81 protein-coding genes, 3 pseudogenes and 1 riboswitch are annotated in these 84,683 nt (G+C 71.1%); of the genes and pseudogenes, 39 read left to right on the top strand and 45 right to left on the bottom strand.

Going from position 1 to position 84,683, the window contains the following annotated elements; translation table 11 throughout:
* Positions 1–214: 214 nt before the first annotated feature.
* The 5 genes from amaP to ACWD6R_RS17165 are packed head-to-tail and all read right to left on the bottom strand — an operon-like array spanning position 215 to position 2,553.
* Positions 215–802, bottom strand: a complete 588-nt coding sequence (gene amaP / locus ACWD6R_RS17185) for an alkaline shock response membrane anchor protein AmaP (RefSeq protein ID WP_451819434.1) — start codon at positions 800–802, stop codon at positions 215–217.
* Positions 799–1,485, bottom strand: coding sequence for a DUF6286 domain-containing protein (locus ACWD6R_RS17180; protein ID WP_451819433.1), 687 nt, complete (start codon positions 1,483–1,485; stop codon positions 799–801). Before ACWD6R_RS17180 ends, amaP begins: the two co-directional genes overlap by 4 nt.
* Positions 1,482–1,841 carry an Asp23/Gls24 family envelope stress response protein gene (locus ACWD6R_RS17175; protein ID WP_451819432.1) on the bottom strand — a complete coding sequence of 120 codons (360 nt, stop codon included), beginning with the start codon at positions 1,839–1,841 and terminating at the stop codon, positions 1,482–1,484. The genes ACWD6R_RS17180 and ACWD6R_RS17175 overlap by 4 nt, the downstream gene beginning before the upstream one ends.
* Positions 1,841–2,032, bottom strand: coding sequence for a hypothetical protein (locus ACWD6R_RS17170; protein ID WP_345513707.1), 192 nt, complete (start codon positions 2,030–2,032; stop codon positions 1,841–1,843). Before ACWD6R_RS17170 ends, ACWD6R_RS17175 begins: the two co-directional genes overlap by 1 nt.
* 32 nt (positions 2,033–2,064) lie before the next feature.
* Positions 2,065–2,553 (bottom strand): Asp23/Gls24 family envelope stress response protein, encoded by a 489-nt coding sequence (locus tag ACWD6R_RS17165; protein WP_451819431.1) that lies wholly within the window; start codon positions 2,551–2,553, stop codon positions 2,065–2,067.
* A 93-nt stretch (positions 2,554–2,646) separates the two neighbouring features.
* Here ACWD6R_RS17165 and ACWD6R_RS17160 point away from each other — a divergent pair, with 93 nt between their 5' ends.
* Positions 2,647–3,348 carry a hypothetical protein gene (locus tag ACWD6R_RS17160; protein ID WP_451819430.1) on the top strand — a complete coding sequence of 234 codons (702 nt, stop codon included), beginning with the start codon at positions 2,647–2,649 and terminating at the stop codon, positions 3,346–3,348.
* Positions 3,349–3,529: 181 nt separating this feature from the next.
* Here ACWD6R_RS17160 and ACWD6R_RS17155 read toward each other — a convergent pair whose 3' ends face one another.
* The 3 genes from ACWD6R_RS17155 to ACWD6R_RS17145 all read right to left on the bottom strand — a co-directional run bounded on the left by ACWD6R_RS17155 (position 3,530) and on the right by ACWD6R_RS17145 (position 6,727).
* The gene (locus ACWD6R_RS17155; RefSeq protein WP_451819429.1) at positions 3,530–4,321 is read right to left on the bottom strand and encodes an enoyl-CoA hydratase/isomerase family protein; all 792 of its coding nucleotides are present in this window, start codon (positions 4,319–4,321) and stop codon (positions 3,530–3,532) included.
* Between the two features lie 224 nt (positions 4,322–4,545).
* Positions 4,546–4,767: a helix-turn-helix domain-containing protein gene (locus tag ACWD6R_RS17150; protein ID WP_037691626.1), complete on the bottom strand. Its 222-nt coding sequence runs from the start codon at positions 4,765–4,767 to the stop codon at positions 4,546–4,548.
* Between the two features lie 361 nt (positions 4,768–5,128).
* Positions 5,129–6,727, bottom strand: a complete 1,599-nt coding sequence (locus ACWD6R_RS17145; RefSeq protein WP_451819428.1) for an ABC-F family ATP-binding cassette domain-containing protein — start codon at positions 6,725–6,727, stop codon at positions 5,129–5,131.
* Positions 6,728–6,961: 234 nt separating this feature from the next.
* Here ACWD6R_RS17145 and ACWD6R_RS17140 point away from each other — a divergent pair, with 234 nt between their 5' ends.
* Both ACWD6R_RS17140 and ACWD6R_RS17135 read left to right on the top strand, forming a co-directional pair.
* Positions 6,962–7,045: a neutral zinc metallopeptidase gene (locus tag ACWD6R_RS17140; RefSeq protein ID WP_451819437.1), complete on the top strand. Its 84-nt coding sequence runs from the start codon at positions 6,962–6,964 to the stop codon at positions 7,043–7,045.
* An 89-nt stretch (positions 7,046–7,134) separates the two neighbouring features.
* Positions 7,135–7,548, top strand: a complete 414-nt coding sequence (locus ACWD6R_RS17135; protein ID WP_451819427.1) for a VOC family protein — start codon at positions 7,135–7,137, stop codon at positions 7,546–7,548.
* A gap of 34 nt (positions 7,549–7,582) precedes the next feature.
* Here the strand turns inward: ACWD6R_RS17135 and ACWD6R_RS17130 are convergent, their stop codons facing one another.
* The 3 genes from ACWD6R_RS17130 to ACWD6R_RS17120 form a co-directional block, all read right to left on the bottom strand.
* Entirely contained in the window at positions 7,583–8,884 is a 1,302-nt protein-coding gene (locus ACWD6R_RS17130; protein WP_451819436.1) for a hypothetical protein, read from the bottom strand.
* A gap of 185 nt (positions 8,885–9,069) precedes the next feature.
* Entirely contained in the window at positions 9,070–10,197 is a 1,128-nt protein-coding gene (locus ACWD6R_RS17125; protein WP_451819426.1) for an alpha/beta hydrolase, read from the bottom strand.
* An 80-nt stretch (positions 10,198–10,277) separates the two neighbouring features.
* Positions 10,278–10,991, bottom strand: coding sequence for a class II aldolase/adducin family protein (locus ACWD6R_RS17120; RefSeq protein WP_451819425.1), 714 nt, complete (start codon positions 10,989–10,991; stop codon positions 10,278–10,280).
* A 282-nt stretch (positions 10,992–11,273) separates the two neighbouring features.
* On the opposite strand from ACWD6R_RS17120, the gene ACWD6R_RS17115 reads away from it, so the two are divergent.
* The 7 genes from ACWD6R_RS17115 (at position 11,274) to ACWD6R_RS17085 (ending at position 20,220) form a co-directional block, all read left to right on the top strand.
* Positions 11,274–12,563 carry an anion permease gene (locus ACWD6R_RS17115; RefSeq protein ID WP_451819424.1) on the top strand — a complete coding sequence of 430 codons (1,290 nt, stop codon included), beginning with the start codon at positions 11,274–11,276 and terminating at the stop codon, positions 12,561–12,563.
* 12 nt (positions 12,564–12,575) lie between these two features.
* Positions 12,576–12,809 carry a hypothetical protein gene (locus tag ACWD6R_RS17110; RefSeq protein WP_327247084.1) on the top strand — a complete coding sequence of 78 codons (234 nt, stop codon included), beginning with the start codon at positions 12,576–12,578 and terminating at the stop codon, positions 12,807–12,809.
* Between the two features lie 359 nt (positions 12,810–13,168).
* A riboswitch (cobalamin riboswitch) is annotated at positions 13,169–13,297 on the top strand.
* Between the two features lie 148 nt (positions 13,298–13,445).
* The gene (locus ACWD6R_RS17105) at positions 13,446–14,426 is read left to right on the top strand and encodes a cobalamin biosynthesis protein (protein WP_451819423.1); all 981 of its coding nucleotides are present in this window, start codon (positions 13,446–13,448) and stop codon (positions 14,424–14,426) included.
* Positions 14,423–15,982 carry a cobyric acid synthase gene (locus ACWD6R_RS17100; protein WP_451819422.1) on the top strand — a complete coding sequence of 520 codons (1,560 nt, stop codon included), beginning with the start codon at positions 14,423–14,425 and terminating at the stop codon, positions 15,980–15,982. Before ACWD6R_RS17105 ends, ACWD6R_RS17100 begins: the two co-directional genes overlap by 4 nt.
* Positions 15,983–16,178: 196 nt before the next feature.
* Positions 16,179–18,194: a putative cobaltochelatase gene (locus ACWD6R_RS17095; RefSeq protein WP_451819421.1), complete on the top strand. Its 2,016-nt coding sequence runs from the start codon at positions 16,179–16,181 to the stop codon at positions 18,192–18,194.
* Positions 18,194–18,802 carry a cob(I)yrinic acid a,c-diamide adenosyltransferase gene (cobO, locus tag ACWD6R_RS17090; protein ID WP_030920034.1) on the top strand — a complete coding sequence of 203 codons (609 nt, stop codon included), beginning with the start codon at positions 18,194–18,196 and terminating at the stop codon, positions 18,800–18,802. The genes ACWD6R_RS17095 and cobO overlap by 1 nt, the downstream gene beginning before the upstream one ends.
* Complete coding sequence (locus ACWD6R_RS17085; protein ID WP_451819420.1) at positions 18,796–20,220, top strand: cobyrinate a,c-diamide synthase; 1,425 nt, start codon at positions 18,796–18,798, stop codon at positions 20,218–20,220. Before cobO ends, ACWD6R_RS17085 begins: the two co-directional genes overlap by 7 nt.
* 47 nt (positions 20,221–20,267) lie before the next feature.
* Here ACWD6R_RS17085 and ACWD6R_RS17080 read toward each other — a convergent pair.
* Positions 20,268–20,363: pseudogene (locus tag ACWD6R_RS17080) on the bottom strand (permease); the annotation flags it as partial.
* A gap of 85 nt (positions 20,364–20,448) precedes the next feature.
* On the opposite strand from ACWD6R_RS17080, the pseudogene cobC reads away from it, so the two are divergent.
* Positions 20,449–22,042, top strand: a pseudogene (gene cobC, locus ACWD6R_RS17075) (Rv2231c family pyridoxal phosphate-dependent protein CobC).
* A gap of 86 nt (positions 22,043–22,128) precedes the next feature.
* On the opposite strand, the gene ACWD6R_RS17070 reads toward cobC, so the two are convergent.
* Complete coding sequence (locus tag ACWD6R_RS17070) at positions 22,129–23,097, bottom strand: SCO1860 family LAETG-anchored protein (RefSeq protein WP_451819419.1); 969 nt, start codon at positions 23,095–23,097, stop codon at positions 22,129–22,131.
* Positions 23,098–23,410: 313 nt separating this feature from the next.
* On the bottom strand, positions 23,411–24,511 hold the full coding sequence (locus tag ACWD6R_RS17065; protein ID WP_451819418.1) for an amidohydrolase family protein: 1,101 nt from the start codon (positions 24,509–24,511) through the stop codon (positions 23,411–23,413).
* Between the two features lie 103 nt (positions 24,512–24,614).
* Between ACWD6R_RS17065 and ACWD6R_RS17060 the strand changes: the two genes are divergently transcribed.
* The 4 genes from ACWD6R_RS17060 to ACWD6R_RS17045 all read left to right on the top strand — a co-directional run bounded on the left by ACWD6R_RS17060 (position 24,615) and on the right by ACWD6R_RS17045 (position 29,621).
* Positions 24,615–25,721 carry a pyridoxal-phosphate-dependent aminotransferase family protein gene (locus ACWD6R_RS17060; RefSeq protein ID WP_451819417.1) on the top strand — a complete coding sequence of 369 codons (1,107 nt, stop codon included), beginning with the start codon at positions 24,615–24,617 and terminating at the stop codon, positions 25,719–25,721.
* A gap of 639 nt (positions 25,722–26,360) precedes the next feature.
* Positions 26,361–27,206, top strand: coding sequence for a class I SAM-dependent methyltransferase (locus ACWD6R_RS17055; RefSeq protein ID WP_451819416.1), 846 nt, complete (start codon positions 26,361–26,363; stop codon positions 27,204–27,206).
* Complete coding sequence (locus ACWD6R_RS17050; RefSeq protein ID WP_451819415.1) at positions 27,203–28,537, top strand: hypothetical protein; 1,335 nt, start codon at positions 27,203–27,205, stop codon at positions 28,535–28,537. The genes ACWD6R_RS17055 and ACWD6R_RS17050 overlap by 4 nt, the downstream gene beginning before the upstream one ends.
* Before the next feature lie 55 nt (positions 28,538–28,592).
* Positions 28,593–29,621 (top strand): VOC family protein, encoded by a 1,029-nt coding sequence (locus tag ACWD6R_RS17045; RefSeq protein WP_451819414.1) that lies wholly within the window; start codon positions 28,593–28,595, stop codon positions 29,619–29,621.
* A 164-nt stretch (positions 29,622–29,785) separates the two neighbouring features.
* Here the strand turns inward: ACWD6R_RS17045 and ACWD6R_RS17040 are convergent, their stop codons facing one another.
* The 5 genes from ACWD6R_RS17040 to ACWD6R_RS17020 all read right to left on the bottom strand — a co-directional run bounded on the left by ACWD6R_RS17040 (position 29,786) and on the right by ACWD6R_RS17020 (position 37,318).
* On the bottom strand, positions 29,786–32,521 hold the full coding sequence (locus tag ACWD6R_RS17040; protein WP_451819413.1) for a SpoIIE family protein phosphatase: 2,736 nt from the start codon (positions 32,519–32,521) through the stop codon (positions 29,786–29,788).
* A gap of 125 nt (positions 32,522–32,646) precedes the next feature.
* Entirely contained in the window at positions 32,647–33,708 is a 1,062-nt protein-coding gene (locus tag ACWD6R_RS17035; protein ID WP_451819412.1) for an aminotransferase class V-fold PLP-dependent enzyme, read from the bottom strand.
* Between the two features lie 82 nt (positions 33,709–33,790).
* Positions 33,791–34,510, bottom strand: a complete 720-nt coding sequence (locus ACWD6R_RS17030) for a DsbA family oxidoreductase (RefSeq protein WP_451819411.1) — start codon at positions 34,508–34,510, stop codon at positions 33,791–33,793.
* A 266-nt stretch (positions 34,511–34,776) separates the two neighbouring features.
* Positions 34,777–35,250, bottom strand: coding sequence for an N-acetyltransferase family protein (locus tag ACWD6R_RS17025; protein WP_451819410.1), 474 nt, complete (start codon positions 35,248–35,250; stop codon positions 34,777–34,779).
* Between the two features lie 547 nt (positions 35,251–35,797).
* On the bottom strand, positions 35,798–37,318 hold the full coding sequence (locus tag ACWD6R_RS17020; protein WP_451819409.1) for an aldehyde dehydrogenase (NADP(+)): 1,521 nt from the start codon (positions 37,316–37,318) through the stop codon (positions 35,798–35,800).
* A 137-nt stretch (positions 37,319–37,455) separates the two neighbouring features.
* Here ACWD6R_RS17020 and ACWD6R_RS17015 point away from each other — a divergent pair, with 137 nt between their 5' ends.
* The 7 genes from ACWD6R_RS17015 to ACWD6R_RS16985 all read left to right on the top strand — a co-directional run bounded on the left by ACWD6R_RS17015 (position 37,456) and on the right by ACWD6R_RS16985 (position 44,543).
* Positions 37,456–38,226 carry an IclR family transcriptional regulator gene (locus tag ACWD6R_RS17015; RefSeq protein ID WP_451819408.1) on the top strand — a complete coding sequence of 257 codons (771 nt, stop codon included), beginning with the start codon at positions 37,456–37,458 and terminating at the stop codon, positions 38,224–38,226.
* A 3-nt stretch (positions 38,227–38,229) separates the two neighbouring features.
* A complete protein-coding gene (locus ACWD6R_RS17010) occupies positions 38,230–38,709 on the top strand; it encodes a GNAT family N-acetyltransferase (protein ID WP_451819407.1) in 480 nt (159 codons plus the stop codon).
* Positions 38,710–38,801: 92 nt separating this feature from the next.
* Positions 38,802–39,827 carry a hypothetical protein gene (locus ACWD6R_RS17005; RefSeq protein WP_451819406.1) on the top strand — a complete coding sequence of 342 codons (1,026 nt, stop codon included), beginning with the start codon at positions 38,802–38,804 and terminating at the stop codon, positions 39,825–39,827.
* A complete protein-coding gene (locus ACWD6R_RS17000) occupies positions 39,824–41,074 on the top strand; it encodes a sensor histidine kinase (RefSeq protein WP_451819405.1) in 1,251 nt (416 codons plus the stop codon). The genes ACWD6R_RS17005 and ACWD6R_RS17000 overlap by 4 nt, the downstream gene beginning before the upstream one ends.
* Positions 41,071–41,730 carry a response regulator gene (locus ACWD6R_RS16995; RefSeq protein WP_451819404.1) on the top strand — a complete coding sequence of 220 codons (660 nt, stop codon included), beginning with the start codon at positions 41,071–41,073 and terminating at the stop codon, positions 41,728–41,730. Before ACWD6R_RS17000 ends, ACWD6R_RS16995 begins: the two co-directional genes overlap by 4 nt.
* Positions 41,731–41,820: 90 nt before the next feature.
* Positions 41,821–43,272: a peptidoglycan D,D-transpeptidase FtsI family protein gene (locus tag ACWD6R_RS16990; protein WP_451819435.1), complete on the top strand. Its 1,452-nt coding sequence runs from the start codon at positions 41,821–41,823 to the stop codon at positions 43,270–43,272.
* Complete coding sequence (locus ACWD6R_RS16985; RefSeq protein WP_451819403.1) at positions 43,269–44,543, top strand: hypothetical protein; 1,275 nt, start codon at positions 43,269–43,271, stop codon at positions 44,541–44,543. Before ACWD6R_RS16990 ends, ACWD6R_RS16985 begins: the two co-directional genes overlap by 4 nt.
* A 262-nt stretch (positions 44,544–44,805) precedes the next feature.
* Here ACWD6R_RS16985 and ACWD6R_RS16980 read toward each other — a convergent pair whose 3' ends face one another.
* The 3 genes from ACWD6R_RS16980 to ACWD6R_RS16970 all read right to left on the bottom strand — a co-directional run bounded on the left by ACWD6R_RS16980 (position 44,806) and on the right by ACWD6R_RS16970 (position 48,436).
* Positions 44,806–46,164: a S28 family serine protease gene (locus ACWD6R_RS16980; protein ID WP_451819402.1), complete on the bottom strand. Its 1,359-nt coding sequence runs from the start codon at positions 46,162–46,164 to the stop codon at positions 44,806–44,808.
* A 215-nt stretch (positions 46,165–46,379) separates the two neighbouring features.
* Positions 46,380–46,925, bottom strand: coding sequence for a creatininase family protein (locus ACWD6R_RS16975; protein WP_451819401.1), 546 nt, complete (start codon positions 46,923–46,925; stop codon positions 46,380–46,382).
* 170 nt (positions 46,926–47,095) lie between these two features.
* Complete coding sequence (locus ACWD6R_RS16970; RefSeq protein ID WP_451819400.1) at positions 47,096–48,436, bottom strand: helix-turn-helix domain-containing protein; 1,341 nt, start codon at positions 48,434–48,436, stop codon at positions 47,096–47,098.
* 413 nt (positions 48,437–48,849) lie between these two features.
* Between ACWD6R_RS16970 and ACWD6R_RS16965 the strand changes: the two genes are divergently transcribed.
* The 8 genes from ACWD6R_RS16965 (at position 48,850) to ACWD6R_RS16930 (ending at position 55,810) form a co-directional block, all read left to right on the top strand.
* Complete coding sequence (locus ACWD6R_RS16965) at positions 48,850–49,053, top strand: hypothetical protein (RefSeq protein WP_451819399.1); 204 nt, start codon at positions 48,850–48,852, stop codon at positions 49,051–49,053.
* Between the two features lie 105 nt (positions 49,054–49,158).
* The gene (locus ACWD6R_RS16960) at positions 49,159–50,280 is read left to right on the top strand and encodes a sugar-transfer associated ATP-grasp domain-containing protein (RefSeq protein ID WP_451819398.1); all 1,122 of its coding nucleotides are present in this window, start codon (positions 49,159–49,161) and stop codon (positions 50,278–50,280) included.
* Positions 50,281–50,292: 12 nt separating this feature from the next.
* Positions 50,293–51,222, top strand: a complete 930-nt coding sequence (locus tag ACWD6R_RS16955) for a hypothetical protein (protein ID WP_451819397.1) — start codon at positions 50,293–50,295, stop codon at positions 51,220–51,222.
* Positions 51,223–51,276: 54 nt separating this feature from the next.
* On the top strand, positions 51,277–52,653 hold the full coding sequence (gene cysS, locus ACWD6R_RS16950; RefSeq protein WP_451819396.1) for a cysteine--tRNA ligase: 1,377 nt from the start codon (positions 51,277–51,279) through the stop codon (positions 52,651–52,653).
* Entirely contained in the window at positions 52,650–53,219 is a 570-nt protein-coding gene (locus ACWD6R_RS16945) for a 2OG-Fe(II) oxygenase (protein ID WP_451819395.1), read from the top strand. The genes cysS and ACWD6R_RS16945 overlap by 4 nt, the downstream gene beginning before the upstream one ends.
* A gap of 293 nt (positions 53,220–53,512) precedes the next feature.
* Positions 53,513–53,755, top strand: coding sequence for a sigma factor (locus ACWD6R_RS16940; RefSeq protein WP_451819394.1), 243 nt, complete (start codon positions 53,513–53,515; stop codon positions 53,753–53,755).
* 3 nt (positions 53,756–53,758) lie between these two features.
* Positions 53,759–54,475 carry a sigma factor-like helix-turn-helix DNA-binding protein gene (locus ACWD6R_RS16935; RefSeq protein ID WP_451819393.1) on the top strand — a complete coding sequence of 239 codons (717 nt, stop codon included), beginning with the start codon at positions 53,759–53,761 and terminating at the stop codon, positions 54,473–54,475.
* A gap of 162 nt (positions 54,476–54,637) precedes the next feature.
* Positions 54,638–55,810: a serine hydrolase domain-containing protein gene (locus ACWD6R_RS16930; protein WP_451819392.1), complete on the top strand. Its 1,173-nt coding sequence runs from the start codon at positions 54,638–54,640 to the stop codon at positions 55,808–55,810.
* A 54-nt stretch (positions 55,811–55,864) separates the two neighbouring features.
* Here the strand turns inward: ACWD6R_RS16930 and ACWD6R_RS16925 are convergent, their stop codons facing one another.
* Positions 55,865–56,053: a hypothetical protein gene (locus tag ACWD6R_RS16925; protein ID WP_451819391.1), complete on the bottom strand. Its 189-nt coding sequence runs from the start codon at positions 56,051–56,053 to the stop codon at positions 55,865–55,867.
* 398 nt (positions 56,054–56,451) lie between these two features.
* Here ACWD6R_RS16925 and ACWD6R_RS16920 point away from each other — a divergent pair, with 398 nt between their 5' ends.
* Both ACWD6R_RS16920 and ACWD6R_RS16915 read left to right on the top strand, forming a co-directional pair.
* Complete coding sequence (locus ACWD6R_RS16920) at positions 56,452–57,684, top strand: MFS transporter (RefSeq protein ID WP_451819390.1); 1,233 nt, start codon at positions 56,452–56,454, stop codon at positions 57,682–57,684.
* A gap of 154 nt (positions 57,685–57,838) precedes the next feature.
* Positions 57,839–59,044 (top strand): TerD family protein, encoded by a 1,206-nt coding sequence (locus ACWD6R_RS16915; RefSeq protein ID WP_451819389.1) that lies wholly within the window; start codon positions 57,839–57,841, stop codon positions 59,042–59,044.
* Between the two features lie 109 nt (positions 59,045–59,153).
* Here the strand turns inward: ACWD6R_RS16915 and ACWD6R_RS16910 are convergent, their stop codons facing one another.
* The 5 genes from ACWD6R_RS16910 to ACWD6R_RS16890 form a co-directional block, all read right to left on the bottom strand.
* Positions 59,154–59,384, bottom strand: coding sequence for a hypothetical protein (locus tag ACWD6R_RS16910; protein ID WP_037691698.1), 231 nt, complete (start codon positions 59,382–59,384; stop codon positions 59,154–59,156).
* A gap of 78 nt (positions 59,385–59,462) precedes the next feature.
* Positions 59,463–61,043, bottom strand: a complete 1,581-nt coding sequence (locus ACWD6R_RS16905) for a TROVE domain-containing protein (RefSeq protein ID WP_451819388.1) — start codon at positions 61,041–61,043, stop codon at positions 59,463–59,465.
* A gap of 494 nt (positions 61,044–61,537) precedes the next feature.
* Complete coding sequence (locus tag ACWD6R_RS16900) at positions 61,538–62,995, bottom strand: alkaline phosphatase PhoX (RefSeq protein WP_451819387.1); 1,458 nt, start codon at positions 62,993–62,995, stop codon at positions 61,538–61,540.
* 377 nt (positions 62,996–63,372) lie between these two features.
* Entirely contained in the window at positions 63,373–64,833 is a 1,461-nt protein-coding gene (locus ACWD6R_RS16895) for a hypothetical protein (protein WP_451819386.1), read from the bottom strand.
* A 418-nt stretch (positions 64,834–65,251) separates the two neighbouring features.
* Positions 65,252–65,965 carry an antibiotic biosynthesis monooxygenase gene (locus ACWD6R_RS16890; protein WP_451819385.1) on the bottom strand — a complete coding sequence of 238 codons (714 nt, stop codon included), beginning with the start codon at positions 65,963–65,965 and terminating at the stop codon, positions 65,252–65,254.
* Positions 65,966–66,268: 303 nt separating this feature from the next.
* On the opposite strand from ACWD6R_RS16890, the gene ACWD6R_RS16885 reads away from it, so the two are divergent.
* On the top strand, positions 66,269–66,712 hold the full coding sequence (locus ACWD6R_RS16885) for an N-acetyltransferase family protein (RefSeq protein ID WP_451819384.1): 444 nt from the start codon (positions 66,269–66,271) through the stop codon (positions 66,710–66,712).
* A gap of 15 nt (positions 66,713–66,727) precedes the next feature.
* Here ACWD6R_RS16885 and ACWD6R_RS16880 read toward each other — a convergent pair whose 3' ends face one another.
* On the bottom strand, positions 66,728–67,381 hold the full coding sequence (locus ACWD6R_RS16880) for a DUF4232 domain-containing protein (RefSeq protein ID WP_451819383.1): 654 nt from the start codon (positions 67,379–67,381) through the stop codon (positions 66,728–66,730).
* A gap of 206 nt (positions 67,382–67,587) precedes the next feature.
* Between ACWD6R_RS16880 and dapA the strand changes: the two genes are divergently transcribed.
* Positions 67,588–68,490, top strand: coding sequence for a 4-hydroxy-tetrahydrodipicolinate synthase (gene dapA / locus ACWD6R_RS16875; protein ID WP_451819382.1), 903 nt, complete (start codon positions 67,588–67,590; stop codon positions 68,488–68,490).
* Here the strand turns inward: dapA and dapD are convergent.
* Entirely contained in the window at positions 68,487–69,473 is a 987-nt protein-coding gene (gene dapD / locus ACWD6R_RS16870; RefSeq protein WP_451819381.1) for a 2,3,4,5-tetrahydropyridine-2,6-dicarboxylate N-succinyltransferase, read from the bottom strand. The two genes, dapA and dapD, sit on opposite strands and share 4 nt — an antisense overlap.
* Before the next feature lie 87 nt (positions 69,474–69,560).
* Positions 69,561–69,746 carry a hypothetical protein gene (locus tag ACWD6R_RS16865; protein WP_451819380.1) on the bottom strand — a complete coding sequence of 62 codons (186 nt, stop codon included), beginning with the start codon at positions 69,744–69,746 and terminating at the stop codon, positions 69,561–69,563.
* 224 nt (positions 69,747–69,970) lie between these two features.
* Here ACWD6R_RS16865 and ACWD6R_RS16860 point away from each other — a divergent pair, with 224 nt between their 5' ends.
* Positions 69,971–70,840 (top strand): winged helix-turn-helix transcriptional regulator, encoded by an 870-nt coding sequence (locus ACWD6R_RS16860; RefSeq protein ID WP_451819379.1) that lies wholly within the window; start codon positions 69,971–69,973, stop codon positions 70,838–70,840.
* A gap of 66 nt (positions 70,841–70,906) precedes the next feature.
* Here ACWD6R_RS16860 and ACWD6R_RS16855 read toward each other — a convergent pair whose 3' ends face one another.
* Together ACWD6R_RS16855 and ACWD6R_RS16850 are read right to left on the bottom strand one after the other, a co-directional pair.
* Positions 70,907–71,443: a TetR/AcrR family transcriptional regulator gene (locus ACWD6R_RS16855; RefSeq protein ID WP_451819378.1), complete on the bottom strand. Its 537-nt coding sequence runs from the start codon at positions 71,441–71,443 to the stop codon at positions 70,907–70,909.
* On the bottom strand, positions 71,443–71,763 hold the full coding sequence (locus ACWD6R_RS16850) for a DMT family transporter (protein WP_451819377.1): 321 nt from the start codon (positions 71,761–71,763) through the stop codon (positions 71,443–71,445). The genes ACWD6R_RS16855 and ACWD6R_RS16850 overlap by 1 nt, the downstream gene beginning before the upstream one ends.
* 227 nt (positions 71,764–71,990) lie before the next feature.
* Here ACWD6R_RS16850 and ACWD6R_RS16845 point away from each other — a divergent pair, with 227 nt between their 5' ends.
* Complete coding sequence (locus tag ACWD6R_RS16845; RefSeq protein WP_451819376.1) at positions 71,991–73,013, top strand: DUF7847 domain-containing protein; 1,023 nt, start codon at positions 71,991–71,993, stop codon at positions 73,011–73,013.
* 16 nt (positions 73,014–73,029) lie between these two features.
* Here the strand turns inward: ACWD6R_RS16845 and ACWD6R_RS16840 are convergent, their stop codons facing one another.
* The 9 genes from ACWD6R_RS16840 to ACWD6R_RS16800 all read right to left on the bottom strand — a co-directional run bounded on the left by ACWD6R_RS16840 (position 73,030) and on the right by ACWD6R_RS16800 (position 80,183).
* The gene (locus ACWD6R_RS16840; RefSeq protein WP_451819375.1) at positions 73,030–73,395 is read right to left on the bottom strand and encodes a VOC family protein; all 366 of its coding nucleotides are present in this window, start codon (positions 73,393–73,395) and stop codon (positions 73,030–73,032) included.
* Between the two features lie 237 nt (positions 73,396–73,632).
* Positions 73,633–73,980, bottom strand: a complete 348-nt coding sequence (locus ACWD6R_RS16835; protein ID WP_037691711.1) for a metal-sulfur cluster assembly factor — start codon at positions 73,978–73,980, stop codon at positions 73,633–73,635.
* Complete coding sequence (sufU, locus tag ACWD6R_RS16830) at positions 73,977–74,432, bottom strand: Fe-S cluster assembly sulfur transfer protein SufU (protein ID WP_037691713.1); 456 nt, start codon at positions 74,430–74,432, stop codon at positions 73,977–73,979. Before sufU ends, ACWD6R_RS16835 begins: the two co-directional genes overlap by 4 nt.
* A 10-nt stretch (positions 74,433–74,442) precedes the next feature.
* Complete coding sequence (locus ACWD6R_RS16825) at positions 74,443–75,699, bottom strand: cysteine desulfurase (RefSeq protein ID WP_451819374.1); 1,257 nt, start codon at positions 75,697–75,699, stop codon at positions 74,443–74,445.
* On the bottom strand, positions 75,696–76,460 hold the full coding sequence (gene sufC / locus ACWD6R_RS16820; protein ID WP_451819373.1) for a Fe-S cluster assembly ATPase SufC: 765 nt from the start codon (positions 76,458–76,460) through the stop codon (positions 75,696–75,698). The genes ACWD6R_RS16825 and sufC overlap by 4 nt, the downstream gene beginning before the upstream one ends.
* A gap of 7 nt (positions 76,461–76,467) precedes the next feature.
* Complete coding sequence (locus tag ACWD6R_RS16815; protein ID WP_030919832.1) at positions 76,468–76,785, bottom strand: bifunctional 3-phenylpropionate/cinnamic acid dioxygenase ferredoxin subunit; 318 nt, start codon at positions 76,783–76,785, stop codon at positions 76,468–76,470.
* Complete coding sequence (gene sufD / locus ACWD6R_RS16810) at positions 76,785–77,966, bottom strand: Fe-S cluster assembly protein SufD (RefSeq protein WP_451819372.1); 1,182 nt, start codon at positions 77,964–77,966, stop codon at positions 76,785–76,787. The genes ACWD6R_RS16815 and sufD overlap by 1 nt, the downstream gene beginning before the upstream one ends.
* A gap of 58 nt (positions 77,967–78,024) precedes the next feature.
* Complete coding sequence (gene sufB / locus ACWD6R_RS16805; RefSeq protein WP_326603017.1) at positions 78,025–79,446, bottom strand: Fe-S cluster assembly protein SufB; 1,422 nt, start codon at positions 79,444–79,446, stop codon at positions 78,025–78,027.
* The gene (locus tag ACWD6R_RS16800) at positions 79,443–80,183 is read right to left on the bottom strand and encodes a helix-turn-helix transcriptional regulator (RefSeq protein ID WP_451819371.1); all 741 of its coding nucleotides are present in this window, start codon (positions 80,181–80,183) and stop codon (positions 79,443–79,445) included. The genes sufB and ACWD6R_RS16800 overlap by 4 nt, the downstream gene beginning before the upstream one ends.
* Positions 80,184–80,319: 136 nt before the next feature.
* Here ACWD6R_RS16800 and ACWD6R_RS16795 point away from each other — a divergent pair, with 136 nt between their 5' ends.
* The 3 genes from ACWD6R_RS16795 (at position 80,320) to ACWD6R_RS16785 (ending at position 83,103) form a co-directional block, all read left to right on the top strand.
* Positions 80,320–81,246, top strand: coding sequence for an ABC transporter ATP-binding protein (locus ACWD6R_RS16795; RefSeq protein ID WP_451819370.1), 927 nt, complete (start codon positions 80,320–80,322; stop codon positions 81,244–81,246).
* Entirely contained in the window at positions 81,243–82,010 is a 768-nt protein-coding gene (locus ACWD6R_RS16790; protein ID WP_451819369.1) for an ABC transporter permease, read from the top strand. The genes ACWD6R_RS16795 and ACWD6R_RS16790 overlap by 4 nt, the downstream gene beginning before the upstream one ends.
* A gap of 79 nt (positions 82,011–82,089) precedes the next feature.
* Positions 82,090–83,103 carry a COX15/CtaA family protein gene (locus ACWD6R_RS16785; RefSeq protein WP_451819368.1) on the top strand — a complete coding sequence of 338 codons (1,014 nt, stop codon included), beginning with the start codon at positions 82,090–82,092 and terminating at the stop codon, positions 83,101–83,103.
* A gap of 88 nt (positions 83,104–83,191) precedes the next feature.
* On the opposite strand, the pseudogene ACWD6R_RS16780 reads toward ACWD6R_RS16785, so the two are convergent.
* The 3 genes and pseudogenes from ACWD6R_RS16780 to ACWD6R_RS16770 all read right to left on the bottom strand — a co-directional run.
* A pseudogene (locus ACWD6R_RS16780) lies at positions 83,192–83,787 on the bottom strand (amidohydrolase); the annotation flags it as partial.
* Positions 83,788–83,820: 33 nt separating this feature from the next.
* Positions 83,821–84,180 (bottom strand): hypothetical protein, encoded by a 360-nt coding sequence (locus tag ACWD6R_RS16775; RefSeq protein WP_451819367.1) that lies wholly within the window; start codon positions 84,178–84,180, stop codon positions 83,821–83,823.
* A 94-nt stretch (positions 84,181–84,274) separates the two neighbouring features.
* Positions 84,275–84,683, bottom strand: a 409-nt coding sequence (locus ACWD6R_RS16770; RefSeq protein ID WP_451819366.1) for a UbiA family prenyltransferase, incomplete at its 5' end; no start/stop codon positions are given.

The following is an 84,683-nucleotide window of genomic DNA, read 5'->3' as shown; positions in this document are numbered from 1 at the left end:
TTGGGGAAGGAGCTACTAGGGCATTTCGGCAACGCGGGAAGCGTGCGTGCCAGGGCGTGGCCGCCCGATCAGAGGTCACCCGACAGGCTCTGAGCGGGACCGGAGGTACCGGGGCCGCCCGGCGGCCGTTCTCGTCCTCGGCCTCCCCATGCCAGGAGGCAGGGGAGGGACCCCTCGTCGGGCTCGATTCTGCCGCTGCCGGACGCCCCCGCCCTCAACTCACCCGTTCCGCACGGTGCTTGACGGCCCTCAGCCGCACTTCCGCCGGAAGTTCCGTCAGGCCCGCCGAGTCCCTCGCATGAGCCAGGGCCTCGTCCGCGAGGCGGCCGAGGGCCTCGTCCGGTGCCGCGTGCGGTTCCATCAGCAGCCGGATCCGTGCCCGCGGCGTGCTGCGCCGGCCGACCAGCATCACCTGGGCGCGGGCCACCCCGTCCAGCGTCCCCGCCTCAGCGGCGATCACGCCCTCCAGGGCCCGGCCGCGCAGCAGCGCCCCCTCGCCGTCGCCGCTGTCGACCAGCACCTCGGTGAGGCGGGCGCGGCGGAGCTGGGCGAGGAACCACCACAACGCGAGGACGACGAGGACCGCGAGGACCACGAGGACGGTCGGCCACCACCAGCCGTCGGCACGCCAGCGGTCCCGGTCGGCCCTGCTGAGCAGCACATCGGTCCTGCCGTCCCACGGCCACCAGGACGGCACGGAAAGGCCGAGCCCGGCGACGAGCACCGCGCCGCCGCCGCAGATCAGCACCAGCCCGGCCAGTGCGAGCAGTACCCGGTTGACGGTCCTGAGCACCGCGGTCACCCCTTCTTCGCCGGACGGCGGACATGCACGGACAGGCTCGGCGGCTTCGCCAGGCCCAGTTCCTCGATCCCCGCGCCCAGTACGGCGTCCAAGTCGGCCCGCACGTCGCCGAGTTCGCGGAAGTGCGACACGGCACGCACCGCGACCTTGGCGCGCCCCATCCGGACCCGCACCGACTGCACGCCGGACACCTCCACGGCCCGGTCGCGCAGGACCAGGGCGGCGGCGGTCCGGTCGAGCCCGGCCCGTACCCCCGGACGGTCGCGGCGCATCGGCAGCACGTCGCGCAGACCGGGCGTGGCAGCGAGCACGATCAGCCACACACCGATCGCCATCGCGAGTGCGGCACCGGCCACCACCCACACATTGTCCAGCGGCCGCTCCGCCAGGTCGTCGGCGAGCGCGCGGCGCCAGTGCATGGCCGGGTGATGGGCCCGTACCGCCGCCACGTCGTACAGCAGCAGGCCGGATCCGCCGAGGATCACCAGTGCGAGGAGCCCGGCCGGGATGCGGCGCGCGGACCAGAAGCGGCCGGCGCTGCCGCCGTTGCGCTCCTTCACCGGCGCCGGGTCGTACGCCGCGGCGGAGGCGGACTGGCCGAGAGCCAGTCCGCCTCCGCGTTCCACGGGGTCGCCGGTGGGCAGGCGCCGCGTGCTGTTCTCCGGCTCCTGGGGCTCGGTCATCGGATCCTCCCCTGTGCCGCGGCGCTCGCTCCCGCGGGATGCAGACGCTCGACCTGTACGGCCACTTCGGGCACTTCCATCCCCGCCAACGCCTTTACCCGTTCGATGACGTGCCGGCGCACGGCACCGCACTGGCGGCCGATGTCGGTGGGATATCCGAGCTCCAGACTGACCCGTACCCGGGCGGTGTCACGGTGCACCGTGACAGTGGCGCGCGGCGAGGCGCCCTCCCGCGGCGGCTCGATGACAGCCTCCTTCGCCGCCTGTGCGGCGATCTTTGCGACGACCCGGTCGGCGATCCGGGTCTCGCCCCGTTCCGCGGCAGGGACCCGGCCGAGCACCCCCGACAACGCCATCACCGCCGTCGGTCGCCGCGCTCGCGACTCCGGAAGAAGTCGCCGGGTTCCAGATCGCCGTCCAGGAAGCGACCGGCGACGAAGCCGATCGCTCCCAATGCGGCGACAAGCAGAAAGGCCCCGAATCCGCCGAAGTACCCGGCGAATGCGAGCGCCATGCCGGCCACCATGCCGACCACGGCCATGCTCATCGTGCGCTCCTCAACTGTCTCGGGTGGGAGGCCTACTGGAGACGTGGCTCGGAATGGGTCTCGTCCTCCTCGTCGGGCAGCTTCACATCGCTGACCGCGATATTGACCTCGACGACCTCGAGGCCCGTCATCCGCTCGACCGCCGCGATGACGTTCTCCCGTACGTCACCGGCGACATCGGCGATCGACACGCCGTAGTCGACGACGATCTCCAGGTCGAGGGCGGTCTGCGACTCGCCGACCTCCGCCTTGACGCCGCGGGTGACCGATTTGCCGCCGCCGGGGACCCGGTCGCGCACCGCACCGAAGGTACGGGACAGGCCGCTGCCCATCGCGTGGACACCGACCACGTCGCGCGCCGCCATACCGGCGATCTTCTCGACCACACCGTCCGCGATGGTGGTACGGCCGCGGGTGGCGGGATCTCCTCCGCCGCGCTTGGTCAGCGGACTCTTCCTGCTGTCGTCCCCCGTCGCACTGTCGGGGTTCTCGGGCCGGTTCCGCTGCGGGGTGTCGGTCATCGCCACTCTTCCCTTCGGGGCAGGGTTGGACTTCCTTGCCCACATTAAGTGCGCTTGCCCCGTCTCGCGCCGTGGATGCGGCAGGCTGGGGCAATGACGACGGCTGACAGCCCGCACAGGGCCGACGGATGGACGGCGGCGGTACGGCAGAGGCTCGGCCTGGGCAGACTGCTCCCCCTGGGTGGTCCGGCGGACGGTGCGTGGATCGCGGAGCGGGCCGTGATCTCGGTACTGCGGCGCTCGGTGGGCGCATCGGGAACCGGCCCGGTGCTCGGGGACGTACGGATCACCGTGGCGGACCCGGACGCGGTCCCGGACCCGGCGCTGCCGTCGCCGCCGAGCGCGCTGCCGCCCGGGCCGCTGCGGATCGAGGCGACGATGTCGGCGACGGCCGACCGGCCGCTGCCCGCCGCCGCGGCCGCCCTGCGCTCGATCCTGCTGACGGCGGCCACGCAACGGCTCGGCCTGGTGGTCGGCGAGGTGGATCTACAGGTGACGGAGCTGCTGGACACGGTCCCCGACCGGGCTGCCCCGGAGCCTGCCGCGGTGCGCGGGGCGGAGCCGGAGGGCGCGGCGGGGACGGCGGCGGCCGCGGTCCCCGGTGTCGCGACGCTGACCCGTGTGCTGGGCAGCGCGGTGCATACGGCCGCGGACCATGTGCGGGTCGAGCTGGCGACGGACGCGAACCACCGGGCGCTCGATGTGGCACGGGCGGTGCGAACGGCGGTGGCGGACGCCGTGGACGGACATCCGCCGGTAACCGTGCTGGTCACCTCGGTGGTGGACGCGGGCTGAACGGACCGGCCGCCGCGGTGGTGGACGCGGAGCCACCGGGATCGTCACGGCCATGGGGCACGCGAAGTGACCCTGAATCGTCGCCACCGCGGCGCACGCGGAACGACCGGGACCGTCACCACCGCGGCGCACGCGGAGTGACCGGGCGGCTCCCGCTGGGGGGACGCCCGGTGCCGTTTCCTCAGTCGGTGAGGCCCGCAAGGTCGCGGAGGCGGCGGCCCTGAGCCGCGCGCTCGGCGGTGCGCTGGTCCTCGTACGTACGCGAGACCGCGCCGCTCAGCAGTGCCTTGGTCTCGATGACGGCGTCGCGCGGGGCCGCCAGCAGCCCGGCGCAGAGGTCGCGGGCCGCCGCGTCGAGCTGGTCGGCGGGGAAGACGCGGTTGGCGAGGCCGGTGCGCTCGGCCTCCCCCGCGTGGACGAAACGGCCGGTGGCGCAGATTTCGAGCGCGCGGGCATATCCGACCAGGTGCACCAGGCGGTGCGTGCCGGTGAGGTCGGGGACCAGACCGAGACTGGTCTCACGCATGGCGAACTGCACGTCCTCGGCGACGATCCGCAGATCGCAGGCGAGGGCGAGCTGGAAGCCGGCGCCGATCGCATGCCCCTGGACCGCCGCGACCGACACGATGTCGTTGCGGCGCCACCAGGTGAACGCTTCCTGGTACTCGGCGATCGTCGCGTCGAGCTGGGACTCCTTGCCGCGCGCCAGGTCGAGGAAGGACGGCTCGCCGTCGAACCCCTCGGGGCTGAACGCCTGCCGGTCGAGCCCCGCGGAGAAGGACTTGCCCTCGCCACGGAGCACGACGACCCGCACGCTGCCGGGCAGCGCCCGTCCGGCCTCTGTCAACGCCCGCCACAGAGCGGGGGACTGAGCGTTGCGCTTGGCCGGATTGGTGAGGGTCACCGTGGCAACCGCGTCATCGACGGTGAGTCGTACACCGTCCTGGTCGAGCACAGAGTCGAGCGAGGTCATGGGGCGCCTCCGGATCGGGTGCAGTCAGCATGTCGAGCTAAGTGACTGAACAGTAACCACCCGGTCGGCCACATGGCCGACCGGGTGGCCACCGCCCGAAACCGGTGAGCCCTCGGGGCATGTCCGTCCTGCGACGTGTCCCGATCCGCCTAGGTCCCATCGTCGAGCTGCCGTACTCGCCCCAAGGGCAGCAGACGGCAGTTCGACGACAGGGCCTGAGGCCGTCAGGCCGTGGCAGCCTTCTTGCCCCGTGTCGCTCCGCCGCGTCCCCGCAGCGTGACTCCGGACTCGCTGAGCATCCGGTGGACGAATCCGTAGGAGCGGCCGGTCTCTTCGGCCAACGCCCGGATACTCGCACCGGAGTCGTACTTCTTCTTCAGGTCTGCCGCGAGCTTGTCGCGCGCGGTGCCGGTCACCCGGCTGCCCTTCTTCAGAGTCTCGGCCACCCGTGCCTCCTCATGGGAAGTGCGCTCTGGATTCTCATGATCACCCCTCGGGGGCTTCCTGGCCACCCATTCGGCAAGGTCCGTACAACCGGTTTCGCACCCCGGGAATACGTCTTCACGAGCGGAATCTCGCATTCCGCCGGACTTCGGGGGCGGTCCGGCGCGGAGTTGAGACGAAGAGCCAGGTCAGGGCCGTACGAGGGGGAACGGCCCCACATGGGTGCGCCCGGCAGGTATCTGCCGGGCGCCGCGCCGAGGTATGAGAGGTCCTCACGCAGATGATGGATCACGCGTCGGCCGAATGATCCAGTCGGAGTGGATCAGCCGACAGCGGGCAAGGAAACCGCCCGGACCACGGGAATCAGGCCAGGGCGACCAGGTCCCGGTAGTCCGCACCCCACAGGTCCTCGACGCCGTCCGGCAGCAGGATGATCCGCTCCGGCTGGAGCGCCTCGACCGCACCCTCGTCGTGTGTGACGAGGACGACCGCGCCCTTGTACGTGCGCAGCGCGCCGAGGATCTCCTCGCGGCTGGCCGGGTCGAGGTTGTTCGTCGGCTCGTCGAGGAGCAGCACATTGGCGGAGGAGACCACCAGGGTCGCGAGCGCCAGACGGGTCTTCTCGCCGCCGGAGAGCACGCCGGCCGGCTTGTCGACGTCGTCGCCGGAGAAGAGGAACGAGCCCAGCGTCTTGCGGACCTCGACGAGGTCGAGATCCGGGGCGGCGGAGCGCATGTTCTCCAGGACCGTGCGCTCCGGGTCGAGGGTCTCGTGCTCCTGGGCGTAGTAGCCGAGCTTGAGCCCGTGGCCCTCGATGACCTCGCCGGTGTCGGGCTTCTCGGCACCGCCGAGGAGCCGGAGCAGGGTGGTCTTGCCCGCACCGTTGAGGCCGAGGATGACGACGCGGGAGCCCTTGTCGATGGCGAGGTCCACGTCGGTGAAGATTTCGAGCGAACCGTAGGACTTGGACAGTCCCTCCGCCATCAGAGGGGTCTTGCCGCACGGCGAGGGCTCGGGGAAGCGCAGCTTGGCGACCTTGTCGGAGACCCGGACGGCCTCCAGGCCGGAGAGCAGCCGCTCGGCGCGCTTGGCCATGTTCTGCGCGGCAACGGTCTTGGTCGCCTTGGCGCGCATCTTGTCGGCCTGCGAGTTGAGCGCGGCCGCCTTCTTCTCGGCGTTCTGGCGCTCACGCTTGCGGCGCTTCTCGTCGGCCTCGCGCTGCTGCTGGTAGAGCTTCCAGCCCATGTTGTAGATGTCGATCTGCGAGCGGTTGGCGTCGAGGTAGAAGACCTTGTTGACGACCGTCTCGACGAGGTCGACATCGTGGGAGATCACGACGAAGCCGCCACGGTAGCTCTTCAGGTAGTCGCGCAGCCAGACGATGGAGTCGGCGTCGAGGTGGTTCGTCGGCTCGTCGAGGAGCAGGGTGTCGGCGTCCGAGAACAGGATGCGGGCCAGCTCGACACGGCGGCGCTGACCGCCGGAGAGCGTGTGGAGCGGCTGTCCGAGCACCCGGTCGGGCAGGCTGAGCGCGGCGGCGATGGTGGCGGCCTCGGCCTCGGCGGCGTAACCGCCCTTGGTGAGGAACTCCGTCTCCAGCCGCTCGTACTTCTTCATCGCCTTCTCGCGGGTGGCGCCCTGGCCGTTCGCCATCCGGTCCTCGTTCTCACGCATCTTGCGCAGGATCTCGTCGAGACCACGGGCGGAGAGGATGCGGTCGCGGGCGAGGATGTCGAGATCACCGGTGCGCGGGTCCTGCGGGAGGTAGCCGACCTCACCGGAGCGGGCGATGGTGCCGCCGGCCGGTGTGCCCTCGCCGGCGAGGCATTTGGTGAGGGTGGTCTTGCCCGCTCCGTTGCGGCCGACGAGGCCGATGCGGTCGCCCTTGGCGATACGGAAGTTGGCGGACTCGATGAGGATGCGGGCGCCGGCACGCAGCTCGATACCGGAAGCGGTGATCACGGAAAAACTCCAGGGCGGGGCGGTGATGGACGGCGGACGGGACGACTTCAGAGTCTCGACTCGACGCCGCTACTCATGCACAAGGAGAATTCCCATACGGGCCATTCTACTGGCGGTGTGCAACTGCTTTTCCGCATGCTCCTACGGCATTTGCCGATCACCCGCCCAGGACGCCCTCCGGCGCCGCCACCCTGCCTCCGTCCGGCAACCAGAACAGGCATAGCGGTGTGAACTATCCGATACTCGGCGCAGCGGCAGCAGTGGTTCACCACCGGTTTCCGCAGCGGCGACATGGCCGACTGCAACACCTTCCGGTGAGCCGGCCGCGCGGCCGGTCCGGCCGCTGTCGGTGGCCGACGGAAGACCGAGACGCAGATCACAATGGAGAGTGGAAAGAGGTGAGCGCCATGGCGGGCGCACCGGCCGGGGTTCCGACGATCTATCCGACGATTCTGTACGAGGACGCGAAGGCCGTGATCAGGACGCTGACGGAGGGGCTGGGGTTCACCGAGGAAGCGGTGTACGAGGGCGAGAACGGCACGGTGCTGCATGCGGAGCTGTCCTGCGGCAACGGCAGGGTGATGCTGGGCTCCAAGGGGCGCGGGGGGATCTTCGCCAAGGCGATGACGGATGCCGGACCGAGCGGGGTGTACGTCGTGGTGGACGACGTCGATGCGCACCATGCGCGGGCCGTGGAGTACGGGGTGGAGATCCTGATGCCGCCCACGGATCAGGACTACGGGTCGCGCGACTACATGGCGCGTGACGCGGAGGGCAATGTGTGGAGCTTCGGGACGTACGCCCCGGGGTCCGCGGACTGACCGCGTCCGCGTCCCCGGGCGCTCCCCCTGATTCCTACGCGCCGCCGGTGTGCACCTGGAAGGCGGCCCGGCGGACGGCCTTGGCCAGCGCGGGGTCCGGATGGGCGGCGGCCAGCGCCACCAGCACCTGGACGGTGCGCGGGTGGCCGACGGCCCGGACCTCGTCCAGCAGCGCCGGGACCGTGCCCTGGACGGCGGAGTCGAGATGACGGACCAGCAGTGCCGTCTCGCCGTGGTCGGCGACGGCCGCCGCGGTGTCGACCCAGAGCCAGGTGGCTTCCTCGCGGCTGAGGACCTCCTGGGCGTCCTCGGGGTCGGCTCCGTCGCACTCGGCCAGCCAGAGCAGCGCGTACGGGCGCAGCGACGGGTCGGTGACGACGGAGCGCACCACCGGCTCGGCGGGGGCGCCGACGACCCGGAGCGCCTCGAAGGCGAGTCCGCGCAGCAGCGCGTCCTCGCCGCGGGCAACGGCGAGCAGTTCGGCGACGGCGCTGCCGACGGGGCGGGCGGCCAGCCAGGCGCGGTATTCGGCGCGGGCCGGTCCGGGGGTGAGCCGGGCACAGCCGAGCAGCATGTCGGCGGCGGACTGCTCGATGTTCCCGGCCGGGCTCTGGGCGGCGACGCAGATCTGTTCCAGCTTGACCCAGACCGCCCAGTTGCCGAGCGGGGTGAGGGTGGCATGACCGGCGCCGAGCGTGAGTGCGCCGACGGCGGCCAGTCCCTCCAGTGCCCAGTCGAGGAGCAGCGCGACCAGGGCGGCGGGGTGCGCGGTGAGAGCGGGTTCGGCCGGCGCCTCCGGTCCGTACGGCACCTCGCAGCGCTCCTCGTGGAGTTCGGCGACGCGCTGGCCGAGGAGATCGAGGAGGGCGGGCACGGTGACCGGGCCCGCCGAGAGCTGCAGGAGGGAGAGCACCTGGGGTACGGCCTCGACGGCTTCGGCGACCGCGGTGGACTCGATGCCCTCGGGCGCCGGGTGGACGAGCGACCAGGCGTCGAAGAGCGCCACCCAGCCACGGAGCACGGCGGAGTCGTCGCGGTCCCAGGCGCGCAGCCGCCAGCCGGGGCGTGCGGTCTCGCCGTGGAGTTCGACGAGGCCGGCCAGGCGGGCCCGGTCCCAGCCGGAGCGGACCTGCGCCGGGGACAATTCCATTGCGGTCGCAGCCCGTTCGAGAGCGTGGGCGGCGAGCGGGGCCGTGCCGGGGCTCGCGCCGTCGGCGGCCCAGCGGGCGATCCGTACGGCGTCGGCGAGCGCGGCCCTGGCCTGGCGGGCCAGTTCCGCACGGGGCGGGGTGCCCTCGGGCGGGCGGGGGGCCGGCCTGGTGCGCCGGGTGGTCACGGCCTTGCGGGCGGTGGCAAGGGGTCGCGGGCGGACAAGTCGCAGCCTGGAGTCGCGCGGGGTACGGGACGTCACGGGGAGCAGTCTTGCCTCTGACGGCCCGAAAGCCCAAACGGAACCCGGATTCGTGGCGGAAGGGGGCTGTGGGTCCGGCCGGTACCAGCCGGCCGTTCCCTCGCATCAGCTCACATCAGGGGCGTGAGGAAGCGCCGCAGGGCCTCTTCGTAGCGGGCCGGATCGGCATTCCACATCGCCGCATGCGGAGCCTGCGGTACGGGATGCAGGGCGACCAGGTCGGGACGGCGCTCGGCGAGCTCCCGGCTCGGCTGCCAGGGTGCCAGGGTGTCGCCGGGGCCGTGGAAGATCAGCGTCGGGACGTGCAGGGCCTGCGGGAGGGAGGTGTCGAGGAGCCGGGAGCCGCGCAGACCGGTCTGGCCCTGGGCGGCGCGCAGGGCGAGCGGCAGCAGCGGCGACGGGACACCGCGGGCGGTGGCCAGGGCGCGCAGGGTGGTGGCCCAGTCGAGCACCGGGGAGTCCAGGACGAGGCCGCAGATCCGCGTGCGGAGCGCGGAGTTGACGGCCGTGTGCAGGGCCATGGAGGCGCCGGTGGACCAGCCGTGCAGGACGACCTTCTCGGCGCCGTACCGCACGGCGAAGCGGACGGCCGCGTCCAGGTCGCGCCATTCGGACTCGCCGAGGTGGGCGAGTCCGTCCGGGGAGCGCGGGGCTCCGGGGTCGCCGCGGTAGGCCAGGCCGAGGACCGGCAGCCGCAGCCCGTGCAGGAACTCCATGATGTTCATGGGGTGTTCGCGGGTGGTGCCGAGGCCGTGCACGGTAATGACCCAGGTGTCCCGGGGGCCGGGCACGAACCAGGCGGGCAGGATGCCGAGCTCACCGGGGATCTCGACGTCCTCGTGGTCGAGGCCGAGGGCCGTGCCGGGGTCGCCGCTGTACAGCGCCGGGGTGATCCGGACCTGGGCGCCGGGTTCCAGGCTGCCGTCGTTGACGCGTTCCAGTCTGCGTACGACGGCGTCGGCGGCGTGCGGTGCCTGCTTGATCACCGGGCCGACGACGGCCTGGACGCCGTCGCCCACCAGTCCGTACGTACCGGGCCGGAGCGCGGCGAAGGAGCGGGTCAGTGTGACCTGCCCGGCCGCCGTGGCGTGCACGGTGAGTTTCCGGTCGGCGGGGAGCGGACGTCCGGACGGCGCCCTCAGAACGGCGCTGCTGGCGTACCGGCCGGCTACGACCGCTGCCGCGCCGACGCCGAGGATGGTGGTGACGGCTGCTGCCGCCGCTGTTGCCGGGCGCACTGCTTCAGTGTCCGGGGGTGTGCCGCGCCCTGCCAGTGGACGGGGGCTGTCCGGTGGCTCGCCGGGGCGCCCGCTCCCGGTCAGCCGGGTTGTCCGTACCCCTTCAGGGCGTCCTGCACGTCGCGCAGCTGGGCGAGGGAGAGCAGGGACGGGGTGTGGCCGGGTACGGAGCTCGCGGTGAGCCAGAGCCTGCACATCCATTCCAGCTGGGCGGTGCGGTCGTAGGCCTGGTCGAGGGTGGATCCGTAGGTGACGGTTCCGTGGTTGCGGAGCAGACAGCCCGTGCGGTCGCGCAGGGCGGCCAGCATGTGCTCGGCCAGCTCCTGCGTTCCGTAGCGCGCGTAGGCCGCGGTACGGACGGGGCCGCCGAGCATGGCGGCGGCGTAGTGCACCAGCGGGACCTCGGGGACGAGGGTGGAGACGGCCGTGGCGTGCACGGCGTGGGTGTGCACGACGGCGGCGGCGTCGGTGTTGCGGTAGACCGCCAGGTGGAGCGGGAGTTCGCTGGTCGGGGTGAGGGCGCCGAGTACCTGGTTGCCGTGGAGGTCGACGGCCACGGTGTCGCCGGGGCCGAGCCGGTCGTACGGCACACCGCTCGGCGTGACCAGGACGAGGTCGCCGACCCGCGCCGACACATTGCCCGAGGTGCCGACGACCAGGCCCTCCGCCGCGGTCCTGCGGGCGGTGGCGACGACACCGTTCCAGGCCTGCTCGATCGCGTCGCGTGCGTCCTTCGCATCGCGCCCGTTGTGCCCGTTGTGCCCGTTGCGTGCGTCTTCGTGGTGATCACTCATGGGGGAATCCTGTCAGCGGGGCCGGCGCGGCAGGAGACCTCGGGTGACCCACATCTCTTTTCGGAGGTTTCCCGGCCTCGGATCACGGGGCGTGAAGCGAGGCGGGAGGGGCGAAATCCGGCCACGGCAGGCGCTGCGCCCCGCATCGACTGTCGGTGGCCCGACAAAAAGAATGGCTCAACTCCGTTTGGAGTCACCACAGGGCCCCGTCCAGTTCATCTTCCGTTCACCCAGGTTGCCTACGTTCCACGTGCCAATGACGTCGAGCGATTGCCTGGGTAAATGGAACACATCACGCTGCTACTCGCGATCGTGATCGTGACAGCTCTAGTGTTCGATTTCACGAACGGTTTCCATGACACCGCGAACGCGATGGCGACCACCATCTCGACCGGTGCCCTCAAACCCAAGACAGCGGTGGCCATGTCCGCCGCTCTCAACCTCGTCGGCGCGTTCCTGTCCGTGGAGGTCGCCAAAACGATCTCCGGCGGGATCATCAACGAGGACGGGCTGCGGACAGAAGTCATCTTCGCGGCCCTCGTCGGCGCCATTCTGTGGAATCTGCTGACCTGGCTGGTCGGCCTGCCGTCCAGTTCGTCCCACGCACTCTTCGGCGGCCTGATCGGCGCCGCGGTGATGTCGGCGGGCTGGTCCTCGGTCGACGGCGGCACCGTCGTCACCAAGGTGCTGCTTCCCGCGGTCGCCGCCCCGGTCGTCGCCGGTCTCGCCGCACTGCTGGCGACCCGGCTGACGTACCGGATCGGCGGCAGGATCCGTAACGACGCCCAGGAGAAGGCCACCGCCAAGGGCTACCGGGCCGGCCAGATCGCCTCGGCCGGACTGGTCTCGCTCGCCCACGGCACCAACGACGCGCAGAAGACCATGGGCGTCATCACCCTGGCCCTGGTCACCGGTGGCGTCCTGTCCCCCGGCTCGAACCCGCCGGTCTGGGTGATCGTCTCCGCCGGTCTGGCCATCGCACTCGGCACCTACCTGGGCGGCTGGCGCATCATCCGCACCATGGGCAGCGGCCTCACCGAGCTCAAGCCGCCGCAGGGCTTCGCCGCCCAGACCAGCGCGGCCACGGTCATCCTGGCCTCCTCGCACCTCGGCTTCTCCCTCTCCACCACCCAGTCCTGCTCCGGCGCCGTGATGGGTGCGGGTCTGGGCCGCCGGGGCGGTGTGGTCCGCTGGTCCACCGCGACCCGGATGTTCGTCGCCTGGGGTCTGACCCTGCCGGCCGCGGGTCTGGTCGGCGCGGGCGCGGAGTTCCTCACCAAGCAGGGCACCTGGGGTGTCGCCGTCGTCGCCGTCCTGCTCGTCGCGGGCTCCGGAGCGATCTGGCTGCTGTCCCGGCGCAAGCCGGTCGGGCACCACGATGTCGCGCCCACCGGCGAGGACGCCGAACCGGCGGGTGTCATCACCACCGCCATCGCGGCCGTCACCCCGCCGCCGCCCGCCGGGGCGGCCGCGGTCGCCACGGCAGTGGACACGACCACGGACCTCAAGACCACCATCCCGGCCCAGCCCGGAACCGTCGCCGCCGATCCGGCGCGGCCCGCCACGGTGTAAGGACAGATCACCATGAACATCGACTGGGCAGCTCTCGGCTCCGTTTTCGGCGTCTCGCTTGTCGTCACCGTCGCACTGGTGGGCCTCTTCACCCTGGGCATCGTCGGCCTCTCCAAGCAGCCGGAACCGGCCGCGCAGGGCGGCTCCACCGGAGGCTCCCTGGTGCTCGCCCGCGCGGGCGCGTACCTCTGCTTCGGGCTCTGCGCGGCCGCGGTCGCGTACGGGATCTATCTGATCGTCGCCTGAGAGCCTGTCGGGTGACCTTCGATCGGAAAGCGGACGCGGTCTGGTGCGTGTGATTCCAAGGCGCCGGAAGGCCCTCGGATGGGGTCTCCCCTGCTCGAACGAAGCTGAGAGCCTGGGGAAGGAGCTACTAGGGCATTTCGGCAACGCGGGAAGCGTGCGTGCCAGGGCGTGGCCGCCCGATCAGAGGTCACCCGACAGGCTCTGAGCCCCTTCCCGCACTCCCTCATCGGGCCGGACACACCTCGCGTGTGTCCGGCCCGATGTGCGTCTGCGCACACTGCACCGCCGCAGGTAAACGCCAGGTTGACGGGCGTTCGCGGAGCGTGGTGGACTGCCGGAGCCATTTACGGCGACAGCAGAGGAAGCCGGTGCGAATCCGGCGCGGTCCCGCCACTGTCACCGGGGAGCAGTCCCCCACACCGGAAGTCACGGCCCGCGCATGCGGGCTGGAAGGCCGGGGGAACTGCGGATCCGGGAGCCAGGAGACTCTCGCCGCCGGTCACGTCGAACCAGGGCGCGGACCCTGAGTGAGGACATATCGCCATGCCCGGCTGCCGTGCGTCCGCCGTTTCTGTGCCGCTCCCACCAGGAGCCGGCTGTACCAAGGTCCTTCGAGGCAGCGCGGCCGGCTGAGCCGTGCGAGCCGACCGCATCTTCGCGTACGGCGCCGCCGCCGGCCTGATCGGCGATCTGCTGCTCGGTGATCCCCGCCGGGGGCATCCGGTCGCCGCCTTCGGGCGGGCCGCGGCGGGCGTCGAACGGCGTCTGTGGCGCGACCACCGCGGGTGGGGCGCCCTGCACACCCTGGTCTGCGCCGGAGGCGCTGCGGGTGGGGCCGCGCTGGCCGCCCGTGCCGTACGCCGTCATCCCGCCGCCTCCGTCGCCCTGACCGCGGCCGCCACCTGGTCCGTCGTCGGCGGCACCTCGCTGGGTCGCGAGGCGCGCGCCATCGGCGGCGCGCTCGCCGCCGGTGACATCGAGCTGGCCCGGGAACGGCTCCCCCATCTGTGCGGGCGCGACCCGCACTCCCTCGACGGGCCGCAGATCGCGCGCGCCGTGGTGGAGTCCGTGGCCGAGAACACCTCGGACGCGGTGGTGGGTGCCCTCGTGTGGGGCGCGCTGGGTGGCGTGCCCGGACTCGTCGCCTTCCGTGCCGTCAACACCCTCGACGCGATGGTCGGGCACAAGTCGCCCCGCCATCTGCGCTACGGCTGGGCCTCGGCCCGCCTGGACGACGTCGCGGGCTGGCCCGGCGCCCGGCTCACCGCCGCGCTCGCCGTGGTTGCCGGGGGGCAGCCACGTCGAGCGCTGCGGGCCTGGCGGGCGGACGCGGGCAGGCATCCGAGCCCCAACGCGGGTCCGGTGGAGGCCTCGTTCGCGGGGGCGCTCGGCGTACGGCTCGGCGGGACCCTCGCGTACGGCGGGCGTGTCGAGCACCGGCCGGTACTGAACGGCGCGACCGGCCGTGCGGTGGAGACCGGGGACATCGAGCGCGCGGTGCGGCTGTCGCGCCGGGTGGGGGTGCTGGCCCTCGGCGTGTGCGCGGCGGGCCGGCTGATCGCGGGACGGTGGTCGCCCTCGGGGCGGCGTCCGGCCGTGGGACGGAGCGGGAAATGAGCGGCGGACTGCTGGTCGCCGGAACCACGTCGGACGCGGGCAAGAGCGTCGTCACGGCAGGCATCTGCCGGTGGCTGGTGCGCCAGGGCGTGAAGGTCGCGCCGTTCAAGGCGCAGAACATGTCGCTGAACTCGTTCGTCACCCGCGAGGGCGCGGAGATCGGACGCGCGCAGGCGATGCAGGCGCAGGCCGCCCGGGTGGAACCGACCGCGCTGATGAACCCGGTGCTGCTCAAGCCCGGCAGCGACCGGTCCAGTCAGGTCGTCCTGATGGGCAGGCCGGTGGGCGAGATGAGCGCGCGCGGTTACCACGGGGGGCGACAGGAATCCCTGCTCGGTACGGTCGTGGACTGTCTGGAGCAGCTTCGGGGCACCTATGACGCCGTGATCTGCGAGGGGGCGGGCAGCCCGGCCGAGATCAATCTGCGGCGCACCGACATCGTGAACATGGGGATCGCGCGGGCCGCGCGGTTCCCCGTCGTCGTCGTCGGCGACATCGACCGCGGTGGCGTCTTCGCCTCGTTCTTCGGCACGACGGCGCTGCTCGGCGCCGAGGACCAGGCGCTGATCGCCGGCTATCTGGTCAACAAGTTCCGCGGCGACGTGTCGCTCCTGGAGCCGGGGCTCGACATGTTGCACGGGCTGACCGGGCGGCGGACGTACGGAGTGCTGCCGTTCGCCCACGGCCTGGGCATCGACGAGGAGGACGGGCTGCGGGTCTCGCTCCGCGGGGCCGTACGCGAGTCGGTCGTCGCACCGCCGCACGGCGAGGACGTGCTGCGGGTCGCGGTGTGCGCCGTACCGCTGATGTCGAACTTCACCGATGTGGACGCGCTGGCCGCCGAACCGGGTGTCGTGGTGCGGTTCGTGGACCGGGCGGAGGAGCTGGCCGACGCGGATCTGGTGATCGTGCCGGGCACGCGCGGGACGGTGAAGGCGCTGGCCTGGCTGCGGGAACGGGGGCTGGCCGACGCGCTGCTGCGACGGGCGGCGCAGGGGCGTCCGGTGCTCGGCATCTGTGGCGGGTTCCAGGTGCTCGCGGAGCAGATCGAGGACGAGGTGGAGTCGCGGGCGGGGCGGGTCGACGGGCTCGGACTGCTGCCGGTGCGGATCCGGTTCGACCGCGAGAAGACCCTCGCCCGGCCGGTCGGTACGGCGCTCGGGGAGCCGGTCGAGGGGTACGAGATCCACCACGGGGTCGCCGATGTGCGGGGCGGCGAGCCGTTCCTGGACGGGTGCCGGGTCGGCGCGGTGTGGGGGACGCACTGGCACGGGTCTCTGGAGAGCGATGCGTTCCGGCGGCGGTTCCTGGGGGAGGTCGCGCGGGCGGCGGGACGACGGTTCGTGGCCGCACCCGACACGAGTTTCGGGGCGTTGCGGGAGGAGCAGCTGGATCGGCTGGGGGATCTGATCGAGGAGCACGCGGATACGGGGGCGTTGATGCGGTTGATCGAGGTGGGGGTGCCGGAGGGACTGCCCTTTGTGGGCCCTGGGGCGCCGGAGGCGCCGGCGGCCCGTGGGGGCCGTGGGGCTGGGGTGGCTGGGGGGTTGGCGTGAGGGGGACGCCTGCGGCGGGCTCCGTTCCCCGGCCCGCACCTTCCCGTGACCGGGTCTTGGCCCCGGGCCCCGGTCCTCAGGTGCCGGACGGACTGAGCAGTCGCCCACAAGCGCTGGACAGCGGGCCGGACGGGCTGAGTGGCGGGCCGGAACGGATCACCTGTTCTTGGATGGATGACGTCGTCAAGGAGGCTTTGTGAGTACCCTGTATCCCTTTACTGCCATCGTCGGGCAGGACGATCTGCGGCTCGGATTGTTGCTGAACGCCGTATCGCCCGCTGTCGGTGGTGTGCTCGTGCGTGGGGAGAAGGGGACCGCCAAGTCCACCGCCGTGCGGGCGCTCGCCGCGCTCATGCCCGAGGTCGCTGTCGTCTCCGGGTGCCGGTTCTCGTGTGACCCGGTGTCGCCCGATCCGGCGTGTACCGATGGGCCCCACGAGGCCGGGGGCGGCGTGTCGCGGGCGGCGCGGACCGTGGAGCTGCCGGTGGGCGCCTCCGAGGACCGGCTCGTCGGGGCGCTCGACATCGAGCGGGCGCTCACCGACGGGGTCAAGGCGTTCGAGCCGGGGCTCCTCGCCGATGCGCATCGCGGAATCCTGTACGTCGACGAGGTCAACCTGCTCCATGACCACCTGGTGGATCTGCTGCTGGACGCGGCGGCCATGGGTGCCTCGTACGTGGAACGCGAAGGCGTCTCCGTACGGCATGCCGCGCGGTTCCTGCTCGTCGGAACGATGAACCCCGAAGAGGGCGAGTTGCGGCCGCAGTTGCTCGACCGGTTCGGGCTGACCGTCGAGGTCGCCGCGTCACGCGACACCGATCAGCGGGTCGAGGTCGTACGTCGGCGGCTCGCGTACGACGACGATCCGGCCGGGTTCGCCGCCCGGTGGGCCAAGGAGGAAGGGGAGTTGCGGGAGCGGATCGCCGCCGCGCGGGCGCTCCTTCCCCACGTGGTGCTCGGGGACCGTGCGTTGCGGCAGATCGCCGCCACCTGTGCGGCCTTCGAGGTCGACGGGATGCGTGCCGACATCGTGATGGCCCGCACCGCGACCGCGCTGGCCGCGTGGGCGGGACGTACCGACGTGCTCGCCGAGGACGTCCGGCAGGCCGCCCTGCTGGCGCTCCCCCACCGGCGCCGCCGCAATCCGTTCGACGCGCCCGGTCTCGACGAGGACAAGCTCGACGACACGCTGGAGCAGAACAGCGGTGAAGGGGACGGGGGCGGGGACGATCCCGATCCGGACGGGCCGGGTGGAGGCGGGCAGCCCCCGCAGGGGGACGGGCCCGACACGCCGCCGCAGCCCGAGGCGGGGAACGGCGACATGCCCGGACTGCCCTCGCAGGGGCGGCCGGCCGACGGCAGCGAGCAGCAGCCCGTACGTGCTGCCGAGCCGTTCCGCACGAAGATGCTGAGCGTGCCGGGGCTCGGCGAGGGCGCGGCGGGGCGGCGGTCCCGGGCGCGTACCGAACACGGGCGTACGACCGGGGCGCGGCGGCCCGAGGGGGCCCTGACCAGACTGCATCTCGCCGCGACCGTGCAGGCTGCCGCCCCGCACCAGCGTGCGCGCGGACGGTCGGGCCGGGGGTTGGTGGTGCGGCGGGATGATCTGCGGCAGGCGACCAGGGAGGGACGCGAAGGGAACCTCGTTCTTTTCGTCGTGGACGCGTCCGGGTCGATGGCCGCCCGGCAGCGGATGGGCGCCGTGAAGGGTGCGGTGCTGTCGCTGCTGCTGGACGCGTACCAGCGGCGGGACAAGGTCGGTCTGATCACCTTCCGCGGCAGGGGCGCCGACGTGGCACTGCCGCCGACCTCGTCCGTGGACGCGGCCGCCGCGCGGCTGGAGACGCTGCCGACCGGTGGGCGCACTCCCCTCGCGGCCGGACTGCTGAAGGCCCATGACGTCCTGCGGGTGGAGCGGCTGCGCGATCCGTCGCGGCGGCCGCTGCTGGTCGTGGTGACGGACGGACGGGCGACCGGAGGCCCGGAGCCGGTGGCCCTGGCGGCGCGGGCCGCGCGGCTGCACGAGGCCGAGGGAACGGCGTCCGTCGTCGTGGACTGCGAGTCGGGGGTCGTGCGGCTCGGGCTGGCCGGCTCCCTGGCCCGCGATCTCGGGGGCACCGCCGTCACGCTCGACGAGCTGCGGGCCGACTCGATCGCCGGGCTCGTCAGGGATGTTCAGGGAACCAACGGATCCAACAGGAGGGCCGCCTAATGCCGCAGGGACAGCCGACCACGGTGCCGGACGACGGGCTGACGACGCGCCAGCGCCGCAACCGTCCGCTGCTCTTCGTCCATACCGGTATCGGCAAGGGCAAGTCGACGGCCGCGTTCGGGCTCGCGCTGCGCGCCTGGAACCAGGGCTGGCCGATCGGGGTGTTCCAGTTCGTCAAGTCGGCGAAGTGGAAGGTCGGGGAGGAGAACGCGCTGAAGGTCCTCGGCGCGAGCGGTGAGGGCGGCACGGTCGCCTGGCACAAGATGGGCGAGGGCTGGTCGTGGGTCCAGCGCGGCCTGCACGGTGACAACGCGGACAACGAGGAGAAGGCCCGCGAGGGCTGGGAACAGGTCAAGCGCGACCTGGCCGCCGAGACGTACAAGCTGTACGTCCTCGACGAGTTCGCGTACCCGATGCACTGGGGCTGGATCGACACCGACGAGGTGGTCGAGGTGATGCGCAACCGTCCGGGGACGCAGCATGTGGTGATCACCGGGCGCAACGCCCCGGAGAAGCTCGTCGAGGCCGCTGACCTGGTGACCGACATGTCCAAGGTGAAGCACCCGATGGACGCCGGCCAGAAGGGCCAGAGGGGCATCGAGTGGTGACCATTCCGCGACTGGTGATTGCCGCGCCGGCCTCCGGCAGCGGCAAGACCACCGTGGCGACGGGACTGATGGCGGCCTTCGCGGAGCGCGGCCTCGCCGTGTCGCCGCACAAGGTCGGGCCCGACTACATCGACCCCGGCTATCACTCGCTGGCCACCGGGCGGGCCGGGCGCAACCTCGACGCGTACATGTGCGGGCCGGAGCTGGTCGCTCCGTTGTTCGCGCACGGGGCGCGCGGGTGCGACCTGGCGATCGTCGAGGGGGTGATGGGGCTGTACGACGGGGCGTCCGGGAAAGGTGAGTTGGCGTCGACCGCCCATGTCGCGAAGCTGCTGCAGGCTCCGGTGGTGCTGGTCGTGGACGCGTCGTCGCAGTCGCGGTCGGTGGCGGCGCTGGTGCACGGCTTCGCCTCGTGGGATCCGGAGGTACGGATCAGCGGGGTGATCCTCAACAAGGTCGGCTCGGACCGGCACGAGATGCTGCTGCGGGAGGCGCTGGACGAGTCCGGCGTGCCGGTGATGGGGGTACTGCGGCGGGCCGAGCAGGCGGCCACGCCCTCGCGCCATCTGGGGCTGGTGCCGGTGGCCGAGCGGCGGGGCGACGCGGTGGCCGCTGTCGCGGCGATGGGGGCGCAGGTGCGGAGTGGGTGTGACCTGGAGGCGCTGATGGCGTTGGCGCGGTCGGCACCGCGGACGCCTGCCGCGTCGGGGGCGTGGGATCCGGTGAAGGCCGTGCGGGAGGCGGGCGGAGGCAGGAACGCCGACGGCGAGGGTGACCCGGACGGGCTGGACGGTGGCCCGGGCGGGCCGCGTCGTGGCCGGCTCGTCGTCGCCGTGGCCGGAGGGCCCGCCTTCACGTTCTCCTACGCCGAGCACAGCGAGCTCCTTGCCGCCGCCGGGGCCGACGTCGTGACGTTCGATCCGTTGCGGGACGAAGCGCTGCCCGAGGGCACCCGTGGGCTCGTCATCGGTGGGGGGTTCCCGGAGGTGTACGCCCCCGAGCTGTCCGCCAACGAACCGCTCCGCAAGGCCGTTGCCGATCTCGCCGCCGCCGGGGCTCCCCTTGCCGCCGAGTGTGCCGGGCTGCTCTATCTCTCGCGTTCGCTCGACGGACTGCCGATGTGCGGGGTGCTCGACGCCGACGGCCGGATGTCGAAGCGGCTGACACTCGGTTACCGGGAGGCCGTGGCACTCACCGACAGTCCGCTGGCCGCGGTCGGCACACGGCTGCGTGGGCACGAGTTCCACCGCACGGTGCTGGAGCCGGGCGCCGGCGCCTCCCCCGCCTGGGGGATGCATCTGCCGGAGCGGCGCGTGGAGGGCTTCGTGCAGCAGGGCGTCCATGCCAGCTATCTGCATACGCACTGGGCCTCGGCGCCGGGCGTCGCGCGGCGGTTCGTCGACAGGGCCGCGGTGTGACCCCGTCGGTCCGGGATGCCCACCCCCCAATTGCCGGTCGGTCCAAAGCCGAGCACCAGGTGGCGGCGGTCGGTGACGCGTCGGGCGACCCAACCGCCCACCGGGGTCATCAGGAACGCGCCGAGCGCGACAAACACCGCCATGGGCTCCTGCCGGCCGATCGACCGCGGTCCGCGCCTCTCGGGCCTGCTCCTTGTCCCGCTCTCGTTCCCGGAAGGATCTCGCCCCATGGTTCTGCTCGTCGTCGGGGTCGGCGCGAGCCGTGGTGCGCCGGCCGGTGAGGTGCTGGAGCTCGTCTCGTCCGCACTGCACGAGGCAGGGCTTTCGCCCCGCGGCGTCGTGGAGTTGGCGACCCTCGACACGAAGACCGAGGAGCCGGGGATCGTGAGAGCGGCGGCGCGGCTGGGCGTTCCCGTACGCGGGTACAGCGCGGAGGAACTCGCCGCGGTCGCCGTACCGAACCCGTCGGACGCCGTGCTCGCCGCGGTCGGTTCGGCGTCGGTCGCGGAGGCAGCGGCTCTCGTCCGCGCCGACGAGCTCCTCGTACCGAAGCGGAAGTCGAACCCCGCGGGGCGGGTGGGGAAGGTGACCTGTGCGGTGGCCCGGCGGGCTTCGCACGCGTATCCGGAACCGACCGTTGCGTCGAGTGCGGTGCCGGGCACATAGTCGTCCTGCCGTCGCTCCATCCCCATCGTCATGAACTCGCCCCCCACACCCTCTGGAAGTCATGCACACTCCCACTGAGAGACCCGATGTCAACCGCGCGGACGGACAGCACGATCTGCGGCACCACGGTGACGCGGAGGTCCGCGGCCGGGATCTGACCGATCTCGCCGTCAACGTACGTACCGATACGCCCCCGGCCTGGCTGAAGGAGCGAATATCCGCGTCCCTCTCCACGCTCGCCGCCTATCCGGACGGAAGCCGTGCACGGGCCGCGGTCGCGGAACGGCACGGGCTGCCGGTGGATCGGGTCCTGCTGACGGCGGGTGCGGCAGAGGCGTTCGTGCTGATCGCGCGGGCGCTGCCGGCCCGGCGGCCGGTCGTCGTCCATCCCCAGTTCACCGAGCCCGAGGCGGCGTTGCGCGCGGCCGGGCACACGGTGGGGCGGGTGCTGCTGCGCGCGGAGGACGGTTTCCGACTGGATCCGGCGGCCGTGCCCGAGGAGGCGGATCTGGTGGTGGTCGGCAATCCGACCAACCCGACGTCGGTCCTGCATCCGACGGCCGCACTGGAGAAACTGGCGCGCCCCGGGCGGACGTTGGTGGTCGACGAGGCGTTCATGGACGCGGTGCCGGGGGAGCGCGAGGCACTGTGCGGACGTACGGACGTCCCGGGCCTCGTCGTGCTGCGCAGCCTCACCAAGACATGGGGGCTGGCGGGGCTGCGGATCGGTTACGTGCTGGCTTCCCCGGAGACCATCGGCGCGCTCCAGGAGGCGCAGCCGCTGTGGCCGGTGTCGTCCCCCGCGCTGGCGGCGGCCGAGGCGTGCATGGAGCCGCGGGCGCTGGTGGAGGCGGCCGCCGCCGCGGACCGTATCGCGGTGGACCGGGCTCATCTGATCGCCGGGCTCATGGAGTTCGCCGAAGTGCGGGTGGCGGAGCCTGCCGAGGGGCCGTTCGTACTGGTGCGGCTGGAGCGGGCGGCGGAGGTGCGGGAGCGGCTGCGGGCGCTGGGGTTCGCGGCGCGGCGTGGCGATACGTTCCCGGGGCTCGGTCCGCAGTGGCTGCGGCTGGCTGTGCGCGACCGCGTGACGACCAACCGTTTTCTGCAGGCGCTCGATCAGGCGCTCCAGGTGCTCGCCTCCCCCAGGAACCGCTGACGGGGAGCGGCGCTCGCCCCTGTGTGAACGCCGCTCCCCCATGCCCCCTGATTTCCCCCTGTCCCGCCCCTCGGGCCGGGTCGGTGTCAGTCCTGGGCGCGCCTGCGTGCCACGACCATCGCGCCCGCACCCAGCGCAAGCAGGAACGCCGCTCCGCCCGCGAGGAACGGCGTCGTGGAGCTGCCACCGGTCTCCGCGAGGTTCGTGTCGACCGCTGCCGGGGCGTGGCCGGTCCCGGTCTGCGGCTTCACCTCGCCGCCGGCGCTGCCACCGCCGTTGCCTCCGCTGTCGCCTCCGCCGGAGTTGCCTCCCGCGGGCTCGGTGGGCTCGGCGCTCGGAGCGGCCGCCTTCGGGGTCTCACAGGTCGCCTCGGCGAGCGTGACCTCGCCCTGGACGTCGGCGACATTGAGCTTGAGCGGGTTGACCGACACCTTCAGCTGCAGCGCGGTCGCCGCGGCGGTACGTGACGTGGTCTGCGTCTTCGACAGGTCGAGGACGACCTCGCCGACGCCGGGCACCGCCACCCGTGTCGTGCCGCCCGCTGTCAGCGTGACCTTCTGGCCGAGGACCCTGACATGGCCCAGCACATTCGATTCGGCAACGGGCTTGTGACCCACTTCGCAGACCGCCTTGGAGGTGACCTTCTCGACCTCGATGAGCGAGAGCAGCGGCAGTCCGGGCACATGGATGCGGGCCTTCGCCAGGTTGCTGTAGCCCTCGGCCCTGTGCTTGTCGACGGTCGCGTCCGCCGTGGCCACGTCGGCACGCAGCACGTCGACCGGGCGGCCGTGCGACACGCCGTCGAGCCGCACGCTGAGTGCGGTCTCCTCGGCGCTCGCCGGTGCGTGCACCTCATTGAGCGTGGCCTTCAGCGGCACGTCGACCGTCTTGTTCAGGAGTGAGACGTCGAGTGCGGTGCGGAGCACGACCGCGCTCGCCTTCCCGCCGCCGGTGGTCGTGGTGGACCCGGTGGCGTGCGCCGGGGCGGCAACCAGCAGGGCGACGGGCGCGGCGGCAACCGCCAGTGCGGCAAGGCGGAAGGTGTTGCTGTTCAAGATGGTGGAACCCCCACAAGAGACATGGAGCCACCGGCGCCGTCCAATGGGGGACATCGCGGGCACCGGTGGCCTCGACTCCGTGAATCTTTTCGTACAGAGGGTGAACTGGCAGTTGCCTGTAGTGAGTTCACCCCAAAGGGGGGTTTCCATGTCTGTATTCGAATATCTCGGCACGTGCGACCCTCGGTGTCACCCGATCCGCTGAGCGTGTGCGAGGTGCCGGCCGACTGCGCCGGGGTGTGCGCTGAGGTGCTTCAACGAGCGCGAGCTCCGTCCGGTCACTGGCTGTCAACGCGGCGCCGGGGCGGCATCAGCTGATCACGCGGCCGTTCAGCACCACATGGCGCGGCGCCGCCAGCACTCGTACATCCGCCCGCGGGTCCTCCTCGTACACCACCAGATCCGCCGGGGCGCCCTCCTCGAGACCCGGCCGCCCGAGCCAGGCGCGCGCACCCCAGGCCGTCGCCGAGAGCGCCTCGCGGGGCGGGATGCCCGCCGTGACCAGCTCGGCGACCTCCGCCGCCACCAGACCATGGGCCAGCGAGCCGCCCGCGTCGGTGCCGACGAAGACCGGCACGCCCGCGTCGTACGCCGCGCGCACGGTGTCGTAGCGACGCTCGTACAGCCGCCGCATATGCGCCGACCAGCGCGGGAACTTGGCCTCGCCGCCGGCCGCGAGGTCCGGGAACGTGGCGATGTTGACCAGCGTCGGGACGATCGCGACGCCGCGCTCGGCGAAGAGCGGGATGGTGTCCTCGGTCAGTCCCGTCGCATGCTCGATGCAGTCGATCCCGGCCTCGACGAGATCGGCGAGAGCGGCCTCGGCGAAGCAGTGCGCGGTGACCCGGGCTCCGAGCCGGTGCGCCTCGGCGATGGCCGCCTCGACCTCGCCGCGCGGCCAGCAGGCGGTCAGGTCACCGGCGTCCCGGTCGATCCAGTCGCCGACCAGCTTGACCCAGCCGTCGCCGCGCCGCGCCTCCTGCGCGACGTATGCGACGAGGTCGCCGGGCTCGATCTCATGGGCGTAGTTCCGGGTGTACCTGCGGGTCCTGGCGATATGACGTCCGGCCCGGACGATCTTGGGAAGGTCCTCGCGGTCGTCGATCCACCGGGTGTCGGAGGGCGATCCGGCGTCCCTGATGAGCAGCGTGCCGGCCTCCCGGTCGGTGAGCGCCTGCTTCTCGCTCGTGGCGGCGTCGACCGGGCCGTGGTGATCGAGCCCCACATGGCAGTGGGCGTCCACGAGGCCCGGCAGCACCCAGCCGGTGACGGTCTCCGCCGCGTCCGCGCCGGGCGGCCGCTCGTACGAGATCCGCCCGTCGACGGCCCACAGCTCGTCCCGTACGTCGTCGGGACCGACGAGTACCCGCCCCTTCACATGCAGCACCGGCTGCACCGTGTGATCACTCATGGCAACACTGTACGAGGCGGCCGATGGCGGCCTCGGTACTCTCGACGGAAGCGCTGTTCGTACACCGAACCGCAGGCCGACCCGATCCGAAGAGAGCACCACCGTGACGCACCCCTTCCTCGACCTCGCCCCGCTCACCGCCGCGCACTTCGCCGCCATCGAGCGGCGGGTGGCCGGCCTCCTCGCCACCGAGCAGGACGTCGTCATCATGCAGGGCGAGGCGCTGCTTCCCCTCGAAGGCTGCATCCGGGGCGGTGCCCGGCCCGGTTCGACCGCACTGAACGTGGTCACGGGGCCGTACGGGCAGACCTTCGGAAACTGGCTGCGCGACTGCGGTGCCAATGTCATCGATCTGGCGGTGCCGTTCCACACGGCGGTCACCGCCGACCAGGTCGCGCAGGCGCTCGCCGCGCACCCGGAGATCGACTTCGTCTCGCTGGTCCACGCGGAGGCGGCGACCGGCAACACCAACCCGGTCGCGGAGATCGGTGAGGTCGTCCGGGCGCACGGGGCGCTGTTCATGCTGGACGCCGTCGCCTCGGTGGGCGCCGAGCCGCTGCTGCCGGACCTGTGGGGCGTCGACCTGTGTGTGATCGGCGCGCAGAAGGCGATGGGCGGCCCGGCCGGGGTGTCGGCGGTGTCGGTGAGCGGGCGCGCCTGGGAGCGGATCGCCGCCAACCCCGAGGCCCCCCGTCACTCGTACCTCTCGCTCCTGGACTGGAAGGAGCGCTGGATCGACGGCGGCCGCAAGGCACTCCTGCACGCCCCCGCGCAGCTGGAGATGCTGGCGCTGGAGGCGTGCGTGGAGCGGATCGAGACGGAGGGGCTGGAGGCGCTGATGGCCCGGCACGCGGCGGCCGCCGCGGCGACGCGGGCGGGCGCGGTGGCGCTCAGCGGCGGCCTGGCGCCGTACGTGCACGAGGCGCGGGACGCGGCGCCGGTCGCCACGACGCTGCGCGCCCCGGCGGGGATCGACGCCGCCGGGCTGGTCGCCAAGGCGCTCGCGGCCGACCCGTCGCTGCCGCTGATCGCGGGCGGCGGGGCGCTGTCCAAGGAGATGATCCGGGTCAATCACTACGGTGTGGACGCGACGCGGGGCGCGGTGCAGTCCTCGCTCGCGGCTCTGGGGGCGGCACTGGCCGACGAGGGCCGGCCGGTCGACTTCGAAGCTGCCCGCAGGGCCGTGTCGGAGACCTGGCCGGGCAAGTAGATCCGTCCGGTCCTGCGCCGGACCGGAAACAACTCATCCATGCGGGGAGCTGCTCTGTACCGGGCAGTTCCCCGCATTGGACCGACCGGCAATGGGGGGGCGGCGTCACGGGGCTGGGGCACGCACCTCGCGGCGTTGTCGTCCATCACCATGGCTCAATCCTCCGCCTTGCGATGCACGCACCCCAGCTCCGCTCCTTCACCCACCCCCCCAATTGCCGGTCGGTCTATTCCGGGGCCCGGGCAACCACGACGGCATCTTCCGCGGCCATGGCCCCGTCTTCGTCACCGCCGCCGTCGCGCTCGACGTCTGCGCTCGGCACCCTCGGTGCGCACCTGCGCTGTGCCGTGCTCCCTGGCGGGTGCCCCGCCCGGACGCCTACTATGTGAGACCTGATCAGATTCGCTGGCGATCTCGGGGGAGACACTGTGCCGGACGGTCTCGGCACCACCAGCACCCGCCCGGCGACATCATGTGGGGCCCTCCTGTGCGGGTGCCCCGCCAGTTCGCTGTCCGTCGCCCGCGCAGTTCCCGTGCGGCCTCCGGCGCGTGGGAGAGATTCCCCCGGGCGTCATGCGCGACCGGTCCGGCGCCGCGGATCACGGGACAACACATCCATGAAATCTGGAGTACGCAGCAATGCACCGTGGAGTTGAGCTGACCGCCTATCTCGTCAACGAATCCCGGGCCCGACAACCCGATCTCGCCGAGGACCCGCTGGCAGCCGCGTGGATCCCGGACAGCGACCGTCCCGCAGTGCGCGCCCTGTGGGACGAGTTCGCGGACGCCGTCTATCCGCATGACGACCTGGTCGTATCGCTGCGCGGACGGTACATCGTGGACACCCTCGCAGCCGCGCTGCGCAAGGATCCCGACACGGTGCTCGTGGTGTGCGGTGCCGGCTTCTCCTCGTACCCGTGGCTGCTGCCCTTCAAGGTGGCACTGGAGGTGGACCTGCCGGACATGATCGAGGCCAAGAAGCAGCGCGTGGCGAAGCTGGTGGCGTCCGGGGTTCTGCCGGAACGCGATGTCCGGCATCTGCCGGTGGACCTCGGCAGCCGGGCCGGCCGGGACGAACTCGCCCTGCTGGTACGCGAACTGGCCGATGGCCGGCCGGTGGCGTACGTGGCCGAGGGGCTGGTCTTCTATCTGTCGCCGGAGGCCGCGCGAGCAGTCGTCGGCCTCGGTGCCGGATTCGACTCGTGTGCGGTGACCGCCGTCAGCTACTGGCCCGCGGAGGCCGCGGGCAGCCAGGTGCTCGCCGATCAACGGGACTGGTTCCGGAGTCGCTCGGTCCCGGACGAAGCCGCCTATCTGACCCATGACGAGCTGACCTCGCTGCTCGGTACGGAGATCGAGGACCGCGGGCCCGAGGACCTGCAACTCCGTTATCTCGACCGGGTGATCGTGCCCGAGTCCGACCTGATTCCCGAGTACGTGGCCGTGTCCTGGAATGTCCCCGAAGAAGCCGGGGCGGCAAGATGACCGACGTGCTCCATCTCCAGAGCAGGGCGTACCCGCTGCACCACAGCCTGCCCGCCCTCGCCCCGGAGTCCATCGCCGTGCCCGGTCACGGCGAACTGCGGCCGTTCCCCGGGGAGCTCGGGACACTGGCGTACAACCCGGACTCCACGATCGAGATGGACCTCACCCAGGTCATCGGTTCGGCGATCACCCTGCCCGGGACCGAGATCGTGGGGTGCCATGCCCGGATCCTGAGCGCGGGCAGCGTGCTGGTGGCGTACGCCCTGCGCCACGAGGCGGATCTGCGCCGGCTGGCCCTGCACGACCTCGATGCGTTCGATGCGCGGATCAACCGTGCGCTGCGCGAGGCGGACTCCTCCCTTCTCACCGCGGTGCTGGCCGCCGCGGTGAGAAGTGGACTGATGAGAGACCTCGTACTGCGGCCGGATCTCGCCGTCAGCAGCGAGCAGGCACCGGTGGACCGCCGGTCGGCGCGGTACAACTGCCACTTCGTCACCCCGGACCCGCCCTGGCAGCCGGACCCGCGGGTGCCGACACTCAGCTCGGGACCGGCCTGTCGCGTGCTCCTGCCGTACACCTACGCGTGGGATGCCGATCCGGAGACTCCGCTGCTCGAACTGCTGACCATGACGGAACCCACCGATATTGCGGTGGCACAGCAGTCGCTGCTCGTCGGCGCGCTGGTCGGCGGCCGCCGAATCCTGGCGGACCTGGCCGCAGCCCAGGCCCGGAGCGTCGACGTCCACGCGTTCCGCCGCTTCCTCGACGGCGTCTGGTCCGACTACCACCATCTCGACAGCTACCGCATAGAGTCCACGCAGAACCACCGGTCGACCTATCTGGCCGCCCGCGAGTCCATCGGACTGGACGGCACTCACGAGCGGGCCGACAAGCTGCTCGGCTACGTCGGCAGTTCGCTGCTGGCCGCCTCCTCGCAGCGTGCCGAGGCGCTGGACACCCGTCTCAACCGCGTCGCCGCCTCCCTGGCCATGGTCACCGCGGCGGCCTTCGGTCTCGATGCCGTGGGGTTCCTGCTGCCGCAGGTCGGGTTAGGGACCCGGATCTCGGCCGTCGCCGGCCTGATCACACTGACGGTCGCCGGGATAGCCGCCGTCATATTCCCGCGCCGCACCAGGAGAGCCGCCACGGGCGCGGAACCCGGACCCCCGGGCCCGCGGCCGCGGCGGCCCGCCGGCGGGCCGCGTCCCCGTCCGCCGCGACGCACCGTCCTTCCCTCACCCCGAGCGGCTCCTCACCTGCTCCCCGACGGCCCCCGGGACGGTGCGCCTCCGCACCCGTCCGGCGCCGGAAGCGGCCCGCCGGGACTCTGAGCCCACCGCCGGAAACCGGCTGGACCCGTCGTCCGTCAACAGCGAAAGTGAGGGCATGACTTCACTCGTACGACACGTCACCATCGACTGCGCCGACGCCTACAAGCTCGGCAGTTTCTGGGCCGAGGTGCTCGGTGCGCAGCTGTCCGACGAGGATCGGCCCGGTGACCCCGAGGCACTCGTCGAGACCCCCGGCGCCGCACTGCTGTTCATTTCGGTACCCGAGCCCAAGGCCGGCAAGAACCGCGTCCACCTGGACATCCAGCCGCAGGACCGTACCCGTGACGAGGAGGTCGAGCGGCTGCTCGCCCTCGGCGCCACGCTCGTCGGCGACCACCGCAAGCCGAACGGCCGGGGCTGGGCGACGCTCGCCGACCCCGAAGGCAATGAGTTCTGTGTGGAGTGCAGCGCCGCGGAACGGGCCACGCTGACCGCGACCCGGCTTCCGGTCACCGCGGACGACGTGACCACCGCGGTCCATCTCTCGCTCGCCGCGCTCCGTGAGGTTCCGGAGGACCACTGGCGGGCGCCCGCCGGGACGCTGGAATGGGACTCCTGGGAGACCGTGGAGCATCTGAACGACGATCTCTTCGCTTACGCAGCCCAGTTGGGCCCGAAGAAGCCGCCGCTGGACCGCGAGGTGCCGTACCGCTGGGGAGCCGACCGCAAGGGCGGCCCGGCCAACGCGATCTTCGCCAACCCCGACGCCGGTGCGGTCGGACTGCTGCAGACCCTGGAGGCGAGCGGAGCACTGCTGACGGCGATGGTACGGACGACCCTGGCGGATGTCCGCTCGTTCCACGCGTACGGGATCTCGGACCCGGAGGGCTTCGCCGCGATGGGAATCGTGGAGACCCTGGTGCATACGCACGATGTCGTTCGGGGCCTGGACATTTCCTGGGCGCCGCCCGCCGATCTGTGCGACCGCGTACTGGCCCGGCTGTTCCCGGACGCCCCCGACGACACCGACCGGTGGACCGTACTGCTCTGGTCCACCGGTCGCGCCGAGCTGCCCGGGCGTCCCCGGGTCACTTCGTGGAAGTGGCGCAGTGCGCCGCTGGAGGAGGCCGGCCAGGAGCAGTAAGAAGCCGCTCGGGCGGCCGTCCCGGGATGGCTGCCCCTGCGGCCCGGCGACGTGATCTCCTTCGATTTCCTGACTGAGATCGCACCATGACGGACATGGGGTGACTGCTCGCGACGCGGGCCCCGGGACGCGGACCCGTCGGTCAGGCTCCACGGGGACCTTCCTCAGAGTTCCGCGTCAAAGATGTTCAAGAACGCTGTGCCGTCCCCGGTCCCGTCGGGTCGGGGCAGGGGAAGCTCTGCCCAGATGACCTTTCCGTGGGGGGTGTAGCGGGTGCCCCAGCGTTCGGCCAGTTGTGCGACGAGGAACAGGCCGCGGCCTCCTTCGTCCATTGCGGTGGCGTACCGCAGGTGGGGTGAGGTGCTGCTGCTGTCGGCGACCTCGCAGGTCAGGGTGCGGTCGTGGAGTACTCGTATCGTGACCGGTGCGGAGGCGTGGCGGATGGCGTTGGTGATCAGCTCGCTGAGTACCAGTTCCGTGGCGAACGCGAGCTCGGACAGGCCCCAGTCGTCGAGTTTCTCGGTCACGGCAGCGCGCATCCGCGCCACGGCGGCGGGGTCGAACGGTACGTCCCAGTCGGCGACGTGCTCGGGCGGGATCGCCCGTGTGCGGGCGATGAGCAGCGCCACGTCGTCCTTCGGCCGGCCGGGCAGGAGTTCGTCGAGCACTGCCTGGCAGCTTTCCTCCGGTGACCGGTCGGGGTGGGAGGCCAGTGCCTGGCGCAGCAGCTCTATCCCCACGTCGATGTCCCGGGTGCGGTCCTCGATGAGTCCGTCGGTGTAGAGGACGAGTTGTGTGCGCTCCGTGAGCTCGAGTTCCGCGGTCTCGAACGGCATGCCGCCCAGGCCCAGGGGCGGGCCGGCCGGCAGATCGGGGAAGGACACGCTGCCGTCGGGTTGGACCAGGGCGGGCAGGGGGTGTCCGGCCCGTGCCATGGCGCAGTGGCGGGAGACGGGATCGTAGATCGCGTACAGGCAGGTGGCGCCCGTGATCCCGGCGCCGGGGGTCGTTTCTACTTCTTCCTCTTCCTGGTCGATGCGCCCGACGAGGTCGTCGAGGTGGCCGAGGATCTCGTCGGGTGGCAGGTCGAGTGTGGAGAAGTTGTGCACGGCGGTGCGCAGCCGTCCCATCGTGGCGGCTGCGTGCAGGCCGTGGCCGACGACGTCCCCGACGACCAGGGCCACCCGGCTGCCCGGGAGCGGGATCACGTCGAACCAGTCGCCGCTCACTCCGGAGAGTGCGGGCAGGTAGCGGTGGGCGACCTCGAGGGCGCTCTGTTCGGGCAGGGCTCGTGGGAGCAGGCTGCGCTGCAGGGTCACCGCCATGGCGTGTTCGCGGGTGTAGCGGCGGGCGTTGTCGATGCTGACCGCTGCTCGGGCGGCCAGTTCTTCGGCCAGGGACAGGTCGTCCTCGTCGAACGGCTGGGGTTTCTCCGAGCGCCAGAAGTTGGCCATGCCCAGGATGACGCCCCGTGCCTGGAGGGGGACCGTGATGAGTGAATGGATGCCGTAATCGATGATCATCCGTGACCGCTCCGGGTCCTGGGCGAGCCAGCCGGGTGCAGCGGACAGGTCGGGTACCAGTTCCGGCCGGCCGGTGCGGAATCCCTGTGCCTGTGGGGTGGAGGGGAGGAAGCTGATCAGGTGACCGGTTTTGTAGAGGGGGTGGTCGTTACGGATGCCGTGGACGGTGGCGCGGCGCATGTCGGTGTCCGCACCTGTCGGCTCGTCCCCGTGCATGACCGGGTCGGCCAGATCGACGGTGGCGAAGTCGGCCAGCCGGGGGACCGCAATCTTCGCCAGTTCCTCGGCCGTACTCACGACGTCGAGGGTGGTGCCGATGCCGAGCCCGGCGTCGTACAGCAGCCTCAGGCGCTCGCGGGCGATCTCCGCCCTGCCGGACAGCGACCGCAGCTCCGTGGTGTCGCGCAGGGTCGCGACCGTCCCCTCGGGGCCACCGTGACGATCCGTGAGCCGCTGGTTCACCGCGACCAGCCTGTCCCCCGCAAGGTGTACCTCGTCCGTGGCCGGGCGGCCCGAGGTCAGCAGCTCCACCGTGCCGGGATCGAGGCTGGGCAGGTCCGGGATGTGCTGCCCCTCGGCGTCGTGCGGCAGATCCAGCAGCCGTCTGGCCTCGTCGTTCGCCAGGAGCAGTCGGCCGTCGCTGCCGACAATGAGCACGCCTTCGCGCACGGCGTGCAGCACCGCGTCGTGATGCTCGTACATGCGAGTCATCTCGGCGGGGCCCAGACTGTGGGTCTGCCGCTGCAGCCGCCTGGCCACCAGCGCCGTCCCGACCGTGGCCACGGAGAGCGCGACCGCTCCCGCGACGAGGATGATCGGAATCTGCCGGGCCACCATGCCGGTCACTTTCTCGACCTGCATGCCCGCAGACACCAGACCCACGACCTTGTGCCCGTGATCGAAGATGGGGACGGTCGCCTGCACCTCGTAGCCGAGCGGGTCCTTGATGCTCTCGACGTACACATGGCCGGCCAGCGGCGGCCCGATGGTGGCGACGGCCTTCTTCCCGATCAGCTCCGGCCGGGGATGCGTGTAGCGGATTCCCTTTGTGTCCGTCACCACGATGAAGTCGACACCGGCCACTTTCCGCGCCGCCTCGGTGAGCGGCTGGAGCACCCTGGAGGGATCGGGGGCCTTCAGTGCGGCCACGACGCCCGGTGAGTGCGCGAACGTCTGCGCGACGGCGACCGAACGATGTTTCGCCTCCGCGTAGCTGTCGCGCTGGGACTGCAGTACGAGCGCCAGCACCGCGGCCGCAACGAGCAGCACCACCACAGCCACCTGCAGAGCGAAGACCTGCCCTGCAAGGCTCTGGGGGTACTTGCCCGTGAGTGACCGAACCTGTCCGCTCCGGAATCGGCCGAAACGTTGCGTCATATCGCCCTTTTTACACCGTAAGCACGAAGATGCGTTCGCCAAGGTCGGCGGGGGCCCCTTCGGACTGCCCTGGGCGGCGGCTGATTCTCCGGGCGCCGGGGGATCAGCCTGGCATCCCGGCGGGCTCAGCCGGCGAGCACGTCCAGGGCCCGGTCCACGTCGGCCTGCGTGTTGTAAAGATGGAAAGCCGCGCGCAGACCGCCCGCCCGGTTCGAGACCATCACCCCGGCCCGCGCCAGCTCCGATTCCCGCCCGCCGAGTCCAGGCACGGCCACGATCGCGGACTCCCCCGGCACCGCCTCGTGCCCCAGCCCGGCCAGCCCCGCCCGCATGCGGGCCGCGAGCCCGGTGGCGTGGGTGTGAAGGGCGTCGATGCCGACCTCGCCCAGCAGCGCGAGGGAGTGCTCGGCACCGTGGTACGACAGAAAGGCGGGCGGTTCGTCGTAGCGGCGGGCGGTCGGGGAGAGCCGCCCGACCGGGCCGTACGTACTGTTCCAGGGGTCGTCGGAGGCGACCCACGCGGCGGAGACGGTCGGCAGGGTGCGCTGCGCCTCCTCGGTGACGGTGAGGAACGACGCGCCCCGCGGGCAGAGCAGGAATTTGAAGCCGCCGGTGACGGTGTAGTCGTACGCCCCGGCGTCCAGCGGCAGCCAGCCGGCCGACTGGGTGGCGTCGAGCAGCGTCCGGGCCCCGTGGGCAGCGGCCGCCGCGCGTACCGCGTCCAGATCGGCGATCCGGCCGTCGGCGGACTGCACGGAGGAGAAGGCGACGAGATCCGTGCCGGGCCGTACCGCGTCGGCCAACCCGTCCAGCGGGACGTAACGCATCTTGAGATCGCCACGCACCGCGAACGGGCTGACGACGGAGCTGAACTCCCCTTCGGGCGCCAGGACTTCGGCCCCCGCCGACAGCGACGCCGCGATCAGCCCGACGTGCACGGAGACCGAGCTGCCGGTGGCGACCCGGTCGGCGTCCACACCGGCGAGGCGGGCGAAGCCGGCCCGGGCCGCGTCCACCGCCTCGAAGTCGCCGGAGCCGGCCCTGCGGCCCGTGGCGGTCGCCTCGGCGAGCGCCTTCACCGCATCGACGGTGCGCCGGGGCAGCAGCCCGCAGGTGGAGGTGTTGAGGTAGGTGGTCTCCGGTGCGAACTCGTCATCCACCGTACGGCTGAGCGAAGTAGTCTCCATTCGCCCAGCCTGAAGCCCCCCTTATCTCATCGTCAATTACCAGGAGGAGCGAGGTGTCGGGCGATGGTGCCGGCCTGCGGGCTCAGGCGTTGCTGCCCGTCTGCGGGACGTCGCAGACACCGTCGGCGTCGCACGCCGCGGCGTCCCCGTCGATCGCGGTCAGCGGCCGGTCCTTCCACGCCTGTTCGAGCGCCTGGGCGAAGACCTCGGCGGGCTGGCCGCCGGAGATCCCGTACCGCCGGTCGAGCACGAAGAACGGCACGGCGTTGGCGCCCAGCTCGGACGCCTCCCGTTCATCGGCCCGCACCTCGGCGGCGTACGCCTCCGGGTCGGCGAGCACCGCACGCGCCTCGTCCGTGTCGAGTCCGGCCTCGGTGGCCAGCTCGACCAGCACCTCGGCGTCGAAGACGGACCGCTCCTCGGCGAAGTTGGCCTTGTAGGCGAGTGTCAGCAGCTCGTCCTGGCGGCCGCGGGCCTTGGCCAGGTGGAGCAGGCGGTGGATGTCGAAGGTGTTGCCGTGGTCGCGCCCCTCGGTCCGGTAGCCGAGCCCCTCGGACTGCGCGTTGGCCGCGACGTTCGCCTCCATGGCCTGCGCTTCCTCACGCGTACGCCCGTACTTCTGCGCCAGCATGTCGATCACCTGCTGGGTGTCGCCCTTGGCCCTGCCCGGGTCGAGCTCGAAGGACCGGTGCACGACCTCGACCTCGTCGCGATGGGCGAACCCCGCCAGGCCCTTCTCGAAACGGGCCTTGCCTATGTAGCACCAGGGGCAAGCGATGTCGCTCCAGATCTCGACGCGCATGACTCTTCTTCTCTCCAGGGTCTCGGGCAGTGTGGAGGGGATCCTCCGCACCCCAGTTCGAACACGGAGGCGGACCTGCTCATTCCCCAGGCGCGGCACCACCCATGGGTCCGGAGGAGCTATGACCCCATTTCCACGGCTCGCCCGCCCCGGAGCCGACCGTGTGAAGCAGCCGGGCGAGCCCGTCGACGGTTGGCTTCCAGCGTTCGGCCGCCGCCTCGACCAGCTCCTCCCTGGGCCCCCAGAGTCCGTCGTGCTGTGCGCGGTCAGCCGCCCACCGCGAGGCGCAGCGCCAGATGGGTGCCGTGGCGCGGGTGCGCGGGGTCGGGGGTCCAGCCGTGCCGGACGTAGAAGGCCTGGGCGCGGGTGTTGTGCACGAAGACCTCCAGACGGGCGCTGTCCACTCCGGCCCGCTGCCAGGCGTCGACGCAGGCGGTGTGGATTGCGGTGCCGATTCCCGTACGCCAGAGGGCCGGCGCGACATGGAGCTGAGTGAGCGTCATGTCTCCGTCGCGCAGGGCGTAGGCGGCGACGCCGGCGAGGGTGCCGTCCCGCTCGGCGCAGAGCACGGTGGCGTCGGGGCGGTCTATCGCCCGGGACCAGCCGCCGCGGCTGCGCCCGACCTCCGCGGCGCCCGCGTACTCCTCCTCCGGAAGGTGCCCCCGGTAGTAGGTGGCGCGGGCCTCGGTGTGCAGCTGGACAATGGCGTCGAGATCGGCGGCCGTGGCAGTTCTGATCATGCGGGGAGGGACGCCACCGGTCGACCCGTGGTTGCGGCGGCCCGCGCCGGACGGGCTTGGGATGTGTTGCCCGGCAACGGGGTGGGCCCGCCTCTGCCGGGCGGTGGGGTGGGCGGGGCACCTCCGGGGCGTCTCCTCAGAACTGGCGCGGAAGCCGGCAACGCGGACGAACCCGGCACGTGCGCCAGCCCCTGCGGGGACTCCCCTGCACGGCCCCACCCAGGCATCACCCGCGCCCGCGACCCGGCGGTCGTGACAGAGGGCACACCGGTCCGCTGGCGCGCGACGGCCGGTCCGGGGCCGCGCAGGGGAGTCCCCGCAGGACGACGAACTAAGACCCGGGCCCCCCGCGTACCCGCCGAACGTTCGTCGTTCGAGGAGACACCCCGGAGGGACCCCGGGCCACCACCCGCCGGGCAGGCGACGGTGCCACCAGGGGCCAGGCGGACACCTCAAGCCCGTCGAGGGGGTCCCCCCATGCCCTTAAGGCTATGGGGGAGATTGAGGACGGAACCCCCCGCCCCGGACCGGGGCGCCGCAACGGCGATCACGCGCGACGCCCGTCGACGCGTCGCGGCAGGCCCAGCGGGTTGTCCTCGCGCAGCTCCGGCGGCAGCAGGGCCTCCGGGGTCGTCTGGTAGCTGACCGGGCGCAGCCAGCGCTCGATCGCGGTGGCGCCGACCGACGTGGAGGTGGAGGTGGTGGCCGGGTAGGGACCGCCGTGGTGCTGGGCGGGGGCGACGGCGACTCCGGTCGGCCAGCCGTTGACGAGGACCCGGCCGGCCAGCGGGGTGAGGGCCGCGAGGAGTCCGGGGGCGTCGGCGTCGGCGCCCTCCGTGGCGATCTGGAGGGTGGCGGTGAGGTTGCCCGGGAGCCGGGAGAGGACGGCGGTGATCTCGTCCTCGGAGGCGTAGCGGGCGACGACGGTGACCGGGCCGAAGCACTCCTCCAGGAGCGCGTCGTGTGGTCCTTCGGTGGCGAGCAGCTGTGCCGGAACGGTCAGGAAGCCGGCGGAGACGGTGTGGTCGCCGCCCGCGCCGGGGGTGACCGGGGTGTCCACGTCGGGGAGTTCGGCCCGTTCGCGTACGCCTGCGACGAAGGCGTCCCGCATCCGGTGGTCGAGCATGACCGCGGCCTCGCTGTCGCTGACCGCCTCGGTCAGCGCCTTCAGCAGCCGGTCGCCGGTCTCGCCGGCGGGGGTCAGGACGAAGCCGGGCTTGGTGCAGAACTGGCCCGCGCCCATGGTCATCGAGCCCGCGAGCCCGGCACCGATCTGCTCGCCGCGCTCGGCGGCGGCCGCCTCGGTGACGACGACGGGGTTGAGGGAGCCGAGCTCGCCGTGGAACGGGATCGGGGCCGGCCGGGCGGCCGCGGCGTCGAACAGCGCCCGTCCGCCGCGGATGGAGCCGGTGAACCCGGCAGCGGCCACGAGCGGGTGCTTGACCAGCTCGACGCCCGCCTCGAATCCGTGCACCAGGATCAGTACGTCCTCGGGCAGCCCGACCTTCGCGGCGGCCCGGCGCAGCACGGAGGCGCAGAGCTCCGAGGTGGCGGGGTGGTCCGGGTGTGCCTTGACGACGACCGGGCAGCCGGCCGCCAGGGCACTGGCGGTGTCGCCGCCGGGGACGGAGAAGGCGAGCGGGAAGTTGCTGGCCGCGTAGACGGCGACGACGCCGAGCGGGATCTTGTAGCGGCGCAGGTCGGGCCACGGCGGGGTCCGGGTGGCGTCCGCGTGGTCGATGTGGATGTCGAGGAAGGCGCCCTCGTCGACGACCTCGGCGAACGCGCGCAACTGGGCGGCGGTGCGGGCGAGTTCACCGGTGAGCCGGGCAGGGCCGAGCGCGGTCTCGGCGTCGGCGGCCTCGATGACGTGCTCCCCGGCCTCGGTGAGCAGTTCCGCCGCGGTACGCAGGAATGCGGCGCGGACGGTGCGGTCGGCGAGCGCATCGCGTACGGCATGTGCGTCCCGGACCGCACGGTCGACCTCCTCCGCTGTAGCCTCCACGGCAACCTGCTCACGCGGGTTCCCGGTGCGGGGGTCGACACTCCAGACTGGTGCTGCTGCCACCGTGATTCCTTCCGGTCCTCTGCCACACATCAGAAGTTGTTCGGTATTCTGAACAGAGTTCCTGATCGTGAATATGTAGGGACTCTATTTCCGGGCGTTCAGTGTTGGCAAGAAGTGGGCTGGAAGGGGCGAGGGCAATGTCGGTAGCCGAGTCAGGCGGGGCACAGGTCAAGTCCGCGGTACGGACGGTGGAGCTGCTCGAGTACTTCGCGGGGCGTCCCGGTATGCATTCGCTGGCGGCCGTGCAGGAGGCCGTCGGCTACCCCAAGTCGAGCCTCTACATGCTGCTGCGCACCCTGGTCGAGCTGGGCTGGGTGGAGACCGACGCGACAGGGACCCGGTACGGCATCGGCGTCCGGGCGCTGCTGGTCGGCACCTCGTACATCGACGGCGACGAGGTCGTCGCGGCCGCCCGCCCGACGCTCGACCGGCTCTCCGACGACACCACGGAGACCATCCACCTCGCCCGTCTCGACGGTACGAACGTGGTCTACCTCGCCACCCGCCAGTCCCAGCACTATCTGCGCCCCTTCACCCGCGTCGGCCGCCGGCTGCCCGCCCACTCCACCTCGCTCGGCAAGGCACTGCTGGCCACCCACAGCGACGAGCAGGTCCGCAAGATGCTGCCGGAGACACTGCCCGCACTGACCGAGCACACCCTCACCGACCGCGAGAAGCTGATCGAGGAACTGCACCTCATCCGCGAGCAGGGGTATGCGGTGGACCGCGAGGAGAACACCCTGGGGCTGCGCTGCTTCGGCGTCGCGATTCCGTACCGCACCCCGGCGCGCGACGCGATCAGCTGCTCGGTGCCGGTCGCCCGGCTCACCCCGGCGCACGAGCAGATGGTCAAGGACGCGCTGTTCGACGCGCGGGACCCGCTGACGCTCGCCACCCGCAGGCTCTGACCCGTGGGCGCGCCCGAGGTCACGCTGCGCGAGGTGCGCGACAGCGATCTGCCGCTCTTCTTCGCGTACATGTCCGATCCGGAGTCGGTCCGGACAGCCGCGTTCACCAGTGAGGACCCTGGCGACCGGCCCGCGTTCGAGGCCCACTGGGCCCGGATCCTGGACAGTCGCACCGTGGTGATGCGGACGGTGCTTGCCGACGGCAAGGTGGTGGGCAACGCCGGGGTGTACGGGTCCGAGGGCGACCGGCAGGTCACGTACTGGATCGACCGGCCGCACTGGGGCCGGGGGCTCGCGACCGCCGCGCTCCGGGCGCTGCTGGACGCCGTACCGGAACGGCCGTTGCATGCCCGGGCAGCGGCCGACAACGCAGGTTCGGTGCGGGTGCTGCAGAAGTGCGGCTTCACCGTCACGGGCAACGACCGGGGCTTCGCGCACGCCCGCGGCGAGCTGACCGACGAACTGCTCTTCACGCTGGACTGAGAGGCGGGTGAGGGCCGTCTCCGCCGCGCGGCGGAGACGGATCGTCGCCGGGCAGGACGCGCGGGCGGACGGGGCGCGCGAGCGTGAATGTCATGACACAGACACCGACGGCGCCCGCCACCCGGACCGCACCGGCGCTGCCCGCGCCCACCGGCCGGGCCCGCGCCGTGCTCCGCACCCTGGCGATCGCTTCCTGCCTGCCGTACGTCTCGCTCAAGGCGGCCTGGATCGCGGGCAGTCACGTCGGCGTCCCCGCCGGCAGCACGCTGCTCGACCACCGCACCGCGATGCTCGTCGCCAACAGTGCGTCGGTGCTGCTGGACTGCACGGTCGTCGTCCTCGCCCTGCTGCTCACCCAGGCATGGGGACGGCGGGTCCCGGCCTGGCTGCTCACCGTGCCGATGTGGGTGGCGACCGGGCTGCTGCTTCCGATCATGACCGGCTTCCCGCTGCAGCTGCTGGTGAGGGCGTTCGGCGGGACGACCGCCGGGTCCGGCGGGGACGGGCGCCCCTTCCTCGACGAGTGGGTCTACGGCGTCGTCTACACCGGCTTCATCGTCCAGGGCCTGACCCTCGGCGCCCTGTTCGTCCTGTACGCCAGGGAACGCTGGGGTCATCTGTGGCAGGGCACGCTGAGCGACCTGCCACCGAGCCCGACCGGACCGGCGCTGCGGGTCGTCGCGGTCGTGGCCTCACTGCTCGCGCTCGTGCCCGGCACCGTCCATCTCCTCTGGGCGACCGGATCGACCGCCGGTCTGAACGAGACCCGGATCGCGGACCGTATGAGCGACTTCTACGCCCTCGAAGCGGTCTACACGGTGTTCACGGCCGTCACCGTCGCCGCTGTCCTGCTGCTCGCCCTCCGCCGCCGCGGTGCGCTCGCCCTCAAGGTGCCGCTCGCGCTGGCCTGGGGCGGCTCCGGGGTGCTCGGCTGCTGGGGCGGCTATCTGTGCATCGTCGCGCTGGGCCCGGTCGACGACATCGCCGACCGGCCCGCGGCCGGGATGCAACTCACCTACGCTGTGCAGATGCTGGTCGGAATCCTGGTCGCCACCCTGGGCGCCTGCTTCTTCGCGGAACGCGCTGCGGCGACGAAGCCGGCCGGGCCGTCCGCGTGACCCTGCTCCTCGGCCGGCAGGCCCGGCTGCGCTGGCTGCATCTGATCATCGGCGGTGCGCTGCTGATGCCGTACTTCCTGGTCGGCACCGTGATCGTCGGCATGTACAACCGCGACGGCAACGCCTTCAACTCGCTGCCGCTGCAACTGACGGCGTTCGCGTACGCCCTGCCGATGGCCGCGGTCACCGGTCTCTTCCCGCTCGCCCGACCGCTGTCGGTGACCGCGGTCCGCGCCCTGTGCGGTGTCCCCGCGGAGCGGCTCGCCGACGGTCCGGCCAGGACCCGGCAGGCGAGGGTACGGACCGCGGGCTGGTTCACGCTGCATCTGGCGCTCGGCGCCGTCATCAGCGGGATGACGCTGGCGCTGACACCCTTCGCGGTGACCGTGATGACGCTGCCGTTCTTCTCCTCCGTACGGAACTCGGCGGTGCTCGATCTGCCCCGGGCACTGACCCGGCCGTGGGTGCTGGCCCTGGCGCCGTTCGCCGGTCTTGCGATGCTGGTCGCCCTGGCCGGCTGCGCGGCGGCGGCCGGGGCGCTGCTGGCCCGCCGCGCTCCGGTGCTGCTGGGCCCGACCCCCGACGACCGGCTGGCCGCCGCCGAACGCCGGGCGGCCGACCTGGCGATCCGCAACCGGCTGGCCCGGGAGCTGCACGACTCGGTCGGCCACGCGCTCAGCGCCGTGACGCTCCAGGCGGGGGCGGCCCGCCGGGTGCTGGACAGCGACCCGGAATTCGTACGCGAGGCGTTGACCGCGATCGAGGAGACCACCCGGCGCACGGTCGGTGAACTCGACTCCGTGCTGGCCCTGTTGCGACAGGGGGACGAGGGGGAGGACGGGCTGACGGGACCGGCGCTCGACGCGCTGGACGGGCTGCTGGCCCGCTGCGGCGTCCCCGTGTCGTACCTCGCCCGGGGCGATCCGGGCACGGTCCCCGCCGCCGTGTCCCGTGAGGCGTACCGGATCGTGCAGGAGGGGCTGAGCAACGCGCTGCGGCACGGCGGGCGGGCGGCACCGGTGCAGCTGCGGATCGCGGTGTGCGACAAGGAGCTGACGATCACTCTGGACAACCCGCTGTCCGGGCGGGCACCGGTGGTGCGGCCCGGCGGCGGCCGCGGGCTGCGCGGCATCGCCGAACGGGCCGCCCTGCTCGGCGGCCGCGCCGAGGCCGGACCGCACGACGACGACAGGTGGCGGCTGACCGCCCGGCTGCCCCTGCACATCCCCGCACAGGAGAAGCGATGAACACCGACATCCGGGTCGTCGTCGCCGACGACGAACGCATGGTCCGCACAGCCCTGCGCGTCATCCTCGACGCCGAACCCGGCCTGCGGGTCGTCGGCGAGGCGGCGACCGGCGCCGAGGCCGTCTCCGTCGTGCGGGAGCTGCGCCCCGATGTGGTGCTGATGGACGTACGGATGCCGGAGATCGACGGGATCCGCGCCACCGAGCAGATCCTCGCCTCGCTCGACGCGCCCCCGCGGATCGTCGTCGTCACCACCTTCGAGAACGACTCCTATGTGTACGACGCCCTGCGCGCCGGAGCCGCGGGCTTCCTGCTGAAGCGCGCGGCGGCCGAGGACCTGGTCCAGGCGGTGCGGCTGATCGCGCGCAGCGACTCCCTGCTGTTCCCGTCGGCGGTACGGGGACTGGCGGCCGAGTACGGCAGGCGGCAGGCGTCCGCCGCACCGCCCTGGGTGGCCCGGCTCACCGAACGGGAGGCGGAGGTGCTGCGGCTGATGGCGGCAGGGCTGACCAACGCGGAGATCGCGGAACGGCTGCGGGTGGGGCCGGCCACGGCGAAGACGCATGTGGCGGCGGTGCTGGCGAAGACCGGAGCCAGGGACCGCACTCAGGCGGTGATCGCGGCGTACGAGTCGGGGTTCATCACGCCCGGCTGACCCGGGCCCCGTGGCGCGCAGTATGAAGAATGGGTGAGAAGCGGCACAGACGGGAACGCGCCGGACGCCGCCGCTCGTCTCTCCAGCGGGATGAACAGAACAATCAGGCACACCTCGGTCTTCTGCCTGCTGCTGGTCCTCGCCCTGCTGGGGCGGGCGACCTGGGTGCAGGCGTACCAGGCCCAGGCACTCGCAGACGACGACCACAACCGGCGGAAAACCATCGCGCAGTACGCGCAACCGCTCGGCGACATCATCGTGGCCGGATCACCGGTCACCGGATCGAAGAGGACCCAGGGCAGCGATCTCGCGTACAAGCGCACGTACACGCAGGGCGAGCTCTATGCCGCCGTCACCGGGTACAGCTCGCAGGCGTACGGCGCCACCCAGCTCGAGGGGATCTACAGCCATGTGCTCGACGGCACGGACAACCGGCTGAAGAACCCCGTCGACGTGGTGACGGGCAAGCAGAGCGCGCCCGGCAGTGTCCTGACGACGATCGACCCGGATGTGCAGAAGGCGGCGTACGAGGCGCTCGGCAACGACAAGGGCGCGGCCGTCGCGATCGACCCCGCGACCGGGAAGATCCTGGGAATGGTCTCCACCCCCTCGTACGACCCGTCGAAGATCAGCGGGACGAACGACGGCGACGTGTGGAAGAAGCTGCTCGACGACCAGGACAAGCCACTGGTCAACCGCGCTCTGCGGCAGCCGCTGGCGCCCGGCTCGACGTTCAAGCTGGTGGTGGCGTCGGCCGCGCTGGAGAACGGTCTCTACAGCTCCGTCGACGAGCGCACGGACAGCCCCGACCCGTACACGCTGCCCGGCACCACCACGGTCCTGAGGAACGAGAGCGCGTCCGCACCCTGCGAGAACGCCACGCTGCGCACGGCGCTCCAGTACTCCTGCAACAACGTCTTCGCGAAGGCCGCCGCCGATCTCGGCCAGGACAAGGTGCGGGCGATGGCCGAGAAGTTCGGCTTCAACACGGAGAAGCTGGACGTCCCGGTGCGCGCCTCGAAGAGCCTCTACCCGTCGGGGATGGACAAGGCGCAGACGGCGCTGACCGGCATCGGCCAGTTCGAGGTCACCGCGACCCCGCTGCAGATGGCCATGGTCTCCTCGGCCCTCGCCAACGGCGGTGAGCTGGCGGCCCCGCACATGGTGTCGAAGGTGACGGACTCCAAGGGCAACACCCTGCAGGACTTCGCGGACGGCGACACGAAGCGGGTCGTCTCCGCCTCGACCGCCGAGCAGGTGCGCAGCGCGATGGTCACCGTCGTCGAGCAGGGCACCGGCACCAACGCCCGGATCGACGGGGCGGAGGTCGGCGGCAAGACGGGCACCGCGCAGAACGGCGTGGGCAACAGCAACACGCCGTACGCCTGGTTCACCTCGTACGCGAAGTCGACGTCCACCGGCAAGGAGGTCGCGGTCGCCGTGGTCGTGGAGGACTCGGGCTCGGCCCGCTCGGAGGTCAGCGGCAACGGGCTGGCGGCGCCGATCGCGCAGAAGATGATGAAGGCGGCGCTCAAGGGGTGAAAAAGCCGGGCGCGGAGGGCCGCTGCGGCTGTCAGAATCCGGATCATGACCTCTGCGCCTCCTGCCCCCCGCACCGCGAGGCCCGTACGGAACTGTCCCTGCGGCTCCTCGGCCACCCGGAGGCAGAGCATCGCATGGGAGCGCTGCGGACCGCCGCCGAGGTGATCAGCACCTGGCGGTCCCCCGTGCCCGTGCTGCTGCCCGCCGTCGCAGGACTGCTCACCGACACCGAGCCGCAGAACCGGCAGTTCGCCGCGCGAGTGCTCGGCATGTGCGGCGAGGCCGCCCGGCCGTGGGCCGACGGTCTGGCAGCACTGTGTACGGGCGACGAGGTGTCCGCGGATGCGCAGGACACCGCGGTCTGGGCGCTCGCCCGGCTCGGCGACCGGCGCTGCCTGGGCCCCATGGTGGACCGGCTGTCCGGGGGCCGGCTCGGCTTCGCCCTGCGTCAGTCGCACGCCGACGGCTGGTGGATGTACCAACTGGCGCTGCTGGACACCCTCGCGCCGCTGGCCGGGTGCGCCGACGAGCTGCTGGATCCGCTGCGGCGGCGACTCGCGGCGGCGACGCTCAAGAACGAACGGCGGGCCCTGTGCCAGGTGTTGACGGCCTGGGGTCCAGCAGCCGCGCCCGCCGTCCCGGAGCTGCTGCCTCTGCTGGACACCGATGCGGCGGTCTGGGCGCTCGACGCCCTCGCCGCGATCGGCCCGGCGGCGGCCGACGCCGTCCCGCGCCCTCGTCTGCGGGCGCTGGTCGACGCACCGGCGGAGGATTTCGCCGTACCGCAGCTGCGGGTGGCGTACTGGCGGTTGACCGGCGATCCGCAACCCGCGCTCGATGTGCTGCTGCCGAAGTTCGACGCCCCCTGGGGCCGCGAGGAGGTGGTGGGCTTCCTCGGCGAACTGGGCCCGTCCGCGGCTCCGTACGCCGAGCGGATACGGGCCCTGCTTCCCGAGCACAAGGAGGGCTGGCTTCCGCTGAGGTGCGGCTACGCCCTGTGGCAGATCACGGGTGAGAGCAGTGAGGCGGCACCCGCTCTGCTCGGGCTGCTGAGCCCGCTGCAGCAGGGCAGAAACGCCTACCGGGCGACGATCACGGCCGTCCACCGCCTCGCCGAGATCGGCCCACCCGCCGCCGCGGCGGCCCCGGCCCTGCGTGCCGTGCTGGCCGCCGATGAACGCCCGGTCCGGCACGGCGGCTGGGAATCCGTGCCGGAGGACGACGAGCTGTGCGGGGCGGCGCGGGCCGCGTTGCGCGCGTTCGGGACCTGATCGGCACGGACCGCCCCGCCGACGCGGCCTTCACGCCGAGCAGCTGCTCGACCAGGTCGATCAACCCGGCAACCCTTCCTCCGGCGGTGGCGACCGGCGAGCGCGACGCTCCCCCGCTTCCCATCAAGTCGTGCGTCCGCTGCACGGGCAACAGAGCCGGCCGAGACGGGCAGCGGCCCCGACGGCACGTACTGCCGCTGCACCGCCTCGGACATCACCTACAACTAATCAGGGTCACCGATCGGCCGCGGTGGGTGGGCCCTCACTGGCCCGCCCACCGCTTCACGGTCGCCTCCGCAGCGGCCCGGTCCGCGGGCTTCAGCTTGGAGATCAGGGCGCCATGGTTGCTGTTCGGTGCCTCGAAGAGCATCGAGTCGTGCTTGCTCGGCTTGAACCGCTCGGCGCTCCACGGGTCGTTCTGTCCGTAGACGAACATCATCCGCTCGCCGCGAGTGGCGACCCAGCGGTCGACGTCCTTGATGGTGCGCCCGTCGTACCCGACCCGCATGTCGGCGGGCAGCACCGAGTTGGGCTGATAGATACCGGGGTAGTGGCGGACGTCGGCCAGATGCTTGAACTTGAGGTCGGCCCAGCCCAGTTGGGCGGCGGCCTGCCGGTAGTACGGTCCGCTGCCCTCGGCACCGTTGCCCTGGTCGGCGTACGGGCTGAGTCCGTGCCCCAGCGACCAGGTGTACAGCTCGTCGTCGGTGGCGGTCCTCGCGTCAGGGATGGCCGGACAGTTGGCGTACGTACCGCTCTGCCAGAAGTTCCACACCTGGTCCAGTACGGAGAACTCGTAGGCCCGGTCGGCCGATCCGAGGTATTGGAAGGTGAGGCCCTGCTTCTCGGCGGTGGCTTCGAAGCGGGGCAGCATCCGATCCCGCCGGACCAGCATCTCGCGCTGCACAGCGTTCAGGGCGGCCCGGCATTCGGGGGTGCCGACGGTCTGGAAGAACTTCTCGTAGCCGCTGTCGTCGTTGTTGGCGGCGTCGTTCGGTGCGACGTACGCGACGACGGCGTCCAGGTCGTCCGGGTAGAAGCGCTCGTGGTAAACCTGCGTCATCCCGCCCTTCGACGCGCCCGTGCCCAGCCACTTGGCCCCGTAGATCGTCTTGAGGGCCTGGACGACGGCGTGTTCGTCACTCGCCTCCTGCTGGACGTTCAGGTCGTTCCAGTCGGCCGTCGCGGGGCGGGACTGGCTGAAGTAGCGGTGCTCGATACTGACCTGGTTGGCACCGAGAAGCGTGGTGATCTCGCGGGTGGAGCTGGAGAGCGAGTAGCCGCCCGTGTAGAGGACCATCGGCGCGGTCTCGGACTTGTGCCAGAGCGTGAGGCGCTGCTCGAACGTGCCGCGGTCGGGGTGCTGGTGGTCGATCGGCTGGGTCAGCGTGAGGGTGTAGTAGGGGAATCCCTCCTTGCTGGTCTGCGAGACGACGGTGAGGCCCGGTATCCGGTCCAGCCGTTCGCGTACGTCGGTGGCCTGGGCAGTCGCCTCGGCGGCGGCCGAGGTGGGGCCGGCGGACGGGATGGGAGCGGCGGCGGTCGCGGCCGTGCCGGTGAGCAGGCTGGTGGCGGCGACGAGCCCGGTGCAGAACAGGGCGGGAAGCAGTGGGTGACGCAACGCGGGATCCCCTCGGACGGGTGTGGTGCGATGGACACGACGGCGGTATATTAACCGCTTGCCGCAGCCATGTGATCACTCCGCACCGAGGGAATCCGTGGGCCGCGGACGAGCAACGACCGCTGTCCCGGCAGGTTGTTGACGATCCGTCGGTCAGCAGCCCTGGCCGGCGCCGGGGCCGACGATGCCCGGTACGGCGCGCGGGTTGTCGTCAATCACTCTGGACCGGGTGTACGCGCCCATTCCCTGGACAACGGGCGGAGCCCGCCATCGTGGTCCGCGTCGACGTAGCCCTCTCGGACCAGATCGGGGGCTGCGTGCAGCAAGATCGAGGTCTCGATCTCGCCTGCGTGCATGTCGGCGTGCCGGTTGGACACGAGCCCAGCGTGGTCGCGGGCACGGTCCCAGTCGGCGCCGAGAGGGAACAGGGACACTGCCGGTCCGTCGACGTTGGCTTCCTGGGCGAGGTTAGAAAGGACGTAGTTCCCACCGTGACAGTTGATGATCACCAGCTTGTGGATGCCGGAGCGAGCAAGAGACGTACGGATGTCGTCGATCCGGCTGCACGAGATGGTGAGGGGCGGGAGGAGGTGCACCGGGTAGGCGTCGGCGATCTCCTGGACGATGATGCACGCGATCGCCGTGTCGGTGATCAGCGGGAGGTACTTGCCGTGCTGCTCGAAGGAGCCGACTGGGAGCACGGCGACGCGGGGCTGCCGCTCCTTGACGTCGCTGCCCGTGGCGGTCGGCAGCAGGCTCATGGCAATCCCTCTGATCGGGTTTACATGGGGCGCATCCTCGCTCTGTCCGGCTCCGCTCGCGGCGTGTGCGTTCGCAGTCGGCAGATCGCATCGTAAACGCGCGAGCCCTGCCCCAGCCCAGTGGGGAGACCGAAGTGGACTGCGGCGAGGGGATCGGTACCTCTGTCCAGTCAGACAGTCGAGGGGAGAACCCGGAGGCGGTCCCGGAACTCCTGTACGGCCGGCACCGCGGAGTGTGGTTCGAGGTAGTTGCTGAACTTCGTCAGCCGGACGTGTGCCCGGTCGGAGCGGACTCGGTTCTCCAGCAGCTCCAGGCCGACGTTGGCGGCGTCCAGGGCGCCGTCCAGGTCCCGGGCGGCCAGTCGTGCCGTGGCGAGGCGACCAGAGCGGACGGCTCGGTCGCGCGGGACCGCCTGGTCCACCGCCACAGCGAGGGCGCTGGTCGCCCGCTCGGGGAAGCCTGAGCGCAGCATGATCTTGCCCTCGGTGGACTTAAGCTGTGCCTCGCCGTACCAGCCGAGCCAGTCCGGGCGGTCGCCTTCACGGTGTGTGCCCCACAGGTCGTAGGCCCGGTTGAGTGACTTCCCGGCGGCCTCGTGCTGGGTGTCTCTGGACAGCGCTTCGGCCTGGTGGAGGTAGAGGTACGAGGTCGCCGTCGGCGGAAGAGCCGAAGGGGCGTTGCCGATGGCGGTGTCGATCAACTTCACGCGCGCGGCGGTGTCGCCCGAGTCGGAGATGTGGATGCCCATTTCGGCCAGCATGAAGGCGCCGAAGCCGTCGTCCTTCGCGCTGTGGGCGCTGCGGAGAGCGCCTACGTAGTAGCGCTGGCCGAGGGAGCGAAGGCCCTTGTCGTAGGCCATCCATCCGGCCAGGTAGGACACGCGGGCCGCCGTGGCGTAGAGGCGCTGCTCGACGGCGTCGGTGTAGCGCCCGTGGTCGAGGAGGCCGGTGATCAGTGCGAGGTCGCTGGTGGCCTGATCCAGGAGGCGAGCACCGCCCATCTGGTCATCGAGCGTGCGGAGGGTGTCCACACGCTGTTCGATGGTGGTCACCATCGCGTCGGTGATGCGGTCGCCGTCGAATGCCGAAGCGAACGCCTCTGGTGCGGCTGCCCAGTTGGCGGCGACGCCCGTCAGCGCGGCGCCGGTGATGGACAGGAAGCCCCGACGGTCCATGTGCCCGCTCCTGACCAGATCAGCGAATACCTTCACAGTGCCGGCCGGAGTCCATGGAGCCACCAGGGCTGTCGATTCCCATGCTGGCAGCCATCGGGGCCAGGACGCTGAGCGTACGTGCTCCTCGGGGACGCCCAGCAGGTCGGCGAGCACATGTTGAGCGTCCGCGTCAGGCTCTTGTCCCTGCTCCCACTTCCAGACCGTCGTCCGGTTGGTGGCCAGCGGTACGCCCGTCTCAGCACCGCGTTCACGCATGCGTCGAGCTAACTCGGCCTTGCCCCAGCCCTTGCCTTCTCGCACGTAGGTCAGCGGGTGCAGCGCCATCGGGTCAGACATCCCACCCCTCCCCTCAGGTTGGTAATCAGGAGGCTACTCCCCGTGCGAGAAACAGGGGTTTCTCTCTCTGGAGGAACCCCCTGGAAACGTTCCGAGCCTGTGGCTCACGGCCGTTCACTGGGCCTCACGCCGTTCGGAGCTGAGCACCCGGGTTAACCGGCTCCCCCGCCCCGCTCCGGACGGCTCCCAGGACCGCAGCCCGTCGCCGGCGTCCCTCGCGCCGGTGACGGGCTGCACCACCCCTTCGAGGAGGTCTCGATGCGCCCGACCCTGCCCCGTCGCACGCCCGGTGCCAGCGAAAGGCAGCACACGCTTCCCGAGCCGCCGGAAGGGCCGAGCCCGCCCCTGCGAACCCGCGCCGAGTCCGGATGGGAGAAGTTCCTCCGCCGCGTCCACCGCGAGGAGCCCGAGCGGTGACCCTGGTTGACGCGGACGGCCGTGAGAACCATCCCCTCCTTCACTGCCTGGTCCGCGACATCGCGAGCCAGGGCGAAGGGGAACTGACTGCCGTCATCCACGAGCTCCACGGCGGCCGACTCGTCCGCATCGCCCATATCCAGCCCGAGGACGGCATCGCGTGGTCGACCGCGGCCGACAACGTCGTGCGTGCTCGATGAGGCAGCGCCTCGCGGTTCTCGCCTACGTCATCGCCGTCAGCGCCTTGGTCGTCGCCCTGGCCATCGCCGGAACCCCGGATCACTGAGAGATCGGAGGAACGTGTCATGAGCCGTACCGCGAACCGTGGCTTCAACCACCGCCAGGCGGTGACCGAGGAGTGGTTCCGCACCCGGGTTCTGCCCCGCGTATCCGGCGTGCGGTTTCTCCCCTACCAGGTGCGTCAGATGCGGCGCGAGCACTTCCCCGCGATGCTGCGCGACGAGGACAGGAAGAGCATGGCCCGTATCGCCGGGGATCTGCTGAAGGTCTCCGCGCGGTGGCGCTGCCTGCCGTTCCACTACTTCCGCTACGGCGGATACCGGCGCGAGGTGTCCGCCGGACGGGCCTGCTCGTACCTGCCGGAGACCGCTCTGTTCCACCGGTTCCTTCCCCGCGTGAACCGGGACACCGTCGACCTGGACGACAAGGCGTCCTGCAAGAAGATCCTCGCCTCCGCCGGCATCCCGCAGCCCGCGCTGATCGCGAGCGGTGACCACCGCGTGGGTGTCACATCCGACGGTGAGGCCGTGTCACCGGCAGACGTCCTCGATCGCGTTTCCGGCTTCGGGCGCGTGGTGGTCAAGCCCTCCCGCTACTCCAGCGGCGGCTCCGGCGTCGTGATCACGCGGCCCGGCGAGGACGGGTTCGACCTCCCGGCCTATGCGCGGCGGTGGGGCAGCTGGCTGGTGGAGGAGCACGTACCGCAGCACCCCGACCTGGATGTGCTGAACCCGTATGCCCTCAACACCTTCCGCGTCATCACCCTGTTGAGCAAAGGCACCGCAGAGGTCCTCTACGTGATGTTGAAGCTCGGCGGCGCCGAGAGCACCACGGACAACTCGGCTGCGGGCGGCATTCAGATCCGGGTGCACCCCGACGGCGAACTCGACCGCTACGGCTACGACCGGTATCTCAACGCCCACACGCACCACGGGGTCAGCTCTGTGCCGTTCGCCGGCCACCGGATCGCCCACGTGGGAGAGGTCCGAGAACTGGCCGCGCGCTGTGCCCGCCTGTTCCCGCAGGTGCCCTTCATCGGCTGGGACATCGCTCTCACGCCTGCGGGACCCGTGGTCATCGAGGGCAACAGCAGCCCTTCCCTCGCACACATCCAGCGCACCCACGGCGGCGTCGCGCTGGAGCTCGTCCCAGCGCTCTGCCGCGTGATGGATCGTCCGATCATCTGAACAGGAGCTCTCGTGGAAAACCTGAGAATGCAGGCCCGTGCCGCGGCCGGGTCCCTGCTCGACACGCTCAAAACCATGCCCGAGGTCCAAGCGCTCTACGTCCTTTCCTCCTCGGCGGTCGCGCCCCGCAACGTCACGCGGTTCAGCACCGACTCCGACTTCGACCTGGCCGTCGTCCTCGACGTTCCACTCAAGGAGGACGAGTGGAGGCCGCGGCCGACGGACACGTACGCCCTGGTCCGCGACCGGCTTCCCGCTTGGATCCCGAAGTTCAGCTTCTACCTGCAAGTCCCCTGGGGACGCATGGAGGTGAACGTCCACCAGCTCCTGTTCCAGTACGAGGCCGACCCGCGCACGACGTGGAACAGCGACAAGTGCGACGCCTACGGGAACAAGGGCGAGCCGCTGTTCGACCGCGAGAACGCCTTCGAAGCGCTGATCTCCCAGAAGACGCGGGAGCAGCTTGAGCGGCTGGAGAGCGAGGCCCACCGGCTGCACAACCGGATCACCTGGGACGTGCGCGAGATCCCGCTGCGTATGGCGAGGCGGGTCGGGGTGCCGACGGGCCACTTCGTCCTGTCGGGCGCGGTGGACGAGGTCGTGGACTGGTTGTACGCCCGCTCGGGCCGGCTGCTGCCGAACATGAAGTGGAAGCTGTACTCCCTCGGCGCGCTCGGCCTGATCAGCGGCGAGCAGGAGAACCTGCTGATCGAGACCCAACAGTGCGACCCGCTGTCGATGGTCGACCTGGAGCGGCGGTGCGAGGCACTGGAGGAGTTCTGCCGGTCGGCCGGGATGGACCTGAGTCCCGGGGCGATCGCTGCCGTGCGGAAGGCATACCAGCAGGCCAACCACCACCTTCTCGGGGAAGAGGCGTCGGCCTTCACCAACCAGCCGGCCCCGCGGCTGGTTCCCTTCGGCGAGCGCGGTGGTTCCAGTTAGACGCTCATGTCAGGGCGTCAGTACGCTGCGTGATCCGCTCACACAGGAGGCATGATGGCGATCAAGGTCCACAACACGCTGACCGGACGTACGGAGGAGTTCCGCCCCGAGCGGGAGACCCAGGTACGGATGTTCGTGTGTGGGCCGACCGTCTACGGCCCCAGCCACGTCGGGCACGCGAAAACGTACACGCAGTTCGACTTCATCGCCCGGTACCTGGAAGCGAGCGGGTACGAGGTCACCTACCTCCAGAACGTCACCGACGTCGACGACAAGATCATCCGGCGGTCGAAGGAGGAGGGCGTCCCCCCGGAGGAGATCGCGGCCCTCTTCGAGAAGCAGTACCTGGAGGACATGGCCGCCCTGGGAAACACGCGCGTCGACGTCCACGCGCGGGCCCACGACCACATCGACGCGATCGTGGACCAGGTCAAGCGGCTCATCGCCCGCGGCCACGCCTACCAGCTCGATGACGGCTGGTACTTCGACCTGGCATCGTTCCCGCCATACGGCAAGCTCTCTGGCCGCACCGACCTGCGCCCCGAGGACTCAGTGTCACGCATCGACGACAACGCCAGGAAGCGCAACCCGGGCGACTTCGCCCTGTGGAAGGGCCGCAAGGACGGCGAGCCGTTCTGGGAGACCGAGCTGGGCCCGGGCCGGCCGGGCTGGCACATCGAGGACACCGCGATCACGGAGACGTTCTTCGGGCCCTCCTACGACCTGCACGGCGGCGCCGTCGACCTGATCTTCCCCCACCACGAAGCCGAGGTCGCCCAGATGGAGGCCGCCTCCGGCATCGAGCCCCTGGCCCGCTACTGGATGCATACCGGTCTGCTGCGGGTCGACGGCGACAAGATGTCGAAGAGCACCGGCAACTTCCTCACCATCCGCGACGCCCTCACTCGGGCGGACGCCCGCACCCTGCGGTACGCGTTCCTCTCCCAGCACTACCGCTCCTCCATGGAACTGAACGATTCCACGCTGGAGCAGGCCCGGGGAGCCCGGCGCCGGGTCGAGAACTTCGCCCGGACCATCGACCCCACGCACACCGACAGCCCGGCGAACACCGCACGCGCAACCGACACCTGGAAGGAGATGCGCGAGCGCCTGGACGACGACTTCGACACCCCGGGCGCCCTCGCCGTCCTCTTCCAGTACATCCGCGAGCAGAACCGCGCAGACGAACCGGCCGGGCCGGCCGCCCTGCGACTGATCGACGACGTTAGCAACCTCTTTGGCACCTTCGACGTCGCCGGCGCCGCCGAAAGCGACACCGCTGTCGAAGAACTCGTGAAGGAACGCGACCGGCTCCGCGCGGCGAGGAAGTTCGCCGAGGCCGACGCGATCCGTGACCAGCTCACCAAGCAGGGCGTGACCCTTGAGGACTCGCCCGAAGGCACCCGTTGGTGGAAGGAGAGCACCCCTTGACCTCGAAGAGCCGCTTACCGCTCGTCATAGAGAGCGCCATCCCCCTCAGCCTCTGCGGAGCGCTGATGGCCCATGTGAAGAACCAGACCGCCCGCCCGCGCACCTACCAGGGCGTCATCGACGAAGCGCTGCGCAAGAGCGAATACGTCGAGGTCCCGACGCACCTGGAGGAGGCGGTCATCTCCCACTGTGCCGCCCACGTGCGCAGCCACTTCGAGGTCTCCCCGCAGCGGATACCCACCCAGCCGGCGGTCGTCTACCACTACGGTCCCGGCGTCGGCTTCGTCGCGCACCACGACGAGGTCACCGACATCGAGCGCGAGCGCGCCCGGACCAACAGACAGCCCGTCGTCGGCGGCGACCTCACCCTCGTGGTCTGGCTCAACACGCCGGACTCCTACGGCGGCGGCGAGCTCTTCTTCGAGAACCCCGCCCAGGAGATCAAGCCGCCCTGCGGCAGCCTGGTCGCCTTCCCTGCCACCCGCGACCACATCCACGGCGTACGGCCGATCACGAGGGGCGAACGCGTCACCCTCGTCGTACGCATCGATGCCGAGCGCCTCTGAGCGGGTCCGCGAGCGGCCTCCGAGGGAGAGGCGTCGGACTTCGGTCGGGACTCCATCGGTCGCTGCAACACGTGGCCGCTTGATCAGGCCATGAGCATGCAGGCGCTCGGCGCGGACCAGCAGCCGAGCGCCTTGTGTGCACGGCCCTGAGACGGTCAGATCACCTGATCGGCGAAGGGTCGGCTGGAGCCGAGGAGTGATCGGGGTCACTGGCTCGGCTACGTATCCGACCGGGAGGCCGTCACGTCGTATCGGTGTGTACAGCCAGTCACCGTGCAAGGAGTCGTGAAGCGATGCCTCAACCCGACCTGTCGTCCCCGGCCATCGGTTTGCCGCAGCCCATGCTGGCTTCGGCACAGGCTCCGCGCCGTGAGTTCCTGGCCACTCTGGAACCACTGCGGGGTGAGCTGTTCCGGTACTGCCGTCGCCTGACCGGCAGCGTGTGGGACGCCGAGGATCTGGCGCAGGAGGCACTCGCCCGAGCGTTCACCCGGGCGGCGCAGACGCATCAGCCGGTCGAGCGCCCGATGGCGTGACTGGTGCGGATCGCGACGAACGCATACCTCGACCAGGTCCGCCGCCCGGCCCCGCTTCTCGTGGAACCGTCCGAGCGCGCTGCCCCGCCTATGGCCGACCCCGCCGAGGTCCGGGATGCACTCGCAGAGGTGACCACCCTCTTGGCGCCCCAGGAGCGCGCCACCGTCGTCCTCAAGGACGTCTTCGACCTACCGCTGAAGGAGATCGCCGCCATGCTGAGCACCACCGAGGCGGCGGTCAAGGCCGCACTGCACCGCGGCCGCGGACGCCTGGCCGATCCGGAGCGGGCAGCTGCGCTCGCACGCCGCACGGCTCCCGACCGGGAGACCGTCGATGCTCTCGCGGCGGCGTTCACCGGGTACGACCTGGATGGGCTGACCAAGCTCTTCGTCGAGGACGCGGTCAGCGATGTGATCGGCGTGGCTCATGAGGTTGGGCGGGCCCAGATCGCCGCTGGCTCGCTGCACCACACGCTGCGCCTGGAGACGTCCGTCCGCTGGCGTGCCGAAGTCCGGGAGCTGGACGGCGATCCGCTGGTCCTGATGTGGGCCACCCCGACCGACGGCAGCGGCACCGAGGCGGTCGAGGACGTCCTGCGCGCGGAGACAGCCGACGGCGGCATCACGCGCCTGCGTTGGTACTACTTCTGCCCGGACGTCCTCACTGAGGTGGGCGATCGGCTGGGCGTCCCTTACCGAACCCACGGCCACCACGTGTAGGCCACCCCGGCGCCGCTCCGGGAACTGCGTTCGCACGGCAAGAAGCCGATGTGGTCGGGCCGGCGGTCACTTCCCGTGGCGCCAGCGGCGGCGAATAGGTGCGTGCGGGTGAGATCGGCTCACCCCACCAAGGAAGGCAGCCAAGCTGCCAGGATGAGTGGCATGACAACGATCGACGGTGAGGTAGCGCCCGGGTTCGAACCGGTCCGTGAGGCGTTCATGGAGAACTTCACCCGACACGGGGACATCGGCGCGGCCGTGTGTGTCTACCAGCACGGCCGTCCGGTGGTGGACCTGTGGGGTGGGCTCGCCGACCCGGAGACCGGTCGTCCGTGGACGCGGGACACCCTGCAACTGGTCTACTCGGCGACCAAGGGAGCCACGGCGACCGCAGCGCACATGCTCGTCGAGCGCGGCTTGCTGGACCTCGACGCACCGGTGGCGAAGTACTGGCCGGAGTTCGCGGCGAACGGCAAGGCCGACATCCCCGTGCGCTGGCTGCTGTCCCACCAGGCCGGCTTGGTCGCCCTGGACCAACCGCTTCCGCTGGCAGAGGCGTTGACCTGGGACCCGATGGCAGCAGCGCTGGCGGCCCAGCGCCCTCTGTGGTCCCCGGGCACTGCACACGGGTACCACGGCCGGACCTGGGGCTGGCTGGTTGGCGAGGTGATCCGCCGAGTCTCCGGCCGCTCTCCGGGCCGCTTCTTCGCCGACGAGATCGCGGGCCCTCTCGGGTTGGACTTCTTCATCGGCTTGCCGACGAGCGAACGCGGCCGGGTCAGCCGCATGGTGTACCGGCCACCGGCCGTCGACCTCACGACGGTCCCCGCCGAGTCGCTCCCGGAGGAACTCCGCGAACAGGTCGCCGCGTGGCGCGACCCGAACTCCTTCAGCAACCAGGCGTTCGCGGTCACCGACCCGGCCGCGATCGACTTCGACTCTCCGGAAGTGCAGGCCGCCGAACTCCCGTCCTCCAACGGCATCGGCACCGCGCGGGCACTCTCCCGCATGTACGCCGCCCTGATCGGCGAGGTCGACGGTGTACGTCTGCTCGCCCCGGAGACCCTGGCGTCGGCGACCGAGGAGCAGGCCAGCGGGAAGGACCAGGTGATGGTGATCCCGAGCCGATTCAGCACTGGATACATGCTCCCCACCGAGGGCAACCTCATGACCGGCCCGAACGCCTTCGGCCACACCGGCCGCGGCGGCTCACTTGCCTTCTCCGATCCCGAGCACGGCATCGCCTTCGGCTACGTGATGAACCACATCATCAGCGGCTCCGACGACGTGCGGGCGACTTCACTGACCGAGGCGGTCCGGAAGGTGCTGGCGTGAGCAATCGCCCTCGGGGCCGGCGTCTTTGCTCTGGCCCCGAGGGCGTGCTCTGGCTCAGTCCAGGGTGATCAAGCGCTGGGCGAGGGAGCGGACTTCGGGTCCAAGGCCCCCGAGGATGTCCCGGGTGAGCGACGTGCCGGGTCGGGCGGCGGGGTCCTGGACGGCGGTCCAGTTGTCGGCGATCAACTGGAGGGCGTGCTGGGCTCGGTGGATGGCGTCCTGTCGGTGTGCGAGGAAGGCCAAGGCCAAGAAGGTCGCGAAGAAGGGCTGACGACCTCTCCGCTCACGCAGCGCTCACGCACGGGGTCCCGATCCCCGGCCGCCGCATGCCCGCATGGGTAAAGGGCATGAAAAAACCCCAGGTCACGGCGAGTGAGTCCTGGGGTGATTCCGAGCCGCCTTCGGGATTCGAACCCGAGACCTACGCATCCGAGTGCGCAGGGTCGGGGGCCAGCCGGCGCCCGAGGTGAGCTGCTCGGCGGGCACGCCCGCATTGTGGACGGCGATCAGGTCGGTCCTGCGGCCGTTGACCGCGTTCCGGCAACCTCGGTGTAGGGCATCTGCCCGATGCCCCGGCCCGTCCTTAGTCGCCAGCATGAGTCCGTAACGGAACCGCAGGTCGACGAGGCACGGGGAGCGCGATGACAGGGTCGGCGGCAGGAAAGGTGCTGCGGGACCGCAACGCCGGGCTGTATCTGACGGCGGTGGTGGTCTCCGGCTTCGGGACGTCCGCGATGTGGCTCACCGGCGGGATCTGGGTCAAGTCCCTCACCGGGTCGAACAGTCTGGCGGCGCTCGCCGTGTTCGCCATGTGGCTTCCTGTGCTGACCGGTCCCGCACTCGGCGCGGTCGCCGACCGGGTGCCCCGCAAACCCTTGCTGATCTGGGCGAATCTCGCCATGGCAGGGCTGCTCACCTCGCTGCTCGCGATCGATTCGGCGGGGCGGATCTGGATCCTCTTTGCGGTGCTCGTGCTGTACGGGGTGAGCGGTGTACTGATGGACGCGGCCGAGACGGCGCTCGTCGCGCACACCGTCGATCCCCGGCTGCTCGGCGACTTCAACGGGTTCCGGACGATCGCGAACGAGGGCATGAAGCTCCTCGCACCACTGACCGGCGCCGGGCTCTATGCGCGGTTCGGCGGCGGCGCGGTGGCGCTCCTCGACGCGGCGTCGTTCGCCCTGGCCGCCGGGGTCTACGCACTGCTGCGGGTACGGGAGCCGGCCCGGCCCGCCCGCACGGACCGGCGGGGCGAACTGGCGGCGGGGATCCGGCAGGTGTGGGGGTCACCGGTGCTGCGGCCGCTGGTGCTGGCGGGTGCGGTGACGATGCTGTGCGCCGGGCTCAACGGAGCCGCGCTCTACGCCGTCATCGACGACGGGCTCGGGCACTCCCCCACGTACGCGGGTGTGCTGTACGCGGTGCAGGGCGGCGGGTCGATCGCGGTCGGGCTGCTGGCCGGTCCGCTGCTGCGGCGCCTGCCGGAGCGGGTGTTCACCGCGGCCGGGATCGCCCTGTTCGCGCTGGCGGTGGGGGTGCGGGCGCTGCCGTTCGACGCGGTGGCGCTGGTCGCGAGCGCGGCGATCGGGGCGGGGCTGCCGTGTGTGCTGATCGCCGCGATGACGGCGGTGCAGCGGGAGACGCCGGACGCCGTGCTGGGCCGTACGAGCGCGACCGCCAACTCACTGATGATGGTGCCGAACGCGGTGGCGCTGGCGCTCGGCGCGGGGCTGGTCGCGGTGCTGGACATCCGGGTGCTGCTGCCACTCATCGGTGCGGCGGGCCTGCTGACGGCGGTCCTGCTGGTCACGGACCGGCCGGGGCGGCTGGCGGGCACCCCCACCGGTCCGCTTCCGTCATCGACCGAGGCGTGAAAGCGCCTCGGCGACGGGGGACGCCCAGCTGGTGATGGCCCGCTGGACCGGCGCGTACAAGCACGGCTACGAGCGGGCGGCTTGCAGCCACCCCAGTAACCAACCCGGCGGAAGGTAAGGGAACGGCAAAGCCGGGTCGTTCGTTACCCCGTGCATGACCGCTATGACACCTGGCTCGAACATCCCTCTCTCCGCCGCCCGTGTGGCGGTGGACGTCGCCGCCCCGGTGCGGCTCGACGTCTCGGGCCTGCTGCTCACCGTCGACGGCAAGGTGCGTTCCGACGACGACTTCATCTTCTACAACCAGCCCACGGGCCCGGGCGTGACCTACCGCTCAGGCGGCGACACGGCGCCGGACGCGATCGTGGTGGACACCGCTGCGGTGCCGCCCGGCATCGAGAAGATCGTCGTCACGGCCAGCCCGGACGCGGCAGGCCAGACCTTCCAGGGCATCGAGCCCACCGCCACCGTGCGCAACGCGGACGACGGCAGCGTCCTCGCCACCTTCACCCCGCCCCGGCTGGGCGCCGAGACGGCGCTCGTGGTCATCGAGGTCTATCTCCGCAACGGCGCCTGGAAGGCCCGCGCGGTCGGCCAGGGCTATGCGAACGGGCTGGCCGGCATCGCCACGGACTTCGGCGTCTCGGTCGAGGAGGAGCCGGCCGCCGCGCCCGCCCCGGTCGCACCCCCGGTGCCCGCCGCCGCCCCCGTGGACCCGCGGATCGCCGCTCCCCCGGTCCCGGCCGCGCCGCCCGCTGCCGCTCCGGCGCCCGCCGGCTCGGGCAAGATCAACCTGGACAAGGGCCGGGTCAGCCTCCAGAAGAACCAGACGGTGTCCCTGGTCAAGGGCGGCCGCCCGCTGCTCTCGCAGGTCAAGATGGGGCTCGGCTGGGAGCCCGCGTTCCGCGGCAAGGACATCGACCTCGACGCCTCGGTGATCGCCTACGGCCCCAACCGGAACCACCTGGACAGCTGCTACTTCGGCAAGCTCTCCATCCTGAACGGCGCGGTCAAGCACTCCGGCGACAACCTCACGGGCGAGGGCGCGGGCGACGACGAGGTGATCGTCGTGGACCTCGGCCGGATCCCCCCGGAGGCGACCGGGCTGGTCTTCACGGTCAATTCGTTCACCGGCCAGAAGTTCACCGAGGTCGCCAAGGCCTACTGCCGGCTGATCGACGCGGCGACCGGTGAGGAGCTGGTCCGCTTCGACCTGACCGGCGCCGAGCCGCAGACCGGCGTGATGATGGCGAAGCTGATCAAGCAGTTCTCCGGCGAGTGGGAAATGACGGCGATGGGCGACTTCGTGAAGTCGCGCACCGTCCGCGGCATGGTCAAGCCCGCCGCCCAGGCGCTGTAGGGCCGCGAAAAGCCCCCGGCACGGCTTCAGGGGCACCTGCGGGTGCAGGTGCCCCTGAAGCCGGAGAGCGTGACAGGAACGCGGACACTGCGCGTGCTCGCCGCCCCTCTCAGAGCTTGGTCAGCTTGGAGTACGGGCTCAGGATCCTCCCCTGTCGCCCCGAGAAGTCGATGAGCACTGCGTCGTTGTCGCCCTCGACAGCAAGAACTCGACCGAGTCCGAACTGGTCATGCGACACCCTGTCGCCCACATCGAACAATTCGACCGGTGGGGCCGCCTGGGCCGGGCGGTTGAAGGGACTGGAAGGCAGGTAACGCCGGGATCCGGCTGACTGTTTCATTACCTTGAGTATGCGCCCTGGGAACGCCCGACGCCATGCCCGACCACTCCTGGGGGCGCACTGATGCCGGATTCGTAATCAGCGATTCCAGGGCCAGTCGGCGTCTCTACCCGCTTCCAGCAGGGGCACCATGCGGAATGCCGCGTCCGAAAGACCCCCGAAGGTGTGGCGGTTCGCGCTTCCCGACGGGGCGTGACCGACCCGGTATCCGGCCAGATTCCAGGTGTAGACGGGCACGTCGGACGGCACGGCCGCGGTGGCATCCGCGGCGTACGAGAACGACGCCTGCTCGTCGGTGACGATCAGCACCCGGTCGTGTTCCCGGAAGTGCCGGCGCACCGCCTCCGCGGTGTTGGTGCCGCCGAGGTCACCGAAGCGCTCCAGGGCCTTCAGGACGGACTCGCCCTTCCGGTACGCGACCGATGCGCTGTTCGTGCCGAACTGCACCAGATCGGCCTCGTCGGCCCGCAGCGCCAGCGCCGCACCGAAGATCGCGGCGGCGTCGGCCCGGTTGAGCCGGGAGCGGTCCGAGAGCGGCGACCGCATCGAGCCCGAGCGGTCGACCAGGATCAGCGTCCTCCCGCGCAGGGCGGGGACATGCGCCAGCGAGTGGCCGAGCGCCTGCTCCAGCGGGTAGGCCCAGCGCAGCGACGGAGCGTGCCGGTACGCCGCGAGATAGCGGAACGGGAACTGCCGCGATGCGGCGACCACGGCCGGGTCGGAGATCTTCGCCGCCACCTGGGCGGCGACCTCGTCCGAGACACCGGCCTCGTCGAAGTTCCGCAGGTTGCGGACGAGCGCCATCGCCCCCATCGACGGGATGACCGCCTCCCAGGCCGCGGCGTCCATCGGACCCTGCAGCCAGCCCGCGAGGGCCTCCCACGTCATGCCCGCCGCGGCCAGTCGGTCGGCCCCGCCGGGTGCGGTCACGGCGGCCCGCCGCTCCTCGACCGGCAGCTCCATCAGCGCCCGGTGGGCGGTGAGGATGCGGTTCGAGGCGGGCGGAACCGCCACCTCCGGGTGGTGCCTGCGATCGAGCGCGTAACGGAACAGCTCGCCCTGCCCTGCCTTTTCCGCGTCGGGCACGGCGTGCACCAGGTTCAGGATGTCGCCGAAGCGGTAGCCCCTGGACGCGGTGTCGTACTTCAGCAGCGACGTCGCGTGGTAGAGGCGGCGTACGGCATCGGCGATCCCGCGCTTGACGGGCTTCGGCACAGCGCGGCCGTACCGCGAGGTCCAGTACCCGAGCAGCTCACCGGGCTCGTCGGCGCGCAGCAGGACGGAGTCGACGACCTGCCGGTTGGACGGCCCGTCCTCGGCACCCGCGTCGAGCCGCGCCTTCACGTACTCGGCGGCGCCGACGATCGACGCGGTCCGCATCCCGCCCTCGCGGCGCAGCCACCCCAGCAGACCGGCGGTCCACTCGGGGTCGCCGACGGCGAGGATACGCACCAGCTCCGCGAAACGGCTGTCGCGCTGCTCGGCGTTCTCGTAAAAGGTCTGCTGCGAAACAAAATGGGCGACCGCGAGCAGAAAGAGCTCGGAGCGGTTGTCGCGAAGATATCCGCGGCCGCCCTGATGGGTGGGCGCGGTACGCCCGGTGGACTGCACGGGCGAGGCGACACGGGGCTTGGTGGTACGGGTGTTGAAGCGGGTCATGATGAATTCCCCCGAATTCACTCGGAGGAGGAACAGCGCGTGCGGTGCCCGAGGTCAGGAGGCGGCGACGGCATTTCTGATGCTCTACCCGGTTGAGCTACCGGCCGTGGCCGGACGGGACTTGAACCCGCAACCCTCAGTTCACATGAAGTAGCCGTCGCCTGCGCACCGGGCACCGCCGACGCTGCGCCTCCCGAGATCAGAGTCGGCGACGGCGGAACTTGTTTCGAAGAAGTAGCCGCAGCCTGCGCACCGGGAGGTGCATGCAGTTCATGAAGTTGTCTGTGACCAGAGATCAGAGTCGGCGGAACCGACGAGGGCGTTCCACCCCTGAACCACACCGGTCGGAAAACCGGCGGCGGGACTCGAACCCGCGATCTCCCCCTTGGAAGTAGGTCCTGCCTTCGCACCTGGACACGGACAGAACTCTAGAGGATCAACCTCCGGACGCACCAAAGCTTTTCATCGGAGACCCGAGAGCAGTCCGCGCGGCGTCAGTGCCGGTCCGGCTGGCGCTTCCACGGGCCCGTGATGGCGAGCATGATGCCGGGCGTCTGGATGTTGGCGAACAGCGTCTTCCCGTCCGGCGAAAACGTGACCCCGGTGAACTCGCTGTACTCCGGCTTCTCAGCCGTGCCCGCGTTCAGCTCGTTGCGCGCGATCGGGTACGTACGGCCGCTCTCGGTCGCCCCGAAGAGGTGCTGGATGCCCTCGCCGTCCTCGGCGATGACCAGACCGCCGTACGGCGAGACGGTGATGTTGTCCGGGCCGTCGAACGCGCCGTCCTTCGACGGGTCGGCGTTCACCCCGAGGAGCACCTTCAGCGTCAGCGTGCGGCGCTTCGGGTCGTAGAACCAGACCTGGCCGTCGTGCTGGACGGGGCTCTCCGCACGGGCGAACGAGGAGACGATGTACGCGCCGCCGTCGCCCCACCACATGCCTTCGAGCTTGCGGGCACGGGTGACGTCCTGGCTGCCGAACTGCTTGCGTACGGAGACGGTCTTGGCGTCACGGTCGACGACGTCGACCCAGTCCACGCCGTACACAGTGCCGATCTTCGTGGCGCGGGACAGGTCGTCGACGAACTGGCCGCTGCTGTCGAAGCACTTGGTGGCCTGGAGGACACCGGCGTCGTCGGCGAGCGTGCGCAGCTTGCCGCGGCCGTGCTTGAAGCCGTGCGGCGGGACCCAGCGGTAGAGCAGCCCGTTGGGACCGGCCGCGTCCTCGGTCAGGTAGGCGTGGCCGCGCTTGGGGTCGATGACGACGGCCTCGTGGGCGTACCGGCCGAACGCCTTGATGGGACGCGGGTCGCGGTTGGCGCGCTTGTCGTACGGGTCGACCTCGAAGACGTAGCCGTGGTCCTTGAGCAGACCGTTCTTGCCGGCCTTGTCCTCCGTCTCCTCGCAGGTGAGCCAGGTGCCCCACGGGGAGGCGCCACCGGCGCAGTTGGTGGACGTGCCGGCGATGCCGACCCACTCGGCCGTGTGGCCATCGCGGCGGGTCTCGACGACGGTGCAGCCACCGGCGGCGATCGGGTCGTAGACGAGACCCTCGGCGAGCGGGACCGGGTGCTCCCAGCCGGCCCGGGTGCCGCTCAGCTCGTGGTTGTTGACCAGCAGGGTGACGCCGCGCGGGCCCTCGAAGGTGGCCGTGCCGTCGTGGTTGGAGGGGGTGTACTCGCCGGAGTCCAGCTTGGTGACACCGCTGTGCGTGATGATGCGGTACGAGAATCCGGTGGGAAGCGCGAGTATGCCCTTCGGGTCGGTGACCAGCGGCCCGTAGCCGGGCTCGTCGTTGTGACCGTGACCGGGGTCGTCGTCGTGGCCCTGCCGGGAATCCTCGGCGGCAAGGGCGCCGGGGGCGGTGGCCAGGGCGGCGACGGTACCCGTCAGGGCGATGCCGGCGCCGGTGAGGGCGGACTGCTTGGTGAATTCCCTGCGCGTGAAGGGCATCACGTACTCCTGGAGCAGCTGGGGCGGGTTGGTTGCTGGCTCACGCTCCCGCCCCTGCGCCAACGGAAGTTGAACTGACGGCAACTTCGAACGGCACGCTTCCTGTGAACCTTCACAGAGTTCCTGCCGCCGCCATTCCCTCAGAGCCTGTCGGGTGACCTCTGATCGGGCGGCCACGCCCTGGCACGCACGCTTCCCGCGTTGCCGAAATGCCCTAGTAGCTCCTTCCTCAAGCTCTCAGCTTCGTTCGAGCAGGGGAGACCCCATCCGAGGGCCTTACGGCGCCTTGGAATCGCACGCACCAGACCGCGTCCGCTTTCCGATCGAAGGTCACCCGACAGGCTCTCAGCCGCCCGCCCCGGCCGCCGTGCCCGGCTTCAGCCGCCCGACCGCGACCGTGCCTTGAACGCCGCCTTGCGGGCGTCCTTCGCCTTCTTCTTGTCGCCGTGCAGCCGCCCCATCGCCTCCAGGACGTCCGCCGTTGCCGGGTGCTCCACCCGCCACGCCTGGTCGAAGAAGCCGCTGTGCTGGCCGGACAGCCCTTCGACCAGCCCTTGGAGCTCGTCCAGGTCGCCGGCCGCTTCCAGCTGCGCGGCAATCGTGTCGATGGCGAGCCAGAAGATCATCGCCTCCGGCGGCGGGGGCACGTCCGCCGCACCGCGCTCCGCGAGCCAGACCCGGGCGAGGCCGCCCAGCTCCGGGTCGTCGAGCACCGCGCGGACCGCGGGCTCCGCCTCCGCGCCGACCAGGGCGAGCGCCTGCTGGCAGTGCAGCCGACGGAGCGGGGCCTGCTGGTCCGCGCCGCGAGCCGCGTCCAGCAGCTCGCCCGCCGCGGCGCCGTCCGCCCCGCGGCGGGCGAGCCACTGCTCGACCTCGCTGCGGGCCGCCGCCTCCGGGTAGTACGCGACGCCACCGAGGAGCGCGTCGGCGCCCTTGTCGACAAGATCGCCGATCGCGGGGGCGTCGACACCGGCTTCCAGCATCCGGGCCCGGATGCCGTACAGACCGAGGGGGGTCAGCTTCACCATGCCGTACCGGCTGACGTCCTCGTCGTCGGCGGGCGGCTCCGCCGGGTCGCCCTCCTCGACGAGCAATGCCTCGTCCATCGGCCGGTAGGCGACGAGCCCGATCGGCTCGAGGAGCCGGAACTGGTCGTCGAGGCGCATCATCGCCTCCGACACCTGCTCCAGGATGTCGTCGGTGGGCTCACCCATGTCGTCGGGCACGATCATCGACGCGGCGAGCGCGGGCAGCGGGACGGGTGCCTCGCTGCCGCTGGCGTCGCCGACCGTGAGCAGATACAGGTTGCCGAGCACGCCGTCGAGGAATTCGGCTTCCGCCTCCGGGTCCCAGTCCAGGGCGTCGAAGTCGATCGAGCCGTCCTCGCCGACGAGGTCGGCGAGGTCGTCGAAGAAGGGCGCGGTGGCATCGGCGTGCACGGCCTCCAGGCCGTCGAGCCAGATCGCGAGGACGTCCTGCGGAGAGCCGCCGGTCAGCAGCCCCAGATTCTCGCCCGCGGACACGGTCCCCTCCGCGTCGTCCCCCTCCGCGTCGCCCTCCGGGTCGTGGACGTCGAGGAGCCCGGTGTCGACCGCCAGCCGCCACGCCTCACTGGCCTCCGCCGCGCCGTCCTCGTCCGCCGCCAGCCCGAGGTGCTCGGCCGCCGCGGGCAGCTGTGCTTCGACGAGCTCGCCACCGGCGCCGACCCGGGTCTCCGGTCCCGCCCAGCGGGCGAGCCGGACTGCGCGGGCGAGCAGAGGCGCGACGAGCGCGTCCCGTGCCAGCTCCGCCTCGGTGTGCAGCCGTACCGGCGGCAGGGTGGGGCGCTCTGCGGACATCAGGTGGTTCTCCTCGGGCGACGGGTTTCAGTCCGGCCGGCAATGGGGGCGGCGTCACGGGGCTCGGGCACGCACCTTCTCCCACCCTCATGTGCCGGTCGGACTCAGGCCGCCCAAGCGTAGACGCTTTCGCCCGATGCCGCCTGGTTCAGGCAGCAGACGGCGAACGGCCGCCCGGGGAACCCTGACAACTTCCGTACACAGCCAAGAGATTGGCGCGCATGGATCTCTCCCCGGTGCCCGCGCCGGTCACCGTCCCGGACCGCTCGGCGCCGTCCCGCCAAACGCCGCCTGCCACCCGGCGGCGGGCGGCCCGGCGGCGGGCGGCGGGCGGCGGGCGGCGGGCGTACCAGTGGCGTTCCATCGCCCCGAGGACAAGAAGGACGGCGGCGAGCCGGGGCAATATCCGCCTGGCCCGCTACCCGCCGGCCCGCAGACTGAGCGCGGGTGTGTAGCGGTGCACGCCGCCGCCGGATACCCCCGGATAGGACTGCACCCGCTCCCACTGCGGCGTCCTCGACCCGACGCCGTCCCCGGGAGCGCCGAGCGCGTCGATGTGCGCCTGCGCACTGACCCATTCCGCGTAGTTGAGTACGCGGGCCCCGTCGACGCTCACGTGGAAGTGCCCGGAGATACCGCCGGGGGCCGGCGCCGGGTCCGTGCCGAGCGCCTCGAACACACCGTCCACCCAGTCCCGTTGACGCGCTGCGTCCGGCCCGTCGAACTCGACGTCGACGATCACGATGCACCCCGGCTCGCGACGGACGCCCTCCTTCCGCACCCCGGAGCGGTAGAGCTCGTACGTGTGCGGCCCGAGCCGCCGGATCCCGGGCACGGCTGCGTCGATGTCGGCGTTGCGCGCGTCCCGGCCGCTGCGGACGAACTCCTGCCAGGCGTCCTCGCCGCTCCACTGCGCGTAGTGGAACAGCGTCCTCCCGTCGTCCCCCACGTGCACGGTGTACGCGAGCAGCCCCGGATGCGGCCAGTCCCGGCTGCCCCACGCCCTGCGGATGGCGTCGACGGTCTCCCGCTGCCGCCCGGGGGTGCCGACGTCCCACGTGCCGGCCTCGACGAGGCCCACGTCGTTGCGGGCGATGTCGGGACGGGACACGAACTGCACGCTCTCGCTCACAGCGAATCTCCTCACCGGCGCACCCGTGCGGTGCACCGCTGACGGCCACCCTGATACGTCAAGTCCGCTTGAGGTCAACCGTCGGCTTCACGGGTCCCCGGTTCACCCCGGCGCCGACGGCGCAGCACATGCAGCACGCCGTCGAGCACCCCGGCCCGACCGTCGTCGTCCCCGCAAGCCCACGCCGTTCCTGCTGCGCCTGTTGAGCGGCATGTCCGGGGCCGCACACCGTGCCGCTCGGTCACGCGGCCGCACCAATATCCGGCTACTGACCTCTCCGGCGCCCGTGCCAGACTCCGGGGCATGATCCTGCGCGTCGCCACCCGCCCCGACCTGCCCGCCGTCCTCGCGCTCCTCGCCGACGAGGAGCGCGTCGCCGACCCGGCCTCGGTCGTGGTCGACGAGGCGTACGAGAAGGCCTTCGCCGCCATCGAGAGCGACCCGCGCAACGAGATGCTGGTTCTGGTGGACGGCGACACCGTGCTGGGCTGCCTGCAGGTGACGTACATACCGGGGCTCGGCAGGCACGGCGAGGAGCGGGCGCTGATAGAGGCGGTACGGATCAGGGCGGACCGGCGGGGCGGCGGGCTGGGCCGGGAGCTGATGAAGCAGGCCGTCGACCGGGCCCGGCTGCGGGGGTGCGGGCTGGTGCAGCTGACCAGCAGCAAGCGGCGCACGGACGCGCACCGGTTCTACGAGTCGCTGGGCTTCGCCCGCAGCCACGAGGGCTTCAAGCTCGCCCTCTGACCCCCGCCCGGGGCACTACTGGGGCGAAACGGCTCGCCAGGCGGTCATGTTCAGCTCGTCAAGCAGCCGTACGTCGCTCCCCTCCAGCGGGAACGTGCGCGCCTCCAGCCCCGGGGCCGGTGCGATCTCCAGCGCGTCGCCCTCGATGAGGTCGCCGCCGGTCGGGGTGGACACCCAGGCGAGCAGTGCGTTCAGCGTCTTCCCCGGCTTCAGCATGACCTCCTTCGGCCCCCGGTCGGTCCCCATGTACGAGGAGCCCGGGTTCACCGGGACCGGCAACGGATCACCTTCGTCGTCCAGGGCCCGTACGGACGGGTAGCCGTCCACCCGGAACGGCTTGCTGCCGCAGTTGGTGAGGGTGAGCGACACGGCCCGGTGGCCCAGCGCCGCTTGCACCTCACCCATGTCCACGACGACGCCGGAGGACGGGCAGTCGCCCGTGGCGACAGCGCTCGGGGTGGGTGTGGGGCCGGGCGCGTCCCCTGTGGGCGGCCGGTCGGGGGACGGGGCGATGGCCAGGTCGGACGGATCCAGCTTGTCCGCGTGCACGTCCGGCGTGTACGACGCGCTCGGAGTCGGCTCCGGCTCGCCCTCGCCCGCCGGTACGAGAAATCCGGCGCATCCCGACAGCGTCAGAGCCAGCGCCCCGGCGGCGAGGCAGGCGGCCACCGCCCGTCTCCGCGCTCCGGTGCCCGTCCTCGTACCCGCCGGTCCCCGCATACCCGTGCACCCGCCCCCGTATCGGCCTGCCGCATAGGCGTTCGATCATGCCAGACCGCGGTCCCGGCCCCACGCCAATGGTTGAGCATTTCTTCCCCTTCACCTCAAGCAGAACTAAGTGGACCTTCACGGTCGGGGCGGCGGACACTTCGGACATGACAGTCCCTGAAGCCCCTGCCACCCCCGCAGCCCCCTTCGGCCGCGCCCTCTGCGCCATGATCACGCCGTTCACCGCCGACGGCGAACTGGACCTGGACGCTGCCGGGACCCACGCCGCCGGTCTCGTCGCCGACGGCTGTGACGGCCTGGTGCTCAGCGGCACCACCGGTGAGTCCCCGACCACCACCGACGCCGAGAAGACCGCGCTGCTGCGCGCGGTCCGTGAGGCGGTCGGCGCCGGTGTGCCGCTGGTCGCCGGGGTCGGCAGTGCGGACACCCGGCACACCGTCGAGCTGGCCCGGCAGGTCGAACGGGCAGGCGCGGACGGCCTGTTGGTCGTGACGCCCTACTACAGCAGACCGCCGCAGCCCGCCGTCGAGGCACACTTCAGACGCGTCGCCGACGCGACCGGCGTTCCGCTGATGCTGTACGACATCCCCGGCCGCACCGGCACCCGCATCGAGCCGGAGACCCTGCTGCGGCTCGCGGACCATCCGCGCATCGTGGCGGTGAAGGACTGCGCGTACGACCTGCTCGGCTCGACGAAGGTGATCGGCGCGGGTTCGCTCTCGTACTACTCGGGCTGCGAGGAGCTCAACCTGCCGCTGTACGCGGTGGGCGCGGCGGGCTATGTGAGTACGGTCGCCAATGTGGCGCCCCGGCAGCTGCGGGCGGTCCTGGACGCTTTCGACGCCGGGGACACCGCCGAGGCGGCCCGGCTCAACCGGCTGACCGTTCCGCTGGCCGAGTTGATGATGTCGTCCGGGCTGCCCGGCACCGTGACGGCCAAGGCGCTGCTCGGCGCCGGACCGGTCCGGGAACCGCTGCAGCCCGCCGGGCGCGAGGCGGCCGACGGGCTGCGGAAGGCGTACGAGGAACTCCTCGCCGCTACACGCTAGTTGTGGCTGTGCAGGACCTCGTTGAGGCCGTCCCACACCGCATTGTTCGGGCGGGCCTCGACGGCGCCGGTGACCGAGTTGCGGCGGAAGAGGATGTTCGAGGCGCCGGAGAGCTCCCGCGCCTTGACGATCTGGCCGTCCGGCAGGGTGATGCGCGTACCCGCGGTGACATACAGCCCCGCTTCGACGACGCACTCGTCGCCGAGCGCGATCCCGACGCCCGCCTCGGCGCCGATCAGGCAGCGCTCACCGATGACGATGCGCTCCTTGCCGCCGCCGGAGAGGGTACCCATCGTCGAGGCACCGCCACCGATGTCGGAGCCGTTGCCGACGACGACGCCCGCGGAGATGCGGCCCTCGATCATCGACGTGCCGAGCGTGCCGGCGTTGAAGTTGACGAAGCCCTCGTGCATGACCGTCGTGCCGGCGGCGAGGTGCGCGCCGAGCCTGACCCGGTCGGCGTCGGCGATCCGGACGCCCTTCGGGGCGACGTAGTCCGTCATCCGGGGGAACTTGTCGACCGAGGTGACCTGGAGGTGCAGGCCGTCGGCGCGGGCGTTCAGCCGCACCTTCTCCAGGTCGTCGACGGCGACCGGACCGAGCGACGTCCAGGCGACGTTGGTCAGGAGGCCGAAGACGCCGTCCAGGTTCTGGCCGTGCGGCTGGACGAGACGGTGCGAGAGGAGGTGCAGGCGCAGGTACGCGTCGTGGGCGTCGAGCGGCTTGTCGTCGAGCGAGGCGATGACCGTGCGCACGGCGACGACCTCGACACCGCGGCGGGCGTCCACGCCGACGGCCTTGGCCGCGCCCTCGCCGAGGAGGTTCACGGCCTGGTCGGGGGTGAGCCGTTCGGTTCCGGCCGGGCCGGGCTCGGCGGAGAGCTCGGGGGCAGGGAACCAGGTGTCGAGAACGGAACCGTCGCCGGCGATGGTGGCGAGGCCGGCGGCGACGGCGCCGGTGGTGCGGGAAGTCGTGTCGGTCATGACACGAAACCTAACCGGCAGGGCCCCGCCGGAGCCAACCGGTCCCGCCGGATGGTCGCGAGGGCCCCACCCGCCCGGACCACTCGGTCAGCCGGGCTGCGCCTGCCGCTCGGGCACCGGAGTCCGCGCCGGGGCCACCACGCGCACCGGCCCCCGCAGCCGCCGCGCCGCCAGCACCGCCACCCCCGCACCGCCGGCCAGCACCGCGCACACCGGCCAGAGCAGCTCGGGCGCGGCCGCGTAGAGCGCGCCGCCGAGCGGCGGGGCCGGCACCTGGCCGCTGATGGACGCCCCCGCGTAAAGGCTCGCACCATCCCGAAGATCCTCATCCGCAGCACCCTCCCCAGCGAGTTCCTTTTGGGAACGGACTATGGCAGCATGCTTTCCGCAGGTCAATCCGGTAACGGCCTCCCCCATGGTCGGGAGCCCACTCCCTGTCGTGGGGCAGGCCGTAAGGGGCGGCCTCGGCACGAGCAAGAACGGAAGAAGACGACGTCATGCCACAGCGCACCAGCCTGTCCGACGCCGACTGCGCGATCGCCCAGGCCCTCGATGTCGTCGGCGACTGGTGGACCCTGCTGATCGTGCGCGACACCGCGCGCGGGGTGCACCGCTTCGACGCGCTCCAGCACGAGCTGGGCATGTCCCGCAAGGTGCTCACCGAGCGGCTGCGGCTGCTGGTGGACGCGGGTGTGCTGTCCCGGGATCCGTACCAGGACCGCCCGGCCCGGTACGAGTACCGGCTCACCCCGCGCGGCCGCGCGCTGCTGCCGGTACTGATCGCGCTCCAGGACTGGGGCGACACCTGGGTGAGGGGAGACGGGGAGACGATGGCGACGGCCACGGAGACGTCCAAGGAGGCGGCGCGGGTGCACGCCCTGGTGGGCACCCGCCTGCCGGAGCTGCAACTCCTCGACTACGACGGCATGTTGCGCGACCCGGTCGCCGACACCCCGTACACCGTCCTGTACTGCTTCCCCAGCGCGTACGCCCGCCGGGACGCCTACCCGCGGGGCTGGGCCGAGATCCCGGGCGCGAGCGGCTGCACCCTCGAATCCTGCACGTACCGCGACCAGTTGGCCGAGTTCACCGCGGCGGGAGCGACGGTGCACGGAGTGTCCACCCAACGCCCGGACGAACAGCGGGCGTTCGCGGACGCGGAGGGGCTGCGCTTCCCGCTGCTGTCCGACGCGGAACTGGAGCTGGCGGCGGCGCTGCGACTGCCGACGTTCCGGGCGGCGGGAGTCAGCCGGCTGAAGCGGCTGACCCTGGTGGTGGACCGGGACCGGACGGTCCGCGAGGCGCTGTATCCGATCACGGACATCGAGGCGAGCGTGCAGGCGGCCTTGGCGGCGGTCCGCCGCTGACATCCCGGCGCCCGCCCGGGGCCGCCCACCGCCGAACCCGTCGACGCCCCGGGGCGGCCGACGCGGTCAGCCGATGATCCGCGCCAGCATCTCCCGCGCGTACGCCGCGTCGTAGCTCCCGCCCGTCAGCAGCACCTGCAGACAGATCCCGTCCATCAGCGCGATCAGTGCCCGCGCGGTGGCCGGGTCGGTGCGCCCGGCCAGCAGCTCGGCGGTGACATCCGTCCATTCAGCGGCGACCGGCTGCAGCACGGGCCGGCGCAGCGCCGCGAGGTAGAGCTCGTACTCCAGCTCCAGGCGCCCGCGCCCGCCGGAGAACCACTCCCCCAGCAGCCGGGCCAGCGCCTCGGCGAGATCCGCGTCCGGGGCGAGGAGGGCCTCGCTCTCCCGCATGGCCCGGGAGAATTTCTCGTTCGCGCGGCGCAGCGCGGCGACCAGCAGCTCGTCGAGCGAGGCGAAGTGATACGTCGTCGAGCCGAGCGGCACATCCGCCTCGGCTGCGACGGAACGGTGACTGAGCCCCGCGATGCCCTTGGCAGCGACCACCCGGATCGCCGCATCGATGATGCGGCCGCGCCGCTCGGGGTCGTACCGGCGGACCATCAGTGCGCTCCCCCCAGGTTGAGCACGACCACACCGGCAATGATCAGCGCGATGCCCGCCACCTTGACCAGGTTTCCGGACTCGCCCATGAAAAGAACCCCTATGGCGGCGACCGCCGCCGTGCCGATCCCGGCCCAGATGGCATAGGCGGTGCCCATGGACAGCGTCTTCAGGGTCTGCGCGAGCAGCGAGAAGGCGAGCAGATAGCCGGCGACGGTGATGAGCGAGGGCCAGAGCCGGGTGAAGCCCTCGCTGTACTTCATGGCCGTCGTCCCGGCCACCTCCGCCGCTATGGCCGCGGCCAGCAGTCCGTATCCCATGTGTACGAGTGTACGCATCGTTGCGTACGCTCGTACACATACCTGGGTGCGCAGAAGGGATCCGCCGCCCCACCAGGAGCGCTACCGTGTCCCGGCCAGCACATGGACCCCGACACGACGGAGCAGCAGTGACGCAGGACGCAGGGTGGGGCGGCGGTCCCGGGGGTCCTCCGTACGGAGGAGCGCCGTACGGAGGACCCCCCGGACCGCCGGGATGGGGCGGCTGGATGCCGCCGCCGAAGCCAGGGGTGATACCGCTCGCGCCGCTGAGCCTCGGGGACATCCTCAGCGGCGCGTTCTCCACGATGGGCCGCTACTGGAAGCAGCTCTTCGGCATCGGTGCGGCCGTGTACGGCGGGGCCGTCGTCGTGGTCGGCGCGGCGGTCGCGATCGCGTACTCCGCGGTCAGCGACCATCTGCACCGGGTCGTCGCGCTCTCCGCCGAGGAGAGCGCGCCCACGGAGGACATCACCCCGCTGATGATCGCCTTCGGCGCCGTCTGGCTGGTCGCCCTTCTGTCGCTCATGATCGGCACCGCCATGATGTACGCGACCGTACCGGCGGTCCTGCAGGACGCGGTCCTGGGGCGGCGGACGACGTTCGGCATCATCTGGCGCCGGGCCTGGGCCCGCGTACCGGCGGTCATCGGCACGGTGATCCTGACCGGGCTGATCACATTGATCCCACTGGTCTTCATGATTGTCGGCATGGTGTCCGCCATCGTCGCGGCCGTCGGCCTGGATGCCGGGTCCGGCGCCGCGGCGCTGATCTCGCTCGGCCTCCTCGGCGCCCTGGCGACGTTCCCGCTGGCGGCCTGGCTCTGGGTGAAGTTCTCCCTGGCCCCCTCCGCCGTCGTCTTCGAGGGACAGAGCCCGGTCGCGGCGCTGCGCCGCTCCTCGCAGCTGGTGCGCGGCGACTGGTGGCGGATCTTCGGCATCTCGCTGCTGGCGCTGATCATGGCGGCGGTGGGGAGCTACATCATCCAGATGCCGTTCTCGTTCCTCGGCCTGTTCTCGGGCATGATCAGCACAGCGAACCTGGACTCCGACCCGAGCGTCGCGGCCGTCATCGTCGCCGTGAGCGGCTACATGGTGGCCATGCTGCTGGGCCAGCTGATCGGCCAGCTCGTCTCGGCGACGTTCCCGCAGCTGGTGATCGGGCTGCTGTACGTGGACCGGCGGATGCGCAACGAGAACCTGGGCCCGGTCCTCGCCGAAGCAGCCGCCGCGCCCCCGCAGTTCGGTCCGTGAGCGCGGGTCGCGCCGCTCAGTCGATGAGCGAGTTCTTCGGGCTCAGCACGCAGAACTCGTTCCCCTCGGGGTCCGCCAGCAACACCCAGCCCGCATCGGCGGGCTGGCCGACGTCCACCCGGGTGGCCCCGAGGCCGATGATCCGCGCGACCTCCACGGCCTGGTCGTCGGGGGCGAGATCGATGTGCAGCCGGTTCTTGACCGTCTTCTCCTCCGGTACGGGGACGAAGGTGATGCCGGGCACGGCGTCCTTGTCGGCGCCGATGACGATTTCGTCGTCGGCCTCGAAGAGCACCGTCCAGTCGAGCACCCGGCACCAGAACCGGGCCTGCGACGGCAGATCGTGGGCGTCGACGACGATGGAGTAAAAGGAAACGGCCATGACCACCAGCCTGCCCTGCGGTCATGGCCGTTGGCCACACCGAATCGCGAAGCCGCGCTCGTCCGTCAGCTGCTGACGGTAAACCAGACGGAGCGGGACTTCTTCCACTCGGCGTGGTCGAGGTCCTTCGCCTCCGTGCCGCCGCCGTGCAGATCGGCCGAGCCGGCGTCCGTGATCAGCTGTGCAACGCCGAACGGCCCCCGGCGCGAGCCGGGGGCCGTTCGGAAGCGCAGAGGATCAGACGTTGAAGCCGAGCGCGCGCAGCTGCTCGCGTCCGTCATCCGTGATCTTGTCCGGGCCCCACGGCGGCATCCAGACCCAGTTGATCCGCAGCTCGTTGACGAGGCCGTCGGTCGCGGACTTCGCCTGGTCCTCGATGACATCGGTCAGCGGGCAGGCCGCGGACGTCAGGGTCATGTCGAGGGTGGCGATGTTGGCGTCGTCGATGTGGATGCCGTAGATCAGGCCCAGGTTGACGACGTCGATGCCCAACTCGGGGTCGACGACGTCGTACAGCGCCTCGCGGACCTCCTCCTCGGAGGCCGGCTTGGTGGTCAGTACTTCTGGCGTACCGTGATCGCTCATGCCATCTTCCCTTCGGACAGCGCCTTCGCCGTCGCGTCCTTCCACGCCATCCAGCTCAGCAGCGCGCACTTGACCCGGGCCGGGTACTTCGAGACACCGGCGAACGCGACCGCGTCCTCCAGCACCTCCTCCATCGCGTCGTCCGGCTCGAGCTGGCCCTTCGACTGCATCAGCTCCAGGAAGGTCTCCTGGATCTTCTGCGCCTCGCCCAGCTCCTTGCCGACCAGCAGCTCGTTCAGCACGGAGGCGCTGGCCTGACTGATGGAACAGCCCTGGCCCTCGTACGACACATCGGCGATGGTCTCGCCGTCGTACTTCACCCGGAGCGTGATCTCGTCTCCGCACGTCGGGTTGACGTGGTGCACCTCGGCGTCGCCGTCCCGCAGGCCGCGCCCGTGGGGGTGCTTGTAGTGGTCCAGGATCACTTCCTGGTACATCGAATCAAGCTTCACCAGTCAACCCTCAGCCGAAGAAGTTCCGTACGTGCTCCAGACCGTCCACCAGGGCGTCGACCTCGGCGGGCGTGGAGTACAGATAGAACGACGCTCGCGTCGTCGCAGGAATTCCGTACCGCAGGCAGACCGGCCGTGCGCAGTGGTGTCCGACCCGGACCGCGATGCCCTGCTCGTCGAGGACCTGGCCCACGTCGTGCGGGTGGATGTCGCCGAGCGTGAAGGAGATCGTGGCGCCGCGGTCCTCCGCGGTGGACGGACCGATGATCTTCAGGTCCGGGACCTCCAGGAGGCGCTTCACCGCGTACTCGGTGATCGCGTGCTCGTGCTGGAAGATCTTGTCCATGCCGATCGCCGAGAGGTAGTCCACGGCCGCGCCGAGGCCGACGGCCTGCGCGATCGGGGGCGTACCCGCCTCGAACTTGTGCGGCGCCGGGGCGTATGTCGACGAGTGCATCGACACGGTCTCGATCATCTCGCCGCCACCGAGGAACGGCGGCAGGTCCTCCAGGAGCTCCTGCCGTCCCCAGAGCACGCCGATGCCGGTCGGGCCGACCATCTTGTGGCCGGTGAAGGCCACGAAGTCGGCCTGCAGCGCCTGCACGTCGAGCACCATGTGCGGGGCGGCCTGCGAGGCGTCGATGCAGACCAGCGCGCCGACCTGCTGGGCGCGGCGGATGATCTTCTCGACCGGGTTGATCGTGCCCATGATGTTGGAGACCAGCGTGAAGGAGACGATCTTCGTCTTCTCCGTGATGATCTCGTCTATGTCGGACAGGTCGAGGCGGCCGTCGTCGGTGATGCCGAACCACCTCAGCTTCGCACCGGTGCGCTGCGCGAGCAGCTGCCACGGCACGATGTTGGAGTGGTGCTCCATCTCCGTGATGACGATCTCGGTCTCGTGGTCCACCCGGTAGGGCTCGTCGGCCCAGCCGAGCATGTTGGCCACGAGGTTGAGCGACTCCGAGGCGTTCTTGGTGAAGATCACCTCGTTGCGGCTCGGCGCGTTGATGAAGGCGGCGACCTTGTCGCGGGCGCCTTCGTACAGCGCCGTGGCCTCCTCCGCGATCGTGTACACGCCGCGGTGGACGTTGGCGTTGTGCCGCTCGTAGTACTCGCTGAGCGCGTCGAGGACCTGGCGCGGCTTCTGCGAAGTCGCCGCACTGTCCAGGTAAACGATCTTCTTCCCGTCGTGGACCGTACGATCCAGCAGGGGGAAGTCCTTGCGGATCGCCTCGGTGTCGAGGAGCCCCGGCAGCTGTGTCACGCGGAAGCGCCACCCTTCACATATGCCTCGTAGCCCTCGTTCTCCAGCTTGTCGGCGAGCTCGGCGCCGCCGGACTCGGCAATACGGCCGTTGGCGAAGACGTGCACGAAGTCGGGCTTGATGTAACGGAGGATCCGGGTGTAGTGCGTGATCAGCAGCGTGCCGACCTCGCCGCTCTCGCGCACCCGGTTGACGCCCTCGGAGACGACGCGCAGGGCGTCGACGTCCAGGCCGGAGTCGGTCTCGTCGAGGATCGCGACCTTCGGCTTGAGAAGCTCCAGCTGAAGGATCTCGTGGCGCTTCTTCTCACCGCCGGAGAAGCCCTCGTTGACGTTGCGCTCGGCGAACGCGGGGTCCATCTGGAGGTCGGCCATCGTCTCCTTGACCTCCTTCACCCACGTACGCAGCTTGGGCGCCTCGCCCCGGACGGCGGTGGCGGAGGTACGCAGGAAGTTGGAGACCGAGACACCGGGGACCTCGACCGGGTACTGCATGGCCAGGAAGAGGCCGGCGCGGGCGCGCTCGTCGACGGTCATCGCCAGGACGTCCTCGCCGTCCAGGGTCACCGTGCCGCTGGTGATCGTGTACTTGGGGTGACCTGCGAGGGAGTACGCGAGGGTCGACTTGCCGGACCCGTTGGGGCCCATGATGGCGTGGGTCTCGCCCTGCTTCACGATCAGGTCGACGCCCTTGAGGATCTCCTTCGTGGCGTTGTCGGCCTCGACGGAGACGTGCAGGTCGCGGATTTCAAGCGTTGCCATGGGTGACTCAGGACTCCTGGGTGACGGAGACGAGCACATCGTCCCCTTCGATCTTGACGGGGTATACGGGGACGGGGCGCGTCGCGGGAAGGCCGGACGGCTTGCCGGTGCGCAGGTCGAAGCTGGAGCCGTGCAGCCAGCACTCGATCATGCAGTCCTCGACCTCTCCCTCGGACAGTGAGACGTTCGCGTGCGAGCAGATGTCGTTGATCGCGAACACCTCGCCCTCGGTGCGGACGAGAGAGACCGGCGTTCCGTCGAGTTCCACCCGCTTCGGGGTGTCTTCTTCCAGCTCGCTCAGCGCACAGACTTTGACGAAGGCCATCAGACGGAAGCCTTCAGCTCGGCCTCGATCTTGTCGAGCAGACGGGCCTCGACGTCCGGCAGACCGATGTGCTGGACCAGCTCGGCGAAGAAGCCGCGCACGACGAGCCGACGGGCATCCTCGGCCGGGATGCCGCGGGACATCAGGTAGAAGAGCTGCTCGTCGTCGAAGCGGCCGGTCGCGGAGGCGTGTCCGGCGCCGACGATCTCGCCGGTCTCGATCTCCAGGTTAGGCACCGAGTCGACCCGCGCGCCGTCCGTGAGGACGAGGTTGCGGTTCATCTCGTAGGTGTCGGTGCCCTCGGCCCTGGCCTGGATGAGCACGTCGCCGATCCACACCGCGTGCGCGCCGTCGCCCTGGAGCGCGCCCTTGTAGACGGCGTTGGACTTGCAGTGCGGGGTGTTGTGGTCGACGAAGAGGCGGTGCTCCTGGTGCTGGCCCTTGTCGGTGAAGTACAGACCGAAGAGCTCCGCCTCGCCACCGGTGCCCGCGTAGGAGACCCGCGGGTGGAGGCGGACCAGGTCGCCGCCGAAGGTGACGACGATCGACTTGAAGGTGGCGTCCCGGCCGATCAGCGCGTTGTGCTGGGCGGCGTGGACGGCGGTGTCGTCCCAGTCCTGGACGGAGACGACGGTGAGCTTGGCGCCGTCACCGAGGACGTAATCGACGTTGCCCGCGACGACCGCGTCACCGGTGTGGTCGATGACGACGACGGCCTCGGCGAAGGCTCCCAGCTCGATGACCTGGTGGGCGTAGGCCACACCGCCCTCGCCGTGCACGGCGATCCGGATCGGCTCGGGAAGCACGGCCTCCTTGGCGACCGTGATGACCGAGGCCTTCTCGAAGGACGAGTACGCCTGGGCGGCGACGCGGTCCACCGGGGTGCCGGCCCGGCCGATCCGCGCGTCGTCGCGGCCGACGGTCTCGACGGTGACGCCCTCGGGGACATCGATCTCGACCTTGACGGCGCCACCGGTCGCGACGGCCGTGCCGTCGTGCAGGCCGCGCAGCCGCTCCAGCGGCGTGAACCGCCACTCCTCCTCGCGGCCGTGCGGGACCGGGAAGTCCGCGACGTCGAAGGACGGGGGCGCGCTCATGCGCGTGGCGACGGTCGACTCGGCGGCCACCGCGATGGACCCGGTGGTGGTGGACCCCGCCGGAATGTTCTGAGCCTCAGCCATGGCTGTCGTAGTGCTCGCTTTCTCTGTCAAAAGTCGGGGATTCGGTCGTCAGGCTGTGCTAGCCGACCGAACCCTCCATCTGCAGCTCGATCAGCCGGTTGAGCTCAAGCGCGTACTCCATGGGCAGCTCGCGCGCGATCGGCTCGACGAAGCCGCGCACGATCATGGCCATGGCCTCGAACTCGGTCAGACCGCGGCTCATCAGGTAGAAGAGCTGGTCCTCGGAGACCTTGGAGACAGTGGCCTCGTGACCCATGGACACGTCGTCCTCACGGACGTCCACGTACGGGTACGTGTCGGAGCGGGAGATCGTGTCGACCAGGAGCGCGTCGCACAGCACGTTGGACTTGGAGCCCGCGGCGCCCTCGCCGATCTCGACCAGACCGCGGTACGAGGTACGGCCGCCGCCTCGCGCCACCGACTTGGAGACGATGTTGGAGGAGGTGTTCGGCGCCATGTGGACCATCTTGGATCCGGCGTCCTGGTGCTGGCCCTCGCCCGCGAAGGCGATGGAGAGCGTCTCGCCCTTGGCGTGCTCGCCCATCAGGTAGACGGCCGGGTACTTCATGGTGACCTTGGAGCCGATGTTGCCGTCGACCCACTCCATGGTCGCGCCCTCGTACGCCACGGCGCGCTTGGTGACCAGGTTGTAGACGTTGTTCGACCAGTTCTGGATCGTCGTGTAGCGGCAGCGGCCGCCCTTCTTCACGATGATCTCGACGACGGCGGAGTGCAGCGAGTCCGAGGAGTAGATCGGCGCGGTGCAGCCCTCGACGTAGTGGACGTAGGCGTCCTCGTCGACGACGATCAGCGTCCGCTCGAACTGGCCCATGTTCTCCGTGTTGATACGGAAGTAGGCCTGCAGCGGGATGTCGACGCGGACACCCTTCGGCACGTAGATGAACGAGCCACCGGACCACACGGCCGAGTTCAGCGAGGCGAACTTGTTGTCGCCGACCGGGATGACGGTGCCGAAGTACTCCTTGAAGAGCTCCGGGTGCTCCTTCAGCGCGGTGTCCGTGTCGAGGAAGATGACGCCCTGCTCCTCCAGGTCCTCACGGATCTGGTGGTAGACGACCTCGGACTCGTACTGCGCGGCGACACCGGCGACCAGGCGCTGCTTCTCCGCCTCCGGGATGCCGAGCTTGTCGTACGTGTTCTTGATGTCCTCGGGCAGGTCCTCCCAGGACTCCGCCTGCTTCTCGGTGGACCGCACGAAGTACTTGATGTTGTCGAAGTCGATGCCCGACAGGTCCGAGCCCCAGTTCGGCATGGGCTTCTTGTCGAACAGCCGCAGGCCCTTGAGGCGGAGCTTCAGCATCCACTCGGGCTCGTTCTTCTTCGCCGAGATGTCACGTACGACAGCCTCGGAGAGGCCGCGCTTGGCCGCCGCGCCTGCCGCGTCGGAGTCGGCCCAGCCGAATTCGTATGTACCCAGACCCTCGAGCTCAGGGTGGGCAGTCTCCGTGGGGAGCGTCATGCGGGGTTCCTCCCGGCCGTGCTTGCAGATGCTGATGTGGTGGTCTGTGCGGCTGAGGGGCCGCTGCGCGGAATGAACGTCGTGCACACACCGTCACCGTGGGCGATGGTGGCCAGACGCTGTACATGAGTCCCGAGCAGCTGGGAGAAGCTTTCCGTCTCCGCCTCGCACAGCTGCGGGAACTGCTCGGCGACATGGGCGACCGGGCAGTGGTGCTGGCACAGCTGCTCGCCCTGCCGTGGGCCCGGCGCGCTTCGCGCCGTAGCAGCGTACCCGTCGGCCGACAAAGCCTTGGCCAGCGCCTCGGTGCGCGCCACGGGGTCCGCGGCCTCGATCGCCGCGCGGTACGCCTCCGACTGGGCGGCGGTCCTGGCGCGGACGAAGGCGAGAACCGCCTCGTCGCCCGAGGTCTCCGCGATCCACCGCAGCGCGTCGGCGGCGAGCTTGTCGTACGACTGGTCGAAGGCGTCCCGGCCACAGTCGGTCAGGGCGAACACCTTGGCCGGACGCCCGCGGGTCCGCGCCCCGTACACCCGCTGTTCGCGGGCCTCGACGACATCGTCGGAGAGGAGGGCGTCGAGATGGCGGCGGACGGCGGCCTGGGTCAGCCCGAGCCGCTTCGCCAGGTCGGCGACGGTGGACGGGCCGTGGTCCAGGATGGAGCGCGCGACCCGGTTGCGCGTCGAGCGCTCGCCGGTCGCGAGTTCCTCCTGCGGAGCCTCGCCAACGTATTTCACAACGCCATTGTTGCGTAATTCCTCCGGCCCTGACAACCACGGTCCGAAACGATCAACGGTGGATTTCGTCACTAAGGGTTACCTAATCCGGCCCCCGGGGACTCGCCCGCCGGGCCGCTGCCTAGACTTACCGGCCATGAAGAACGAGCCGGTCGTGCAGATCCGTGGCCTGGTGAAGCGGTACGGCGCCAAGACCGCGGTGAACGGCCTCGACCTGGGCGTACGCACCGGTGCGGTCACCGCCGTCCTCGGCCCCAACGGCGCCGGCAAGACCACCACCGTCGAGACCTGCGAGGGCTACCGCCGCCCCGACGCCGGGACCGTACGCGTCCTCGGCCTCGACCCGGTCGCCGACGCCTCGGAGCTCCGCCCCCGGATCGGCGTGATGCTGCAGTCGGGTGGCGTCTACTCCGGGGCGCGGGCCGACGAGATGCTCCGCCACATGGCGAAACTGCACGCCCATCCGCTGGACGTCGACGCGCTGATCGAGCGTCTCGGCCTCGGCAGCTGCGGCCGGACGACGTACCGCCGGCTCTCCGGCGGCCAGCAGCAGCGCCTCGCCCTGGCGATGGCCGTCGTCGGCCGCCCCGAGCTGGTGTTCCTGGACGAGCCGACCGCGGGCCTCGACCCGCAGGCCCGCCGCTCCACCTGGGATCTCGTACGGGAGCTGCGCGCCGACGGCGTGTCGGTCGTCCTCACCACCCACTTCATGGACGAGGCCGAGACGCTCGCCGACGATGTCGCCATCATCGACGCGGGCCGGGTCATCGCCCAGGGCAGCCCGGAGCTGCTGTGCCGCGGCGGCGCCGAGAACACCCTGCGCTTCACCGGCCGCCCCGGTCTCGGCCTCGGCTCGCTGCTGAAGGCGCTGCCCGACGGCACGCAGGCGGCCGAGCCCATCACCGGCACGTACCGCATCACCGGCCAGGTCGACCCACAGCTGCTGGCCACCGTCACCTCCTGGTGCGCGCAGCACGGCGTGATGCCCGATGGCATCTCCGTCGAGCGTCACACCCTGGAGGACGTCTTCCTGGAACTGACCGGCAAGGAGCTGCGCGCATGAGCGCCGGTACGTACGCCCCGCGGCCCGGTGCCGCCCCGCTGCCCCGGATGATCGGTGCGCAGACCGCGCTGGAGACGCAGATGCTGCTGCGCAACGGCGAGCAGCTGCTCCTGACGGTGATCATTCCGACGCTGCTGCTGGTGCTGTTCAGCGCCGTCGACATCGTGGACACCGGCGCGGGCAGGTCCGTCGACTTCCTGGCGCCCGGCATTCTCGCGCTCGCCGTGATGTCCACCGCCTTCACCGGCCAGGCCATCGCGACCGGCTTCGAGCGGCGGTACGGCGTGCTCAAGCGCCTCGGTGCCTCACCGCTGCCCCGCTGGGGGCTGATGACCGCGAAGACCCTCGCGGTACTGGTCACCGAGGTGCTGCAGGTCGTACTGCTGACGGTGATCGCGTTCGCGCTGGGCTGGTCGCCGCACGGCAACCCGCTCGCCGTCCTGCTGCTGCTCGTGCTCGGCACCGCCGCGTTCTCCGGGCTCGGCCTGCTGATGTCCGGGACACTGAAGGCGGAGGCGACGCTCGCCGCCGCCAACCTGGTCTTTCTGCTGCTGCTGGTCGGCGGCGGGGTCATCGTGCCGCTGGACAAGTTCCCGGACGCGGCGCAGTCCGTGCTGGGGCTGCTGCCGATCGCGGCCCTGTCCGACGGGCTGCGGGACGTGCTCCAGCACGGTGCCTCGATGCCGTGGGGCGATCTCGGGATCCTCGCGGTCTGGGCGGTGCTCGGGCTGGGCGCGGCGGCAAAGTTCTTCCGCTGGGAATGACCGGCGGCGACGGCGTGCGGCATGACGTTTCGAGGTAACTCGTCCCCCTCGTGAAAGCTTGCACAAGCCGCCGCTTACGATGGTGCGCGTGCCCAAGCTGACCCGAGCCGACGTCGCTCAAGCCGCGCGAAACCCGCTCCTCTTCATCGCCGAACGCTGGACCCCGTCCCCCCGGACGGTCCGCCGTGCGGCGATGTCGGCCGTGGTGATGGCCGTCGTCATCGTGGTCACCGGCGGTGCGGTGCGGCTGACCGGCTCCGGTCTCGGCTGCCCCACCTGGCCCAAGTGCACCGACGAGTCCCTGACGGCGACGAGCGCGATGGGCTTCCACGGCGCCATCGAGTTCGGCAACCGGATGCTCACCTACGTGCTGTGCGCGGCGGTCGGCTGGGCGATCATCACGGCCCGCTCCGCGCAGCCCTGGCGGCGCAGCCTCACCCGGCTCGGCTGGGCGCAGTTCTGGGTGGTCATGGGCAACGCCGTGCTCGGCGGCATCGTCGTGCTGGTCGGCCTCAACCCGTACACCGTCGCGGCCCACTTCCTGCTCTCCACCGCGCTGCTCACGGTCGCCGTCGTGACCTGGCAGCGGGTTCGGGAGGGCGACGCGGAGCCGCGTCCGCTGGTCGGCAAGGCGGTCTCGCAGCTGACCTGGCTGCTGGCGGCCGCGGCCGGCCTGCTGATCGCTGTCGGCACGGTCGTGACGGGTGCCGGGCGGCATGCGGGCGACTCCAGCGACGTCCACCGCATCCCGCTCGACTGGAAGATGATCGCGCAGCTCCACGCCGACCTGGCCTGGGCCGTGGTGGCGCTGACGGTCGCGCTCTGGTTCGTGCTGAAGGCCGTCGACGCGCCGGTCGGTCCGCTGCACCGCACCCGTGATCTCTTCCTGGTGCTGATGTCGCAGGGTGTGATCGGGTACGTGCAGTACTTCACCGACACCCCGGAGATCCTGGTCGGGCTGCACATGCTCGGTTCGTGCCTGGTGTGGATCGCCGTCGTGCGGGTGGTGCTCTCGCTGCGCGAGCGCCCGGTGGCGACCGCCCCGGTGCCCGCCCCCGCCGCGGAGACCCCGGAGCCCGCAGCCGCCGGCTGAGAGCCTGTCGGGTGACCTCTGATCGGGCGGCCACGCCCTGGCACGCACGCTTTCCGATCGAAGGTCACCCGACAGGCTCTGAGCCCTGCTACGAGGGCCGCCGGTCCAGCCCGTACACCCGGCGCGCGTTGCCGGACGCGATCATCGCGGCGACCCGCGTGGCGTCGGTGCGCGACCACGCGCCGTCCGCCACCCAGCCGCCCAGCACCCTGCCGAGCGCCTCACGGAACTGCCGCGCCCCCACCACATTCAGTTCCGGCAGCCCCTGAGCGCCGCTGGAGAACAGCAGCTTGCCGAACGGGGCGAGCTCCAGGGCCTCCGCGAGGACGGCCGCGGCGCGCGCTCCCGTACGGGCCGGGGCGGCGCCCACGTCGGCGTACACATGCGGATGGATGCTCGCCAGCACTGCGGCGTGCCGGTGGTGCGGATAGCTGTGCAGCAGTACGAGATCGCTGCCGAGCCCGGCCGTCGCGGCGGCGAATCCCGCCGTCCGCCGGGGGTCGGTTGTGCGCAGCTGCAGCGGCCGCCCGCGGCGATCGCGGTCCACAGCAGATGCCGCAGCAGCACCGGGTCGTCGGGGGTCGCGTACGGCGTGCGCGGGCCGCCGGCACCGGTCCGTGCCGCTCGGCGTTCCGCCTCCCGCCCGGCCAGCCACCGTCCGGCCGCGCCGCGCACCTCGCCCGGTGGGATGCGCCCGGAGATGTCCCGGGCGGCGGCTCAGCCCTTGTTGGAGGGGCCGCCGACCTGGATCCCGGCCATCCGCGTCCACTCGTACGGGCCGGTGCGGACCTTGGCGGCGAACTCTCCGTCGAAGGACTCGTGCATCGTGATCCCGGCCTTCGCGGTGGCACTCTCGGCGACCGCGTACGAGGGTGCGACCAGGTCGCCCCAGCCGCCGTCCTCGCCGACCAGCACGATGCGGGTGCCCATCTGCCCGATGTAGGCGAGCTGCCCCTCGGCGCCGCCGTGCGCCTTGGCGAAGGCGCCGATCTGCTTGGCGAGCCTGGCTGCCCTGCGCTCCGCGCGGGCGGCCTGCTTCCTGTCGTCAACCTGCTGGGTCTCTGCCGTGTCTGCCATGCAACGGATGCTACCGATGGGTAGATCAACTGGCGACGGGCGGGGCACGTGGCATGGGCCACGTACCCCGCCCGTCGGCAGGAGCGAAACGGTGTCAGCGCAGGAACGGGTCGACCGCGACGGCAACGAACAGCAGCGACACATAGGTGATCGACCAGTGGAACAGTCGCATTTCCTTGAGCTTGGCACCGGACACCCCGGCCTTCGCCCGGTTCTGCAGGCCGTGCGCCTCCCAGAGCCAGAACCCGCCGGTCAGCAGCGCCACGGCCGTGTAGAACCAGCCGGTGTAGCCGAGCGGGGTCAGCAGCAGCGACACCGCCACCATCACCCAGCTGTAGATGACGATCTGGCGGGCCACCACCCGGTTGGACGCGATGACCGGGAGCATCGGTACGCCGACACGGGCGTAGTCGTCCTTGACCTTCATCGACAGCGGCCAGTAGTGCGGCGGCGTCCAGAAGAAGATGACGGCGAAGAGGATGACCGCGGCCCAGGACATCGAA

Source organism: Streptomyces sp. NPDC005151 (assembly GCF_053599875.1).
This window is presented reverse-complemented; position numbering and strand designations above follow the sequence as displayed.

Coding starts and splice junctions, on each gene's coding strand:
- dapD (WP_451819381.1), bottom strand. CDS start 69,473: ATGACCGACACGACTTCCCGCACCACCGGCGCCGTCGCCGCCGGCCTC.
- ACWD6R_RS17025 (WP_451819410.1), bottom strand. CDS start 35,250: ATGATCAGAACTGCCACGGCCGCCGATCTCGACGCCATTGTCCAGCTG.
- cysS (WP_451819396.1), top strand. CDS start 51,277: ATGGCGATCAAGGTCCACAACACGCTGACCGGACGTACGGAGGAGTTC.
- ACWD6R_RS16850 (WP_451819377.1), bottom strand. CDS start 71,763: ATGGGATACGGACTGCTGGCCGCGGCCATAGCGGCGGAGGTGGCCGGG.
- ACWD6R_RS16895 (WP_451819386.1), bottom strand. CDS start 64,833: ATGTCCGCAGAGCGCCCCACCCTGCCGCCGGTACGGCTGCACACCGAG.
- ACWD6R_RS16855 (WP_451819378.1), bottom strand. CDS start 71,443: ATGGTCCGCCGGTACGACCCCGAGCGGCGCGGCCGCATCATCGATGCG.
- sufC (WP_451819373.1), bottom strand. CDS start 76,460: ATGGCAACGCTTGAAATCCGCGACCTGCACGTCTCCGTCGAGGCCGAC.
- ACWD6R_RS17115 (WP_451819424.1), top strand. CDS start 11,274: ATGGAACACATCACGCTGCTACTCGCGATCGTGATCGTGACAGCTCTA.
- ACWD6R_RS17045 (WP_451819414.1), top strand. CDS start 28,593: ATGACTTCACTCGTACGACACGTCACCATCGACTGCGCCGACGCCTAC.
- ACWD6R_RS17175 (WP_451819432.1), bottom strand. CDS start 1,841: ATGGCGTTGTCGGGGGTGCTCGGCCGGGTCCCTGCCGCGGAACGGGGC.
- ACWD6R_RS16990 (WP_451819435.1), top strand. CDS start 41,821: ATGAACAGAACAATCAGGCACACCTCGGTCTTCTGCCTGCTGCTGGTC.
- ACWD6R_RS17155 (WP_451819429.1), bottom strand. CDS start 4,321: ATGACCTCGCTCGACTCTGTGCTCGACCAGGACGGTGTACGACTCACC.
- ACWD6R_RS17015 (WP_451819408.1), top strand. CDS start 37,456: ATGTCGGTAGCCGAGTCAGGCGGGGCACAGGTCAAGTCCGCGGTACGG.
- ACWD6R_RS17160 (WP_451819430.1), top strand. CDS start 2,647: ATGACGACGGCTGACAGCCCGCACAGGGCCGACGGATGGACGGCGGCG.
- ACWD6R_RS16905 (WP_451819388.1), bottom strand. CDS start 61,043: ATGACCCGCTTCAACACCCGTACCACCAAGCCCCGTGTCGCCTCGCCC.
- ACWD6R_RS16795 (WP_451819370.1), top strand. CDS start 80,320: ATGAAGAACGAGCCGGTCGTGCAGATCCGTGGCCTGGTGAAGCGGTAC.
- ACWD6R_RS16920 (WP_451819390.1), top strand. CDS start 56,452: ATGACAGGGTCGGCGGCAGGAAAGGTGCTGCGGGACCGCAACGCCGGG.
- ACWD6R_RS16775 (WP_451819367.1), bottom strand. CDS start 84,180: ATGGCAGACACGGCAGAGACCCAGCAGGTTGACGACAGGAAGCAGGCC.
- ACWD6R_RS17065 (WP_451819418.1), bottom strand. CDS start 24,511: ATGAGTGATCACACGGTGCAGCCGGTGCTGCATGTGAAGGGGCGGGTA.
- ACWD6R_RS16900 (WP_451819387.1), bottom strand. CDS start 62,995: ATGCCCTTCACGCGCAGGGAATTCACCAAGCAGTCCGCCCTCACCGGC.
- sufD (WP_451819372.1), bottom strand. CDS start 77,966: ATGGCTGAGGCTCAGAACATTCCGGCGGGGTCCACCACCACCGGGTCC.
- ACWD6R_RS16915 (WP_451819389.1), top strand. CDS start 57,839: ATGACCGCTATGACACCTGGCTCGAACATCCCTCTCTCCGCCGCCCGT.
- ACWD6R_RS17170 (WP_345513707.1), bottom strand. CDS start 2,032: ATGAGCATGGCCGTGGTCGGCATGGTGGCCGGCATGGCGCTCGCATTC.
- ACWD6R_RS16860 (WP_451819379.1), top strand. CDS start 69,971: ATGCCACAGCGCACCAGCCTGTCCGACGCCGACTGCGCGATCGCCCAG.
- ACWD6R_RS16790 (WP_451819369.1), top strand. CDS start 81,243: ATGAGCGCCGGTACGTACGCCCCGCGGCCCGGTGCCGCCCCGCTGCCC.
- ACWD6R_RS16835 (WP_037691711.1), bottom strand. CDS start 73,980: ATGAGCGATCACGGTACGCCAGAAGTACTGACCACCAAGCCGGCCTCC.
- ACWD6R_RS17100 (WP_451819422.1), top strand. CDS start 14,423: ATGAGCGGCGGACTGCTGGTCGCCGGAACCACGTCGGACGCGGGCAAG.
- ACWD6R_RS16785 (WP_451819368.1), top strand. CDS start 82,090: ATGGTGCGCGTGCCCAAGCTGACCCGAGCCGACGTCGCTCAAGCCGCG.
- ACWD6R_RS16940 (WP_451819394.1), top strand. CDS start 53,513: ATGCCTCAACCCGACCTGTCGTCCCCGGCCATCGGTTTGCCGCAGCCC.
- ACWD6R_RS17120 (WP_451819425.1), bottom strand. CDS start 10,991: ATGAGTGATCACCACGAAGACGCACGCAACGGGCACAACGGGCACAAC.
- cobO (WP_030920034.1), top strand. CDS start 18,194: ATGCCGCAGGGACAGCCGACCACGGTGCCGGACGACGGGCTGACGACG.
- ACWD6R_RS16970 (WP_451819400.1), bottom strand. CDS start 48,436: ATGTCTGACCCGATGGCGCTGCACCCGCTGACCTACGTGCGAGAAGGC.
- ACWD6R_RS16995 (WP_451819404.1), top strand. CDS start 41,071: ATGAACACCGACATCCGGGTCGTCGTCGCCGACGACGAACGCATGGTC.
- ACWD6R_RS17030 (WP_451819411.1), bottom strand. CDS start 34,510: ATGCGCGTCGAGATCTGGAGCGACATCGCTTGCCCCTGGTGCTACATA.
- ACWD6R_RS17005 (WP_451819406.1), top strand. CDS start 38,802: ATGACACAGACACCGACGGCGCCCGCCACCCGGACCGCACCGGCGCTG.
- ACWD6R_RS16975 (WP_451819401.1), bottom strand. CDS start 46,925: ATGAGCCTGCTGCCGACCGCCACGGGCAGCGACGTCAAGGAGCGGCAG.
- ACWD6R_RS16910 (WP_037691698.1), bottom strand. CDS start 59,384: ATGAAACAGTCAGCCGGATCCCGGCGTTACCTGCCTTCCAGTCCCTTC.
- ACWD6R_RS17110 (WP_327247084.1), top strand. CDS start 12,576: ATGAACATCGACTGGGCAGCTCTCGGCTCCGTTTTCGGCGTCTCGCTT.
- ACWD6R_RS17180 (WP_451819433.1), bottom strand. CDS start 1,485: ATGACCGAGCCCCAGGAGCCGGAGAACAGCACGCGGCGCCTGCCCACC.
- ACWD6R_RS17055 (WP_451819416.1), top strand. CDS start 26,361: ATGCACCGTGGAGTTGAGCTGACCGCCTATCTCGTCAACGAATCCCGG.
- ACWD6R_RS17135 (WP_451819427.1), top strand. CDS start 7,135: ATGGCGGGCGCACCGGCCGGGGTTCCGACGATCTATCCGACGATTCTG.
- ACWD6R_RS17035 (WP_451819412.1), bottom strand. CDS start 33,708: ATGGAGACTACTTCGCTCAGCCGTACGGTGGATGACGAGTTCGCACCG.
- ACWD6R_RS17165 (WP_451819431.1), bottom strand. CDS start 2,553: ATGACCGACACCCCGCAGCGGAACCGGCCCGAGAACCCCGACAGTGCG.
- dapA (WP_451819382.1), top strand. CDS start 67,588: ATGACAGTCCCTGAAGCCCCTGCCACCCCCGCAGCCCCCTTCGGCCGC.
- ACWD6R_RS16885 (WP_451819384.1), top strand. CDS start 66,269: ATGATCCTGCGCGTCGCCACCCGCCCCGACCTGCCCGCCGTCCTCGCG.
- ACWD6R_RS17050 (WP_451819415.1), top strand. CDS start 27,203: ATGACCGACGTGCTCCATCTCCAGAGCAGGGCGTACCCGCTGCACCAC.
- ACWD6R_RS16845 (WP_451819376.1), top strand. CDS start 71,991: ATGCCGCCGCCGAAGCCAGGGGTGATACCGCTCGCGCCGCTGAGCCTC.
- ACWD6R_RS17040 (WP_451819413.1), bottom strand. CDS start 32,521: ATGACGCAACGTTTCGGCCGATTCCGGAGCGGACAGGTTCGGTCACTC.
- sufB (WP_326603017.1), bottom strand. CDS start 79,446: ATGACGCTCCCCACGGAGACTGCCCACCCTGAGCTCGAGGGTCTGGGT.
- ACWD6R_RS16960 (WP_451819398.1), top strand. CDS start 49,159: ATGAGCCGTACCGCGAACCGTGGCTTCAACCACCGCCAGGCGGTGACC.
- ACWD6R_RS16840 (WP_451819375.1), bottom strand. CDS start 73,395: ATGGCCGTTTCCTTTTACTCCATCGTCGTCGACGCCCACGATCTGCCG.
- ACWD6R_RS16815 (WP_030919832.1), bottom strand. CDS start 76,785: ATGGCCTTCGTCAAAGTCTGTGCGCTGAGCGAGCTGGAAGAAGACACC.
- ACWD6R_RS16930 (WP_451819392.1), top strand. CDS start 54,638: ATGACAACGATCGACGGTGAGGTAGCGCCCGGGTTCGAACCGGTCCGT.